Origin of the sequence: Actinomadura sp. NPDC023710, from assembly GCF_040639875.1 — a bacterium.
Lineage (GTDB): Bacteria > Actinomycetota > Actinomycetes > Streptosporangiales > Streptosporangiaceae > Spirillospora > Spirillospora citrea.
Map to the genome: position 1 here is coordinate 56,444 of NZ_JBFAGB010000003.1, position 111,339 is coordinate 167,782.

At 72.8% G+C, this 111,339-nt stretch carries 108 protein-coding genes (2 of these 108 only partly in view); 55 read left to right on the forward strand and 53 right to left on the reverse strand.

Features of this window, described 5'->3' with window-relative positions; translation table 11 throughout:
* Positions 1-427, forward strand: the 3' end of a protein-coding gene (locus tag AB0H37_RS04310) for a biotin/lipoate A/B protein ligase family protein (protein ID WP_360611291.1). 632 nt of this gene lie to the left of the window's left edge; the window shows 427 of its 1,059 coding nt (coding positions 633-1,059); its start codon lies off the left edge, out of view; its stop codon occupies positions 425-427.
* 127 nt (positions 428-554) lie between these two features.
* Here AB0H37_RS04310 and AB0H37_RS04315 read toward each other — a convergent pair whose 3' ends face one another.
* A complete protein-coding gene (locus tag AB0H37_RS04315) occupies positions 555-1,976 on the reverse strand; it encodes an MFS transporter (RefSeq protein WP_360611293.1) in 1,422 nt (473 codons plus the stop codon).
* Positions 1,977-2,095: 119 nt separating this feature from the next.
* Between AB0H37_RS04315 and AB0H37_RS04320 the strand changes: the two genes are divergently transcribed.
* The 3 genes from AB0H37_RS04320 (at position 2,096) to AB0H37_RS04330 (ending at position 5,137) form a co-directional block, all read left to right on the forward strand.
* Positions 2,096-2,731 carry a TetR/AcrR family transcriptional regulator gene (locus AB0H37_RS04320; RefSeq protein WP_179836570.1) on the forward strand — a complete coding sequence of 212 codons (636 nt, stop codon included), beginning with the start codon at positions 2,096-2,098 and terminating at the stop codon, positions 2,729-2,731.
* A 117-nt stretch (positions 2,732-2,848) separates the two neighbouring features.
* A complete protein-coding gene (locus tag AB0H37_RS04325) occupies positions 2,849-4,378 on the forward strand; it encodes a TerD family protein (protein ID WP_360611296.1) in 1,530 nt (509 codons plus the stop codon).
* A gap of 96 nt (positions 4,379-4,474) precedes the next feature.
* Positions 4,475-5,137, forward strand: coding sequence for a nitroreductase family protein (locus AB0H37_RS04330; protein ID WP_360611298.1), 663 nt, complete (start codon positions 4,475-4,477; stop codon positions 5,135-5,137).
* 15 nt (positions 5,138-5,152) lie between these two features.
* Here the strand turns inward: AB0H37_RS04330 and AB0H37_RS04335 are convergent, their stop codons facing one another.
* The 4 genes from AB0H37_RS04335 to AB0H37_RS04350 all read right to left on the reverse strand — a co-directional run bounded on the left by AB0H37_RS04335 (position 5,153) and on the right by AB0H37_RS04350 (position 8,540).
* Positions 5,153-5,785: an endonuclease gene (locus tag AB0H37_RS04335; protein ID WP_360611300.1), complete on the reverse strand. Its 633-nt coding sequence runs from the start codon at positions 5,783-5,785 to the stop codon at positions 5,153-5,155.
* 72 nt (positions 5,786-5,857) lie between these two features.
* On the reverse strand, positions 5,858-6,577 hold the full coding sequence (locus AB0H37_RS04340) for a ribonuclease HII (RefSeq protein ID WP_360611618.1): 720 nt from the start codon (positions 6,575-6,577) through the stop codon (positions 5,858-5,860).
* A gap of 131 nt (positions 6,578-6,708) precedes the next feature.
* Positions 6,709-7,314 carry a response regulator transcription factor gene (locus tag AB0H37_RS04345; protein ID WP_329087553.1) on the reverse strand — a complete coding sequence of 202 codons (606 nt, stop codon included), beginning with the start codon at positions 7,312-7,314 and terminating at the stop codon, positions 6,709-6,711.
* A 5-nt stretch (positions 7,315-7,319) separates the two neighbouring features.
* Entirely contained in the window at positions 7,320-8,540 is a 1,221-nt protein-coding gene (locus AB0H37_RS04350) for a histidine kinase (RefSeq protein WP_360611302.1), read from the reverse strand.
* A 203-nt stretch (positions 8,541-8,743) separates the two neighbouring features.
* Between AB0H37_RS04350 and AB0H37_RS04355 the strand changes: the two genes are divergently transcribed.
* The 3 genes from AB0H37_RS04355 (at position 8,744) to AB0H37_RS04365 (ending at position 13,233) form a co-directional block, all read left to right on the forward strand.
* Complete coding sequence (locus tag AB0H37_RS04355; protein ID WP_360611304.1) at positions 8,744-11,323, forward strand: AAA family ATPase; 2,580 nt, start codon at positions 8,744-8,746, stop codon at positions 11,321-11,323.
* Positions 11,324-11,377: 54 nt separating this feature from the next.
* Positions 11,378-12,463 (forward strand): winged helix DNA-binding domain-containing protein, encoded by a 1,086-nt coding sequence (locus AB0H37_RS04360; protein WP_360611306.1) that lies wholly within the window; start codon positions 11,378-11,380, stop codon positions 12,461-12,463.
* A gap of 74 nt (positions 12,464-12,537) precedes the next feature.
* Complete coding sequence (locus AB0H37_RS04365; RefSeq protein ID WP_360611308.1) at positions 12,538-13,233, forward strand: histidine phosphatase family protein; 696 nt, start codon at positions 12,538-12,540, stop codon at positions 13,231-13,233.
* 17 nt (positions 13,234-13,250) lie between these two features.
* Here AB0H37_RS04365 and AB0H37_RS04370 read toward each other — a convergent pair whose 3' ends face one another.
* The 10 genes from AB0H37_RS04370 to AB0H37_RS04415 all read right to left on the reverse strand — a co-directional run bounded on the left by AB0H37_RS04370 (position 13,251) and on the right by AB0H37_RS04415 (position 23,387).
* Positions 13,251-14,099: a biotin-dependent carboxyltransferase family protein gene (locus tag AB0H37_RS04370; RefSeq protein ID WP_360611310.1), complete on the reverse strand. Its 849-nt coding sequence runs from the start codon at positions 14,097-14,099 to the stop codon at positions 13,251-13,253.
* Positions 14,096-14,710 carry a 5-oxoprolinase subunit PxpB gene (gene pxpB, locus AB0H37_RS04375; RefSeq protein WP_329087564.1) on the reverse strand — a complete coding sequence of 205 codons (615 nt, stop codon included), beginning with the start codon at positions 14,708-14,710 and terminating at the stop codon, positions 14,096-14,098. Before pxpB ends, AB0H37_RS04370 begins: the two co-directional genes overlap by 4 nt.
* A complete protein-coding gene (locus AB0H37_RS04380) occupies positions 14,707-15,459 on the reverse strand; it encodes a 5-oxoprolinase subunit PxpA (protein ID WP_360611312.1) in 753 nt (250 codons plus the stop codon). The genes pxpB and AB0H37_RS04380 overlap by 4 nt, the downstream gene beginning before the upstream one ends.
* 43 nt (positions 15,460-15,502) lie before the next feature.
* Entirely contained in the window at positions 15,503-15,871 is a 369-nt protein-coding gene (locus tag AB0H37_RS04385; protein WP_329087568.1) for a hypothetical protein, read from the reverse strand.
* A complete protein-coding gene (locus tag AB0H37_RS04390; protein ID WP_360611314.1) occupies positions 15,868-17,967 on the reverse strand; it encodes an SseB family protein in 2,100 nt (699 codons plus the stop codon). The genes AB0H37_RS04385 and AB0H37_RS04390 overlap by 4 nt, the downstream gene beginning before the upstream one ends.
* A 59-nt stretch (positions 17,968-18,026) precedes the next feature.
* Positions 18,027-19,688 carry an SseB family protein gene (locus AB0H37_RS04395; RefSeq protein WP_360611316.1) on the reverse strand — a complete coding sequence of 554 codons (1,662 nt, stop codon included), beginning with the start codon at positions 19,686-19,688 and terminating at the stop codon, positions 18,027-18,029.
* A 97-nt stretch (positions 19,689-19,785) separates the two neighbouring features.
* Complete coding sequence (locus AB0H37_RS04400; protein WP_329098605.1) at positions 19,786-21,324, reverse strand: hypothetical protein; 1,539 nt, start codon at positions 21,322-21,324, stop codon at positions 19,786-19,788.
* A 187-nt stretch (positions 21,325-21,511) separates the two neighbouring features.
* Complete coding sequence (locus AB0H37_RS04405) at positions 21,512-21,772, reverse strand: hypothetical protein (RefSeq protein ID WP_329087575.1); 261 nt, start codon at positions 21,770-21,772, stop codon at positions 21,512-21,514.
* Between the two features lie 141 nt (positions 21,773-21,913).
* Positions 21,914-22,696 (reverse strand): cytochrome b/b6 domain-containing protein, encoded by a 783-nt coding sequence (locus AB0H37_RS04410; protein ID WP_360611318.1) that lies wholly within the window; start codon positions 22,694-22,696, stop codon positions 21,914-21,916.
* Positions 22,683-23,387, reverse strand: a complete 705-nt coding sequence (locus AB0H37_RS04415; protein ID WP_360611320.1) for a molybdopterin-dependent oxidoreductase — start codon at positions 23,385-23,387, stop codon at positions 22,683-22,685. Before AB0H37_RS04415 ends, AB0H37_RS04410 begins: the two co-directional genes overlap by 14 nt.
* A gap of 118 nt (positions 23,388-23,505) precedes the next feature.
* On the opposite strand from AB0H37_RS04415, the gene AB0H37_RS04420 reads away from it, so the two are divergent.
* The 3 genes from AB0H37_RS04420 (at position 23,506) to AB0H37_RS04430 (ending at position 28,446) form a co-directional block, all read left to right on the forward strand.
* Entirely contained in the window at positions 23,506-24,087 is a 582-nt protein-coding gene (locus tag AB0H37_RS04420; protein WP_360611322.1) for an HhH-GPD-type base excision DNA repair protein, read from the forward strand.
* 380 nt (positions 24,088-24,467) lie between these two features.
* The gene (locus AB0H37_RS04425; protein ID WP_179836555.1) at positions 24,468-26,546 is read left to right on the forward strand and encodes a SpoIIE family protein phosphatase; all 2,079 of its coding nucleotides are present in this window, start codon (positions 24,468-24,470) and stop codon (positions 26,544-26,546) included.
* A gap of 253 nt (positions 26,547-26,799) precedes the next feature.
* Positions 26,800-28,446 carry an RNA polymerase sigma factor gene (locus AB0H37_RS04430; protein ID WP_360611325.1) on the forward strand — a complete coding sequence of 549 codons (1,647 nt, stop codon included), beginning with the start codon at positions 26,800-26,802 and terminating at the stop codon, positions 28,444-28,446.
* Positions 28,447-28,543: 97 nt separating this feature from the next.
* Here AB0H37_RS04430 and AB0H37_RS04435 read toward each other — a convergent pair whose 3' ends face one another.
* Complete coding sequence (locus AB0H37_RS04435) at positions 28,544-29,287, reverse strand: peroxide stress protein YaaA (RefSeq protein ID WP_360611327.1); 744 nt, start codon at positions 29,285-29,287, stop codon at positions 28,544-28,546.
* 47 nt (positions 29,288-29,334) lie between these two features.
* Between AB0H37_RS04435 and AB0H37_RS04440 the strand changes: the two genes are divergently transcribed.
* Positions 29,335-30,042: a GNAT family N-acetyltransferase gene (locus AB0H37_RS04440; protein ID WP_360611329.1), complete on the forward strand. Its 708-nt coding sequence runs from the start codon at positions 29,335-29,337 to the stop codon at positions 30,040-30,042.
* 176 nt (positions 30,043-30,218) lie between these two features.
* On the opposite strand, the gene AB0H37_RS04445 is transcribed toward AB0H37_RS04440, so the two are convergent.
* The 3 genes from AB0H37_RS04445 to AB0H37_RS04455 form a co-directional block, all read right to left on the reverse strand.
* Positions 30,219-30,449 carry a hypothetical protein gene (locus AB0H37_RS04445; protein WP_179836551.1) on the reverse strand — a complete coding sequence of 77 codons (231 nt, stop codon included), beginning with the start codon at positions 30,447-30,449 and terminating at the stop codon, positions 30,219-30,221.
* A gap of 119 nt (positions 30,450-30,568) precedes the next feature.
* Entirely contained in the window at positions 30,569-31,642 is a 1,074-nt protein-coding gene (locus tag AB0H37_RS04450) for an ABC transporter permease (RefSeq protein WP_329087592.1), read from the reverse strand.
* Positions 31,639-32,541: an ABC transporter ATP-binding protein gene (locus AB0H37_RS04455; RefSeq protein ID WP_360611332.1), complete on the reverse strand. Its 903-nt coding sequence runs from the start codon at positions 32,539-32,541 to the stop codon at positions 31,639-31,641. Before AB0H37_RS04455 ends, AB0H37_RS04450 begins: the two co-directional genes overlap by 4 nt.
* Before the next feature lie 211 nt (positions 32,542-32,752).
* On the opposite strand from AB0H37_RS04455, the gene AB0H37_RS04460 reads away from it, so the two are divergent.
* The 5 genes from AB0H37_RS04460 (at position 32,753) to AB0H37_RS04480 (ending at position 37,388) form a co-directional block, all read left to right on the forward strand.
* Positions 32,753-34,843 carry a DNA topoisomerase IV subunit B gene (locus AB0H37_RS04460; RefSeq protein WP_179836549.1) on the forward strand — a complete coding sequence of 697 codons (2,091 nt, stop codon included), beginning with the start codon at positions 32,753-32,755 and terminating at the stop codon, positions 34,841-34,843.
* 83 nt (positions 34,844-34,926) lie between these two features.
* Complete coding sequence (locus AB0H37_RS04465; protein WP_360611334.1) at positions 34,927-35,157, forward strand: hypothetical protein; 231 nt, start codon at positions 34,927-34,929, stop codon at positions 35,155-35,157.
* Positions 35,154-36,281 carry a histidine kinase gene (locus AB0H37_RS04470; RefSeq protein ID WP_329087599.1) on the forward strand — a complete coding sequence of 376 codons (1,128 nt, stop codon included), beginning with the start codon at positions 35,154-35,156 and terminating at the stop codon, positions 36,279-36,281. The genes AB0H37_RS04465 and AB0H37_RS04470 overlap by 4 nt, the downstream gene beginning before the upstream one ends.
* Positions 36,282-36,295: 14 nt before the next feature.
* Positions 36,296-36,952 (forward strand): response regulator transcription factor, encoded by a 657-nt coding sequence (locus tag AB0H37_RS04475; protein WP_360611337.1) that lies wholly within the window; start codon positions 36,296-36,298, stop codon positions 36,950-36,952.
* Between the two features lie 73 nt (positions 36,953-37,025).
* On the forward strand, positions 37,026-37,388 hold the full coding sequence (locus tag AB0H37_RS04480; RefSeq protein WP_179836547.1) for a hypothetical protein: 363 nt from the start codon (positions 37,026-37,028) through the stop codon (positions 37,386-37,388).
* Positions 37,389-37,416: 28 nt separating this feature from the next.
* Here the strand turns inward: AB0H37_RS04480 and AB0H37_RS04485 are convergent, their stop codons facing one another.
* On the reverse strand, positions 37,417-37,983 hold the full coding sequence (locus AB0H37_RS04485; protein WP_360611339.1) for a thioredoxin family protein: 567 nt from the start codon (positions 37,981-37,983) through the stop codon (positions 37,417-37,419).
* A gap of 52 nt (positions 37,984-38,035) precedes the next feature.
* Here AB0H37_RS04485 and AB0H37_RS04490 point away from each other — a divergent pair, with 52 nt between their 5' ends.
* Both AB0H37_RS04490 and AB0H37_RS04495 read left to right on the forward strand, forming a co-directional pair.
* Positions 38,036-38,398: a nuclear transport factor 2 family protein gene (locus AB0H37_RS04490; RefSeq protein ID WP_179836545.1), complete on the forward strand. Its 363-nt coding sequence runs from the start codon at positions 38,036-38,038 to the stop codon at positions 38,396-38,398.
* A 445-nt stretch (positions 38,399-38,843) separates the two neighbouring features.
* Positions 38,844-39,206 carry a hypothetical protein gene (locus AB0H37_RS04495; protein ID WP_179836544.1) on the forward strand — a complete coding sequence of 121 codons (363 nt, stop codon included), beginning with the start codon at positions 38,844-38,846 and terminating at the stop codon, positions 39,204-39,206.
* An 88-nt stretch (positions 39,207-39,294) separates the two neighbouring features.
* On the opposite strand, the gene AB0H37_RS04500 is transcribed toward AB0H37_RS04495, so the two are convergent.
* On the reverse strand, positions 39,295-41,784 hold the full coding sequence (locus AB0H37_RS04500; protein WP_179836543.1) for a DNA topoisomerase IV subunit A: 2,490 nt from the start codon (positions 41,782-41,784) through the stop codon (positions 39,295-39,297).
* A gap of 167 nt (positions 41,785-41,951) precedes the next feature.
* Here AB0H37_RS04500 and AB0H37_RS04505 point away from each other — a divergent pair, with 167 nt between their 5' ends.
* Positions 41,952-43,115, forward strand: a complete 1,164-nt coding sequence (locus AB0H37_RS04505) for a lactate 2-monooxygenase (RefSeq protein ID WP_360611342.1) — start codon at positions 41,952-41,954, stop codon at positions 43,113-43,115.
* Here AB0H37_RS04505 and AB0H37_RS04510 read toward each other — a convergent pair.
* Positions 43,048-44,394 (reverse strand): FUSC family protein, encoded by a 1,347-nt coding sequence (locus tag AB0H37_RS04510; protein WP_360611344.1) that lies wholly within the window; start codon positions 44,392-44,394, stop codon positions 43,048-43,050. The genes AB0H37_RS04505 and AB0H37_RS04510 overlap by 68 nt on opposite strands.
* Positions 44,395-44,430: 36 nt before the next feature.
* Between AB0H37_RS04510 and AB0H37_RS04515 the strand changes: the two genes are divergently transcribed.
* The 5 genes from AB0H37_RS04515 to AB0H37_RS04535 all read left to right on the forward strand — a co-directional run bounded on the left by AB0H37_RS04515 (position 44,431) and on the right by AB0H37_RS04535 (position 48,670).
* Complete coding sequence (locus AB0H37_RS04515) at positions 44,431-44,853, forward strand: MarR family transcriptional regulator (protein WP_329087616.1); 423 nt, start codon at positions 44,431-44,433, stop codon at positions 44,851-44,853.
* A 40-nt stretch (positions 44,854-44,893) separates the two neighbouring features.
* Positions 44,894-46,165 (forward strand): alpha-amylase family protein, encoded by a 1,272-nt coding sequence (locus tag AB0H37_RS04520; protein WP_360611345.1) that lies wholly within the window; start codon positions 44,894-44,896, stop codon positions 46,163-46,165.
* Between the two features lie 91 nt (positions 46,166-46,256).
* Complete coding sequence (locus AB0H37_RS04525) at positions 46,257-46,901, forward strand: ABC transporter ATP-binding protein (protein ID WP_360611347.1); 645 nt, start codon at positions 46,257-46,259, stop codon at positions 46,899-46,901.
* Positions 46,902-46,940: 39 nt separating this feature from the next.
* Positions 46,941-48,068: a histidine kinase gene (locus tag AB0H37_RS04530; RefSeq protein ID WP_360611349.1), complete on the forward strand. Its 1,128-nt coding sequence runs from the start codon at positions 46,941-46,943 to the stop codon at positions 48,066-48,068.
* The gene (locus AB0H37_RS04535; RefSeq protein WP_360611351.1) at positions 48,065-48,670 is read left to right on the forward strand and encodes a response regulator transcription factor; all 606 of its coding nucleotides are present in this window, start codon (positions 48,065-48,067) and stop codon (positions 48,668-48,670) included. The genes AB0H37_RS04530 and AB0H37_RS04535 overlap by 4 nt, the downstream gene beginning before the upstream one ends.
* A gap of 28 nt (positions 48,671-48,698) precedes the next feature.
* On the opposite strand, the gene AB0H37_RS04540 is transcribed toward AB0H37_RS04535, so the two are convergent.
* From AB0H37_RS04540 to AB0H37_RS04560, 5 genes are all read right to left on the reverse strand, one after another.
* Complete coding sequence (locus AB0H37_RS04540) at positions 48,699-49,388, reverse strand: class I SAM-dependent methyltransferase (RefSeq protein ID WP_179836535.1); 690 nt, start codon at positions 49,386-49,388, stop codon at positions 48,699-48,701.
* A gap of 38 nt (positions 49,389-49,426) precedes the next feature.
* Positions 49,427-50,176, reverse strand: coding sequence for a glucose 1-dehydrogenase (locus tag AB0H37_RS04545; RefSeq protein WP_329087628.1), 750 nt, complete (start codon positions 50,174-50,176; stop codon positions 49,427-49,429).
* Positions 50,177-50,257: 81 nt separating this feature from the next.
* Complete coding sequence (locus AB0H37_RS04550) at positions 50,258-50,839, reverse strand: helix-turn-helix domain-containing protein (RefSeq protein WP_360611354.1); 582 nt, start codon at positions 50,837-50,839, stop codon at positions 50,258-50,260.
* Positions 50,840-50,879: 40 nt separating this feature from the next.
* Positions 50,880-51,449 carry a hypothetical protein gene (locus AB0H37_RS04555; protein ID WP_360611356.1) on the reverse strand — a complete coding sequence of 190 codons (570 nt, stop codon included), beginning with the start codon at positions 51,447-51,449 and terminating at the stop codon, positions 50,880-50,882.
* 94 nt (positions 51,450-51,543) lie between these two features.
* Positions 51,544-52,083 (reverse strand): hypothetical protein, encoded by a 540-nt coding sequence (locus AB0H37_RS04560; protein WP_360611358.1) that lies wholly within the window; start codon positions 52,081-52,083, stop codon positions 51,544-51,546.
* A gap of 180 nt (positions 52,084-52,263) precedes the next feature.
* Here AB0H37_RS04560 and AB0H37_RS04565 point away from each other — a divergent pair, with 180 nt between their 5' ends.
* The 12 genes from AB0H37_RS04565 to AB0H37_RS04620 all read left to right on the forward strand — a co-directional run bounded on the left by AB0H37_RS04565 (position 52,264) and on the right by AB0H37_RS04620 (position 63,876).
* Positions 52,264-53,523, forward strand: coding sequence for a histidine kinase (locus AB0H37_RS04565; RefSeq protein WP_360611360.1), 1,260 nt, complete (start codon positions 52,264-52,266; stop codon positions 53,521-53,523).
* Positions 53,511-54,158 (forward strand): response regulator transcription factor, encoded by a 648-nt coding sequence (locus AB0H37_RS04570; protein WP_179836529.1) that lies wholly within the window; start codon positions 53,511-53,513, stop codon positions 54,156-54,158. Before AB0H37_RS04565 ends, AB0H37_RS04570 begins: the two co-directional genes overlap by 13 nt.
* A complete protein-coding gene (locus tag AB0H37_RS04575) occupies positions 54,155-54,955 on the forward strand; it encodes a hypothetical protein (RefSeq protein ID WP_360611362.1) in 801 nt (266 codons plus the stop codon). Before AB0H37_RS04570 ends, AB0H37_RS04575 begins: the two co-directional genes overlap by 4 nt.
* A gap of 395 nt (positions 54,956-55,350) precedes the next feature.
* Positions 55,351-56,355 (forward strand): ATP-binding cassette domain-containing protein, encoded by a 1,005-nt coding sequence (locus AB0H37_RS04580; RefSeq protein WP_360611364.1) that lies wholly within the window; start codon positions 55,351-55,353, stop codon positions 56,353-56,355.
* On the forward strand, positions 56,352-57,008 hold the full coding sequence (locus AB0H37_RS04585; protein ID WP_179836526.1) for a methionine ABC transporter permease: 657 nt from the start codon (positions 56,352-56,354) through the stop codon (positions 57,006-57,008). The genes AB0H37_RS04580 and AB0H37_RS04585 overlap by 4 nt, the downstream gene beginning before the upstream one ends.
* Positions 57,009-57,040: 32 nt before the next feature.
* Entirely contained in the window at positions 57,041-57,856 is an 816-nt protein-coding gene (locus AB0H37_RS04590) for a MetQ/NlpA family ABC transporter substrate-binding protein (protein WP_179836525.1), read from the forward strand.
* 89 nt (positions 57,857-57,945) lie between these two features.
* Positions 57,946-58,923 (forward strand): STM4015 family protein, encoded by a 978-nt coding sequence (locus AB0H37_RS04595; RefSeq protein ID WP_329087647.1) that lies wholly within the window; start codon positions 57,946-57,948, stop codon positions 58,921-58,923.
* A 13-nt stretch (positions 58,924-58,936) separates the two neighbouring features.
* Positions 58,937-59,890, forward strand: coding sequence for an STM4015 family protein (locus AB0H37_RS04600; RefSeq protein WP_329087648.1), 954 nt, complete (start codon positions 58,937-58,939; stop codon positions 59,888-59,890).
* Positions 59,887-60,957 (forward strand): STM4014 family protein, encoded by a 1,071-nt coding sequence (locus tag AB0H37_RS04605; RefSeq protein WP_360611367.1) that lies wholly within the window; start codon positions 59,887-59,889, stop codon positions 60,955-60,957. The genes AB0H37_RS04600 and AB0H37_RS04605 overlap by 4 nt, the downstream gene beginning before the upstream one ends.
* On the forward strand, positions 60,945-61,745 hold the full coding sequence (locus AB0H37_RS04610; protein ID WP_179836521.1) for an STM4013/SEN3800 family hydrolase: 801 nt from the start codon (positions 60,945-60,947) through the stop codon (positions 61,743-61,745). Before AB0H37_RS04605 ends, AB0H37_RS04610 begins: the two co-directional genes overlap by 13 nt.
* Entirely contained in the window at positions 61,742-63,022 is a 1,281-nt protein-coding gene (locus AB0H37_RS04615) for an STM4012 family radical SAM protein (protein ID WP_360611369.1), read from the forward strand. Before AB0H37_RS04610 ends, AB0H37_RS04615 begins: the two co-directional genes overlap by 4 nt.
* Positions 63,022-63,876, forward strand: a complete 855-nt coding sequence (locus tag AB0H37_RS04620; protein WP_329087655.1) for an STM4011 family radical SAM protein — start codon at positions 63,022-63,024, stop codon at positions 63,874-63,876. The genes AB0H37_RS04615 and AB0H37_RS04620 overlap by 1 nt, the downstream gene beginning before the upstream one ends.
* A 91-nt stretch (positions 63,877-63,967) precedes the next feature.
* On the opposite strand, the gene AB0H37_RS04625 is transcribed toward AB0H37_RS04620, so the two are convergent.
* A complete protein-coding gene (locus AB0H37_RS04625; protein ID WP_329087657.1) occupies positions 63,968-64,963 on the reverse strand; it encodes a WYL domain-containing protein in 996 nt (331 codons plus the stop codon).
* Positions 64,964-65,129: 166 nt separating this feature from the next.
* On the opposite strand from AB0H37_RS04625, the gene AB0H37_RS04630 reads away from it, so the two are divergent.
* Positions 65,130-65,672, forward strand: a complete 543-nt coding sequence (locus tag AB0H37_RS04630; RefSeq protein ID WP_179836518.1) for a YdeI/OmpD-associated family protein — start codon at positions 65,130-65,132, stop codon at positions 65,670-65,672.
* Positions 65,673-65,841: 169 nt separating this feature from the next.
* Here AB0H37_RS04630 and AB0H37_RS04635 read toward each other — a convergent pair whose 3' ends face one another.
* From AB0H37_RS04635 to AB0H37_RS04645, 3 genes are all read right to left on the reverse strand, one after another.
* Positions 65,842-66,993 carry a DUF6745 domain-containing protein gene (locus AB0H37_RS04635; RefSeq protein ID WP_360611373.1) on the reverse strand — a complete coding sequence of 384 codons (1,152 nt, stop codon included), beginning with the start codon at positions 66,991-66,993 and terminating at the stop codon, positions 65,842-65,844.
* Between the two features lie 12 nt (positions 66,994-67,005).
* Entirely contained in the window at positions 67,006-67,332 is a 327-nt protein-coding gene (locus tag AB0H37_RS04640) for a hypothetical protein (protein ID WP_179836516.1), read from the reverse strand.
* Between the two features lie 183 nt (positions 67,333-67,515).
* A complete protein-coding gene (locus AB0H37_RS04645) occupies positions 67,516-68,886 on the reverse strand; it encodes a threonine/serine exporter family protein (RefSeq protein ID WP_329087663.1) in 1,371 nt (456 codons plus the stop codon).
* Positions 68,887-69,037: 151 nt separating this feature from the next.
* On the opposite strand from AB0H37_RS04645, the gene AB0H37_RS04650 reads away from it, so the two are divergent.
* The 3 genes from AB0H37_RS04650 (at position 69,038) to AB0H37_RS04660 (ending at position 72,544) form a co-directional block, all read left to right on the forward strand.
* A complete protein-coding gene (locus AB0H37_RS04650) occupies positions 69,038-71,131 on the forward strand; it encodes a RecQ family ATP-dependent DNA helicase (protein ID WP_360611376.1) in 2,094 nt (697 codons plus the stop codon).
* Positions 71,132-71,133: 2 nt separating this feature from the next.
* Positions 71,134-71,346: a hypothetical protein gene (locus AB0H37_RS04655; RefSeq protein ID WP_329087665.1), complete on the forward strand. Its 213-nt coding sequence runs from the start codon at positions 71,134-71,136 to the stop codon at positions 71,344-71,346.
* 172 nt (positions 71,347-71,518) lie between these two features.
* The gene (locus AB0H37_RS04660) at positions 71,519-72,544 is read left to right on the forward strand and encodes a LysR family transcriptional regulator (RefSeq protein WP_360611379.1); all 1,026 of its coding nucleotides are present in this window, start codon (positions 71,519-71,521) and stop codon (positions 72,542-72,544) included.
* A gap of 12 nt (positions 72,545-72,556) precedes the next feature.
* On the opposite strand, the gene AB0H37_RS04665 is transcribed toward AB0H37_RS04660, so the two are convergent.
* Positions 72,557-73,480 (reverse strand): sugar kinase, encoded by a 924-nt coding sequence (locus tag AB0H37_RS04665; protein ID WP_329087668.1) that lies wholly within the window; start codon positions 73,478-73,480, stop codon positions 72,557-72,559.
* Positions 73,481-73,649: 169 nt separating this feature from the next.
* Between AB0H37_RS04665 and AB0H37_RS04670 the strand changes: the two genes are divergently transcribed.
* Complete coding sequence (locus tag AB0H37_RS04670; RefSeq protein ID WP_360611381.1) at positions 73,650-76,088, forward strand: GNAT family N-acetyltransferase; 2,439 nt, start codon at positions 73,650-73,652, stop codon at positions 76,086-76,088.
* Between the two features lie 134 nt (positions 76,089-76,222).
* On the opposite strand, the gene AB0H37_RS04675 is transcribed toward AB0H37_RS04670, so the two are convergent.
* Positions 76,223-76,513: a hypothetical protein gene (locus tag AB0H37_RS04675; RefSeq protein WP_329087671.1), complete on the reverse strand. Its 291-nt coding sequence runs from the start codon at positions 76,511-76,513 to the stop codon at positions 76,223-76,225.
* An 88-nt stretch (positions 76,514-76,601) separates the two neighbouring features.
* On the opposite strand from AB0H37_RS04675, the gene AB0H37_RS04680 reads away from it, so the two are divergent.
* From AB0H37_RS04680 to AB0H37_RS04690, 3 genes are all read left to right on the forward strand, one after another.
* Positions 76,602-77,183: a DUF5998 family protein gene (locus AB0H37_RS04680; RefSeq protein WP_329087673.1), complete on the forward strand. Its 582-nt coding sequence runs from the start codon at positions 76,602-76,604 to the stop codon at positions 77,181-77,183.
* Complete coding sequence (locus AB0H37_RS04685) at positions 77,180-78,352, forward strand: nucleotide pyrophosphatase/phosphodiesterase family protein (RefSeq protein WP_329087675.1); 1,173 nt, start codon at positions 77,180-77,182, stop codon at positions 78,350-78,352. The genes AB0H37_RS04680 and AB0H37_RS04685 overlap by 4 nt, the downstream gene beginning before the upstream one ends.
* A gap of 71 nt (positions 78,353-78,423) precedes the next feature.
* Complete coding sequence (locus tag AB0H37_RS04690; RefSeq protein ID WP_360611384.1) at positions 78,424-79,254, forward strand: sulfurtransferase; 831 nt, start codon at positions 78,424-78,426, stop codon at positions 79,252-79,254.
* 16 nt (positions 79,255-79,270) lie between these two features.
* Here the strand turns inward: AB0H37_RS04690 and AB0H37_RS04695 are convergent, their stop codons facing one another.
* The 4 genes from AB0H37_RS04695 to AB0H37_RS04710 are packed head-to-tail and all read right to left on the reverse strand — an operon-like array spanning position 79,271 to position 83,996.
* On the reverse strand, positions 79,271-81,808 hold the full coding sequence (locus AB0H37_RS04695) for a CHAT domain-containing protein (protein ID WP_360611387.1): 2,538 nt from the start codon (positions 81,806-81,808) through the stop codon (positions 79,271-79,273).
* Positions 81,805-82,251, reverse strand: a complete 447-nt coding sequence (locus tag AB0H37_RS04700; RefSeq protein WP_360611389.1) for a hypothetical protein — start codon at positions 82,249-82,251, stop codon at positions 81,805-81,807. Before AB0H37_RS04700 ends, AB0H37_RS04695 begins: the two co-directional genes overlap by 4 nt.
* Positions 82,248-82,772, reverse strand: coding sequence for a sigma-70 family RNA polymerase sigma factor (locus tag AB0H37_RS04705; protein WP_229810146.1), 525 nt, complete (start codon positions 82,770-82,772; stop codon positions 82,248-82,250). Before AB0H37_RS04705 ends, AB0H37_RS04700 begins: the two co-directional genes overlap by 4 nt.
* A gap of 33 nt (positions 82,773-82,805) precedes the next feature.
* Positions 82,806-83,996 (reverse strand): S8 family serine peptidase, encoded by a 1,191-nt coding sequence (locus tag AB0H37_RS04710; protein ID WP_329087684.1) that lies wholly within the window; start codon positions 83,994-83,996, stop codon positions 82,806-82,808.
* 330 nt (positions 83,997-84,326) lie between these two features.
* Here AB0H37_RS04710 and AB0H37_RS04715 point away from each other — a divergent pair, with 330 nt between their 5' ends.
* The 3 genes from AB0H37_RS04715 (at position 84,327) to AB0H37_RS04725 (ending at position 86,914) form a co-directional block, all read left to right on the forward strand.
* Complete coding sequence (locus AB0H37_RS04715) at positions 84,327-84,821, forward strand: DUF3145 domain-containing protein (RefSeq protein WP_179836505.1); 495 nt, start codon at positions 84,327-84,329, stop codon at positions 84,819-84,821.
* A 181-nt stretch (positions 84,822-85,002) separates the two neighbouring features.
* Positions 85,003-85,773: an alpha/beta hydrolase gene (locus tag AB0H37_RS04720; RefSeq protein WP_360611392.1), complete on the forward strand. Its 771-nt coding sequence runs from the start codon at positions 85,003-85,005 to the stop codon at positions 85,771-85,773.
* A complete protein-coding gene (locus tag AB0H37_RS04725) occupies positions 85,757-86,914 on the forward strand; it encodes a SpoIIE family protein phosphatase (RefSeq protein ID WP_329087687.1) in 1,158 nt (385 codons plus the stop codon). The genes AB0H37_RS04720 and AB0H37_RS04725 overlap by 17 nt, the downstream gene beginning before the upstream one ends.
* 28 nt (positions 86,915-86,942) lie before the next feature.
* Here the strand turns inward: AB0H37_RS04725 and AB0H37_RS04730 are convergent, their stop codons facing one another.
* Positions 86,943-87,845: an MBL fold metallo-hydrolase gene (locus AB0H37_RS04730; RefSeq protein WP_360611394.1), complete on the reverse strand. Its 903-nt coding sequence runs from the start codon at positions 87,843-87,845 to the stop codon at positions 86,943-86,945.
* Positions 87,846-87,971: 126 nt separating this feature from the next.
* On the opposite strand from AB0H37_RS04730, the gene AB0H37_RS04735 reads away from it, so the two are divergent.
* Entirely contained in the window at positions 87,972-88,400 is a 429-nt protein-coding gene (locus AB0H37_RS04735) for a MarR family transcriptional regulator (protein WP_360611396.1), read from the forward strand.
* 75 nt (positions 88,401-88,475) lie between these two features.
* On the opposite strand, the gene AB0H37_RS04740 is transcribed toward AB0H37_RS04735, so the two are convergent.
* The 10 genes from AB0H37_RS04740 to AB0H37_RS04785 all read right to left on the reverse strand — a co-directional run bounded on the left by AB0H37_RS04740 (position 88,476) and on the right by AB0H37_RS04785 (position 98,755).
* A complete protein-coding gene (locus AB0H37_RS04740; protein ID WP_179836500.1) occupies positions 88,476-89,783 on the reverse strand; it encodes a beta-ketoacyl-[acyl-carrier-protein] synthase family protein in 1,308 nt (435 codons plus the stop codon).
* A 78-nt stretch (positions 89,784-89,861) separates the two neighbouring features.
* On the reverse strand, positions 89,862-90,116 hold the full coding sequence (locus tag AB0H37_RS04745) for an acyl carrier protein (RefSeq protein ID WP_179836499.1): 255 nt from the start codon (positions 90,114-90,116) through the stop codon (positions 89,862-89,864).
* Between the two features lie 56 nt (positions 90,117-90,172).
* Positions 90,173-91,141 carry a beta-ketoacyl-ACP synthase III gene (locus AB0H37_RS04750; protein ID WP_179836498.1) on the reverse strand — a complete coding sequence of 323 codons (969 nt, stop codon included), beginning with the start codon at positions 91,139-91,141 and terminating at the stop codon, positions 90,173-90,175.
* The gene (locus tag AB0H37_RS04755; protein ID WP_360611399.1) at positions 91,138-92,067 is read right to left on the reverse strand and encodes an ACP S-malonyltransferase; all 930 of its coding nucleotides are present in this window, start codon (positions 92,065-92,067) and stop codon (positions 91,138-91,140) included. The genes AB0H37_RS04750 and AB0H37_RS04755 overlap by 4 nt, the downstream gene beginning before the upstream one ends.
* Positions 92,068-92,224: 157 nt before the next feature.
* A complete protein-coding gene (locus tag AB0H37_RS04760) occupies positions 92,225-93,412 on the reverse strand; it encodes a helix-turn-helix domain-containing protein (RefSeq protein WP_329087697.1) in 1,188 nt (395 codons plus the stop codon).
* 54 nt (positions 93,413-93,466) lie between these two features.
* On the reverse strand, positions 93,467-94,492 hold the full coding sequence (locus tag AB0H37_RS04765; RefSeq protein ID WP_360611401.1) for an alpha/beta hydrolase: 1,026 nt from the start codon (positions 94,490-94,492) through the stop codon (positions 93,467-93,469).
* Positions 94,493-94,548: 56 nt separating this feature from the next.
* Entirely contained in the window at positions 94,549-95,724 is a 1,176-nt protein-coding gene (locus tag AB0H37_RS04770; RefSeq protein ID WP_360611403.1) for an acyltransferase, read from the reverse strand.
* Entirely contained in the window at positions 95,717-96,664 is a 948-nt protein-coding gene (locus tag AB0H37_RS04775; RefSeq protein WP_360611405.1) for an alpha/beta hydrolase, read from the reverse strand. The genes AB0H37_RS04770 and AB0H37_RS04775 overlap by 8 nt, the downstream gene beginning before the upstream one ends.
* 151 nt (positions 96,665-96,815) lie before the next feature.
* Positions 96,816-97,481, reverse strand: coding sequence for a response regulator transcription factor (locus AB0H37_RS04780; RefSeq protein ID WP_329087705.1), 666 nt, complete (start codon positions 97,479-97,481; stop codon positions 96,816-96,818).
* Positions 97,478-98,755: a sensor histidine kinase gene (locus AB0H37_RS04785; RefSeq protein WP_360611407.1), complete on the reverse strand. Its 1,278-nt coding sequence runs from the start codon at positions 98,753-98,755 to the stop codon at positions 97,478-97,480. Before AB0H37_RS04785 ends, AB0H37_RS04780 begins: the two co-directional genes overlap by 4 nt.
* Positions 98,756-98,839: 84 nt before the next feature.
* Between AB0H37_RS04785 and AB0H37_RS04790 the strand changes: the two genes are divergently transcribed.
* Entirely contained in the window at positions 98,840-99,868 is a 1,029-nt protein-coding gene (locus AB0H37_RS04790; RefSeq protein WP_229810144.1) for a PHP domain-containing protein, read from the forward strand.
* Positions 99,869-99,987: 119 nt separating this feature from the next.
* Here AB0H37_RS04790 and AB0H37_RS04795 read toward each other — a convergent pair whose 3' ends face one another.
* A complete protein-coding gene (locus tag AB0H37_RS04795) occupies positions 99,988-100,989 on the reverse strand; it encodes a PHB depolymerase family esterase (RefSeq protein ID WP_360611409.1) in 1,002 nt (333 codons plus the stop codon).
* A gap of 8 nt (positions 100,990-100,997) precedes the next feature.
* A complete protein-coding gene (locus AB0H37_RS04800; protein WP_360611411.1) occupies positions 100,998-102,326 on the reverse strand; it encodes a tannase/feruloyl esterase family alpha/beta hydrolase in 1,329 nt (442 codons plus the stop codon).
* Positions 102,327-102,587: 261 nt separating this feature from the next.
* Here AB0H37_RS04800 and AB0H37_RS04805 point away from each other — a divergent pair, with 261 nt between their 5' ends.
* Genes AB0H37_RS04805 through AB0H37_RS04825 form a run of 5 tightly spaced genes read left to right on the forward strand, consistent with a single transcriptional unit; the run spans position 102,588 to position 107,168 of the window.
* Positions 102,588-103,361 carry an ABC transporter ATP-binding protein gene (locus tag AB0H37_RS04805; protein ID WP_329087715.1) on the forward strand — a complete coding sequence of 258 codons (774 nt, stop codon included), beginning with the start codon at positions 102,588-102,590 and terminating at the stop codon, positions 103,359-103,361.
* On the forward strand, positions 103,348-104,040 hold the full coding sequence (locus AB0H37_RS04810; protein WP_179836485.1) for an ABC transporter ATP-binding protein: 693 nt from the start codon (positions 103,348-103,350) through the stop codon (positions 104,038-104,040). Before AB0H37_RS04805 ends, AB0H37_RS04810 begins: the two co-directional genes overlap by 14 nt.
* A gap of 10 nt (positions 104,041-104,050) precedes the next feature.
* Complete coding sequence (locus AB0H37_RS04815) at positions 104,051-105,289, forward strand: ABC transporter substrate-binding protein (protein WP_179836484.1); 1,239 nt, start codon at positions 104,051-104,053, stop codon at positions 105,287-105,289.
* Positions 105,290-105,301: 12 nt separating this feature from the next.
* Entirely contained in the window at positions 105,302-106,162 is an 861-nt protein-coding gene (locus AB0H37_RS04820; protein ID WP_329087719.1) for a branched-chain amino acid ABC transporter permease, read from the forward strand.
* Positions 106,163-106,178: 16 nt separating this feature from the next.
* Positions 106,179-107,168, forward strand: a complete 990-nt coding sequence (locus AB0H37_RS04825; RefSeq protein WP_179836482.1) for a branched-chain amino acid ABC transporter permease — start codon at positions 106,179-106,181, stop codon at positions 107,166-107,168.
* 60 nt (positions 107,169-107,228) lie between these two features.
* On the opposite strand, the gene AB0H37_RS04830 is transcribed toward AB0H37_RS04825, so the two are convergent.
* The 3 genes from AB0H37_RS04830 to AB0H37_RS04840 all read right to left on the reverse strand — a co-directional run bounded on the left by AB0H37_RS04830 (position 107,229) and on the right by AB0H37_RS04840 (position 111,052).
* Entirely contained in the window at positions 107,229-109,112 is a 1,884-nt protein-coding gene (locus AB0H37_RS04830) for a helix-turn-helix domain-containing protein (RefSeq protein ID WP_360611415.1), read from the reverse strand.
* 11 nt (positions 109,113-109,123) lie between these two features.
* Complete coding sequence (locus AB0H37_RS04835; RefSeq protein ID WP_179836480.1) at positions 109,124-109,912, reverse strand: 3-hydroxybutyrate dehydrogenase; 789 nt, start codon at positions 109,910-109,912, stop codon at positions 109,124-109,126.
* A 93-nt stretch (positions 109,913-110,005) separates the two neighbouring features.
* Entirely contained in the window at positions 110,006-111,052 is a 1,047-nt protein-coding gene (locus AB0H37_RS04840) for an SUKH-4 family immunity protein (protein WP_360611417.1), read from the reverse strand.
* Positions 111,053-111,235: 183 nt separating this feature from the next.
* On the opposite strand from AB0H37_RS04840, the gene AB0H37_RS04845 reads away from it, so the two are divergent.
* Positions 111,236-111,339 carry the beginning of an alpha/beta hydrolase gene (locus tag AB0H37_RS04845; RefSeq protein WP_360611419.1) on the forward strand. The gene runs 847 nt beyond the window's last position, so 104 of the gene's 951 nt are visible here — the first part of the coding sequence; it begins with the start codon at positions 111,236-111,238; its stop codon lies off the right edge, out of view.

Below are 111,339 nucleotides of genomic sequence, written 5' to 3' on the forward strand. Positions count from 1 at the left end.
CCTCGACGACTGGGTGCTGGGCGCGCTGGGCGAACTCGGCATCAGGGCCTGGTACCAGCCGCTGAACGACATCACCTCCGACCACGGCAAGATCGCCGGGGCCGCGCAGAAACGGCTCGCCGCCGGCGCCGTGCTGCACCACGTGACCATGGCCTACGACATCGACGCGGACGCGATGATGAAGGTGCTCCGCATCGGCCGGGAGAAGATCTCCGACAAGGGCATCGCCAGCGCGGTCAAGCGCGTGGACCCGCTCCGCCGCCAGACCGGCCTGCCCCGCGAGGAGATCATCGATCGCATGATCGCCCATTTCCGCGGCCGCTACGGCCTGTCCGACGACCGCGTGACCGAGGACGAACGACGCCTCGCCGACAAGTACGCGACCGACAAGTTCACCACCCCCGCCTGGACCGCCCGAGTCCCCTGACCCCCACAACGCCCTTTATCGCGGCCGACGTCGACGGCGTTTCTCGTGGTTTCCTCCCACGTGCCGAGCCTCCCTTCCTCCGTGTGTGGGCCTTCGTCTGCGCGTTTGTGGTGTCGTGCGGGTGGGGTCAGGCGGTTTGGTGGTGGGGGCATGGAGTGGGTTCCGGGGTGGGATGTTGTTCCTGTTGGCTGGTTCGTTCGGGGCGGGCTATCAGGCGCCAGGCTGCCAGGGCCGCGGTGAGGTAGGCGGCTCCGACCAGTGAGAACGCGATGGTCGCGCTGGTCGTCCAGTTGGTGGACGCGCCTAGGACGGCGCCGATGACCGCGATGCCGATGAGCGTGCCTATCTGGCGGCCCGTGTTGAGGACGGAGCCGGCGACGTTGCCGTTTCCGGGGCCCGCGGCGTCGACCATGACGGCCGTCATGGCGGGGGAGATGATGCCGCCCGCGATGCCGGTCGCCGCCAGGGCCGCGGCGGTCGTCCAGTAGGGGCTGGACGGGGTGACCGTGGTCAGCGCGAACGAGGCCGCGGCCGCCAGGAGGAGGGAGGCGGTCAGCAGGGGTCCGGCTTTGACGCGGGCGGACAGGTGCGCGAAGGCCAGGTTGCTCAGCGGGATGAAGACGGTCATCGGGAGGACCATCAGACCCGCCCGGAGCGGGCCGGCGCCCGCGCCGTGCTGGAAGTAGAGGCCGACCAGGAAGAGCGTTCCGAAGAACGCGGCGTTGAACAGGAATCCCACGGTGTTGGCGCCGGTGAAGCGCGGGCCGCGGAACAGCGCCCATGGCATCACGCCGGCGGGGGCGCGGCGCTCCCTCAGGAAGAGGAGGGCGGTGGTGCCCAGCGCCACGGCGATCGCGGTGAGGACCGGCAGGGACGTCCAGCCGCGGTGTGGTCCTTCGATCAGGGCGAAGCTCAGGGCGCCGAGGCCGGCGGCCAGTGCGGCGTGGCCGGGGAGGGCGAGCGGGGCGCGGCGGCCGGGGACGGGGGCGATGTGGCGGCGGGCCAGCGCCATGCCCACGATCGCGAACGGCACGTTGAGCAGGAAGATGCTGCGCCAGCCGAGCGTGCTCACCAGGACGCCGCCGGCCGTCGGGCCGAGGGCGATCGAGGACGACACGATCGCCGACCACAGGCCGAGCACGCGCGTGCGGCGCCGCGGGTCCGGGAACGCGTCGACCAGCAGTGCCAGCGAGCTCGGCATGAACAACGCCGCGCCCGCGCCCTGGACGAGCCGGGCCGCGATGAGGACCTCGATCGCGGGGGCGAGCGCGGCGGCCAGCGAGGCGGTGAGGAACACCGCCATGCCCCACAGGTAGACCCGCCGGGCTCCGAGTCGCCCGGCGAGACCGCCCGCCAGCATCAGCAGGGCGGCGAACGTCAGCACATAGCCGTCGACGGCCCAGGTGAGGCGGCTCAGCGGGGCGTGCAGGCGCTCCTGGACGGTCGCCCCGGCGATCTGCATGACCGTGGCGTCCACGCTCGCCATCACGAAGCCCGCGGCGAGCGCGGTGATCTTCATGGCGGGGGAGCCTCCGTGTCCGGATGCCATGATCAGTCCCTTCGTCAAGCGGACGGGTGGCGTCCGCTTCGGGGAAAGTAGCGCAACCGGACGCGAGCTGTCCACTTGAATCGGACCGGAACCGTCCGCTTGTGGCTAGAATCCGGTTCATGAGCGGTACCAGGAGCGCCGTGGACCGGCTGCTGGACGACGGCACGGGCCGCCGCCCGCGGGCCGACGCCCGGCGCAACGTGGAACGTCTCGTCGCGGCGGCGCGCGAGGCGGCCGGCGAGATCGGCGGCGAGGTCACGGCCCACGAGATCGCGCGCCGCGCCGGGGTGGGCGTCGGAACGTTCTACCGGCGCGTCAGCACGCTGGAGACGCTGCTCGAAGCGGTCCTCGCCGAGGTGCTCGGCGAGATCGTCGCCAAGGGCGACGAGGGGCTCGCCGATCCCGACCCCTGGGAGGGCTTCAGCGAGTTCGCGACGTCCTACACCCGGCTTCGCAACGAACTGTGCGACATCAACTACGCGCTGGGCGGCGGCATCGACCACGCGCGCGCGGAACTGCGCGAGCGCATCCGTCTCCTCGTGGAGCGGGCCCAGGGCGCCGGTGCCATGCGCGCGGACATCACCTGGCAGGACGTCGCGTTCCTGCTGGTGTCGGTCTCCACCGGCGACCACACGGTGGGCCTGCAGGCGGGTGACCAGCAGCGGGACCGCAACCTGCGGATCGTCCTGGACGGCCTGCGCACGCCCGAACCCGCGCCGCTGCCGGGAGCGCCGCCCACCGACTCGTCCGGGTGAGGCCGCGAGCGAAACGGAACTCCCCGGAGCTTCCGTGCGTCCTCCTCTCATGGCATGTCGCGGGGCCGGGCGGCTGCCCGTAGGTTGGTGACAGTCGGTCGATGACGAGGAGCGTTCATGTCGATGCAGAAGGGCGCCAACACGGCGGTTCCGGTTCCTTCGGTGCGGGTCGAGCTCGGCTGGCAGGGCGGCCCCGGCGTGCCCGACGCGGACGCCTCGGCGCTCCTGCTGGCGGACACCGGACGGGTCCGGTCGGACGACGATTTCGTCTTCTACAACCAGCCCGTGCACGGTTCGGGCGCGGTGCGGCACGAGGGCAAGCAGCGGGGGCCGACCGTCCTTGACGTCCTGGCGGTCGACCTGAACCGGGTCGAGCCCGCCATCGACAAGATAGTCATCGCCGCGTCCTCGGACGGTGGGACGTTCTCCAAGTTCCAGGGGCTCTACGTGCGCGTGGTGGACGCCGCGGCCGGCGCGGAGGTCGCCAGGTTCGAAAGCCAGGGCGCCACCACCGAGACGGCGTTCGTGCTCGGCGAGCTCTACCGCAGGCAGGGCGCGTGGAAGTTCCGTGCGATCGGCCAGGGCTACGACTCCGGGCTCGCCGGGCTGGCCACCGACTTCGGCATCAGCGTCGACGAACCCGGCCAGGCGGCGCCTCCCGCACCTCCGCAGCCGCCGCCCGCGCCGCCGCAGCCGCAGGCCCCGCCCCCGCAGGCGCCGCAGGAGCAGTACGCGCCCCCCGGCGGTCAGTACGTGCCTCCGCCGCCTCCCGGCGGCCAGTACGCGCCCCCGCCCCCGCCTCCTGGCGGGCAGTACACGCCTCCGCCCGGCCAGTACGCCCCGCCGCCTGGTCAGTACCCGCCACCGCCCGGGCAGTACGCGCCGCCGCCCCCCGGCCAGTACCAGCCCCCGGCGGACCAGTACGCCCCGCCCGCCGGCCAGCACCAGCCGCCGCCCGGCCAGTACGCGCCCCCGCCCCAGCCTCCTGCCGGGGCCGCGCCGCCGCAGCAGCAGGGCGGCAAGATCTCCCTGACGAAGAACGCGCCGTCGGTGTCGCTCACCAAGCACGGGGCGACGGGCGGCCACATGCGCGTCAACCTCAACTGGACGGCGCGCGAGGGCGCGGCCAAGGGCTTGCTCGGCAAGCGCCGCCGCGGCGTCGACCTCGACCTCGACCTGTGCTGCCTGTGGGAGCTGAAGGACGGCCGGAAGGGCATCATCCACGCTCTCGGCGACATGGGCGCGCTGGACCGCCCGCCGTTCATCAAGCTCGACAAGGACGACCGCACCGGCGCGGTCGAAACCGGGGAGAACCTCCACATCAACCTCGACCACACGGCGGACTTCAAGCGGATCCTGGTGTTCGCGGAGATCTATGACGGCGCGGACGACTTCCGGGGCATGGACGCGGTCGCCACGCTGTTCCCGGTGGGCGCGCCGCCGATCGAGATGCACATGAACGACTGCATGGACGCCTCCCGCGACGCGGTCCTGGCACTCATCGAGAACGTGAACGGGGAGCTGGTCGTCCGCCGTGAGGGCCGGTACGTCATGCCGCCGCCCGGCCGTCCGCGCTGGGGCAAGATGACGGTCGACCAGGCGTACGGCTGGAACCTGGAGTGGGTCGCCTCGCGCGGCAAGGACTGAGCACCCCCGCGACGCGCGGAGTGCCGGAACGGGCCCGGAACGTTGGCTGATCCTGCCGATTGTCCCGGGCCCGTGGCCGACGGTAGGAACGGTCACATGAGCACCCAGCCGCAGTACCCCGTCGTGCCGGCGCCCCGTTTCGACGTCCCGCCCGAGCAGTCGGTCGAGCGTGCCCGGGCGTTCGCCGACACGATGACGCTGCGCCGCACCGTCCGGGACTTCTCCGACCGCCCGGTGCCGCGCGAGGTCGTCGAACACGCGATCCGGGGCGCGGCGACGGCGCCCAGTGGAGCCAACCTGCAGCCGTGGCGTTTCGTGGTGGTGACCGACCCGGAGCGCAAGAGGCGCCTCAGAGACGCCGCAGAGCGGGAGGAGCGGGAGTTCTACGAAAAGCGCGCCTCACAGGAGTGGCTGGACGCGCTGGCCCCCCTCGGCACCGACTGGCGCAAGCCGTTCCTTGAGGACGCCCCCGCGGTCATCATCGTCTTCGAAGTGCACAAGGGCCCTGAGACGCCGCGTCCGTACTACGTGAAGGAGTCCGTGGGCATCGCCGTGGGGTTCCTGTTGGCCGGACTCCACCAGGCGGGCTTGGCGACCCTTACCCACACCCCAAGCCCCATGCGCTTCCTGAACGAGGTGTGCGACCGCCCACAGGAGGAACGCGCTTACGTCGTGATCCCCGTCGGCTACCCCGCGGACGACGCGATGGTGCCCGACATCACCCGCAAGCAGGTGGACGAGGTCGCCCTCTGGACGTGACGCGTACGCGTCCCCTCACGCGGCCTTCAGGTGGTCGGCGAACTTCTTGTCCCGGGCCACCCTGACGAGCGCCGCGGTGAGCCGTGCCAGGTCCTTCTCCGGCACCTGCGAGGCGAGTTCCCCGGCGTCGCTGGGCAGGCCGAGCCGCTCGGCGCCCTTCTTCACCTGGTCGTCGACGTAGGGGCGGAGCCATGGCCAGATGGCCTGCGCCTCGCGGCAGAAGATGTCCACTCCGGTGGGGCCGATGCCGGGGAACTCCTGCAGCAGCTCCGCCGCCTTCTCGGGGTCGCGTCCGGCTTCGACGGCGAGCCGCCTCAGATCGCCCTTGTACCTGTCCTCGACGATCTCCGCCACGTCGCCCAGCCGGGACGCGGTGCTCTCGTCGTAGCGGACGTAGTGGCCCCGGCCGAGCGCGTCGACGCGCTCCTGCCAGGTGAGCCTGGCCATGCCGCGTGCCGTGCCGCCCCCCGCCTCGAACAGCTCGCGGGCGGCGGCGAGGGCGATGTCCGAGGAGATGCGGGCGCTCAGCAGGTTGGCCAGGACGAGCAGTTTGAACAGTGCGGCGGGCTGGTCCTTCAGGGTTATGCCGGCCTCCTCGGCGAAGGTCCCGCCGGATTCCCGCAGCAGCTTCTTGACGACGGCATCCATGGCATCCACCTCCCGTGTCTGCCGCTCTACCCGAGCCGTCGAGGATGACTCATGCAGGGGGTCACGGGGGATTCACAGCAGGCTGAGCTGTCCTTCACCGGCGAGCGGATCGCGGTGCTTCTTCATGTGCCGCCAGCGTGGGAGGTCGTCCAGGTACGACCAGGACAGTCTGTGGTGCGGCGTGGGCCCGTGCTTCTCCAAGGCCTTCTGATGGACGGGTGAGGGGTATCCGGCGCTGTCGGCGAACCCGTAGCCGGGGAACTCGCCGTCCAGATCCGCCATGAGCCTGTCCCGATGGACCTTCGCCAAGACGGACCCGGCAGCGACGGTGACCGACCTCTGGTCGGCCTTGATCTCGCACCGGACGCGCCAGGGACGGCTGAGGAAATCGTGCTTGCCGTCGAGGATGACCACATCGGGCCGGACGGGCAGCGACTCCAACGCGCGGACGGCGGCCCGCCTCAGGGCGGCGGTCATCCCCAGCTCGTCGATTTCTTCCGGGCTGGACGCGCCTATGGCGTGCCCGGCCAGCCAGTCAGGAAGGATTTCCGCGAACGCCTCGCGGTGAGCATGCGTGAGGAGCTTGGAGTCGGTCAGCGCGACCGTCTTCTTCCCGCGTCCGGGCAGGACCGGCGGCGGGCTCAGATCCGTCACCGCCGCGCACACCACGACGGGACCCGCCCATGCGCCGCGCCCGACCTCGTCCACTCCCGCGATCACGATCGGGCGGCCGCTCCCGGACGGCGCGGCCCGCAGCTCCTCCTCGATCTCGTAGCCCGCGGCCCGCACCACGCTGGGGGCGGCGGGCGAGGGGACCAGCCCGGGGAGGGCGCCGGTGGAGTCGGTCAAGGGGTCTCCTTAGAGCGCGGACGGCCTGCGCCACCGATCGTAGGGGCGCGTTGTCCCGCACGCCCGTAGGCGGTTCACAGCCAGCCGTTGTGGCGTGCGGTCCCCACCGCCTCGATGCGGTTGCGCGCCCCCGTCTTGCCGATGGCGGCGGACAGGTAGTTGCGGACGGTGCTCTCCGACAGACGCAGCCGCCCGGCGATGTCGGCGACGGTCGATCCGTCGGCCGCGGCGCTCAGCACGTCCCGTTCCCGTTCGGTCAGCGGGTTCGGGCCCACCGACAGGGCGGCGGTGGCCAGCGCGGGGTCGACGACCTGCTCCCCGGCCAGGACGCGGCGCAGTGCGACGACCAGATCCTCGATGGGGCCGTCCTTGACCAGGAACCCGCCGGCGCCCGCCTCCATGGCGCGGCGCAGGTATCCGGGGCGCCCGAACGTGGTGACGATAAGGATCTTGCATGCGGGCAGTTCCCGGCGCAGGTCGGCGGCGACGTCCAGGCCGCTGCGGCCGGGCATCTCGATGTCGAGCAGAGCGATGTCCGGTTCCGTTCGCAGCGCCTCGGGCAGGACCTGCGCGCCGTCGCCGACCTGGGCGACGACCTCGATGTCCTCCTCCAGGCCGAGCAGCAGCGCGAGCGCGCCGCGCATCATGCCCTGGTCCTCGGCGAGCAGAACTCTGATCACGGGGCTCACCGTCCACCGGCGTCCACGGTCGCCGTGGCGGGGACGGTGACGGTGAGCAGGAAGCCGCCGTCCGGAGCAGGGCCCGCCTGGACGGTCCCGGCGACCAACTCCATCCGCTCGGAGAGACCCCGCAGGCCGTGGCCCCCGGAACCGCCCTGCCAGCCTGAACCGCCCTGCCAGGCTGAACCGCCCTGCCCGGCGCCGTCGTCCTTCACCTCCAGGACGGCATTGTCCTCGCCGTTGCGGACGGTGATCTCACACCGTCCGGCGCCGCTGTGCCGGATGACGTTCGTGACCCCTTCGCGCACCGCCCAGCCGAGCAGGGCGCCCGTCCGGGGCGCCAGCGGCGGCCCCGTGCGCCGGACGGAGACGTCCACGCCGCTGTCGGCCAGCGCCATCCTGGCGGCGTCCAGCTCGTCGGCCAGCCCGCGGCCGCGGTAGCCGCTGACCGCCTGGCGGACCTCGTCGAGGGCCTTGCGCCCGACGGTCTCGATGTCGGCGGCCTGCTCGGCGGCCACCGCGGGATCGCGCTCGGCGACGCGCCGGACGGCCTGCGCCTTGACCACCATCAGCGACAGCGTGTGGCCGAGCAGGTCGTGCAGGTCGCGGGAGAACCGGAGCCGCTCGCGCGCCACGGCGGCCTCGGCCAGTTCCTCCCGGGCGTCGCGCAGCTGCCCGATCGCGGTGAACAGCCGCAGGATGACCGCGGTCACGACCCCCGCGGTCACGGTCCCGTACCAGTTGGCGGCTAGGGCGCCGCCGTCCTCGCCGCCCAGCAGGCCCGCGAGGACGCCCAGCGACGAGACGCCGCCGATGCCGATGAACAGCGGCAGCTCCGGCCGTCCCGACCTGCCGGGGAGATGCCCCACGACGACGCCGGCGGCGAGACCGAGGAGGGGGAACAGGGTGTACCACCGTCCCTGGAAGGCCAGTGCGGCGGCGGATGCGACACCCGCCTGGGCGACCAGGAGAACGATCGGCGACCGCATCGGGTAACGCCCGTCGAACGCGGTGCGGACGACGGCGAAATGCAGGAAGGCGAAGACGACCAGCGCGGGAATCGCTAGCCACAGCGGATGGGCCCTGCCCTTGACCATGTCCCAGACCGGCCACACAAGGATGACGAGCCAGAACACGAACGCCTGGCCACTCGGACCATTACGGTCCAACAGCTCCAAGTCCAGGGCCGGGACACGCCGAGTCGGGGTGCCTTTCCAGGGGGTCACGCGACGTTCTCCTCGTTCACGGGGCCACGGTACGCGGACTTCCATGCTGGAAGCAGAGCTGAACATCTACTTCTGGACAGGACAAATGTCCTGCTCGCGGGTGCGGCCTGGGCTCTGCTCCGCACCAGGCAGGCTCGGTGTAAGCCAACGAACAGGGCGCGGGTAGTCCCGTTCCGGGCGGTCCTGCGCTTTACTCGCTCTTGATGGCTTTGTTCGGCAGGTCCCGCTCCCGCCCGGCGAAGAACGCCGCGGCGCGGGATCTTTTCGAGCGCCTGAGATGGCGCTACTTCCAGGTCACTCCCGGGCTGAGGTTTCTGGGGGCGGTGCTGCTCGTCGCGCTCGTGCTGGTGGCGACCGTCCTCCTGGACGGGCCGATCCTCGGCGCGGCCGCGTTCACGGTGATTCTGCTCGTCGTCGTCCACCTGACACTGCGCTCGCCCACGGGCATGGCCGTCGTCGCGGTCATCCTGGCCTGGCTGGCCCTGTCGGTGCCTCTCGGCAGGCTCTACCCGGACGAAGGAAACCCGCCCTATCTGAACCCGTCGCTGCTTCTCGCCCTGCTCGCCGTGCCCGTCGCATTCGCCGCCTTCCGCCTGCGTGGATACGCGCCGTGGCGCACGACGCTCCTGGGGTTGGCCGCCGCGGGTGTGGCGACGGCGGCGTGCGCCCACCCGCTGCCGGGGGCCGGCGTCACGCCGGGCTGGCTGGCGGCACTGGCCGTTCTCGCCTACCGCTGGGACCGCGCAAGACGAGCCGTCCCGGCGGAGGCTTATGAAACGGGTTGGGTGCAGGAACAGGCGAGCCCGAAGGGGGACGCCATGGCAGGGCCGCGTAAGAACTCCTCCGGCCCGGAAAAGCGTGAACGGACGGACAGGCCGAGCAGGCCCGACCGGCGCGGTTCCGGAGAGGACGGAGTCGCCGGCGCCGCCGCGCAGGCGATGCACGACCAGCGCGCCGCGGCGCAGGCCGCCGATTCCGGCGCCGCACCCGAGCGCCAGGCGCCGCCCGAGCGCCAGGCGCCGCCCGAGCGCCGCACGGAGTCGCCGGACATCTCCGTGGCGGACGCGCTCGCGGAACTGGAGAACATGATCGGGCTGGAGCCCGTCAAGCGGCAGGTCCGCTCCATCGCCGCGTCCATCGAGGCCGCGCACATGCGCGCCGCCGCCGGGGTGCCCACCGAGAAGCCCATGCGGCACTTCGTGTTCGTCGGGCCGTCCGGCACGGGCAAGACGACCGTCGCCCGCGTGCTGGCCAAGATCTTCTACGCGTTCGGGCTGCTGCCCGAACCCGCCCTGGTCGAGGCCCACCGCGCGGATCTCGTCGGCGAGTTCCTGGGGGCGACGGCCATCAAGACCAACCGGCTCGTCGACTCGGCCTTGGGCGGGGTCCTGTTCATCGACGAGGCGTACAGCCTGGTCAACTCCGCGGAAGGGCAACCCGACCGGTTCGGCGACGAGGCCGTCCAGACGTTGCTCAAGCGAGCCGAGGACGACCGGGACAACCTGGTCATCATCCTGGCGGGGTACGAGACCCAGATGGCGGAGTTCCTCGACTCCAACCCTGGGCTGGCGTCCCGGTTCGGCACGCGTGTGCTCTTCCCTTCCTACCGCCCCTCAGAGCTGCTGCAGATCGCCGATTACCACACCGCCCTGCGCGAGGACCGGCTGGACGTGGAGGCCCGCCAGCGGCTCGCCACCCGCTTCGAAGAGGTCGAACGGCGCGGCATCATCGACGATCTGGGCAACGGCCGGTTCGTCAGATCGCTGGCCGAGGCGGCGGCGCGCGCGCGGGACGTGCGCGTGGTCGAAGCCGTCTCCTCGTCGGGCGCACCGGCCAGACCCACCGCCGAAGACCTGGTCACCGTGCGCGCCGAGGACGTGGAGACCGCCTTCGCCGAGGTCACCGAGCGGTTCCGCGGCTACGCCGAGACCCCGACCCTGGACGAGGCGCTCGGCTCCCTCGACGCGATGATCGGGCTGGAGCCGGTGAAGCGGCAGGTCCGCGAGATCGCCGCCCAGTTGCAGGTGGCCCGGATGCGGCAGGAGCAGGGCCTGGTCACCCGCCCCCCGACCCGCCACTTCGTGTTCACGGGACCGCCGGGCACCGGCAAGACCACCGTCGCGCGGGTCCTCGGGCGCATCTTCGCCGCGTTCGGGCTGCTCGCCCGCCCGGAGGTGGTCGAGGCCCAGCGCGCCGACCTCGTCGGCGAGCACCTCGGCGCGACGGCGCTGAAGACGAACAAGGCCGTCGACTCCGCGCTCGGGGGCGTCCTGTTCGTCGACGAGGCGTACGCGCTGAGCAACTCCGGCTACTCGGGCGGCGACGCGTTCGGGGCGGAGGCGGTGCAGACGCTGCTCAAGCGGGCCGAGGACGACCGCGACCGCCTCGTCGTCATCCTGGCCGGATACGACGCCGACATGACCCGGTTCCTGGCCTCCAACCCTGGGCTCGCCTCCCGGTTCGACGTGCGCGTCGACTTCCCGTCCTACGGGCCGGACGAACTGCTCCGCATCGCCCAGCTCATGGCCGAGCAAGGCGGCGACCGGTGGGAGGAGCGCGCCCTGGACGACCTGGCCCTCGTGTTCCAGCGCGCATGCGGAACGGGCCGGATCGACGAACTGGGCAACGGCCGCTTCGCCCGCTCCATGTACGAGAAGGCGAGCGCGTGCCGGGCGCTTCGAGCAGCACGGCTCGGATCCGCGGCGACCGCCGCCGACCTGACGCTCCTCACCACCGATGACGTCCGGGACGCCTTCGCCGAGTTGTCCCACCGCCTCGCCTGACCGGCGATCGGGGGCCTCGCCTGGACTGTCGGTGAGCCGCGATGTAATCGGGGCATGGCCTCGGTGACGTGGAAGCAGGTCCTCGCCTGGCGGATGCGGCGGCAGTTCGTCGAGCAGGCGGAGGACGTGTCCGCCCTGGAGATCGCCCGGCGGCTGGCGGGCGTGCAGGCGCAGGTGGCGTCCGCCGCCGAGTTCGCCATCGCGGTGCGCCGGCGGACGCCCGTCTCCGGCGAGGTGACACGCGCCCTCCTGGACGAACGGACGCTCGTCAAGACATGGGCCGCGCGCGGCACCCTGCACCTCCTGCCCGCTGACGAGGCCGCAGCCCATCTCATGCTGTGCTCGTCCATCCGCAACTGGGAGAAGGGGGCCTGGCAGCGGACCTTCGGTGCCACGCCCGCCGACCTCGAGGCGATCGCCGCTGCCGCCGCCGACGCGTTGTCGGACGGTGCGGCGCTCACCCGCGAGGAGCTCACCCGGGCCGTCGTGGACGAGACGGGCTCGCGGCATCTGGCCGAGGTGCTCGGGTCCGGTTGGGGCACGCTGCTCAAGCCGCTGGCCTGGTGGGGCGTGCTCTGCTACGGACCGCCCCAGGGAGCCAAGGTCACCTTCACGTCTCCGGCGCGGTGGCTCCCGGGCTGGACCGGCCTGCCCTCCATGGAGGACGCCGCCCGTACCGTGATCCACGCCTTTCTGGGTGCCCACGGGCCCGCGACCCCCGACATGTTCGACAACTGGCTGATGCGCAAGCAGAGCCGGAAGAAGGATGTCAGGGCGTGGTTCGGCGCCGCCGGGGAAGGATTGGCCACCGTTGAAGTCGAAGGCGTCCCCATGTACCTCCTGGAAGAGCACAGGGAGAAGCTCCTTGACACCGCGCCCACCACGTCCGTCCGGATGCTCGGTGGGTTCGACCAATACATCCTGGGTGCAGGGACGGGCTCGACCTATCTGGTGCCCGCCGAGCACAAGAGCCAGGTGAGCCGGACAGCGGGATGGATCTCCCCAGTGGTCCTGTACGGCGGGCGGGTCGCCGGCGTCTGGGACGCCGCAGAGGGCGACGTGACCGTGACCCCCTTCGAGGACATCCCCGCCGCGCCGCTCAAGGAAGAGCTGAACCGTCTGGCCTCGCTGCTGGGCTGACCCACGCCCGCTTGGACGGGACGACCGAACCCCGCTGGTATCCGGTGGGGGGCGGGTCGTCTAGGGTGCCCAGCGTGGACGAGCGGGATGAGCCGACCGAGTATCGGCAGACGCCGTACAAGGCGCCGGACGGCGCCACCGAAGTCCTTCTCATCAGGCACGGCGCTTCCGCGCCGGCGCGCCCCGGCCGGCCGTTCCCGCTCGTGGACGGCCACGGCGACCCCGAGCTCGCGCCCGAAGGACGGGAGCAGGCCGAGCGGGTCGCCGAGCGGCTCGCCGACGAGCGCCTGGACGCCATCTACGTGACGCCCCTGCGCCGAACATCCGAAACGGCCGCACCGCTGGCCCGCCGCCTCGGGCTGGAGCCGCGGGTCGAGCGGGACCTGCGCGAGGTCCATCTCGGCGAGTGGGAGGGCGGCCTCTTCCGCAAGATGGTCGCCGACGACGATCCGGTGGCGCAGCGGATGTTCGCCGAGGAACGCTGGGACGTCATCCCCGGGGCGGAGAAGAACGAGGCGTTCGCCGCGCGCGTCGAGGAGGGTCTCGTCCGGCTCGCGGCGGCCCACGCGGGCGGCCGGATCGCCGTGTTCACCCACGGCGGGGTGATCGCCCAGGCCCTCGCCGCCGCCACCGGCGCAAGGCCGTTCGCGTTCCTCGGCGCGGACAACGGCTCGATCTCACGGCTGGTCAGGCTCGGCGGCCTGTCGTCGCTCCGCGGCTTCAACGAGGTCTCCCACCTGGACTGGTCCGTCCCCGCACCGCTGACCTGAAGGCCCTGGACGCCGGGCTAGAGCCGGAAACGAAGCTTCTGGCCGGGGCGCAGCTGCGCGGCCTCGGCGACCGAGGCCGAGGCGAGCACGGCGACCACCGGGTAGCCGCCGGTGGTCGGATGGTCGGCCAGGAAGATGATGGGCAGCCCGCTGGGCGGCACCTGGAGGGAACCGAGGACCATGCCCTCGCTGCCGAGTTCACCGTCCCGCGCCCGTACGAGGGGTGGCCCGTTCAGGCGCACGCCCACGCGGTTGCTGTCCGGCGACACCTCGTAGGGCGTGGACGTGAGCGTGGGCAGCGCGTCGTGAGTGAACCAGTCGTCACGCGGGCCGGGCAGGATCCGCAGGACCGGGGTCTCTGGCAGCGCCGCCGCCGGCACGACGTCCACGTTGATGTGCTGGAGACCCGCGGCGGAACCGATCGGCATGCGGTCACCAGGCGCGAGCGGCGCGGGCCCGAGGCCGGACAGGAGGTCGGTCGAACGGCTTCCCAGCACTTCGTCCACGGCGACACCGCCTCGCACGGCGACGTAGCTGCGGAGTCCGGAGGTGGGCGTGCCGAATTCGACGAGGGCACCTGCCGCCGCGAAGCAGGGCGCGTTCATTCCGTGAGCACGGCCGTCGATGCGCAGCGTCACCGGAGCGCCGGTCACCGCGATCCAGGCACCTCTGTGGAAACGCAGGGCCGCCCCGCCGAAGGTGAACTCCACGCCCGCCGCGCCTTCCGGGTTGCCCACGAGGCGGTTGGCCAGCCTGAACGCGCGCTGGTCCGCGGCCCCGGACCGGGGGACGCCGAGATGGGCGCGACCGGGCCTGCCGAGATCCTGGACGGTCGCCAGCGGCCCGGGCCGCACGACCTCGATCAAGGACGCTCCTCGGGGACGAAGCGGACTTGCATCCCCGGCCTGAGCAGGGACGGCGGTTCGCGCGACACGTCCCACAGCGGCAGGCGGCTGTGCCCGAGCAGCCGCCAGCCGCCGGGTGACCGGGACGGGTACACGGCCGCGTACGGGCCCGCCACCGCCACCGAACCGGCCGGGACGGCCTTCCTCGGCGACTCGCGCCGGGCCACGTGCAACGCCGGATCCAGCCCCGACAGATAGCCGAAGCCGGGGGAGAAGCCCAGATAGGCGACCGTGTACGAACCCGCGGAATGCCGCCGGACGACCTCTTCGCGCGACAACCCGGTGAGGGAGGCGACCTCGTCGAGATCCTCGCCGTCGTAGACGACGGGTATCTCCAGCGGCTCGGCGTGGCTCACCACGTCGTCGGCCAGGCGCAGTTGCGGGAGCTGCGCGGCCAGGCGGTCCAGGTGGGCGGAGTGCTCGGCCACCACCAGGACGGTCCGTTCTCCGGGGATGACGTCCACGACCCCGGGCAGCGGGGCGTTCCTGAGGGCGGCGTCCATCCGGTGGGCGGTCGCCAGATCCCCGGTCTCCACGAGCAAGGCGGTGTCGCCGACCCGCCGCACCTTCACGCGAACGGTTCCAGGACGACGCCCGCTCCGGACAGTGCGGACCGGACGGCCCTGGCGAGGACCACCGCGCCAGGGGTGTCGCCGTGCACGCAGATGGAACGCGCCTTCAACGTGACCTCGGTGCCGTCCACGGCGACGACGGTGCCCTCCACCGCCATCCGCACCGCGCGCTGCACGACCGTGTCGGGGTCGTGGACGACCGCCCCCGGTTCGCGGCGGGACACGAGCGCGCCGGTCGGCGTGTAGGCGCGGTCGGCGAAGCACTCGGCGACGACGGTGAGCCCGTCGGCGACGTCGTGCACCACGGAGCCGGGGAGCGTGAGCAGGGGGAGCGACGAATCGTAGGCCCGGACCGCGTCGGCCACCGCACGCGCCTGGACGGGGTCACGGACGACCCTGTTGTACAGGGCGCCATGGGGCTTCACGTACGCCACGCGTCCCCCCTCCACGCGCGCGATGCCGTCCAGCGCCGCGAGCTGGTACAGGATTTCGGCGGTCAGCTCCGGGGCGGCCACGTCCATCTCCCGCCGGCCGAAACCGGCGAGGTCCCGGTAGGAGACCTGCGCGCCGATCGTCACCCCGCGCTCGACGGCCGCCGCGCACACCCGCCGCATGGTCAGCGGGTCCCCCGCGTGGAACCCGCACGCCACGTTGGCGCTCGTGATGACGTCGAGCAGCGCAGAGTCGTCGCCCAGCTTCCAGACGCCGAACCCCTCGCCGAGGTCGGCGTTGACGTCGACGACCGTCATCGTCCGCTACCACCGATCATGCCGCTCCCACCGATCCCCGCGCTCAGACGGTCTCCTCGCGCAGGTCCTCGACCTCGTGCCGGGAAGCCCACGCCTGGTACACGCCCCGGTCGAACGACTCCAGGCCGAGCCGCTCCGCCACCGGGACCTTGCCGCCGCCGTACTCCACGCGCAGCCAGCCCTCGTGCTCGCCGAGGACCACGAACGGCTCGCCGCGCCACGTGCAGTGTGTGGTCACGTACTGGAGGCGGTCGACGTCCGCCAGGGGCACCACCTGGACGTACCGGTCCGGGGAGACCTGCCTGAACCCCTCCGCGTGTCGCGTGGCGTAGAGGCGCACCTCGTCGCCGTCCGGGCTCGCCTCGTACTCGGCGCCCCGCCAGCCCGCGTAGTAGCCGTGCCGGATGCTCACCCCTGGCCTCCCGGCAGTTTCACGAGCCACCTGCGCAGATCGGCGTCGTAGCCCGCCACGAGGGACTCCCTGCCCTGTGCGTCGAGCCGGTACATCTCGGCCCCGTGCGGAAGGCGCTGGCTCTGAACCTTGAACTCGGGGATCGCCGGCCCGTCGCCCGGCGCGTACCCCGACCCCGGGAACGGCGCCTTCTCGATCACCCATCCGCCCGGGATGATTCCCATGCTCCACTCGTCTATGCCGCCCAGCGGGCGGCGGAACAGGGCGGGTTTCACGGCCGGCCAGCGGATCACGAAGATCTGCTCGTCCGCCGGCGCGAACGGCGACCCTTCGTACACCAGCCCCAGGGCCCGGATCAGCGCGCCGGGGCTTCTCAGCTCCTGGACGTCCTGGAGCCGGTGCACGTAACCGGCGACCAGGTCGTAACCGCCTTCCAGATAGTGCTGCACATGCTCGGGGCGCACGGCCTTCTGCATCACCACGACCTGGGATGCGTCAGCGGGACCCTGGGGCGCCACGCCCCGCGCCCCTGACGGGGCCCGGGCCCCGCGTTCGACGATGCTGGGCGTTCTCTCCGCGCGGGTCTGCGTGTCGGCAGGCGAGGGCTTCGCGGCCGCGGCCGGGACGCTTGGCTTCCGGGTATCCGTGCCTGGTCGCCTGGGCTCTGTGCGAGGTTGCCCGGTGTCCGCCCGTGCCCGCTCCCGCCGGCCGTAGATCGGCGCTACAGGAAGCCCGTGAGGGTCGCTCGGCGTCTCACGGGACGGGGTCGGCGGGACGGCCGGTTTCCGCGCGGGCAGGCCCTGCGGATCGACAGGCGTCTCCCGGGCGACCGACGGTTCCTTCGCGACCGGGCTCTCCCTGGGGATCGGCGTCTCCCTGGTCGCCGGGGCCTGCCCGGCGACGGGAACCTCGGGACTCCGCGGCGGAGACGGGGCCGGAGCCGGGGGCGGCGGCGCCTGGGGCGGCGGGGGCGGAGCCGGTCGTCGCTGGGCGGGCGCGCGGGCCCCGGGCGCGGGCGGACCGTCCGGCGGCGCTGTGCTCGCGTGTGAGGGCGCCGACGGCGCGGAGGGTGTCTCGGTTCGGGGCCGCGCCGGTTCCGGGCGCTGAGGCGGCCTGGGGGCCTGACGGCCGCCGCGCGGGGCGCCGCGGCCCCCGGTGCGGGACGCGGAGCCGCGCGACGCTGGGCGGCGCGTCGACGGGCCGGCCACGTGGACGTCGGTCGGCACCGGCGGCGTGGGCGTCCGGGGCTCCTCGGGTTCGAGGAGCGCGTTGGCGTCCAGGTAGCACGCGCTCGGCAGGCCGGGGTTCACGGCGAGCTGCCACTCCGGGTGCGGCCAGCGCCGCGACAGCTCCGCCAGCGAGGCCCGCCGGTGGTGGATCGCCTGCCCCTGCAGGGAGCGGTCCATGGCCTCGGGCGACGTGAACGCGAGCACGAACGTGCCGTCGCCGAACTGCGCCGTGGCGAACTGGTGATCGCCGCCCTCCGGATCGCCCGGCGAGGGCAGGTACAGCGTCGCGCGCGCGAGCAGCTCCAGGTAGCCGTGCTGGTCACCACGTTCGCGGGCTTCTGCCAGGGCCGCCTCCAGGGTCGACCCGGACGGGCGTGCCGGACGTGCCGAGGCCCGTGCGGGACGCTCGTCCTCGGGGACGGCGAGCGCGATGCCGAGACCGGGCAGCGCCAAGGGCCCGCCGTCGGGTCCGGCCTTGCTGGCCTGGTAGACGAGTTCGAGCGGGGACTCGATGCCGTAGACGTCGCGGAACGCGCCCATCATCTGCCCGGCGAGCAGGGCGCACGCCTCCAGCAGCTCCGAGGAGGCGCGGCCGCCGCGCTCGCGGAAGGTGAGCCTGTCCCACCAGTTCTTGCGGTCCTCCTCGTCCGGCGGCTCCCAGCCGAGCGCCCTCAGCCGCCGCTCCTGGCGCGACGCGAGGGGCCGGGGCAGGAACGCGCTGCCGACGGCCTCGGCGTCGAGCGTCCCCTCGGAGCGCATCGCCTGGACGTAGGGCAGGCCGCTCGGACCTTGCACGATGAGGAACGACGTGACCGGCAGCCGTGAAAGCTCCAGTGTCAGCCGTTTGGCGAAGTCGTTCCAGTCCACTGGGATCCACTTTCACGTGCGGGGCGGGATTCCGTACTCGACGGTAGCCGAAGGGCGCGTCACTCGGTCCAGGGAGCCGGTACCGCGTCGGCCCGCACCGGTGCCCAGACGCCGCCGATGGCGTCGAAGACGGCGACCGGCGCCTGCTCGCCCTCGCCCGCCGAGCGCCACAGGCGCGTGCCGTGCGGCGGCCGCATCGGGACGCCCACCGGGCGCGGCCCGGGAGCGGGCGCCTGAGGCTGACGCGCCGGCCGGTCCCGCGGATCGTCGGCCGGGCCGTTGCCCGCCGGCCGCGTGTCGGCCGGCGGGTTCATGGCCGGCGGGTTCATGGCCGGCGGCGGCGTCTCGGCCGGCGTGTCGGCCGGCGGGTCGTCGGTCGGTGCGCCGAGAGGTGCCGCCGCGGCAGGCTCCGGCGCCCGGGGCGGGGCTCCGCCGGCGTCGAGGGCCGCCCGCAGGTCGGCCGCGGTGTACGGGTCGATCGCCGTGTGGGAGTCGTCGTACGGGAGGTCCGACGCCTCGCCCGGCGCCACTCCACCGGGCGCCGCCCCGCCCGGGGCGGGGATGCCGTGCGCCGAACCGTTGACCGGGGTGGCCGAGCCGCCGGCGACGGGGTTCGGCCCAGAGAGCGCGTTGGGGTCGACCGTGCCGTACGGGTTGGGCTCGCTCGGCAGGGGGTCGTACTGGAGGGGGTCGTACTGGAGGGGGTCGTACTGGAGGGGGTCGGGCGCCCCCTGGAGGGGATCGGGCGCCCCGCCTCGGCCGCCCTGCAACCGCCCGATGACGGACGAGTCCAGGAGCACTTCGCTGGGCAGGCCCCAGTTGATGGCCAGGCGCCACGCGGGATCGGGCCAGCCGGCGGCCAGCCGGCCGAACGAGGTGCGCCGGTACAGGCCGGGGTGCCGGTCGCCGGTGCGCGCCAGAGCCCCGGGCGAGGTGAACACCGTGACATAGGTGCCGCTGCCGATGGTGATGGTGGGGAACTCGGCGCGGTCGGGGTCCTCCACGGCGGAGGCGGTCGCCGGCAGGACCAGGTCGGCGTTCTCCAGGAGCTTGAAGTAGGTGGTGTTGTCGCCGTTCGCCTTGGCTTCGGCAAGGCGGGGTTCGAGCAGTTCCGCGTCCATGCCGGGCAGTGCCTGCTCCGGCAGCGGCAGCCGCGTCCCCGCCGGGGGAGAGCCGGCGGGCAGCGGGTCGGCCCCGGGCAGGGGCTCGGCACCGGAACGGACGCCGCCGGACGACGCGCGGCGCTTGCTCACCCGCGACGGGTCGGCCACCTCGATCCCGAAGTCGAGCAGTTCGATGAGGCCGGCCCCGTGCCGGTGGAACGACTCGTACACGAGGTCGGACGGGCGGCGGACGCCCTGGACGTCCCGGAGCGCCGTGACCATCACGTCGGCCAGCCGCGAGAAGTCGGCGTCGGTCACGCTCGCCATCCCGCCGGGCATGCCCGCCTCCGGCAGCTCCGTCCACCAGTTGCGCGGCGCGGGGTCGGCGGGCGGGCGCCAGCCCACCTCGCTCATGACCTCCTCGTCGGCGAGGGTAAGCAGGAGGGGGCCTTCGAGGAAGTTGTTGCTGACGGCCTCGGCGTAGAGCCGGTCGGGCTCGCGCATGGCCTGGACGTAGTGACGGCTCTCGTCGCGTTCGCGCACGATCAGGATCGTGTCCCGTTCGAGCTCCGCCAGCTCACGTCCCAGCCGCCGGGCGAACTCGGACCACTCCAACAAGATCACTCCCTACGACCAGGGGCCGGTGCCGACCCCCGCGAGACCGCGCCCGGGACCCGATGATTGTCGCCGGGAGCGCGACGCGCAAACCAGGAGTTCAGTCGGGCGGGGGTTCGTGACGAAGCACACGCAGGGCCTCCCGGAGGGCGTCCGGGTCGTCCCCGCAGCGGTCGAGGACGTCGATGAGTCTGTGCAGGATCTCATGGCGTTCGTAGCCGACGTCCAGCAGCGACTGGGCGGTGTCCCACAGGTGCGGCGGCTCGCCGTCCCACAGCAGCCCCGCGAGCCGCACGTGCGCGGCGAGGTGCTCCTCGTCGCCTCCCGGATGTTCGAACTCCAGCAGGGCGCGGCGGTCGCCCGGGTCGGCGGGGTCCAACTCCGACAGGTCGACGAGGCCGGGCCGCCCCGCCGGCCGGTGCGTGCCCGACAGGAACGGCAGGGCGAACGCGCGGCGGGGGAGGGCCTCCAGGTCGCCGTCGGGCAGGAGCCGGTCGACCAGAGCCCGGTCGAGGCCGAAGGCGGCCGGATCGCGGTAGGCCGCGGAGAACTTCGCGGTGGCGTCCCAGAGGGCGTCCAGGGTCGCCCTGACGCCCTCTTCCGGCAGCCCGGTCCGCCGCCCGGCCCAGCGGACCCACGCGGCCAGCACGTGCGGGACGGCCTCCTGCTCCGACGGGGAGAGCAGGACCTTGCGCGGCAGCCAGTCGAGCAGGAACATCTCGCACTTGATCGGGCTGACCCGCAGCGGCCGCCCGAAGTCGTGCGCGCAGCCGTAGTCGATGATCCGGTCCACGCACCGGATCGCCGCGGAGATGTCCGACAGCTCACCGGCCTCGTCCGAGGCGAGGAACCGCGTCGCGATCGTGGCGCGCCTGTCGTGCCCGTACACCGGAGGCTGGGGCAGGCGGCCGCCCGGCGGAAGGATGTCCACGCGCGCGCGGACGAACGCGTGGTAGGAGCCGAAGTTCTCGTTCACCGGCGGGTCGTCTGTCTCGTCGGTGAGATCCAGGGCGCTCTGCAGCAATGCCTTCGTGTCGCGCGGGTCGAGCTCCTCGAACCGCATCAGCGGGTTGTCGCGGCCTTCGCGGCGGCAGTGGTCGAGGAGCCGGTCCACCCGGGAGGAGACCCAGGCGTCCCGGACCATCCCGCTCGCCGGAGGCCGCCCCGTGCGCGCGCCGGACGCGAACGGGCCGCCGCGCGGCTGGACCTCTCCGGCCCTGTTGCGGTCGACCAGGATGACCAGGGCATGCCTTTCGGCGCCCCCGTAGGTGTAGGTGCAGATGACGGAGTCCTGGTCGCCGTAGACGTCCCGGGACGCGAAGCACGCCTCGGGCTCGACCATGCCGACGCGGTCGGCCCAGCCGGGCCTGGCGACGCCGTCGCTCATCAGTTGCAGCGCCGCGCGTTCGGCCTTGGCCGCCTGCCGCGGGGTGCCCATGTAGGCGACCCCGGTGAGCAGCGCCAGTGCCGCCGGCGTGGCGGCGGCCGTGGCGTAGCCGACCAGGGCCTCGCCGATGACCTCTTCCACGTCGCCGTCCGGGATGCGCTGCCCCCACCAGGAGCCGAGGATCTCGCTGACGATCAGCTCGGCGTCCAGGGGACTGCGCACCGCCAGCAGTTCGCGGGCGTGCTGGAGCATGCCGTCGAAAATCGCCGAGACCTCGTCCGGGGGGTTCGGGCCGTCCCGGGCCGGGTCCCCGGAGGAGCGGCTGCGGCTGCGGGGACTCACCCCACTAGCCTCTCAGATCCGGCGGGGACGGTGGCCCGGACAACGCCGAAGGCCGGAATGGGTCGCCGTCGCGCCACCCGCGTGGGCGACCGGCGGCTCAGCCGTCCGTTCGGTCGGCGCCGCCGCCGGCGGGCGCGCGCCCAGAGGGCGGCCGCGATTTCAGGATCCCGGTGAGCTGCTCCCGGGCCATCCGCTCGACTCTGTCCGGCGTGGCCTCCAGACCCAGATGGGCCATGCAGGCCTGGACGTCGGCCACACACCGGTGCACCGCGTCTGAGGGGAAGGACCCGAACTCGTCGCAAAGCCGGCGTGCGAGCGTGTCACGTGTCTCGTTCCGGTGATCGGCCAGTGCAGGCATCAGCGCACACCTCCGCGCACGGGGTACCGGCGGGCGGGGACGCCGCCGGTGAGACGGAGCGCTCCTCGGACCGGCCCTGGCAAGGGAGCTTCGGTGAGAACCCCGCCTCGATGTCACATTCCAGCCCCCATGCGGGCAGAGTCAAGACATGCCGGGAGGTCGTTTCGCAAAATCTGGACCCCGTTCACCGGACGTCCCCCGAGGATCGGCCGTCGCCTCGCCCGCCTGCGCATCCGCCCCGTCCACCTGCGCATTCGCCCCGCCGGCGGCCGGCCGTCCACCGGCGTCCGGGGTTCTTCCCGCGGGGGCGGCCCAGCTCGCGTGATGCCGTGCGGCCCAGCCGGGGTCCACACGCCCGGTCAGCATCCCCGTCAGCGCCTCGCGATCCCGCAGCGCCTCCCACAGGTGCCCGGCGGTCACCGCGAGGACGGCCAGGAAGAGCCAGTCGTGGACGAAGGTGGAGCCGGTCCGCCACCGGTCGCCCCACGGACCGGGGAAGGTCATGATCTCCCCGGTGCCGAGCATGACGAGGATCGCGCCCGCCGTGAACGCCGCGTTCAGCTTCTGGCCCGCGTTGAACTTGCCCACGGGCAGGACCCCGCGCCCGTCCCGCACGGCCCTGCGGTCGCCGCGCCTGAGCCACTGCCAGTCCGCGGGCACGAACCTGTTCAACCTGCGAAGGTCGGCCCTGAACGCCCGGGACAGCAGACCGAGCACGATCGGCGCGGGCAGGGCGAACCCGCACCAGACATGGACGGTCCTGACCATCTCCCTGCGGCCCACCAACGCCGACAGCGGCGGCAGGTAGAGCAGCGCCGCGGTCAGCAGGCAGACCAGCATCAGCAGCGCGGTGACATGGTGGATCGAGCGTTCGGCCCGGGTGAACCGCACGAGCCGTCCCGACGACGGCTCAGGTCGGCGCATCGCTGCGTCCGTTCGACCGTCCCACCCAGGCGTCCACGTCGTAACCGAGTTCCTCCCAGTAGCCGGGCTTCACCCGGTCGGTCAGTTCGATGCCGCCGAGCCATTTCAGCGACTTGTAGCCGTACATGGGCGCGACGTAAAGCCGTGTGGGGCCGCCGTGGTCGTGGGTGACGGGCCTGCCGTCCATCTGGGTCGCGACCAGGACGTCCCGGCGTCGCGCCTGCTCGAGCGTCAGCGACTCGGTGTAGACGCCGTCGAACGACGTGAACCGCACGGCCCGTGCCTGGGCGGACACGCCGACCGCGTCCAGCAGGTCGGGCAGAGCCACGCCGACCCACCGCACGTCCGGCACCCGCCAGCCCGTCACGCACTGGAAGTCCCTGTCGAGCACTGTCTGCGGAAAATGCGCCAGATCGGCCATCCCAAACGATTGCGGCTTGTCGACAAGGCCGGAAACGGTCACCCGGTGCGTCGCGGCGCCGTGCCGCTTCACGCCGGACGTGACCGAGTAGTAGCGGAACCCGCCGGCGGCCGGCAGGACGTCCCCGATCGGTCCGACCGGCGCCAGCGCCCGGCTCACCTTGTCCTGGACGGATGCCCCCACGGCGACCCCCGCCACGCCGAGGCCGAGCATCCCCAGGACCACCCTCCGTCCTACCGGGCTGCCTTCTGCCCGTTCGTCCTCGCTCACCGTGCCATTCGAGCACCCGCCGCCTGCGGTTCGCCAGGGCTAGGGGGACCTCGTAAGACTTCTGACAGATCCGGGCGTCGCCCCCAGCAGGATCCGGGCGCCGCCCTAAGCTGGGCCCATGGCCACGAAGGTTCACCTCGCACAGCGTCCGGAGGCCGACGAGCTGCTCGGACGCAGTCCGCTGGCCGCCCTTGTGGGCATGTTGCTCGACCAGCAGGTCCCGATGGAATGGGCGTTCTCCGGCCCCTACACCATCGCGCAGCGGCTCGGTTCGGACGACCTGGACGCCCACGAGATCGCCGCCCATGACCCCGAGCGGTTCGCGGCGCTCCTGGCAGAGAAGCCGGCGGTCCACCGTTATCCCGGTTCGATGGCCAAGCGCGTCCAGCAGCTGTGCCGGTACCTCGTGGACCACTACGACGGGGACGCCGAGAGGCTGTGGAAGGGCGTCGACAGCGGCAAGGAGCTGTACAAGCGGCTGAACGCCCTTCCGGGCTTCGGCAAACAGAAGGCACAGATCTTCCTGGCCCTGCTGGGCAAGCAGTACGGAATTCGGCCGGACGGCTGGCGCGAGGCGGCCGGCGACTACGGTGAGGAGGGCTCGCACCGGTCCGTCGCCGACATCACCGGCCCCGACTCTCTCGCCAGGGTGCGGGCCTTCAAGCAGGAAATGAAGGCCGCCGCCAAGGCCGCCGAGTAAGGTCGGGAGCGGGGTGGAACTCGCCGAACGTGGCGAGTTGACATCCCGTGACGCTTGCACGCCGTAACATCTCCTACTCGCCGTCCTTGCCGGGCCGCCCCGCGCGCCCTCCACGACGGTGTCCGAAACCGACGAGTTCGTCTGGGGCCGAAGGGACAAGGATGTTCAGCAGGGCTTCCGTAGGCGGCGAACCATCGGGATGATGAATACCTGACTCCGACCGGTGTTGTGATGGAGGCGGGAGCGTTAACCTGCTCCCATTCACTCATAGTGATGAATAATTGCCGCGCGGTACGGGACGCTCTGGGGCGGAGGTGTTGTCGTTGAGCACCGAGACGTCCGTTCCGCATCCCCGCGTCTCAGGGGTGGAGGGGCAGCCCATGGATGCGTCCGACGCCGCGCTGTACGCGACCTTGCTGAAGGAAGCCCCCGAGGGGCTGGCGTTCTTCGACCGCGACCTGCGTTGCCGCCGGGCCAACGACGCGCTCGCGGAACTGCTGGACGTGCGCGTCCGCGATCTCCAGCAGCGCCGGCCGTCGGAGGTGCTGCCGGAGACCCTGGCGGCGGCGTTCGAGACGGCGCTCCGCAAGGTGATCGCCGAAGACCGCGCGGTGAGCGATCTCGAACTCGTCTTCCCGGTCCGGGCGCCCGAGGCGTCCGGCGCGCCGCCCGGAGTGGCCACCGCCGTCGAGGAGCGCATCCTGTCGTGCACGTGGCTGCCCGCCAAGGGCGGCGGCGACGAGCGGCCCGGCGTCGTCCTGACCGCCCTGGACGTGACCGAGCGGCGCAGGGCCGAGGAGGTCATCCGCCGCAAGGAGCAGCGCTACCGCTCGCTCGTGGAGGCCAGCGCCCAGGTGGTGTGGGTCGCCGCACCGGCCGGCGGCGTGATCGACGACGCGCCCGAGTGGCGCGCGATCACCGGCCAGACGCCGGACGACTACGCGGTCGGCGGCTGGCTGTCGGTCGTGCACCCCGAGGACCGGCCCCGCATCGACGCGCACTGGCGCGACTGCGTCGGGGAGAACCGGGTCTTCGAGACCAACTACCGCATCCGCACCAAGAGCGGCACCTACCGGCACTTCGACGTCAGGGCCGTGCCCATCTGGCGCGGCGACGCGGTGATCGAGTGGGTCGGCGCCAACACCGACGTCACGGGGCAGCGCGAGGCCGAGGAGATGCGCGGCCGCCTGACCGAGCAGCTCTCGGCGGCGGCGCTGCGCACCGCCCGCCTCCAGCAGGCCACCTCCATGCTCGCCGAGGCCCTGACCGTCTCCCAGGTGGTCCAGGTCATCACCGAGGTCGGACGGTCCGCCATCGGCGCCGACTACTCCGCGGTGGCCCTGCTGGACGACGACAAGCTGCGGCTCAGCATCGTGGCCCCGTCCCAGCCGGGCTCGGAGGGCGAGACGCCCTCGGCGTCCCGCGACGCGATCAAGGTCAGCGACCAGACCGTGATGTCGGTGGCGGTGCGCGAGAGCCGGCCGTTCCTGGCCGAGCACCCCGACAGCCTGCGCCTGCAACTGGGCCACGGCGAGCGGGACCTGTTCGCCCAGCACACGGAGGAGCGCGCCTGGGTGGGCCTGCCGCTGCTCGCGGCCGGCGCCCCGATCGGCGCGCTCCGCTTCTCGTTCACCCGGCCCAGGGAGATCACCGAGGAGGAGCGGGTCTTCCTGGAGGCGCTGGCGGGCCAGTGCGCGCTGGCCGTGGAGCGCGCCCTGCTGTTCGAGCGCGAGCACAAGACCGCCGAGGAGCTCCAGCGGAGCCTGCTGCCGAGCGACCTGCCGCAGCTCCCGGGCATGGCGCTGGCCGCCCGCTACAACCCCGCGACACGCCACGTGCAGGTGGGCGGCGACTGGTACGACGTCTTCCGCCTGGCCGACAACCGGCTCGCCGTGGCCGTCGGCGACGTGATGGGCAAAGGCGTCCTCGCCGCGGCCGGAATGGGTCGCGTCCGCAATGCCCTGCGCGCCCTCGCGCTGAACGACCCGCGTCCCGCCGCCGTCCTGGCCGGGCTCGACCGGCTGTTCAGCGCCACCGAGGACGAGGAGCAGTTCACCACCGTCGTCTACGCGGTCATCGATCCCGAGACCGGGCAGGGGGAGCTCAGCAACGCGGGCCATCCTCCGGCCCTGCTGATCTCGCCCGACAAGCCCGCCCGCGTGAGCACGCGGGAGCCTGGAACGCCCCTCGGCTGGCCGAGCCAGCGGCAGCAGACAAGTTTTTCCATCCAGACCGGCAACACTGTGGTCTTCTATTCCGATGGACTTGTGGAGAACCGTAGGCGTGGGGTGGACGCCGGGCTGGAGGAGCTTGTCGCCGTCGCGGCGGACGCCCCACCTGAAGTGGTAGGAGATCCCGAGAGACTCGTCGACTTCCTGGTCGATCGGATGCTTGCCGGGTATGAGCAGGTAGACGATGTGACCGTGCTTGCCCTGCACGTCCCGCCCAAGTCCGAGTGAACCCCGCCGAAGTCGGCGCTGAGACGGTCCGAGACGTTCGAAGGACCGCCCCGCGCCCTCTAAGGTGGAGTGTTACCGGGTAGGACTCCGAGGCGGAATGCGCAGCAGTGCCAGAATGCTTGACCCAGAGAGAGCGGGTACGCTGCGGTCCCGCACCGGGAGGTCCGCTCCGTGTGTGGTCCCACCCAGTGTGAGGCCGAGCCCGTCAGGGCACTTGGGTCAACCAAGCCACACGTTCGTTCGAGAGGTATTTGTGTCGCCTGCTAGCTCGACCTCGAAAGCGTCAGATCTGCACGATCACGTCATCGCGCAACTGATCGAGCGTGGACGGTCCCAGGGTTACCTCGAAGCCGACGACGTACGACGTACGTTCGAGGAGGCCGACATCCCCGTGTCGAAGGCCTCCAGCATTCTGCGGAGCCTCAGCAAGGAGGGTGTGACCGTCATGGTGAGCGCTGCCGACTCCGCGGCGCCCAAGCGTCCGCGCAAGCGCGCGACGCCGCAGGCGCGCAGGCCCAAGACCGCCGCCGCCGCCAAGGAGCAGCCCGACACGGTGACCGCCGTCGTCGGCGACGACGCGCCGGAGGAGGCCGCCGCCGCGCCGCGCCCGGCGGCTCCCAAGCCCGCGCCGCCGAAGAAGGCCGCTCCGGCCAAGGGCGCCAAGGCCAAGAAGGGCGCGCCGGCGAAGAAGGGCGCCGTCCAGCCGGTCAAGGCCGCCCCGTCCGACAAGGCCGACAAGGGCGAGGACCCCGAGGTCGACCCCGAGGTCGACGTCGACCTCGACGAGGACCTGACCGACCTCGAGGTCGAGCTCGTGGACGACACGGCCGAGGCCGAGGAGCCCGAGGCCGAGGAGGAGCCCGCCGCCGCGCCCGTCGCGAAGGCCGTCGCTCCGACCGGCAAGGGCGACACCCCCTCCGAGGAGGAGGGGTTCACCCTCGGCGACGACGACGAGGACGCGCCCGCGCAGCAGATCGCGGCCGCCGGCGCCACCGCCGACCCGGTCAAGGACTACCTCAAGCAGATCGGCAAGGTGCCGCTGCTGAACGCCGAGCAGGAGGTCGAGCTCGCCAAGCGGATCGAGGCCGGCCTGTTCGCCGAGGAGCGCCTCGCCGTCGCCGGTCCCTCGATGTCCGAAGAGGACCTCGAGGACTTCGAGTGGATCGCCGAGGACGGCCGCCGCGCCAAGAACCACCTCCTGGAGGCCAACCTCCGCCTGGTGGTCTCGCTGGCCAAGCGCTACACCGGTCGCGGCATGCTGTTCCTGGACCTGATCCAGGAGGGCAACCTCGGTCTGATCCGCGCGGTCGAGAAGTTCGACTACACCAAGGGCTACAAGTTCTCCACGTACGCCACCTGGTGGATCCGGCAGGCCATCACCCGCGCGATGGCCGACCAGGCCCGCACCATCCGCATCCCGGTGCACATGGTCGAGGTCATCAACAAGCTGGCGCGCGTGCAGCGGCAGATGCTCCAGGACCTGGGCCGCGAGCCCACCCCGGAGGAGCTGGCCAAGGAGCTCGACATGACCCCGGAGAAGGTCGTCGAGGTCCAGAAGTACGGCCGCGAGCCCATCTCGCTGCACACGCCCCTCGGTGAGGACGGCGACAGCGAGTTCGGCGACCTCATCGAGGACTCCGAGGCGATCGTCCCGGCCGACGCGGTCAGCTTCACGCTGCTGCAGGAGCAGCTCCACTCCGTCCTGGACACGCTCAGCGAGCGCGAGGCGGGCGTGGTGTCGATGCGGTTCGGCCTCACCGACGGCCAGCCGAAGACGCTGGACGAGATCGGCAAGGTGTACGGGGTGACCCGGGAGCGCATCCGGCAGATCGAGTCCAAGACCATGTCGAAGCTGCGCCACCCGTCGCGTTCCCAGGTCCTGCGCGACTACCTGGACTGACCGGCCGCGCCGCGTACCGACCGACGGCAGGGCCCCGGCGATCTCGCCGGGGCCCTGCCGCGCACCGGGCCCATGCCGTCGATCCGTGCGCGGGCCGTCAGTCGTGCAGGATGACGTCGAGGTTCGCGCCGTTCAGCTCGACGGTGTGGCCGAGGCCTGCGACGGCCTTCACCAGGTCCTCCGGGGTGCGCGGCGCGGCGCCCGCCTTGATCAGGTCGTGGGCGATCCGCCCGCGGGTCGCCTTGGCCATGTGGCTGACGACGGTGCGCTTGGCGACGCCGCCCGCGAGCCGCTCCCGGAACACCCTGACGGAGACCGCCGGGCCCGGCGCCTTCCACACCGACGCGTACGGTCCGGACCGCATGTCGACGACCAGGTCGTCGTCCAGCCGGAGGGCCTTGCGCATCGCCGGGCGCCACGACGCCCCCAGGCCGCCCCCAGGGGGCAACGACACCCCCATGGACAGCCGGTAGGGCGGGACGCGGTCGGTGAGCCTCAGCGCGCCCCACAGCCCCGAGAACACGATGATCTGCCGGGCGGCGGCCTCGGCGTCCAGATCGGGCAGGTCGAGGTTGTCGTAGAGGACACCGGTGTACAGCCGCGCCGCCGGCAGGGTCGGCGCCTTGCGCAGCGCCCTGTTGCGGGCGAGGGCCTCGCCCGCCTGCCCGGGGGGAAGGCCGAGCACCTCCGCCGCGTCGGCGCCCCGGCACGCCTTCGCCAGGGCCGCGAGGACGCGCCGCCGTGCCGGCATCAGGCCGGGGAAGCTCAGCGAGGCCAGGTCGAGGGGCGGACCGTCCCCCTCGGTAGCCTTCTTCTCCGACGGCGGCAGCAGGATGTGCACGATTCCCCCGAAAGCGGTGACAGATGGCGCGGTCCCTGGAGAGGCGGTTGGACGAACTGGTCGCCGAAGCGTGGCCCGCGCCCTCCGCACAGGATATTGGCGGCTGGCTGCTGCGCCACGCCGACGGCGTGACCAAGCGGGCCAACTCCGTCCTGCCCCTGTACGACCCAGGGGACGTGGATCGGGCCGTTGAGCGGGCTGAGCGCTTCTACACCGCGCTTGGGCTGCCGACCGTGTTCCTGATGGACGCACAGGCGCGGCCTGAGGGGCTCGACGGGGTTCTTGAGGGGCGAGGCTACGAGCTGGTCGAACGCACGATCGCGATGACGACCGAGCTGGGCGGTCGCTACGAGCGGGAGCGCGGGGACGTCATGGACGCCCCGTCCCGGGAGTGGCTCGATCTGTGGTGGTCGGTGGACGGTCGCTACGACCGCCGGCTGCCGATGGCGGAGAAGATCCTGAGGGGTGTGAGCGCCGGCTACGCCTGCGTGGACGGTCTCGCCGTGGGACGCGGCGTGCCCCAGGGAGACTGGCTCGGCGTCTACGCCATGGCCGTCGCGCCGGACGCGCGAAGGCGGGGGCTGGGTCGGCGCGTCCTGCGGGCCCTTCTCGGTTGGGGGAGCGAGCAGGGATGCAAGCGGGCGTACCTGGTCGTCGTCGAGCGGAACGCTCCCGCCAGGGCACTGTACGAGTCAGAGGGGTTCGTGCAGGCGGGCGCCTATCACTACCGCGTGAGGAATGCCACCGCGAGGTGAGAAGTGAAGGGCCGACCGCATCTCGGCACTGTCCCAATATGGTTACGATATGCAATCACTCGCACACTCTCCGCGATTATTGCCGCATCGTGCTGCGCGGCACGCGAAAGGAATGAAAGCGAACGGCGGCCACCGTCTCCGGTGACCGCCGTCCTTGGCTCGCTCTATTTGGAGGTCTACCGCTCCTCGTCAGGAGCGGCGGCAGGGGTTTCGGTGAGCCGGTTGGTCTCGTCCTGTATGTCGGCCCCGTTGGAGCGGAGCGCCTCTGCGTACTTGCGTCCGTGGTGGGCGCAGAACAGAAGGTCGCCGCCGCCTACAAGGACCGCACGGACGTAGGCCTGAGCGCCGCAGCGGTCGCATCGGTCGGCGACGGTCAGCGGCTTGGTTGGGGCAAGGGCTCCAGTCACGGCACCTTCCTCATGCTCGGGGTCGGTACTTAGGACAACATCTAACCCGACGTCGGCGTTCCCAACCTGGTTCTTCGTACGCCCACAGCAGAATGGCCCAATAAGTGATCGAGGTCACATTAGGCGGCGTCCCACCGGAACAGGCGTACGGCGATCAAGGCCCCGACGACCGCGACCCCCAGCAGAACGGCGATCTGGGGCAGTGCGGAGGTCGGCCCGAGCCCTCTGCCCATCACATTGAGCATGCCCTCGTTGAGATAGCGCAGGGGGAAGATGTAGGACAGCGCCCTCATCCAGCCCGGCGAGGCGTCCAGCGGGAAGAACGAGCCGCCCAGGAACGCCATCGGCAGCACGATCAGCTGGGTCACCGCCTGGGCGGTCTCCTGGGTCTTGGCCCACGCGCCGATCATCATCCCGATCGACAGGAAGGCCAGCACGCCCGCGATCACCATCGGGATCGCCATCCACCAGGCGCCGCTGAGCTTCAGGCCGAACATCGGGAGCTGCGCCACGACCACGAAGAGCGCGAACTGGACGAGGGCCACGGCGAGGCTGACCGCCACGCGCGCGGCGAACACGGTGGGAATGGGCGCCGGGGAGAGCTGGAGGCGGCGCAGGATCCCCTTGGTCCGCCACGTGACGAGCGTCTGGGACGCCCCGAAGACGCCCGCCGACGCCAGCGCCCAGCCCAGCAGGCTCGGCGTGAAGAACTGGATGGCCTTGAGCGAGTCGTCCTCCACCTGCCGGTCGGTCAGCCGGTAGGAGGGCGGCTTGCCGGAGGCCGAGAGGTTCGCCGACTGGACGACCGAGTTCATCAGCCCCCGCACCGTCCCGGACTTGACCTGGTCGGCCGCCGAGTAGTGGACGACCAGCTCGCCCCCGCGCTGCTCCACGACCGCGTCCGCGTCGCCCTTCTCCACCGTGCGCAGGGCGGCGGCGCGGTCGGAGGCCTTCTCGACCTTCAGGACCTTGCCGAGTTCGCCCGCTCCCTGCGCCACCGCCTGGTCGAGGACCGGCGCCCTGCCGACCTCCAGGACCTTCACCTTGGACGTGGACTGGTGGCCGAAGATCCCGCCGAAGACGACCAGGAACATCAGGGGGAACAGCACGGTGAAGAACAGCGCGGTGCGGTCGCGCCGGAAGCCCAGGAACATCGCCCTGGACAGGCTCTTGAAACTCTCGAACGTGCTCACGCCCTGTACTCCCGTCCGGTGAGCTCCAGAAAGACGTCCTCAAGGGTGGCGCCGCGGATCTGGACGCCGTCCAGCGCGTCCTTGGCGGCCATGGCGGCGACCACCGCGGAGGGGTCGCGGGTGGAGATGGTCAGCGAGACGCCGTCGTCCTCGGCCTCGTCCGCGCCCGGCAGCAGCCGCGCGTCTCCGACGTCCAGGACGCCGCTGGCCACGCTGATCCTGGCCGGGGCGTCCAGCCCGCGCACCAGCACCGCCGGAGGGCCGAGCCTCAGGATCCTGCCCGCGTCCATGATGGCGACGCGGTCGCACAACATCTCCGCCTCGTCCATGTAGTGCGTGGTCAGGACGATGGTGCGGCCCTCGGTGTTGATCGACCGGAGCACGTCCCACAGGTTGCGGCGGGCCTGCGGGTCCAGCGCGGCGGTGGGCTCGTCCAGAAACACGAGCTCAGGGTCGTGCACGAGCGCGCACGCGATGGACAGGCGCTGCGCCTGGCCGCCGGAGAGCTTCTCGACGCGGGTGTCGGCCTTGTCGTCCAGGCCGACCAGTTCGAGCATCGCGTCGGCCTTCTTCGCCGTGACGCCGTAGAGGGAGCCGAACGTCCGCAACTGCTCGCGCGCGGTCAGCCGCTCGAAGAACGACGACGCCTGCAACTGGACGCCGATCCTGGGGAGGAGCTTGGAGTTGCGCGGCCACGGGGACAGGCCGAGCACGGTGAGGTCGCCCTCGTCCGGCTCCCGCAGCCCCTCGATGATTTCCAGTGTGGTGGTCTTGCCCGCGCCGTTCGGCCCGAGGATGCCGAAGAACTCGCCCTCCTCGACGGCGAACGTCACCCCGTCCACGGCCCGGACGTCCCCATATCGCTTGCGGAGGCCCGTGACCTCGATCGTTTGCGCCATGGGAGGACAGTAGGGATGAATCGGGCCTTCTCACACCCATCCAAAGGTGGAGGTCCGGGTCTAGAAGTCGGAGTACGGGTAGCCTGGCGAACCGTACGGGCCCTCCCGCGCCGGCGTGCGGAACGTCGGCGGCGGCGAGCCTTTCGGTGGATTGTCGGCGGCCGGGGGTACCCTGCTGCCGACCGTCCTACCCCCGAGGAGCACACGCACGTTGACCGCCGCGACCGCCGAAGCGACAACCGAAGACCCGCACGGCTACTCCGCCCGGCACCTCTCGGTGCTGGAGGGGCTGGAGGCCGTGCGCAAGCGACCCGGCATGTACATCGGGTCGACCGACAGCCGTGGCCTCGCGCACTGCCTGTGGGAGATCGTCGACAACTGCGTCGACGAGGCCCTCGCGGGCTACTGCACGCACATCAGCGTGACGATGCACGCCGACGGCTCCTTCGAGGTGGGCGACAACGGTCGCGGCATCCCGGTCGACCTGGAGCCCAAGACGGGCCTGCCCGGCGTCGAGCTGGTCATGACGCGGCTGCACGCGGGCGGGAAGTTCGGCGGCGTGTCCTACACGGCGTCCGGCGGCCTGCACGGCGTCGGCGCCTCCGTGGTCAACGCGCTGTCCGCGCGGCTGGACGTGGAGGTCGACCGCGACGGCCACACCCACGCGATCAGCTTCCGGCGCGGCCTGCCCGGCGAATTCGCCGACGAGGGCCGCCCGAACGCCCGCTTCAAGAAGCGGTCGGGCCTGCGGCAGGTCCGCAAGGTCGCCAAGAAGACCACCGGTACCCGCGTCCGCTTCTGGCCCGATCTGCAGATCTTCCTGAAGGACGCCACGGTCGAGCAGTCCCTCATCCTCGACCGGATGCGGCAGACCGCGTTCCTCATCCCGGGCCTGACGATCGACGTCCGCGACGAGCGCGGCGAGGAGATCGTCGACGAGACGTTCCGGTTCGACGGCGGCATCGGCGAGTTCTGCTCCTACCTCGCCAAGGACGCCCCGATCGTCGACGTGCTGCGGCTCCAGGGGCGCGGCCACTTCACCGAGACCGTCCCCGTCCTCGACGACCAGGGCCACCTGACGCCCACCGACGTCGAGCGCGACCTCGAGGTCGACATCGCGCTGCGCTGGGGCAACGGCTACGACACGATCACCAAGTCGTTCGTCAACGTGATCGCCACCCCGAAGGGCGGCACGCACGTGCGCGGCTTCGACCGCGCCGTGCTCAAGGTCCTCAACGAGCAGCTCCGCGCGACGAAGCTGCTCAAGAACGGCGACGAGGACGTCATCAAGGAGGACGTCCTGGAGGGCCTCACCGCCGTGGTGACGGTCCGCCTGCCCGAGCCGCAGTTCGAGGGCCAGACCAAGGAGGTCCTCGGCACGTCCGCCGCGACGCGCATCGTCTCCCAGGTCGTGCTGCGCGAGCTGCGCGCGATCTTCGAGAACCCGTCGCGCGGGCAGAAGCAGCCGCTGCGCGCCGTCCTGGAGAAGGTGGTCGGCGCGGCCAAGACGCGCATCTCCGCCCGCACCCAGCGCGACAACCAGCGCCGCAAGAACGCCCTGGAGAACTCTGCCCTCCCGGCCAAGCTCGTCGACTGCCGCTCAGCCGACGACCGCAGCGAGTTGTTCATCGTCGAGGGAGACTCGGCCCTCGGTACCGCCAAGCTGGCCCGCGACTCCGAGTTCCAGGCGCTGCTGCCGATCCGCGGCAAGATCCTGAACGTGCAGAAGGCGTCCGTCGCCGACATGCTGAAGAACGCCGAGTGCGCCGCGATCATCCAGGTGCTCGGCGCCGGGTCGGGGCGGACGTTCGACGTCGACGCCGCCCGCTACGGGCGCGTGGTGATCCTCGCCGACGCCGACGTCGACGGCGCGCACATCCGCACGCTGCTGCTCACCCTCTTCCACCGCTACATGCGGCCGATGCTGGAGGCCGGGCGGATCTACTCCGCCGTCCCGCCGCTGCACCGCATCGAGCTGGTCAAGCCGCGGAAGGGGCAGGAGAAGTACATCTACACCTACTCCGACGCCGAGCTGCGGAAGCGGCTCGTCGAGCTGGAGCGCAAGGGCCAGCGCTGGAAGGAGCCGATCCAGCGCTACAAGGGCCTCGGTGAGATGGACGCCGACCAGCTGGCGGAGACGACGCTCGACCCCCGGCACCGGGTGCTGCGCCGCGTCCGCATCGAGGACGCCGAGGAGGCGGGCAAGGTGTTCGACCTGCTGATGGGCAGCGAGGTCGCCCCGCGCCGCGCGTTCATCACCGCCGGAGCCGCCGAGCTGGACGTGGAGCGCATCGACACCTGATCGGGGGCCTCCACCCGGGGGTGGACGGGAAGTCCAGCCGGGCGCCGATCCGCGCGAGGGCCTCCGCTGCCTACTCTCAAGCCATGAACACGCTGGACGACGTCCTCCCGGCCGCCGCCGTCATCGCCCCGGCCCCGTACCGGCGGTTGCGGGCGAGCCCCGCCGACGCGCGCAGGGCGTGCGCCGTCCCGCCGCTCCCCGCGGCGGTGATCGTCCAGCCCTCCGCCGCCGGGCCGCGAGCGAAGAGCCCGGACGGCGCCGCGCCGGTCGGCGTCGTACCGGTCAACGCCGTGCCGGTCAGGGGCGTACCGTGAGGCTCACCGGGCAGCGGACCATCCGTGTCGCGGTCGTCGGCGTCCCGCTGACCTGGGGCCTCGTCGCCTACGTCCGGGGGACGCTCAGAACCGATCCCGCTCCCGCGCTGCACGGCGTCGGCCTGGCCCTCGTCGTGCTCAACGTGGTCATGTTCGCGTCCCTGGGGAGCGGCATCTGGCTCGGACGGGAGAGCGAGGCGCGTCGCCGGCGCCTGGGCATCGTCCTCCTGCTGGGGGCGATCGGTTCGGCGATGGCGCTATACGCGCTCGCCCCCGGCTCCGGCAACGGGTTCTTCTTCTCCATGGCCGGCCTCTGGATGCTGCTGATGTGGCTGCCGGTACCGGGGGGCATCACGGTGAGCGCGCTGACGATCGCCGCGATCGGCGGGCTGGGGGAGGCGTTCGGCTCCGACGGCGCCGACCTCGGTCAGATGGCGGCGGTCGCGGGCATCACCCTCGGCGCTCTCGCGAGCCGCCAGGGCAAGGCGGCGCAGGAGGCGACCCGCCGCGCGGAGGCGGCCAACGCGGTCCTGGCGGAGCGGTCGCACATCGCGCGGGAGATCCACGACATCCTGGCCCATTCGCTGTCGGCGCAGGTCGTCCATCTCGAGGGGGCGCGGCTGCTGCTGGCGCGGGACGGCGACCGCGTCCAGGCCCTGGACCGGGTGGAGCGCGCGCGGAACCTCGCCCGCTCCGGCCTGGAGGAGACCAGGCGGGCCCTGGCCACGCTGCGCGGGGAGATACCGCAGCCCAAAGAGGTCATCCAGGAGCTCGCCGAGGAGTTCTACGCCAGCACCGGACGTCCCTGCGACGTGCTCGTGACCGGCGAGCCGCGCGAACTGCCGCCGCAGGCCGGGCTCGCGGTCGTCCGGACCGCGCAGGAGGCGCTCACCAACGTTCGCAAGCACGCCCCCGGCGCGCGCGCCCGTGTCGCCCTGCGGTACCTCATCGGCAAGGTGGAGCTCGAAGTGACCGATACGGGCGGCACCGAGCTCGGCGCGGAGCTGGGCGGCGGCGGGTACGGCCTCGTGGGGATGCGGGAGCGTGCGGAGCTGATCGATGGCACGCTGGTCACCGGACCGGTCGGCGAGGGGTTCCGCGTGTCCCTCAGCGTGCCGGCCTGAGGGAGGGGCGAGCGGTGAGCGACACGGCGAGGATCCTGGTCGTCGACGACCAGACCGTGGTGCGGGAGGGCCTGGTCCTCCTGCTGGAACTGCTGCCCGGCATCGAGGTCGCGGGCGCGTGCGGTGACGGCGAGCAGGCCGTGGCGATGGTCGCCGAGCTGCGTCCCGACGTCGTCCTGATGGACCTGCGCATGCCGCGGATGGACGGGGTGGAGGCGACCCGCCGCATCAGGGAGGCGCACCCGGACGTCGGGATCGTCGTCCTGACCACCTACGCCGACGACGAGTCGATCTTCGCCGCGCTGCGCGCCGGAGCCCGCGGCTACCTCACCAAGGACGCCGACGCCGACGAGATCGCCCGCGCCGTCACCGCCGTCCGCGGGGGAGCGTCGCAGCTCGACCCGGCCGTCCAGCGCCGCCTGATCGAGGCCGTGGCGGCCGGCGAGGCCCCCCGCCGGGCCGCCGGCGGGCTGCCGGACGGCCTGACCCGGCGCGAGGCGGAGGTGCTCGCCCTCATCGCCCGGGGACGCTCCAACGCCGAGATCGCGGGCGACCTGTTCATCTCCGAGGCCACGGTCAAGACGCACATCAACAACCTGTTCGCCAAGGCGAACCTCCGCGACCGGGCCCAGGCCGTCACCTACGCCTTCAGGCACGGCCTCGGCGGATGATCTTCGGTCAGGGTCCGGCAAGGACACGGTCAAAGCCCCTTCGCGCGCGCCCGCGCGGCCTGAGCATGGGACCGTGCTCAGAACCTGCATGATCGCGGACTATCTGCGCCCCTACGCGCAATGGCGGATCAACCGCCCCGACCCCTGCGACGACGGCCGCAACGCCCGCGCCGCGATCGGCCTCATCGACGCGGCCGCCTACGTGAACGAGCTGGACGACAGCGAGCGCGTCATCGTGCGCATGGCCATCGCCGGCTGTTTCACCCTGGGCCGCTTCAACCCGGGCGCGGAAGGGGAGAAGGTCATCCGGTTCTGGCACTACGACGACGCCTCCGGCGGCCCGGCCGACCTCCTGGAGACCCTCGCGGACTGCGCCGAACGCGGCCTGCGGACCACGGTGCCCCGTCCCCGCGAAGGCCAGACCACCATGGCGTGACCCGCCTCCGCCGCTTCCGGCGGCGTGATCACCCGGGCTCGTTGCCGGGCTTCCACTTGATGCCGCAGCCGAGGCTCGCCGCGTGCGGCTCGGGGACGTCCTTGCCGGCCAGGACCAGGTCCAGCGCGGCCCGTAGGGCGGCTCCGTCCGCCTTGACGTCGTTGCTCGGCCTGGCCCCGTCGAACTCGCCCCGGTAGGCGAGCGTGCGCTCCCGGCCGTAGACGAAGAAGTCGGGCGTGCAGGCGGCCCTGAACGCCTTGGCCGTCTCCTGTGACTCGTCCACCAGGTAGGGGAAGGCGAATCCCGCCCTCTTCGCCTGCTCCCGGAGGTGCTCGGCGCCGTCGTCGGGATAGTTCGAGACGTCGTTGCTGCACACGGCGACGGTGGCCAGCCCCTTGCCCGCGTACTCGGTGGTGAGAGCGCCTATCCCGTCCTCGATTCGCCGCACGTAGGGGCAGTGGTTGGACAGGAACACCACCAGGAGGGCCGCCGCGTCCGGGAAGTCGCCGTCCGATACGGACCCGCCTCCGACGGCGGGCAGCCGGAACGCGGGAACGGGGGAGCCGAGCGGAACCATGAACGATGCGATAGCCATGCCCCCATCATGAGCCATCGGTAACCAAGCGATCGCTTGCTAGGCTTCGGCCATGCCCTCCCAGGACCACATGAAGCAGGCGCTCCAGACCTACGTCGACGCCCTCAACGCCGCCGACGCGGTGACCGTGACCGGCCTCTACGCCGACGACGCCGTCATCGAGGACCCGGTCGGCCACCCTCCGATCAGCGGCCGCGCCGCCATCGAGGAGTTCTACGCCAACGCCATCGCCGGCGGCGCCAAGCTCACCCTCGACGCGCCCATCCGCGGATCCCACGGCGACCGCGCCGCCATGGCCTTCACCGTCGACGTCCCCGGCCTGCGCGTCCACGCCATCGACGTCATGACCTTCAACGCGGAAGGCAAGATCGTCCGCATGGAGGCGCACTGGGGCCCGGACGACGTCGAGACCTGAGATCCGGAACGGCCTCCCCGTGCCTCGCCGGTGAGGGGCGACCTCGTCGCCCATGGCACCGCCGACGCGGCGCGTCCACCGTCGCCGGTGCCGTCCGCCGATCCCGAAGGCCCAGGGTCGCGCCGTCGCCGTGACCTCGAGAATCGACGGCCTTCGGAGCGGGGCCTTGAGTGGCCGGATCCGGACGCGCACTTTCTGTAACTAATCAACTACCGCAGGTGAGAGCACTGGGAAGGGGGCAGACCCTCTGTCCGGCGCGGTATGTGCACACTCCGTAATCAAGTGAGTCGTTCGGGCATCTGGCAGCCAAGCGTGACGTAGTGAACACTCCTTGTGTTCGGACCTCACCGGCTTACCCGCCGTCACTCGCGACTCCGGCACATCCTGCGTCTCACGGGGTGTGCGCGGGCTCCGGCGGTGGGGAGCCATCGTCGAAGGAGAGCACATGCCGTCGATCAAGACCACCGCCCTGGCCCTGGCCGCGACCGCCATGGTGACCGGCCTGGCCACCGTCGGAGTCGCCAGCGCACAGGCCCCCTCCAAGCCGGCCGCGCCTCGGGCCGCCGCCCTTCCGCCGGGCTATCAGATCGTCGCCCTGCCGAACGCCAACGTCCCCAACTTCCAGCGACGGGTCGTCGTCTGCCCCGGCACCAAGCACGTTCTCGGCGGCGGCGGGGAGGCGCGGGGCAACGGCGCCATCCTGGTGGGCTCCTTCCCCACCGACGACGGGCGCGGATGGATCGCGCTCGGCCGCCAGATCGGCTACAACGACGTCGGCATCAGCGTCTACGCGATCTGCGCCGACTGACGCAGGCCCCTTCCCCGATCCCGGTGGCCTCCGCGGCGCCGGGCGGTGAAAGGCCGAGGCCCCGGGCATCCGCCCGGGGCCTCTCGCGTCATTCCTCTTCGGACGGGCCTTCTTCGGGGGCCGGGCCGATGGGGCCGCTGATGGCGGTCAGGGGCGTGTCCAGCCCCTCGCCGGAGCCGTCCCGGCGGCCCATGGTGACGTTGAGCGTCGCCGGTTTGCCGTTGGCGCCCGCCGCCCGCAGGGGCGTCAGGGCCGCCCATGCCTGGAGCAGCACGTCCTCGCCCTTGAGGAAGCGGTGGGCGCGGACGCCGCCGGTGGCGCGGCCCTTGGGCGGGAAGTCGGCGAAGTCGGCGAGTTTGATCGCGCCGGTCTGGGTGCCGGGCAGCGCCGAGGACGAGCCGGAGACCGTGATGACGCGGGCCTCGCGGGACGGGTCGAGGGCGCCGAACCACAGGACGCTCGCGCCGGAGCCGAGCTTGATTCCCGCCATGCCTCCGGCGGCCCGGCCCTGGGGACGGACGAGGGACGCGGGGAAGTGCAGCAGCTGGGCGTCGGTGCTGATGAAGACGAGGTGCTGCTCTTCGGACATGAGATGGACGGCGCCGACCACGCGGTCGCCGTCCTTGAGGCCGATGACCTCGAACTCGTCGCGGTTGGCGGGGAAGTCGGGGACCACCCGTTTGACCACGCCCTGGGCGGTGCCCAGCGCCAGGCCGCCGCCCTCCTCGCCGACGGCGGCGATGCCCACGACCGTCTCGTCCGGTTCCAGATCGACGTACTCGGTGACCGGCGCACCGCCCGCCAGGGACGGGGGCGTCGCGGACGGCGGCAGCGTCGGCAGGTCCAGGACGTCGATGCGGATCATCCGGCCCAGGGACGTCACCGCGCCGACCTGGCCGCGGGCCGTGGCGGGCACGACCGAGGTCAGCACGTCGTGCGCGGCGCGGGGGCCGCTGTCGGGCAGGGGCGAGGCGTCGTGCGTGCGGGCCATCAGGCCGGTGGTGGACAGCAGCACCGTGCACGGGTCGTCGGCCACCTCCAGCGGCACGGCCTCCGCCGCGGTGTGGCCCGAGGACTCCAGCAGGATGGTGCGGCGCGGGGTGGCGAACTCCTTGACGACCTCGCCCATCTCCCGGGAGACGACGCCGCGCAGCTTCCTCTCCGAGTCGAGGATCGCGGTCAGCTTGGCGATCTCCTTGGCGAGCTGCTCCTTCTCCTTCTCCAGCTCCAGGCGGTCGAAGCGGGTGAGACGGCGCAGCGGGGTGTCGAGGATGTACTGCGCCTGGATCTCCGACAGCTCGAAGATCTGCATGAGGCGCTGCTTGGCCTGGGCGGCGTCGTCGCTCTGCCGGATGACCTGGATGACCTCGTCGATGTTCAGCAGGGCGACGAGCAGGCCCTCCACCAGGTGGAGGCGGTCCTCCCGCTTGCGGCGCCGGAAGAGGGAGCGCCGGCGGACGACGTCGATGCGGTGGTCGATGTAGACCTGGAGCAGGTCGCGCAGGCCGAGGGTGCGGGGCTGGCCGTCGACCAGGGCGACGTTGTTGATGCCGAACGTCTCCTCCATCGGCGTCAGCCGGTAGAGGTCGGCGAGGACGGCCTCGGGGTTGAAGCCGTTCTTGATCTCGATGACCAGGCGGAGGCCGACGGTGCGGTCGGTGAGGTCCTTCAGGTCGGCGATGCCCTGGATCTTCTTGGCGTTGACCAGTTCCTTGATCTTGGCCTTCACGCGCTCGGGGCCGACGGCGTAGGGCAGCTCGCTGACGATGATGCCCTTGCGGCGGGGCGTGACGTTCTCGACGGAGACCGTGGCGCGGGTGCGGAACGTCCCCCGGCCGCGCTCGTAGGCGTCGCGGATGCCGTCCAGCCCCACGATCTTTCCGCCGGTGGGCAGGTCGGGGCCGGGCACGAAGCGCATCAGCTCCTCGAGCGTGGCGTCCGGGTGGTCGATCAGGTGCCGGGCCGCGGCGACGACCTCGCCGAGGTTGTGCGGCGCCATGTTCGTGGCCATCCCGACCGCGATACCGGACGCGCCGTTGACCAGCAGGTTCGGGAACGCGGCGGGCAGCACCTCCGGCTCGTGCTCCTGCCCGTCGTAGTTGGGCCGGAAGTCGACGGTGTCCTCGTCGATGGAGGTGACCATCAGCATCGCCTCGCGGGACAACCGCGCCTCGGTGTACCGCATGGCGGCGGGCATGTCGTCGCCGCCGAGCGACCCGAAGTTGCCGTGCCCGTCCACGAGCGGCATCCGCATCGCCCAGGGCTGGGCCATCCGCACCATCGCGTCGTAGATGGCGCTGTCACCGTGCGGGTGCAGCTTGCCCATGACCTCGCCGACCACGCGGGCGCACTTGACGTGCCCGCGGTCGGGGCGCAGCCCCATCTCGTTCATCGAGTACAGGATCCGGCGCTGGACGGGCTTCATGCCGTCGCGCGCGTCGGGGAGCGCCCGCTGGTAGATGACCGAGTAGGCGTATTCGAGGAAGCTGCCGCGCATCTCGTCGGAGACGTCGACATCGACGATGTTCTCCTCGAAGTCCGGCGGAGGTGGAGGGGCTTGGGATCCGCGTCGTGCCATGCCCCACATTGTGGCCGGTCCCGGGGACATCTTTCGCCCGCCCCACCGGGTGATCCGGCCGAGTCGGCGGATCGATTCCGTTTCGTCACCTCCGCGGACCTGGCAGATTGGGCGGGGACCGTTTCGGTTTCCCCGGGTGGAAGTTCGTCGAGCAGGTGGAGGTTTCGTTGAGCGGGCTGGCCGACTTCCAGAACTCGATCTATCTGCAGGGGCTCGGGGACGTCCTGCCGGCGCTGCCGACGGACCTGACGAGGCTGGAGGGCCTCGCCGAGCGGTCGCTGTCGGCACAGGCGTTCGGCTACGTGGCCGGGTCGGCGGGCAGCGAGGCGACCGCGCGGGCCAACCGTGCCGCGTTCGACCGGTGGCGGATCGTCCCGCGCATGCTGCGGGACGTCGCCGAGCGCGACCTGGCGGTGACCGTGCTGGGCACCCCGATGCCCTCGCCGGTCCTGCTCGGCCCCATCGGCGTGCAGTCCATCTTCCATCCGGACGGCGAGCTGGCCGTCGCGCGGGCGGCCGCGGCGGAGGGGCTGGCGATGGTGCTGAGCACCGCGTCCTCGTTCGCCATCGAGGAGGTCGCGGAGGCGAACGGGGACGGGCCGCGCTGGTACCAGCTGTACTGGCCGAAGGACCGGGAGCTGGCCGTCAGCTTCCTGGAGCGGGCGAAGTCGGCCGGGTACACCGCGCTCGTCGTCACCCTCGACACGTTCACGCTGGCGTGGCGTCCGCGCGATCTGGACCAGGCCTACCTGCCGTTCCTGCGCGGGATCGGGGTCGCGAACTACTTCAGCGACCCGGTGTTCCAGAAGGCCGTCGGCGGGCCCGTGACGGAGGCCAACCGCGACACGGCGCTGCTGCACTGGGTCGCCAACTTCGGCAACCCGAGCCTGACCTGGGACGATCTGATCTTCCTGCGCGAGCACTGGGACGGGCCCATCGCGCTCAAGGGCATCCAGCACCCCGACGACGCCCGCCAGGCCGTGGACGCCGGGATGGACGCCGTCATCGTCTCCAACCACGGCGGTCGCCAGGTGGACGGCGCGGTCGCCTCGCTGGACGCGCTCCCCGGCGTGGTCGAGGCCGTCCGCGACCAGGCGACGATCCTCTTCGACAGCGGGATCCGGACCGGGGCGGACATCGTCAAGGCGCTCGCCCTCGGCGCCAAGGCGGTCCTGGTCGCGCGCCCGTACGCTTACGGGCTGGCACTGGGCGGCCAGGCCGGCGTCCAGCACGTCCTGCGCTGCCTTCAGGCCGAGCTGGAGCTCACCCTGGCGCTTTCCGGCTCCAAGCGTCCGGACGAGCTGACCCCGGAGATTCTGGTACGCGCGTAACCGGCGCGCAGAGCTCGCGGATACCGGCCACCGCTGTGTCGATCTTCTCTTGGGCGGTGCCGTCGGCGGGCGGGGCGCGGAGGTGGCCGAGGATGTCGCGCAGGTGGTCGACCACGTCGGCCTGGTGCGGGCGCTGCCGGGTGATGGCCCGGTGCGTCCTCAGCGGGGGGTAGAGCTTGTCCAGGTCCGCGACGGAACGCTCGAACCCGGCCATCGCCCCGGGCTCGCCTTGGAGGGCCCGGGGAAGGACGGCGAGCGCCGCGGCCGAGCGGCGCCGCAGGACGTCCCCGGTCCGGAACGGCAGCACGAACCAGGCGGACGCGACGCCGATGACCGCTCCGGCGAGGATGGCCTCCATCCGCGTCCAGAGCAGGGGCATCGCGGACTGCCCGAGATATCCGTACAGCAGGGCCAGGGCCGCCGTGATCCCACCAGCCCAGTACGCGTAGCTCTTGGGACGCAGCCAGACGGCGACACCCAGCACGACGAAGACGAGCGCGACGGACCACCGGTTCCCCGGGCCGGACATCCCCGCCATGAGGGTGGCCAGAAGGGTGCCACCGGCCGCGCCGAGCGTGCGCAGGAAGCCCTTGTGCAACGCGTCTCCTTGCCCAAGGGCGCCGTTGCACACGATGAACGCGGTGAGGACGACCCAGGACCAGTGGCCGGGGAAGAGCAGATGGCCTGCGGTGAACGCGGCGGCCAGGGCGACCGCCATCTGGGCGGCCATCCGTCCACTGACCGGGCTCCGTCTTTCCGGTCCCTCCGTGCCGGCAGGGCCGGTCGCGGTCACGTGGTCGGCGAGCAACTGGAACGCCGTGACCCAGAACCACGCGATCAGTGCCATGACCGGTGCCCACACGACGTGTCCCGGTGCATGCGCGTGCGGGACGACGAGAAGGGCCACCGCCGGAAGCGTCATGAGCGTGCCCACGCGCGCGAAACGGCGCCCGAACCTGCGGATCCAGATGGCGGACGTGACGAGGAGCACGAAAGCGGCGTCGCCCGCCACGCGGTGGTCGGACATGAGCGCCCCCAGCGCGGCCGTGGCAAGGGCGACGAGGGGCATGACGACGCAGGCGGTGAGCCGGTCGGCCGGCGGTATGCCCCGCTGGGCTCCGGCGAGCGTGACGGTCAGGACGACCGCCTGCACGACGGCGTCGACGCCCGGGTGGGCGAGTTGTTCCAGCACAAGCGCCGAACCGAAGGCGGCGAGGACGGCCGCCATGGTGATGGCGGCCGGCGGCGCCGAACGGACCCGCGCTCCGTCGAGAGCCATGACCGCCTCCTAGTTAGTAAGTGATAGCGTAACATTATGGAGCGAGTGTCAACGGAGGCCGTGACGGAGATCCGGCACGGGGTCATGCGCATGGCGCGCCGGATGCGCACGGCCAGGTCGCCCGAGGCGCTGAGCTCGAACAAGCTCACCGTGCTCGGCCACCTGTACCGGAACGGTCCCGGCACGGCGGGCGAGGTCGCCGGGGCGGAAGGGCAGCGCCCGCAGTCCCTGACGCGTGTCTTCGCCGAACTGGAGGCCGAGGGGCTGATCTCCCGGGCCCGCGCCGACCGGGACAGGCGCCAGGTCGTGCTGGCCCTCACCGAGCGGGGTGCCGAGGCGCTGCGGCGCGACGTCGCCGAGCGCGAAGCCTGGCTGGCGGGAGCCCTCGCCGGGCTGTCGGAGGCTGAACTCGACCTCCTGCGGGTGGCCGCCCGGCTCATGGAACGCCTGACCGAATAGTTCGCGGTTACGTAATGATTTTCCGGGTAGGGAGGGGCGCATGCGCTGGCCCGATCACGCCATCTGGTGGCATGTCTATCCCCTCGGCTTCGTCGGTGCCGAACGTGAGGCCGCCGCCGCCCCGGAACCGCGGCTCGGCCGGATCACCGGCTGGCTCGACCATCTCGTCGGCCTCGGCTGCAACGGACTCGCGCTCGGCCCGGTGTTCGCGTCCGAGACACATGGCTACGACACCGTCGACCACTACCGGGTCGATCCCCGGCTCGGCGGAGAGGACGACCTGCGGCGGCTGATCGACGAGGCGTCCGGCAGGGGCCTCCGCGTGCTGCTCGACGGCGTCTTCAACCACGTCGGGCGCGGGTTCGTCCCGTTCGCCGATGTCGCCGCCAAGGGCGACGCCTCCGCGTACCGCAAGTGGTTCCATGCCGACCTGCGCACGTTCGAGGGCCACGACAGGCTCGTCACCCTGAACCACGCCGAATCCGAGGTCGCCGACTACGTCACCGACGTCATGACCCACTGGCTGGAGCGCGGCATAGACGGATGGCGCCTCGACGCCGCCTACGCCGTCCCACCGGACTTCTGGCGGACGGTCACCGACCGCGTCCGCGCGCGCTTTCCCGATGCCTGGCTCGTCGGCGAGGTCATCCATGGCGACTACGCGGGCGTTGTGAAACAGGCGGGATTCGACTCCGTCACCCAGTACGAGCTGTGGAAGGCCATCTGGAGCTCGCTGAACGACCGGAACTTCTTCGAACTCGCCCACGCACTGGACCGCCACAACGGGATGCTGGCCACGTTCGCCCCGCAGACCTTCATCGGCAATCACGACGTGACCCGCATCGCCACCCGGCTGACCGAACGGCGCGATCTGGCCCACGCACTCGTGATCCTGATGACCGTCGGCGGCGTCCCGTCGATCTACGCGGGGGACGAGTTCGCCTTCGAGGGCGTCAAGGAGGACCGCGAAGGCGGAGACGACGCCATACGTCCGCCGTTCCCCGCCCGCCCCGGCGAGGTCCCCGGTCACGGCGGCGCCCACCATCGGCTGCACCAGGACCTGATCGGCGTGAGACGGCGCCATCCTTGGCTCGTCCGGGCCCGGTCCACGGCTGCCACCTTGACCAACACGGCCTTCTCCTACACCGTGGAGAGCGGTCCCGAGCGGCTGGGAGTCGTCCTGAACGCGGGCGAGGAGCCCGCGAAGGTGAGCCTGCCCGCCGCCGGCTGGACGTGCGTGGCGGGTGACGCGGCCTTCTCCGGGGACGGCGCCGTCGTCCCGCCCTCCGGATGGGCGATCGCCGAACCATGACATTCGTCATGGGCCACCCCTGAGAACTTCATGATCGTTTCCTGACGTCCGTGACTGCACGCCCGCGCGCCCGCCGGACAGCATGGAGGCCATGAAGGCACCTGTGATCGAGGTACGCGACCTGGACCTGAACGAGGCCGTGCGCACCGTCTCGTTCACCGTGGCGCAGGGCGAGGTCTACGCGCTGCTGGGCCGCTACGGCTCCGGCAAGACGGCCCTCCTGGAGATCCTCGCGGGACTGCGGCGGCCCACCGGCGGAACCGTCCGGCTTCGCGGCGCCGACCCCTACACCGATCGGGACGCCGCGCGCGCCGGCGCCGTCTGGCGCGACGGCGGCCTGTTCCCGGGGCTGACCGTCGCCGAGGTGGTCGACACCTGGCGGCGCTGGACCCTCGACCCGCTCACCCGCGACGAGGCGCTGCGCCTGGTCGGCCTCGCCCGGCTCGCCGACGTGCCGTTCGAGCGGCTGACCGCCGGGCGGCGGCGCCTGCTCGACCTGGCGCTGGCCCTGGTCGGACGGTCGGACGTGCTCGTCCTCGACGAGCCCACCGCCGGGCTCGACGGCGCCGCCGCGCGCGAGGTGTGGTCGGTCCTGGCGAGACTGGCCGCGGACGGGGTCGCCGTGGTGGTCACGACCCGCGACCCGGACGAGGCGTGCCGCGCCGACCGGGTCGGGATCCTGGACGAGGGCCGCCTGGTCACCGGACGGGACGCCGCCCGCCTCCGCGCCGCCTGAGCCCCCGCGCCCCCCTTGACGGCCGCATACGCTGGGCGCGTGCAGCCCAGGATCCCCCGGCCCACCGTCATCGCCGCGATCATCGTGGGGATGACGGCGCTGACGCTGGCCGGATTCCTGCTGCCGGCGCTCTGGTACGAGATCGTCGACCGGCGGGACGCCGGCCGCCTGATCCTGGCCCTCCTCGGGGCCGGCGCCGCCTTCGCCCTCTACGCCCGCCTCCTCTGGCAGAACCTGATGCGCCGCACCGCCCCCGCGCACAGGCTCGGGCTCGCCGCGATCGCGGCGATCTGCTGGGCGCTGCCGCCGCTGCTCGACACCGGTCAGGGCTGGGGCAACGCACTCCTGGTCCCCGCCGGGCTGATCGCCGTCGTGCTCCCCGTGCGCGAGGCGATCGCCGTGACCGCGGCGGCGACCGTCCTGACCCCCGTCTACGGCGTGCTCCTCGGGCTCCCCGCGCTGACCGTCCTGTACGAGGTGACGGGCGTGCCGCTCGGCGCCTTCTCCGGATACGTCACGGTCTGGCTGTTCCACGTCGTCCAGGAGCTCCGGGAGGCGCGCGCGGAGCTGGCCCGGTCCGCGGTGGGGGAGGAGCGCCTCCGGTTCGCCCGCGACCTGCACGACGTGCTCGGCCACAGCCTCCAGGCCGTCGCGCTGCGCGCCGAGGTGGCCGAACGGTTCGTCGAACGCGACGACGGCCGCGTCCGCAAGGAGCTGACCGAGATCCAGACGATGGCGCGGGACGCGGTGCGGGACGTGCGCGAGGTCGTCCGCGGCTATCGCGCCACGTCCCTGCGCACCGAGCTGGACGGCATGTCCGCCGTCCTGCGCGCCGCCGGGATCCGCTGCGAGCGCCCCGAGGTGTCGCCGGAGCTGCCCGCCCACGTTCACGAGCCGCTCGGCTGGGTCGCCCGCGAGGCCGCCACCAACGTGCTGCGGCACTCCAGCGCCAGCTGGTGCGAGATCACCCTCCGGGCCGGCCGCGACCGCGTCCAGCTGGAGGTCGTCAACGACGGCGCCGCGCGCCGCGCCGCCGGGGACGCCGGCAGCGGCCTGGCCGGGCTCGCCGAACGGATCACGGCCGCCGGCGGCCGCTTCCGGGCGGGCCCCGCGGGCGACGGGACGTTCCGGGTGACGGCCTCGGTCCCCGCGAAGGGAGACGTATGATCCGCGTGCTGCTCGCCGACGACCACCTCCTGATCAGGGAGGCGCTCGTCCTGCTGCTGGAGGCCGAGGACGGCATCGAGGTCGCCGCCGACGTCGGGCGCGGCGACGAGGCCGTCGAGCGCGCCCTCGCCCTCAGGCCCGACGTCGCCGTCCTCGACATCGACATGCCCGGACTGGACGGTCTCGCCGCGGCCGAGCGGCTGGCCCGCGAGCTGCCCGCCTGCCGCCTGGTGATCGTGACCGCGCACGGCCGCCCCGGCAACCTGCGGCGCGCCATGGCCGCCGGCGTCCGCGGCTTCCTCGGCAAGGACGCCCCCGGCCGCCGGCTCGCCGAGGTCATCCGGCAGGTCGCCGCGGGCGCCCGCTACATCGACCCCCAGCTCGCCGCCGACGCGCTCGCCGCCGAGGAGTGCCCCCTCACCCCGCGCGAGCTCGACACCCTGCGCGCCGCCGCCGACGGCGCCCCCGTCTCCCGCATCGCGCGCACGCTGGGCCTCTCCGAGGGCACCGTCCGCAACTACCTCTCCGCCGCCGTCACCAAACTGGGCGCCGACAACCGCCACACCGCCGCCCGCACCGCGAAAGACCGTGGATGGCTGTAGTTCCCGTGGCGGGCGGGCCGCCGGCCCCTCACCGGCGGGCGAGGACGAGGGAGCCTCGTTTCGTCACCGGGAGGGGTGTGCGGAGGCGGGTGGCGGCCTCGGTGGCCTGGGGACGGGGGACCCGCCGGGCGATCAGGTAGTCGCGGACGGCGGCCTGGTCGGGGAGGGTGATCAGGGGGGCGTCCCAGCGCTCCACCTCGACCTCGCCGAAGACCTCGCCGACGCGGGCCGGGGCCTCCTCGGCGTCGAACGTGGTCGGCTCGGGGCGCCACACCGGCGACAGTTCGGGGCTGTCGGTCCGGCAGATCGCGCTGACCAGGAGGAGGCCGCCCGGGGCGAGGATGCGCCGGGCCTCGCGCAGCGCCCGTCCGGGGTCGTCCAACTGGGGGAGCAGGTTCAGGCCCACGGCGGCGTCGAACGTCCCGTCCCGGAACGGCAGGCGCAGCGCGTCGGCCCGCAGGCGCGGCGCCGGGTGGGCGGACACCAGGTCGGCGGAGACGTCCAGCCCCACGAGCCGGAACGGCGGCGGGTGGGGGAGGGCGTCGCTGAGGGCGCCCTCCCCGCAGCCGATGTCCAGGACGCGCGACGCGCCCGAGCCCAGCAGCTTGAAGGCGATGTGGTCGTGCAGGCTCCGCGCCCCGATCAGGTACTTCCTGGTGACCCTGGCGGCGAGGCGGAAGCGTTCCGGGCCGGAGTCGTGATCGGGTGTGATGGCCATGCAGGGAGTCTGCCCGGTGTACCGCCCGGAAAGCGTCGTCAGGCGGTGACGCCTCCGTCGACGACCAGGTCGTGGCCGACCACATGGGACGACGCGTCCGAGGCCAGCCACAGGATGGTCTCGGCCACCTCGGCGGTGTCGGCCACACGGCCCGACGGCGCGGCGGCGCGCATCCGCTCGGCGCGCTCGGCGGGCGTCTCGCCGGGGCGCAGCGACATCGGCGTGTCGGTGGCGCCCGGGCTGACGGCGTTGACGCGGACGCCGTCGGCGACGTGGTCGAGGGCGGCGGTGCGGGTGAGGACGCTGACCGCCGCCTTGGACGCCGCGTACGCCGCGAGGCCGGGGCGGCGCCCGTGCGCGCCGATGTTGGACGCTACGTTGACGATCGCGCCGCCGCCGTGGGCGCGCATGTGGGCGATCTCGTGCTTCATCGACAGGAACACGCCGGTCAGGTTCACCGCCAGGACGTCGTTCCAGGCGGTGGCGTCGATGTCGGCGACGGGCCCGGTGGCGCCGAAGATCCCGGCGTTGTTGACGGCGACGTGGAGGCCGCCGTGGCGGCCCGCGACCGCCTCGACCATCCCGGCGGCCGACGCGGGGTCGGCCACGTCCGCGACGACATGGTCGGCCCGGCCGGGGCCGATCTCCTTCACCGCCTCGGCCAGCGCCGCCGCGTCGCGTCCGGCCAGGACGACGGTCGCGCCCTCGCGGGCGAAGGCGTGCGCGGTGGCGCGGCCGATGCCGCCCGCGCCGCCGGTGATGAGGACGATCTTGCCGTCGAAGGGCATGGCGTGTCTCCCAAAATATTAGATCGATCGGTCTTGAATAGAGGGCGAAAGAAGCCCCGCCGGGCGGCGGGGCGGGTCCGGTCAGGTGAAGAGGGCGGCGGCCTGGCGGGTCGCGTCGCGGAGGCGGTGGTCGTCGGCGGGGGCGCGGCCGAGGACGCGCATGCCCTGGAAGAGGACGAGCAGGAGACGGGCCAGCGCGCGGGGGTCCTTGTCCGGGGACAGTTCGCCTTGGGCCCGGGCCCGGGTCAGCGCCGTGGTGAGCGAGGCCTCCAGGAAGTTCCAGCTCGCCTCGACCAGGCGCGCGGCCTCGGCGTCGCGCGCGGCCAGTTCGACCGCGGTGTTCACCACGAGGCAGCCGAGCCGGGGCCGGCCGTGCGCCGACTCCTCGGCGTAGCCCTCGATCAGCGCGCGGACCGCCGGCAGCACGGGCCCGGGCTGCGACAGCGCCTCGGCGATCTTCGGGTCGGTGTCGCGGAGGTAGCGTTCGAGGGCCTTCAGGTACAGCTCGCGCTTGCCGCCGAACGTGGCGTAGACGCTGGCCCGGGCGATGCCGAGGTGCGCCACGAGATCGGCCATGGAGGTCGCCTCGTAGCCGCGCTCCCAGAACAGCTCTAGCGCGCGCAGCAGCGCGGCGTCCGGATCGAACTCTTTCGTCCGTGCCATGCCGACGACGATAAGCCGTTCGAGAACGAACGGTCAAATATCAGCCCTGGGACGCCACCGGGACGGACGGGCGGTCCAGGTCCATGGCGTCCAGCACCGCGCCGTCGGAGGCGAGCGCCTCGATGACCGGGCCCCGGCGGGCGCCCCAGACCACGACGACGTGCCCGTGCTCGGGGACGTCCAGGATCCGCTTGCCGACCCGCACCCGCGCGACCTCGGCAGAGGCCCGCAGCCGCGCCTCGTTCACCCACTTGGCGCCCCACGGCAGCAGCCGGTTGGCGTTGCGCACCGTCCGGGCCGACCCGTACTTGAGCAGATGGCGCCCCATCTCGCCGGACGAGCGGCGCGCCAGCGGCTCGTCGGGGGCCGACCCGCCCGCGCCGCCCAGCTCCATCCACTCGCCGTCGCGGCGGTGGAACGTCCAGCCCTCGATGAACGAGGGCGCGGAGTCCCCCCACTGGTAAAGGAACGTGACAACGGCGACGTCGCCGTCCTTGTCGAGCCCGAGCGGAAGGTAGTCCCGGCCTTCGGCGAAGGCGGCGGGAGCGGGGACGGGAAGGCCGTCCCGGAGGAGCCGCAGGCACTCCTCGTGCACCTCGTGGTCGTTCATGATGGGGGACCTCTGATCGTGCAGGCAGGGCAAAGGGCCCTCCCGCGAGAGGGCCCCACGTGGCACTCACTCTAGACGTCCGGCTCGTCTGGTTTCACCCGTCTGGCGTACTCCCGACAAGCCTTTGCCATCTGTCCTTCATCTCATGGTCGACCACCGGGCCGCGGGGCCGGAACGCCCGCGCGGCGAGGGCGGCGCACAGTGCGGCCAGCGGCAGTTCCACCCCCGCCGCCAGGGCGATCGCCATCGCCCGCTCCCCGCCGGGCGCGGCGGTCATCACGTCGAACCAGGCGTCGGCGGCCAGCAGCGTCCCGGCCGCGGCGGCGCCCAGGCCGTGGCGCGGATCGCGTCGCAGGAGCAGCACGCCGGTGCCGAGCAGCGCGGCGGCCTCCATCGCGTCCAGCCCCAACCAGGCGGCGGACCAGTTCGACACCGTGGTGGTGGGCGGCATGGTGGCGGCGAGCAGCCACATCCAGGGCACCAGCGCCGCGGCGCCTCCGATGAACGCCCAGCCGAGCCGCCGGCCTCCCGCCGTCCGTCGCGCGACGGGGCCGGGCGCGGAGCGCGGCCGGCGCCGGACGGCGACCGCGGGACGGGGGGAGGGGGGACGGGGGCGGGCGACGACGGCGACCATGGGAACTCCTGCGGACGGTGATCGGTGCGCATCCGCTGCCCGGATGCCTGATCAAAGCCTCGCCGGGAACCGCCGCGCGATCAGTAGCGCACCCTTCCGATCCGGGGTGGCACTGGTTTCACCCCCGGCCCTGCACCCTGGTTCATGGCGGCACCCGAACTGGGGCAATACGGTTTCCCCATGGCATCCCTCTCCGCGGCCCGGCGCGTCCGCGTGCACGCTCCGTGGTCGGCCGCGGCATGGCGCGACACGGTGTTCGTCGCCTCCGGGGTGCCGCTGCAGCTCGCCGGGTGGCTGATCCTCGGCTCCCTCTGGACGGTCTGGACGCCGATGCGGGTGACGCCGATCCTCCTGCTCACCGGCGCGTCGGTGCTTCTGCTGCTGCTCGCGCTGCGCCCGCTGACGTCGTGGCAGCGGGAGCGGTGCTGGGCGATGCTCGGTCTCGACATCCCGCGGATGCCCGGCTTCGACGACGGGCGCGCCTGGGACGCGCTGCGCGACCTGCGCTCGCCCGAGCTGTGGCGGGTGGTCCAGTACCACCTGCTGGCCGGGCCGTTCCTCGCCCTCGGCGGGCTGGTCGTGATCGCGGCGTGGGCGGCCGGGCTCACCCTCGCCACGTCCGCGACCTACGCGTGGGCGGTGCACTCCACCGACCCGCTGGTCGACCATCCGCAGCGCCTCGCCGTCCTCACCGCGGTCGGGGTGCTGCTCCTGGCGGCGGCGCCGTGGGCGGCGGCGGGCGTCCGGCTCCTGGACGCCCGCGCCGCCGCCGCGCTGCTCGGCCCCGACCGCGCGACGGAACTGCAGCGGCGCGTCGAGGACCTGGCAGAGAAGCGCGCCAGCGTGGTGGACGCCGCCGACATCGAGCGCCGCCGCATCGAACGGGACCTGCACGACGGCGCCCAGCAGCGGCTCGTCTCCCTCGCGCTCAACCTCGGCCTGGCGCGCGAGACGCTCACCGGCGTCCCGGACGAGGCCATGCGCGTGATCGTGGAGGCGCACGAGGAGGCCAAGGCGGCGCTGACCGAGCTGCGCGGCCTGATCCGCGGCCTGCACCCGGCCGTGCTGGAGGACCGCGGCCTGGACGCCGCCCTGTCCGGCGTCGCCGCGCGGGTGCCGCTGCCCGTCCGGCTCCGCGTCGACATCGAGCCGCGCGCCTCCTCCACCGTCGAGGCGGTCGCCTACTTCGTCGTCTCCGAGGCCCTCACCAACGTCGTCAAGCACGCGCGCGCGAACGAGGTGGACGTCCGCGTGGCCCGCCGCGGCGACGCGCTGCTGGTGACCGTCCGCGACGACGGCGCGGGCGGCGCCGACCCGGCCGCCGGGACCGGTCTGACCGGGCTCGCCCGCCGCGTCCGGTCCGTGGACGGCACCTTCCGGATCACCAGCCCCGCGGGGGGCCCGACGACCGTCACCGTGGAGTTGCCGTGCGCATTGTGATCGCCGAGGACTCGGTCCTGCTGCGGGCCGGGCTGATCAAGCTCCTGGAGACTTCCGGGTTCGAGGTCGCCGCGGCCGTCGGCGAGGCCGAGGGACTGCTCGCCGCCGTGCGCGAGCACCGGCCCGACGCGGCGATCGTGGACGTCCGGATGCCGCCCGGTTTCACCGACGAGGGCGTGCGCGCGGCTCTGGTGATGCGGCGCGAGACGCCCGAGACCGCCGTGCTGCTGCTGTCGCAGTACGTCGAGGAGCGGTACGCGGCCGACCTGCTGTCGACCAGCACCAGCGGGGTCGGGTACCTGCTCAAGGACCGCGTCGCGGACGTGTCGGTGTTCCTGGACGCGCTGCGCCGGGTCGCCTCCGGCGGCACCGCGCTGGACCCGGAAGTCGTCTCGCAGCTGCTGCTGCGCCGGCACCGCGACCCGCTCGACCGGCTCACCCCGCGCGAGAGGGAGGTGCTCGCCCTCATGGCCGAGGGGCGCTCCAACGCGGGCATCGCCGCGGCGCTGGTGGTGAGCGAGAGCGCGGTCGCCAAGCACATCAACGGCATCTTCGCCAAGCTCGACCTCCCGCACGCCGAGGGCGACCACCGCCGCGTCCTGGCCGTGCTGCGCTTCCTGGGCGGCGAGGGGTGACGGCCCCGGCCGCCCCGGACCGGCCGAGGCGCCGCGCCGTCTGGATCGCGCTGGCGCTCGCGACCGCGCTGGCCGTGGTCGCGCCCGCCGGCCTGCTGGCGTTCGGCCGGGTCGTCCAGCGGACCTCGACGTCCATGACCCCCTACCGGCACGCGATCCGGGAGGTGCGGCTGGACGTGAGCGGCGCCGAGGTCTCGATCGGGCCGGGATCGGACGGCGAGGCGCGCGTCTACAAGGATCTCCGCTGGGGGCCGAACAGGCCCGAGTTCACCGAGTCGCTGGTGGACGACGTCCTGTTCGTCACCTTCCGCTGCTCGGGTCCGGACTGGCCGGGCGCCGAATGCGGGGCGGACATCGACGTCCAGGTCCCGGCCGGGGCGCGCGTGTCGGCGGTCTCCGGCTCCGGGCGGATCGACGTGCGCGGGGTGACCGGCGACCTCGACCTGCGGACCGGGTCCGGGGAGATCGACGTCACCGGCGCGCGCGGTCGGCTGCGGCTGCTGGCGAGGTCCGGCACGATCACCGGCCGCGCCCTCGCCGCGCCGAAGACGCAGGCGGACGTGTCGTCGGGCACCCTCGACCTCCGCTACGCCGAGCCCCCGGGCGCGGTGGACGCCTCCGCGGGGTCCGGCACCGTGAAGATCATCGTCCCGCCGGGCTCGCGTTACCGGGTCGCCGGGTGGACCGGCGCGGGCAACGCCCACCTCAACCCGGCCGTCTACGACGACCGCTCGCCTCGCCGGATCTCCGTCCGCAGCGGCTCGGGCGGGACCTACATCGACTACCGCGACGGCTAGGGCGAACGCCGCGATCTGGAGCGATGAGCATCACACCGGGTGGATTTGCGTCATCGGTGTGTGGCCGGTTAACTGCTGATATGCCTTCCGTACGCCCGTGCCATGAGCACCGCCCGCCGATGCGGCGGGCCATGCGGCGTACGTGTTGTCGGCGAATGTGTGACCACTGAGGGCCCCGCCTGAGACTCGCGCCCCGAAGCGAGCGAACTCCGACCCCCTGAGTCGCGCATGTGTTTCGAACGCCATCTGCTGAGCCACGCGCCGTACCCGCCCGGTCTTTCCTGAGCGCGGGGCGCCGCCTCGGCGCATCCTCCGGCACCCGGCAGATCCTGATCGCCGACCCGTCCTGAACGCCGCCGCCCTCCGGCGGCCCCCGTCCGCATGGGTGATTCCCTGTGATTCAGATCGAAAAACTTCGTAAGGTCTACCGCGGCCGCGGCCGCGAGGTGACCGCCGTCGACGGCGTCGACCTGACCGTCGCCGAGGGCGAGGTCTTCGGCGTGCTCGGCCGCAGCGGCGCGGGCAAGAGCACCCTGCTGCGCTGCGTCAACCTGCTGGAGCGCCCGGACGAGGGCCGCGTCGTGGTCGGCGGCCGGGACCTGCTCGCGCTGCGCGGCGGGGAGCTGCGCCGGGCGCGCCAGGGCATCGGCATGATCCACCAGCATTTCGGCCTGCTCGGCAGCAGGACCGTCGCCGGGAACGTCGCGTTCCCGCTGGAGGTCATGGGCGTCCCGCGCGCCGAGCGGGCCGGGCGCGTCGCCGAGCTGCTGGACCTCGTCGGGCTCACCGAGCACGCGAAGGCCCACCCGGCGAAGATCTCCGGCGGCCAGAAGCAGCGCGTCGGCATCGCCCGGGCGCTCGCGGGACGGCCGAAGGTGCTGCTGTCGGACGAGGCGACGTCGGCGCTCGACCCCGAGACGACCGCCTCGATCCTGGAGCTGCTGCGCGACCTCAACCGCCGGCTCGGCCTCACGATCCTGCTCATCACCCACGAGATGGACGTGGTGAAGCGCATCTGCGACTCGGCCGCGGTCATGCGGGAGGGCCGGTTCACCGAGTCGGGGCCGGTGCCCGCGCTGCTCGCCCGGCCGGGCTCGGAGCTGGCGCGCGGCCTGTTCCCGCTGCCGCCCGCCGAGCCCCGCGACGGCACGACGCTGGTCGAGGTCACCTTCACCGGCGGCGCGACCGACGAGCCGTTCGTGTCGGCCCTGGCCCGCAAGTACGCGCTGGACGTCAACATCCTCGGCGGCGCCGTGGAGACGGTCGGCGGCGAGCGCGTCGGCCGGCTCCAGCTCGAACTGCCCGGCGACCCGGCGGACAACGCCGCGCAGCTGGCGTTCCTGCGCGAGTCCGGCCTGGCCGTGCAGGTCAGGAACCCCGTACAGGAGGACCCCCGATGAGCTGGGACGAGGTCATGCCGCTGCTGTGGCCCGCCACCCGCGAGACCCTCTACATGACCGGCGTCGCGACGCTGTTCACCGCCGTCCTCGGGCTCCTGGCCGGGGTGCTGCTGGTGATCACCGAGCGGGGCGGGCTGCTGCCCGCGCCGCCGGTCAACGGCGTGCTCGGCGTCGTGGTCAACATCGGCCGGTCGCTGCCGTTCCTGATCCTGATGGTGGCGATCATCCCGTTCACCCGGGCGGTCGTCGGCACCAGCATCGGCAACGCCGCCGCGATCGTCCCGCTGACCGTGGGCGCCATCCCGTTCTACGCGCGGCTCGTCGAGATCGCGCTGCGCGAGGTCGACCCGGGCGTCGTCGCCGCGGCGGACGCGATGGGCGCCACCCGCCGCGAGATCGTCGGCAAGGTCCTGCTGCGCGAGGCGCGGCCGGGCCTGGTGTCCGGGCTGACCGTCACCGTCATCGCGCTCATCGGCTACACGGCCATGGCCGGGACGGTCGGCGGCGGCGGGCTCGGCAACCTCGCCGTCGTCTACGGCTACGAGCGCTTCGAGACCAAGGTCATGGTCTCCACCGTGGCGCTGCTGGTCGTCATCGTCCTGATCATCCAGGCCGCGGGAGACCTCGTCGCCCGCCGGCTGACCCACAAATAGCACCGATCCCCTGGAAGAGAAAGGCACTCCTCGTGCTTCGCAAGCTCACCGCCGCGCTGGCCTCCGTCGCCCTCCTCACGGGCCTCACCGCCTGCGGCTCCTCCTCGGCATCCGACGATCCGGACGCCCCGCTCAAGGTCGCGGTCAACCCCGTCCCGCACGGCGACATCCTCAAGTACGTCAAGGACGACCTGGCGGGCAAGGCCGGCCTCAAGCTGGAGATCGTCACCTTCAGCGACTACCAGCAGCCGAACACCGCGCTGAAGGAGAAGCAGGTCACCGCCAACTACTTCCAGCACGTGCCGTTCATGGAGGAGTTCGAGAAGAAGTCCGGGACGAAGCTGGCGTTCGTCGCGCCCGTGCACCTGGAGCCCCTCGGCGTGTACTCGAAGAAGGTGAAGAGCCTGCAGGCCGTCCCGCAGGGCGCGACCGTCGCCGTGCCGAACGACCCGGCCAACGAGGGGCGCTCGCTGAAGCTGCTCGCCGACAACGGCCTGATCACCCTCAAGCCGGACGCGCCGACCAGCGCGACCGAGCGGGACGTCGCGAGCAACCCCAAGGGCCTGAAGTTCAAGCCGCTCAAGGCGGCGCAGCTGCCCCGCTCGCTGGAGGACGTCGACCTGTCGGTGATCAACGGCAACTACGCCATCGAGGCCGGGCTCGCCCCGAACAGGGACGCGCTCGCCGCCGAGAAGGCCGAGGGCAACCCCTACGCCAACGGCATCGTCACGCTGCCGGAGGACAAGGACGACCCGCGCGTGAAGAAGCTCGTCCAGCTGCTGCAGGGCCCCGAGGTGAAGAAGTTCGTCGAGGACAAGTACAAGGGGTCGGTGCTGATCGCCTCCTGACCCGGACGGTTCCCCGAACCGCGGAAACTGGCGCGGTTTGTCCGCCGGTCCTGATAGGACATGTGCCGACGATCAGGCGAAGGGGATCCATGGGCATCTATCAGCACCTTGAGGAATATGTCGGCCTGCCGGTGGCCACGTTCAACGAGGACACCGGCACCGAGGAGGAGGACGACGGCCGCGGCGCGGGCTCCGATCCCGTCAGCGGAGAGGACTTCCCGCCCGCGGGCGAGGCCGCCTGGTTCGTCGGGACCTCCTTCGACGAGGAGCCGTTCGGCGAGGTCTTCGCGCGGTTCCTGGAGACGATCGACACCACCGAGGTGACGGCGCTCATCATCGGCTACTGGGGCGCGTCCTACGAGCTCGAGAAGGTCCCCGACCCGGTGGCGCTGCTGACCGGGGCGGCCGCGTCGTTCCCGAAGCTGCGGTCGCTGTTCCTCGGGGACATCACCGGCGAGGAGGCGGAGATCTCCTGGATCGAGCACGCCGACATCTCGCCCCTGTTCGCCGCGTTCCCCGACCTGGAGCGGTTGGAGGTGCGCGGTGCGCAGGAGCTCTCCCTCGACCCGATCAAGAGCGAGACCCTGAAGGTGCTGCGGTTCGAGTCGGGCGGGCTGCCGGCGCGGATCGTCCGCGCCGTCGGGGCGAGCGACCTGCCGAACCTGAGGCACCTCGACCTGTGGCTCGGCGAGGCGAACTACGGCGGCGACACCACCGTCGCCGACCTCGCGCCGTTCCTGTCCGGCGAGCGGCTGCCGGCGCTGCGCCACCTCGGCCTGGAGGACAGCGAGATCCAGGACGAGATCGCGGCGGCGGTCGCCGGCGCGCCGGTCGTCGCCCGGCTGGAGTCGCTGAGCCTGGCGATGGGCATCCTGACCGACCAGGGCGCCGAGGCGCTGCTGGCCGGCCAGCCGCTCACCCATCTGCGCAAGCTGGACCTGCACCACCACTTCCTGTCCGACACGATGATCGAGCGGGTGCGGGCCGCGCTGCCCGGCGTCGAGGTCGACCTGGACGAGCAGGAGAAGCCGGACGGCGACTGGCACTACATCGCGGTGTCCGAATGATCGCGGTGTCCGGATGATCCAGGAACGCCTATCCACCTTCGCGGGGCTGCCGGTCCACACCTTCGACGGCGAGCCGGACGGCCCGCTGCCGGAGCCGGGGGACGTGGCCTGGGGCGTCTACCACCACGTCCACGACAACGGCGTGTGGGGCGCGGAGGTCCCCGAGAACCTCGACCTCCTCCTGGAGAAGGTCGAGACCGCGCAGGTCACCCATCTCGTCATCGGCTTCTGGGGGTTCAACACCGAGGACTTCTCCCCGGTCGAGTGGCTGGAGGACAACGCCGAGCGGTTCCCGCGCCTGCGGGCGCTGTTCCTCGGCGACATCCTCGACTGGGACGTGCACATCTCCTGGATTCAGCACGGCGACATCTCGCCGCTGTTCGACGCCTTTCCGGGGCTGGAGCACTTCGAGATCCGCGGCGCGTCCGACCTGCGGTTCGAGCCGCTGCGCCACGAGCGTCTGAAGGTACTGCGGATCGAGTCCGGCGGGCTGCCGGTCGAGGTCGTGCAGGCGGTCGCGGGCGGCGACCTGCCCGCGCTGGAGCACCTGGACCTGTGGATCGGCTCGGACATGCACGGCGGGTCGTCCGCGGCGGAGGACTTCGCGCCCTTCCTCACCGGCGAGCGGTTCCCCTCCCTGAAGCACCTCGGCCTGGAGAACGGCCCGTTCCAGGACGAGCTGGCGGAGGCGCTGGCGAGCGCCCCGGTCGTCGCCCGGCTGGAGTCGCTCAGCCTGGCGATGGGGATGCTGTCGGACCGGGGAGCGGAGGCGCTGCTGTCCGGGCAGCCCCTCACCCATCTGCGCAGCCTCGATCTGCACCACGCCTTCCTGAGCGAGCCGATGGCCGAACGGCTCCGGGCGGCGCTGCCCGGCGTCGAGCTCGATCTTGAGGACGCGCTGGGCGAGGCGGCGTGGGTGGGACAGGAATGGGCGTTCAGCGACTTCTATGTCGCGGTGTCGGAATGACGCTCGCGGTGGTCGGCACGCCCGGAGACCGGCGTCCCGCGCTGTTCGCCGCGGCATGCCGGTCCGCCGGGCTGCCCGAGCCGCGGCTCGTCCCCTGGACGGACGTGCTGCGCGGAGCCCCGCTCTCCTTCCGGGCGGGTGAGGCGGTCCGCGTCGACTCGCCCGGCGAGGACCCCGAGGCCGACGCGCTGCTGCGCGGTCCCGGCGCGCCCGAGCGGGCGGGCGGCGGGGCGCGGTGGCACCGGACGTTCACCGCGGCGCTGCGGCAGCTGTCGGCGGCGGCGTCGGCGTCCGGTGCCCGGCTCCTCGGCGACGTCGAGGAGATCGCGGTCATGTTCGACAAGCGGCTGACCCACGCCCGCCTGCTCTCCGCGGGAGTCCCCGTGCCGGTCGCCCTGCCCGAGGTCAACGGGTACGGGGAGCTCCGCTCCCGGATGGACGAGGCAGGCGAGCGGCGGGTGTTCGTGAAGCCGGCGCACGGCTCGTCAGCCTCGGGGGTGGTCGCGCTCCAGACCGCCCCGGGCCGCGTGCGGGCCGTGACGTCGGCGTTCCTGGCCGGCGACCGGCTGCTCAACTCGCTGCGCGTCCGCTCCTACGGGACCGAGGACGAGGTCGCGACGCTGGTCGACCTGCTCGCGCCGGACGGCCTGCACGTCGAGCGGTGGCTGCCCAAGGCGACGCTCGGCGGGCGCGTGTTCGACCTGCGCGTCGTCGTCATCGGCGGCGAGCCCACGCACGCGGTCGTCCGCACCAGCCGGACCCCGATGACGAACCTGCACTTGGGCGGTGCCAGGGGAGACCTGGGGGCGGTGCGGCGCGCGCTCGGGGAGGGCGGCTGGAAGCGGGCACTGGACGTGTGTGCGCGCGCAGCCGCCTGTTTCCCGGGCAGCCCGATGGTGGGCGTCGACCTGCTCGTGGGATTCGGATTGAAGCGGTTCGCGGTGTGCGAGGTGAACGCCTTCGGCGACCTGCTCCCCGGGCTGACCGGCCTGCCCGGAAGCTCCGCCGAGGGCCTGGACACCTACGGCGCCCAGGTCAGGGCGATGGTGCACGCATGCACGACATGAACGCGGTCATCGGCGGCCACGACGTGCTGCTGGTGACCCTCGACACGCTGCGCTACGACGTGGCCGCCGAACTGGCCGCGGCGGGGGAGACCCCCACCCTCACCGGACTGCTCCCGGAAGGACGCTGGGAGCGCCGCCACACACCCGGAAGTTTCACCTATGCCGCGCACGCGGCGATGCTGGCCGGCTTCCTGCCGACGCCCGCGTCGCCCGGCCCGCATCCGCGACTGTTCGCCGGCGCCTTCCCGGGCAGCGAGACCACCGCCCCCGGCACCTGGACGTTCGAGGCCGCCGATCTGCCGACGGGCCTTGCCGCCGCCGGCTACCACACGGTCTGCGTGGGCGGCGTCGGGTTCTTCAACAAGCTGACGCCGCTCGGGTCGGCGCTGCCGTCGCTCTTCGCCGAGAGCCACTGGGAGCGCGGGTTCGGCGTGACCGACCCGGAGTCGCTGCCCAACCAGATCGACCGGATCGCCGAAGTCATCGCGCGGCTGCCTGCCGAACGCCGCCTGTTCCTGCTGCTGAACGTCGCGTCCCTGCACCAGCCCAACTGGTTCTACCTGGAGGGCGCCACACGCTCGGACGGGGACACCCGTGCGACCCACGCCGCCGCCCTCCGGCATGTGGACGCGCACATCGGCAGGTTGTTCGGGCTGATGCGCCGCCCGTGCTTCGTCATCGTCTGCTCCGACCACGGGACGGCGTACGGCGAGGACGGCCACACGGGCCACCGCATCGGCCACGAAGTCGTCTGGACCGTTCCTTACGGGGAGTTCGTGCTGTCGTGAACCCATACCGGGCGTACGTGTACGCCTATCCGCACAAGACCGCCTACCGTCCGCTGCAACCGGCACCCGGATTGCGTGATGTGTGGGCGGGGGAGCCGCTCGACGCGCTCTTCCTGTACCTGCACGTTCCCTTCTGCGAGATGCGGTGCGGCTTCTGCAACCTCTTCACCCGCACCGGCGCGCCCGAGGAGCTGACCGGCGCCTACCTGGACGCGCTGGACCGCCAGGCGACCGCGGCCCTGGACGCCCTGGACGGCGCCGCCTTCGCCACCGCGGCCTTCGGCGGAGGGACGCCGACCTACTTCACCGCGTCCGAGCTGGAGCGGCTCTGCGGCATCGCCGGACGCTTCCCCGGGTTCGGGTCGATCCCGCTGGGCGTGGAGACGTCCCCGGCGACCGCCACCACCGACCGGCTGGCCGTCCTCGCCGAGCACGGCACCACCCGCGTCTCCATCGGCGTGCAGAGCTTCCTGGACGAGGAGGCCCGCGCGGCCGTCCGGCCGCAGAAACGCGCCGAGGTGGAGGCCGCGCTGGACCGCATCCGCGCCGTGGGGTTCCCCATCCTCAACATCGACCTCATCTACGGCATCGACGGCCAGACACCCGCGACGTGGTCGCACTCCTTGAACGCCGCTCTCACATGGCGCCCGGAGGAGATCTACCTCTACCCGCTCTACGTCCGCCCGCTGACCGGCCTCGGACGCCGCGCCCAGGACTGGGACGACCAGCGCCTCACCCTCTACAGGCTCGGCCGTGACCACCTTCTTGGCGAAGGCTACGAGCAGGTGTCGATGCGGATGTTCCGGCTGCCGTCCTCAGGCGCGGGCGGCACGGAGTACTGCTGCCAGACGGACGGCATGGTCGGCCTGGGCTGCGGAGCACGCTCCTACACCTCCCGTCTCCACTACTCGTTCGAGTACGCGGTCGGAGCCGGGCAGGTGCGTTCCATCATCGACGACTACGTGCGCGAGACCGACTTCAGCACCGCCCGCGTCGGTTTCACACTGGACGAGGACGAACGCCGCAGGCGGCATCTCGTCCAGTCCCTTCTGCAAGCGACCGGCGTCGACCTGCGCACCTACCGAGCGCGCTTCGGGAGCGACCCGATGGACGACTTTCCCGCTGACCTGAAGCCGTTCGCCGACCGCGGATGGCTGGAGACCGCCGAAGACGTCGTCCGGCTGACCCCGGAAGGGCTCGCCTACTCCGACGCCATCGGCCCGGCCCTCTTCTCGTCCCGCGTCCAGGCGCTGATGGCGTCCTACGAGGCGCGGTGATGGACCATCTGACGATCCTCTACCGGGGGCCGTTGGCCAGTTGCGACTACGACTGCCCGTACTGCCCGTTCGCCAAGCGCCGCGACACCCCGGAGAAGCTCCGCGCCGACCGCGCCGCGCTCGAACGCTTCACCGAGTGGGCGTCGCGTTGCGACCACCGCGTCTCGGTCCTGTTCACGCCGTGGGGGGAAGGGCTCGTCCGCTCCTGGTACCGGCGCGCCCTGACCGACCTCAGCCACCTTCCGCACGTGGAACGGGTCGCGATCCAGACGAACCTCAGCCACCGCGTCTCATGGACGGCCGGCGCCGACCTCACGCGCTTGGCGCTGTGGGCGACCTACCACCCCGGCCAGGTTCCGTACGAGCGGTTCCTGGGCAAATGCCGGGACCTGTCGGCGCGGGGTGTCCGCTACAGCGTCGGAATCGTCGGCCAGCCGGAGCACCTCGACGCCGCCCGCCGCCTGCGCGCCGACCTTCCCGCCGGAACGTATCTGTGGGTCAACGCGGCCGAAGGGCGCACCTACGACGACGCCGAGGCCGCCTCCTGGACAGAGATCGACCCGCTGTTCCCCGTGAGCCGCCACCCGCACGCGAGCCGCGGCCTCACCTGCCGGACGGGGAACACGGTCGTGTCAGTGGACGGCGACGGCACGGTCCGCCGCTGCCACTTCGTCCCGTCCGTCCTGGGGAACCTCTACGACGGCTCGTTCCGTGCCGCACCGGCGCCCCGCCCGTGCCCTCTCGACACGTGCGACTGCCACATCGGCTACGTCCACCTCGAGCCCCTCGGCCTCTACGACACCTTCGCCGGCGGCATCCTCGAACGAATCCCCGCCCTGTTCAGCCACCCCTGAACCATGGCCCGCGCGGTGAACCCCACGACGGCGGTGACATCGCGCGGCGGACACCGCGTCGGGTGCGCGCTGCCGGAGCATGAACCGCTCTTCATCGGTCCCGGCCCCCACCCGAAGCCTGGTCTTGCCCGCTCTGCCCCTCTGGATCGCCGGTGTAGCGGCCGGCGAGTTCGGCGCCGATCCGGGCGAGTTCGCGCCGGACGCTGCCGGGCTCGACGACGTCGAGCAGCGTCCCCCAGCCGGCGAGGTGGCGGGCGATGTCCAGCGGGGTCGGGGCGGCCAGGCGGACCCGGACCCGCCCGTGGCCGGCCTCGCCGTCGGTGTGGCAGTGCCGTCCGAACTGGTCGCGCAGGATCGGCACGAACCGCTCCTCGACGAGCACGGTCGCCCATGTGCGCGAGCGACGCCGTTCGATCTCGTCGACGACCTCCTGCCAGGCGCCGGCCAGGGTGAAGTCGTCAGGGCGTTCGGCGGGAAGGCCGGTGGGCTCGGCCCGGGTGATCCGGTCGACGCGGAAGGTTCGCCGTCCTCGGTCGGTATCCGCAAGCAGGTACCAGATGTCGTCCTTGTCGATCAGACCCCACGGGTCGACCAGCCGTTCCGTCGCCGCTCCGGTGCGGCCTGCGTAGGCCAGGCGGACCTTGCGGCGGCGGATCACGGCGGTCTGCAGCAGGTCGACCATCGCGGGCCGGGGGCGGTCCCGCTCGCCCCACCGGACGGGGTCGACGATCGTCGCGTCCATGGCGGCCCCGGCGTCGGTGCGGAAGGTCCGCGGCAGGGCTCCCATGAGCTTGCGCAGCGCCGCTCTGGCCTCGGGTGACACGGCGGCGGGGCCGGCAAGCAGGAACAGGGCCTGCGCCTCGGCCGCCGTCAGACCGCTGAGATCGGTGCGGGCGCCGCCGACCAGTTGCCAGCCGCCGCCGCGCCCCGGCTGCGGATAGACGGGAACGCCGGCCGACGCGAGCGCCTCCAGGTCTCGGCGGGCGGTGGCCACCGACACCTGGAGCTCGGCCGCCACGTCGGCGGCGGTCACTCGGCCGCGGACCTGCATCAGCAGCAGGACGGCGACGAGGCGGTCGGCGCGCATGGAACCAGATTCTCCAACAAAGTGCTCAGAGGATGAGCACTTTAGCGGGAAGCATGGAGGTCGTCGCCCACCGAGAAGGGAACCCACCGATGCCGCGAGGCCTCACCACCGACCGACCCCTTCGGCGCCATCCTCGGCGTCGTGACCCGCGGCAGGTCGTGGGCCGATGATGCACTTCGCGGACGCCGCCGAGTGGGAGGCATGGCTGGCCGAGCACCACGACAGCGGGGACGGCGCCTGGCTGAAGATCGCCAAGAAGGGGGCGGACACCGGCTCCGTCACGATCACGCAGGCGCTGGAGATCGCGCTGTGCTACGGCTGGATCGACAGCCGGCGCAGGTCCTACGACGAGCACTTCTACCTGCAGCGGTACTCACGCCGCCGCAAGGGCGGCTCCTGGTCGCGCAAGAACGTCGAGCGCGTGGAGGCCCTGACCGCCGCCGGGCGGATGCGACCGCCCGGCCTGGCCGAGGTCGCCGCCGCCCAGGCGGACGGCCGCTGGGCGGCCGCCTACACCGCCCAGCGGGACGCCGGCGTCCCGCCCGACCTGACGGCCGCGCTCGCCGCCTGCCCGCAGGCCGCCGCCCGCTTCGAGGCGCTCGACAGGACCACCCGGTACCTCCTGATCCTTCCGCTGCTCAAGGCCCGGACACCGGCCGGGCGCGCCGCCCGCCTGCACAGGGCGGTCTCCGACCTTATGAATCAATAAGACCGGGGCGCAGCGTGATCGGGGGCGGTCACTTCTCACCGGCCGGGCCGCCTGCACTGTTCCGAGCTACGACTTCACCCGAGAACAAGCGGCCCAACGCACGTCCTGTTCACTCGCCGGCAAGACGGAGGCGGTTCCGCCCAAGATCTGGTCGGAACCGCCCCCGGGGTCAAGTCTGCTTTTCGGGGTGGTAGTCGGCCTCGTCCACGCCGAACGTCCACGCGACGCCCGCGCGCGCCGTGCGGGTGTCGGGCGGGACGCGCAGGTAGTAGGTGCGGTGCGTTCCGTCCGGTTCAGGGGTGGAATTGACCACCTCCACCATGACCACCGGCTCGTCGCCCGGCAGGTCGATCGACCACAGGACGCCCGTCTCGTCCCGGTGCAGGGGCCGCGCGCCGGTCTCGGCCAGGTACCGGTCGTAACCGAAGATCTCCAGCATCACGCGGCGCAGCTCGGCGTTCTGCTCGGAGGAGATGCGGTCGGGCGTCAGATTGCTCAGCGACGCGACGAAGTCGGGCGGGATCGGCATGCCGCGCCATGCGTGCAGCGCGAATCCGTCCGGATAGGCGAGGGCGGGACCGTCCCCGCGGTGCAGCCGTCCGGGCTCGTCGCGGTACAGCTCGCTCGGCCGCTCCGAGAGGATCACCAGCCGCTCGTAGGGCCACCACCAGCCGGCCGACCGGGCCACCTCCGCCAGCCCCGCCAGCGGGCCGTCGAGGCGTCCGAGCGACTCGAACAACGCCAGCCACGGCCCGTCGTGCTGGCCCAGGACGGCGTCCAGCGTGGCCGCGCGCAGCAGCGCCCCGGCCGCGTCCACCTCCGAGGTGGACCGCCGGTCCGCCGCCCTGCCGGACCCGCTCTGCGCCTGCTCGCCGACCGCGCCGCGGACGCGCGTCACCAGCGACTGCACCTGGTTCCACAGCAGGCCGCCGGTCTCGGCCCACGTGCGAGGCCACTGCTCCGGCCCCAATTCGGAACAGGCCGCCGCACGTTCGGCCTCCCAGGGGCGGGTGCGCACGTCCGTCAGGACGCTCGGCCCCGCCTCACCGGCACCGAGATCGGCGCGGGCCCGCTCCAGCAGCCCGTCCAGCCCGGCCTTCTCCAGCGCCTCGCCGTGCCCGGCGATCAGGGCCGCCAGGACGGCGCCGCGCACGGGGGAGGGCACCCACAGGAACCGCTCGGGGGGCCTCAGCCCGGCGGAGGCGTAGGCGGCGGTCACGCCCGCCTCGGCGCGGGCGCGGTCGGTGGGGCCTGTGGCGAACGCCGCCGCCTGCCAGTCGCCCACCACGAAGTGGGTCTCGCGTACCGTTCCGGTAAGCACGGTATCCGCCTCCTAGTCGGCCACGACGCGGACGGAACCGGGCACGTACTCGCGCTGGCGTATCACCCGGTACCAGCCCTTGGGCAGCGTGATCGCCGCGTGCTCCTCGTGCACGAGACGCCCGCCGGACGGCAGGTGCAGGTGGTCCGGCACGAGCGGGTCGGGGGTGCGCAGCAGCGTCCCGGGCGCGGCCAACGCGTGCGCGTGCCCGGTGGCCTCGCCGAGGGCGAGCACCATGCGGCCCCGGCCGTCGCGCGGGGACGGCGGCAGCCCGCGGACGGACTGCGGAACCGTCTCCTCGGGCACGGGCAGGATCAGGACGTCTCCCTGTCGGTACATGGGGCGAACGTAACGCCCGCCACCGACAGAACCACCCCCGCCAGCGACCCGCCACCGGTGGGATCCGGGCACCCCGGAGACCCGTCGTCGGCAGGACCGGCCGCCGGTGGATCGGCTGTCCGAATGACCGGCCGCCAAGGAGACCGGCTGTCGGGTGATCGCCTGTCGAGGACCCGTGCGGGGTCAGAAGCCGCGGGTTCGGCGGGCCGCCGGGCGGGCCCAGCGGCCGGACGCGCTCAGGCCGACGTGCTGGAACGCGCGGACGAGTTCGCCGCCGAGGTTCACTCCGGCGCCGAGGGCGAGCGCCACGGACACGGCTCCGATGAGGCTCAGCACGCCGGCCTGCGGCGAACCGGTGTTGAGCTCGACCATGCCGCGGTAGAGCGCCGTCCCCGGCAGCAGCGGGCCGATGGCGGGGACCACGAACGGCATGACGGGCTCCCCGTGCCGGCGGGCGAGCCAGCTCGCCATCACGCCGACGACGGTGGCGGCCAGGGCCGCGGCCAACACGGGTGGAACGTGCCATCCTCGGGCCAGGACGTAGAGCACCCAGATCAGCGCGCCGCCGAGGGCGACGGTGGTCAGCACGTCCCGCGGGGCCGCCAGGGACACCGCGAACGTCAGCGAGATGGCGGCGGCGGCGATGACGGCGACGGGCTCCAGGCTCGCCGACGGGGTGGGCAGATGCCGGACGTCGATCGGCACGCCCAGGCTCACCCCGATGTACACCACGGCGCCCAGCCCGGCGACGATCGCCGCGATCATGAAGAAGACCTCCAGCACCCGCGCCCCGGCGCTGACCAGGTCGCCGGTGATGCCGTCCTGGATGCTCGCCACCAGCGGACGCCCCGGGAGCAGCGCCAGGATCGAGCCGGTGACGATCGTGGCTGCCTGGCCGGGGTTGCCCATCGCCACCACCACCGCGGCCGCCGCCGCGCCGATCGCGGCGGCCACCGTCAGCTGGAAGAACTCCGCGATGCCGCGGCGCGCCAGCGCGGCGGCCGTGCGGTCGCCCAGCATCGTGGCGACGAACGCGGTGGTCGCCACCAGGGGCCCGCCGCCGGACAGCACGCTGCCGGACGCGGCGATGAGCCCGAGGGACACCACCAGCAGCCAGGTCGGATAGGGCGGGCCGGCCCTCTTGATCTCCGCGAGCCGCTTGTGGCCCTCGTCCAGTTCGAGCATGCCGATGGACGCGTCCTGGACGAGCTGGTGCAGCGCGGTGAGCCGCCAGTAGGCCGGAGTCCGTCGCCGGATGGACCGCGCGCTGGTCATCGGCGCCGCGCCCCCGCCGGGGTGCGCCGAGACGAGGATGCTCGTCAGAGTGACCTGCACCTCGCAACGGGGGAGTTCGTAGGCCACGCCCAGGCCCAGCATGGCCTCGTTCACGCGTTCGGTGGTCTCGCCGCTGGCCAGGAGGAGCTCGCCCACCCGCAGGACGAGGTCGATGACCCGCGGGTCGACGATCTCGCCGGGCTCGTCTTCGGGCGGTTCCGGGGGCGACCCGTCCATGAGGACCTGCCATGTCCGCCGCAAGCGTTCAGCCGCGCCCATACCCCCGCTGGTGTCCCTTCCCGCCCATGAACCGATCTTGACTGGCAGGCTACCCACCAGCCCGGTGTCCCCAATCAGCGGCCTGCGTTCGCCTTCTCCACAGAACGTGATTCTGGTGCGGTGTCTTCCGAGGCACTGGTACGAAGGACGCATGAGCTCTTCGGACGGTCTGCGCGACGAGGCCGAGCGGTGCCTGCGCGCCCTCGCCGGTGACCACGCGCGGCTGCGCGACGACCAGTGGACGGCGATCAGCGCGCTCGTCGTCGAGCGGCGGCGCGCCCTCGTCGTGCAGCGGACGGGCTGGGGCAAGTCCGCCGTCTACTTCGTGGCGACCCGGCTGCTGCGCGAGCGCGGCGCCGGCCCCACGGTGATCGTCTCGCCGCTGCTGGCGCTGATGCGCAACCAGATCGACGCCGCCGTCCGGGCGGGCATCCGCGCCCGCACGATCAACTCCTCCAACACCGGCGACTGGGACCAGGTCTTCGCCGAGGTCGAGCAGGGCGCGGTCGACGTCCTGCTGGTGAGCCCCGAGCGGCTCAACAACCCCGACTTCCGCGATCTCGTCCTGCCCAAGCTCGCCGCGGGCGCCGGGCTGGTCGTGGTCGACGAGGCGCACTGCATCTCCGACTGGGGCCACGACTTCCGCCCCGACTACCGGCGGCTGCGCACCCTGCTGGCCGAGCTGCCGCCCGGCATCCCGGTGCTCGCCACCACCGCGACGGCCAACGCCCGCGTCACCGAGGACGTCGCCGAGCAGCTCGCCGGCGACGACGCCCTGGTCCTGCGCGGGCCTCTCGAACGCGACTCGCTGCACCTCGCCGTGGTGAACCTCCCCTCCGCCGAGCAGCGCATCGCCTGGCTGGGCGAGCATCTCGGCGACCTCCCGGGCAGCGGCATCATCTACACCCTCACCGTCGCGGCGGCCCACGAGATCACCGGGTGGCTCCGCGACCGCGGTCACGAGGTGGCCGCCTACTCCGGCCAGACCGAGCAGGCCGAACGCCTCCAGGCCGAGCGGGACCTCCACGACAACAAGCTCAAGGCCCTCGTCGCCACCAGCGCCCTCGGCATGGGCTTCGACAAGCCCGACCTCGGCTTCATCGTCCACGTCGGCGCCCCGCAGTCCCCGGTGGCCTACTACCAGCAGATCGGCCGCGCGGGCCGCGGCGTCGACCGCGCCGAGGTGATCCTGCTGCCCGGCCGCGAGGACCGCGACATCTGGGCCTACTTCGCGAGCCTCGCCTTCCCGCCGGAGCACATCGTCCGCAGCACGCTGGACGTCCTGGACACGGCCGGCCGCCCCCTCTCCACCACGGCCCTGGAACCGCTGGTCGACCTCAACCGGGCCCGTCTGGAGATGATGCTCAAGGTCCTCGACGTCGACGGCGCCGCCCGCCGCGTCAAGGGCGGCTGGACGTCCACCGGCGAGCCCTGGTCCTACGACCGCGAGCGCTACGAGCGCGTCACCGCCGAACGCCGCCGCGAACAGCAGGCCATGCTCGACTACATAGCGACTTCCGGCTGCCGCGAGGAGTTCCTGCGCCGCCAGCTGGACGACCCCGCCGCGGCCCCCTGCGGCCGCTGCGACAACTGCACGGGCCGCCACTGGCCCACCGACGTCACCCAGGAGAGCGCGACCCGGGCCCGCGAACGCCTGCAGCGTCCCGGCGTCGACATCGCCCCCCGCCGCATGTGGCCGACCGGCGTCAAGGACGACCTGGGCGTCTCCGGCCGCATCAAGCCCGAGCTGCAGGCCGAGACGGGCCGCGCCCTCGGCCGCCTCACCGACATCGGCTGGGGCAACCGCCTGCGCGACCTGTTCGCCGCCGGCGACACCGAGGTCCCCGCCGACCTTGTGGACGCCGTCGTGCAGGTCCTCGCCGCCTGGGACTGGACGGACCGCCCCACCGGCGTCGTCACCATCGGCTCCCGCTCCCGCCCCCGCCTGGTCACGACGTTCGGGCGGCGCATCGCCCAGATCGGCCGCCTGCCGTACCTGGGGGAGCTGGTCCCCGTCGGCGAGCCCGTGCCGCGCCGCCACAACAGCGCCCAGCGCCTCCGCTCGGTCTGGCACACCCTGACCGTTCCCACCGACCTGGCGGAGGCCCTCGCCGGCGACCCCGGCCACATCCTCCTGGTGGACGACCGCATAGAAACCGGCTGGACGATGACCGTGGCCACCCGCCTCCTGAAGGAGGCCGGAGCCAGAACCACCCTCCCGCTGGCCCTGGCCACCCCCAACTGACGGTGTGCCGCCCGCGCGCCCCCGTGGGCGCGGGCGGGACGTTCTTCGGGCCGGCCCGTGCGCGCGGCCCCGCGCACGGGCCGGCGTCCGGTCCCGGCGCCGCGGCGGAGAAGAGCCGCGGCGAACGGGAGACCAGGGCGCCGGGCGGCGGCCCCGGCGGCCGGCACCGCCGGGGCGCGCCCGGGAGCGCCGCCGTCCTGGGGTGGGACGGGTGACGGCGGCGGTGGAGCGGCTCGAAGGAAAGTGTTCTAGAGGTTAGAAAACTCTGTCCAGTTGTTTAGGAGAACATCTTGAGATAAGTTCAGGCGGAAATGTCATCATTTCCCGCTTAGTTGGCCCTGCGGCCATTTCCGCGGGGTCTTGGAAGAGGTAGTAATGTCCCTCCCCGTGCCACCGACCCTGGAGTCGCTCCTGGAGTGTCCGCCCGGCCTGCTCGACATGACGTTCGACCAGCTGCGGACCCTGCTGGTCGTGCACGAGACGGGGTCGGCGCTGCGGGCGGCGCGGGTGCTGGGGCGCGAGCAGTCGAGCGTCCAGAAGCAGCTCGACACGCTGAACCGCAACAGCCAGACGCTGTGCGGCGAGGTCCTGACCGTCCGGCAGGGGCGCGGGAAGGATTACCTGTTCACCCCGACCGGGGAGACCACGGTCGAACTGGCGCGCACGACGTTCGGGAAATGGCTGGAGTCCATTCACTGGAGCCGCCGCCGCCTCGGACGCATGCTGACGGTCGGCACCACCGAGTTCACCCTGCCGATCGTCTCCAGGGCCTGGGACCGGGTCTCGGAGGAGTTCCGGCAGCGCGAGGTCGAGTTCAAGGTCGCCCACGTCCGCACCAAGGACCTGTGGTCCCGGCTGGAGACCCGCCAGGTCGACCTCATCTGCGGCAGCATCGTCAGCACCCCCGAGGGCGACCTGCGCCTGGAGGAGTACGAGGTCGTCGAGTACGCCCGGGGCCAGGCGCTGCTGCTCACCAACCTGCCGGAGGGCGAGCTGCCCGACACGCCGGTGCAGACCAGCCGCCTCGGGCGGGTCCCGCTGGTGGTGCCGCCCGCCGGACTCGTCGCCGACCTGCTCGCCACCTGGTATGGGACGAACTTCCGCGAGCGGCTCAACGTCGTCGCCGACATCGACGACGTGCACTACGGGCTGTCGCTGCTGCGGTCGGGGTTCGTGCGCGGCTGCATGATCGTCACCGGTTCGATCGGGCGGGGCATGGCCGCGCAGGAGGACCCCGACGCCGTCCCGCTGCGCACGATCGGGCTGCACGACGACCTGGAGCCCAAGGCCGAGCTCATGACGGGCGCCTTCGTCCGCCGCGCCGACCTCGAACGCTACGACGCGGGCCACCCCCTGAACCGCCTCTGGGACGCGGTCAGGGAGGACGTCCGCACCTACACCCCGCTCGCCTGAGCGGGCCCGCCCCTACTTGATCTGGTTGTCCACCACGTCGAGGGTCGGACGGGCGCCCAGATGCTGCATGGCGCGGGCGGCCAGGCGGCAGCCCGCGGTGAGGGCGTCGGCCGGCTGCTTGCCGTCCAGCCACGGCGGGAGGAACCCGGCGACGAACGCGTCGCCGGCGCCGGTGCCGTCGATGATCTTCTCGACGGGCTCCGCCGCGACGGTGACGGGCTCGGGGCGGCCGTTGGTGTACCAGAGGGCCCCGTCGGCGCCGGTCTTGATCACGACCTGCGGGTACCAGGCGGTCAGGACCTTGGCGGCCTGCTCCGGCGTGTCGCGGCCGGTGAGGATCTCGGCCTCCTTGGCGTTGACGACCAGGAGGCGGGCGCCCTGCGTCCACTCCAGGAAGGGCTCGGCGCCCATCCGCTTGAGCGGGGAGGACGAGCCGCCGTCCACGGAGACCGACATCTGTATCTTGCGGGCGATCTCCAGAGTGTGGATGGCCGCCTTGCGGGATCCCTCGTTGATCAGGGAGTAGCCCGACAGGTGCAGGTGGGTGCCTCCGGAGAACAGGTCCTTGCAGCGCTCGATGTCCTCCGGCAGGAGGGCGGCGTTGGCGCCGGGGTCCGACAGCATCGTCCGGTCGCCCTTGTGGGTGACCATGATCACGCAGGTGCCCGTGGGACGTTCCTGGTCCATGACGAGGCGGGCGTCGACGCCGTAGCCCATCAGTTCCATGTCCCGGTTCCGGCCCGCGATGTCGGAGCCGCGGCGGCCGACGAATGCGGCGTCGGTCCCCTCCACGGCGAGCCATGCGGCCACGTTGGCGCCGGAGCCGCCACCGTGCGTCGTCACGGCGGCGGGCGTGTCGCTCCCCTTGGCCAGGGGAAAGGCGGCACGCGCCACGGTGTCTGTCATAAGATCGCCGACCACGACCACGCGCGTCATGGAGTCATCACCTCGATCAACACGGCCCGCGCGAGCGGCAATTCTTGGGGCGTGGGCTCGACCGTAACAGCTCTGGAGCCCGGATTAGGTCTCGAACGCGCAGCGAAACCGAGGAAGCCGGTTTTTTCGTCGCGGGGCCGTGACGCATCCGTGCCTTACCCTCGGGTACGTGACCGAGCGTTATCCGGATCAGTGGGAGGCCGACGTCGTCCTCAGCGACGGCGGGACGGCCCATCTGCGTCCCATCCGGCCCGAGGACGCCGATCTCCTCCGCACGTTCCACGCGCGGCTGTCCCCGGAGTCGATCTACTACCGGTTCTTCTCGCCGCGCCCCCAGCTGTCGGACCGCGAGATCGAGCACTTCACCACCGTCGACTACGACCGGCGTGCCGCGCTGATCGCGACGATCGCGGGGGAGATGGTGGCGGTCGTCCGCTACGACCGGCTCGCCGACCGGCCGGAGACGGCGGAGGTGGCGTTCCTGGTGGAGGACGCGCACCAGGGCCGCGGGCTCGGCGCGGTGCTGCTGGAGCACATCGCGGCGGCGGCGCGGGAGCGGGGGGTGCGCCGGTTCGTGGCGAGCGTCCTGCCCGACAACCGCCGGATGACCCGGGTGTTCCGGGAGGCGGGGTACCGGGCGGAGCAGCGCTTCGAGGAGGGCGTGATCGAGCTCGTCCTCGACCTGGAGCCGACCGACACCTCGCTGGAGGTCATGTCGGCGCGCGAGCACCGGGCGGAGTCGCGCTCGATCCAGCGGCTGCTGTTCCCGCGGTCGGTGGCGGTCATCGGGGCGAGCCGGGCCGAGCACAGCGTCGGCCAGACCGTCCTGCGGAACCTGCTCGCCGGGGACTTCAGCGGGCCCGTGTACCCGGTGCACCCGACGGCGGTCGCGGTGGCCGGGGTCCGCGCGTACGCGTCCGTCCTGGAGATCCCGGACGACGTCGACCTCGCGGTCGTGGCGGTGCGGGCCGACGCCGTCCACGAGGTCGTGGAGGAGTGCGCGGGCAAGGGCGTGCGGGGACTGGTCGTCGTGTCGTCCGGCTTCGGCGAGGTAGGAGAGGAAGGACGGGCCGCCCAGGAGCAACTGGTGCGGCTGGCACGCGCCTACGGGATGCGGGTCGTCGGCCCCAACTGCCTTGGGATCGCCAACACCGACTCCGACGTGCGGCTCAACGCGACCCTGGCGCCGACCATGCCGGGACGGGGCCCGGTGGGGTTCTTCTCCCAGTCCGGTGCGCTGGGCATCGCCATCTTGCAGCGGACGGCCGAACGCGGTCTCGGGCTGTCCACGTTCGTCTCCGCGGGGAACAGGGCCGACGTCTCCGGCAACGACCTGATGCAGTACTGGGAGGAGGACCCGGCGACCAGGGCCGTCCTGCTGTACCTGGAGTCGCTGGGCAATCCCCGCAAGTTCGCGCGGCTGGCGCGCAGGCTCGGCCGTCACAAGCCGATCGTGGCGGTGAAGAGCGGGCGCAGCACGCAGGGCGTCCCGATCGGGCACGCGGCGCGGGCGCTGACCCTGCCCGACCACGCGGTCAGCGCGCTGTTCGAGCAGGCCGGCGTGATCCGGGTGGAGGACCTCACGGAGCTGTTCGACGTGGCGCAGGTGCTGGCCTACCAGCCGCTCCCGGCCGGCGACCGCATCGCGATCATCGACAACTCCAACTCGCTCGGCCTGCTGGCGCAGGACGAGGCCGTCGCCCTCGGCCTGGAGGTCCGGCCCCGCATCGACCTCGGCCCCCGCGCCGACGCCGACGACTACGAGGCCGCCCTCGCCGGGGCGCTGGACGACGACACGGTCGACGCGGTCGTGGCGCTGTTCACGCCCCCGACGATCGGCGGCTACGACGTGCGCGTCCCCGAGAGGATCCTCCGGCTGGCCGCCGAGGGCAGGAAACCGATCGTGGCGACCTACCTCGGCACCGAGGGCATGCCCGCCGACCTGCGCGTCACCGGCCCGGACGGGATGGCCGCGGAGGGCTCCGTGCCGTCCTACACGGCGCCCGAGGACGCCGTCCGCGCGCTGGCGTACGTGATCCGGTACGCCCGGTGGCGGCGGCGTCCCTCCGGCCGCATGCCGGTGTTCGAGGACGTGGACCGCGCCAAGGCGCGGGAGCTGGTCGCCGCGTGGCTGGGCGACGGCGGTCCCGTCGAGGTCGCGCCGGAGCAGGCGGCGGAACTGCTGGCCTGCTACGGCATCGGGCTCGCCGGCGGGACGGACGGGGTCGCCACCCGCATCGTCGTCAGGGAGGACCCCTCGTTCGGGGCGCTGATCTCGTTCGGGATCGCCGACGAGACCGCCGAACTGCTGGAGGACCGCGCCTACCGCCTGTCGCCGCTGGCGGACGCGGAGGCCGCGGAGATGATCCGCGCGATCCGCACCGCCCCGCTGCTGCTGGGGCACCGGGGCGCCGACCCGGTGAACCTCGGGGCCCTGGAGGAACTGCTGCTGCGCGCGTCCCGCCTCGGCTACGACCTTCCGGAGGTGGCGCGGCTGGAGCTGAACCCCGTCATGGTGGGCCGGTCCGGGGTCGCGGTGCGGGCGGTGACGCTCACGCTGGAGCGCCCCCTCGGACCGCGGCCCGAGTTGGAGCCGCGCCACCTCTGATTCCGGCCCGGGAGTCCGGGGCCCGGACACCGTCCCGGGTCTCCGGCGCCGCCTGAGCAGAGGCGCCTGTACAGAGGCCGCCTGAACAGAAGGCACGACGGTTCACGCGCACGCGTGAACCGTCGTGCTCGGCGTCAGCCGGGGGGCGGGGGAGGGCTGGGCTCCGGCGTCGGCGGGACGGGGTCCGGCGCGGGCCCGGGCGGGATCGGCTCGGGCCCCGGCGCGGGCGGGGACGGCTCGGGCGGCGGTCCGGGCGGCACCGGCTCCGGCGAGGGGCCGGGCGGGACGGGGCCGGGAGGCCGCGGCGCGGGTCCCGGGGCGGGGCCGGGAGGCGGCTCGGGCGGCACCGGGGGCTGCGGGGGCGGCGCCGGGTCGGGCGTGGGCGGCGGCACCGGCGGCGGGGTCGGCAGGGGATGCTCGTCCATGACCACCCTCTACCCCGCACACGGACATATGACCGTGTGCCGCGGCGGTCATGTGCGCGTCCGGCCCCGGACAGGGCAGGATGGGGCCATGAGGGAAACCCGAGCGACCGTCAGTGGTCTGCGCACGGCGATCGAGCGCAGCGGTTACTACCCGGCCCTGGTCGCGGACGCGGTCGAGTCGGCCGTCGGGGACGAGCACGTCACCGCCTTCGTCGTCCACCACGAGGCGACCTTCGACCCCGCGATGGAGGTGCGGAGGCACGTGACCGTGCTCGTGCTGTCGGCGAGCCGGCTGCTGGTGTGCCACACCGACGAGCACCCGCCCGGCGAGGGCATGACGCGGCCGCACGCGTCCACCACCACCGAGGCCGTGAAGCTGGAACGCGTCCAGTCGGTCGCGGTGACCCGGGTGGTCCCGGACCCGGCCGCCTACGTGCCCGGGGTGCCGCCCACCGAGGTGGTGCTGACCATCGGCTGGGGCGCCATCGCCCACATCGACCTCGAACCCGCGACGTGCGGCGACGAGAACTGCGAGGCCGACCACGGCTACACCGGCAGCGTCACGGCCGACGACCTGTCGCTGCGGGTCAGCGAGGCCGCCGACGGCGCGGACGCCGTGGGCCAGGTGCTGGCCTTCGCCGAGGAACTGTCCGCCGCGACGGCGCAGTGAGCGAGGCGGTCGCAGGGCGGCGCGGCGGGTCCGGACGCGGGGAGGGCGGGTCCCTCCCCGAACCGCCCGTCCCGCGGTACGGCGAGGCCGCGCTGGCCGATCTGCCGTCCTCCGCGCTGGCCGCGCTGGGCGTCCCGGACGCGCCGAACGTCCTGGGCCTGCCCGCCGTGCCGCGCGTCTGCGTGCTGCTGGTCGACGGCCTCGGCTGGGAGCAGCTGAGGGCCCATCCCCGCGAGGCGCCCTTCCTGAACGCGATGGACGGCGGCCCGATCACGGCCGGGTTCCCGGCGACGACCGTCAGCAGCCTCGGCTCGCTGGCCACCGGCGCCCCGCCGGGCGAGCACGGTCTGCTCGGCGTGCAGGTAGCGATCCCCGGCACCGGGCGCTTGATGAACTGCCTGCGCTGGCGGGACGACACCATCGAGCCCGAGACGTTCCAGCCGGTTCCGACCGCCTACGGGCGGGCCGCCGCGGCCGGCGTCGAGGTCGCGTACGTGGCGCACCCCCTGTACCGGGGGTCCGGCCTCAGCCGCGCCACCGCGCGCGGCGCCGACTACCTGTCGGCCAACGGCCTCGGCCAGCTCGTCGGCCGCGCCGAGATGGCCCTGCGCCGCGGCGACCGGGCCTACGTCACCGTGTACCACGCCGACCTCGACGCGACCGGCCACCAGTTCGGGGTCGGCTCCGCCGACTGGCGGCACCATCTGGGGTTCGTCGACCTCCTCGCGCAGCGGATCGCGGACGTGCTGCCGCCGGGCTCGTCCCTGCACGTGACCGCCGACCACGGCATGGTCGACCCGGACGAGCGGATCGACGCCGACACCGTCCCCGAGCTGGCGGAGGGAGTCGCGCTGCTCGGCGGGGACGCCCGTGCCCGCTACGTCTACAGCCGGCCGGGCGCCCACGCGGACGTGCTCGCCGCCTGGACGGCGACGCTGGGCGACCGGGCGTGGGTCGTCAGCCGCGAGCACGCCGTCGAGAGCGGCTGGTTCGGCACGATCGGCCCCGGGATGCTGGAACGGATCGGCGACGTGATCGCCGTCCCGCGCACCGACCTCGCGATCGTGGCGTCCGAACGGGAGCCGTGGCTGGACCGGATGGTCGGCATGCACGGCTCCCTCGTACCGGCCGAGCAACTGGTGCCGCTGCTCACCGCGTCCCGGCCCTGAGACCCCGTGGAGTTGAGATGAACCCGGATTCGCCCCTCCAAAATCGGGGCGACGGCGGCCAAACTGGCGATGTGCACCCTCTCATCGAAGTGCCCGCGCTGGACCGGCTGCTCCGACGGCAGGCGAACGTGGTCCTGCTGGACGTCCGATGGCATCTGGCCGGACCGCCGGGGATCGAGTCCTACCGCAGGGGGCACCTGCCCGGCGCCGTGTTCGTCGACCTCGACCGTGACGTGGCCGGGCCTCCCGGTCCCGGCGGCCGCCACCCCCTGCCGGGCCCGGCCGCCTTCGAGGCGGCGATGCGCCGCGCCGGGGTCTCGGCCGACAGCCTGGTCGTGGTCTACGACGACGCCGACTCCACGGCCGCCGCCCGGGTGTGGTGGTCGCTGCGCTACTTCGGGCACGACCGGGTCCGCGTCCTGGACGGCGGTTACCGCGCCTGGACGGAGGCCGGCCACGCGGTGAGCACCGCCGAACCCGAGGCCAAGCCGGGCGACTTCGTCGCCGCCCCCGGCCGCCTGCCCGTCCTGGACGCCGAGGGCGCCGCGGAGCTGGCCCGGGCGGGCGTGCTGCTGGACGCCCGCGCCGCCGAGCGCTACCGCGGCGAGCAGGAGCCCGTCGACCCCGTCGCCGGGCACATCCCGGGCGCCCGGAACGCTCCCACCTCCGGCAACGTCGGTGTCGACGGCCGGTTCCTGCCGCCCGAACTGCTCCGCGAGAGGTTCGCGCAGCTCGGCGCGACCGACGCCCTCGACGTCGGCGCCTACTGCGGCTCGGGCGTCACCGGCGCCCACGAGATCCTCGCCCTCCACCTCGCCGGCATCCCGGCCGCCCTCTACGTGGGGTCCTGGTCGAACTGGGTGGCCGACCCCGGCAACCCGATCGCCACCGGCGACGGCTGACCCACAGGCGGCGGCTTCAGCCGGCGCCCATGGCCAGGAAACCGGTCGTGGCCGGGGCCCGGGAGGTGCCGGCCAGCGCCCGTGAGGGGGTCTTCCCGGTCGCCAGCGCCGTGTGGAAGGCGGTCATGAAGGCCGGGGTCGCGTCGTCCCGGACGGGCAGAACGCTGGCGATCACGGTCGCGGTGCCCAGGGCCAGCAGGGCGCCGGCCATGCCGAGGACGGCGTCCCCCTCGTCGGCGCGGCCGATGTCGCACGCGGACAGGACGATCAGGTGCGGCGGATCGGCCAGCTCGTCCAGGTCGTGGACCATGAGGGGGCCGTCGGCCAGGCGCAGCCGGGAGAACAGGGCGTTGCCCTGATGGAACTCGCCGTGCGCGGCGATGTGGGCGAGGGCGGCCCCTTCCAGGGCGTCGCGGACGGGTTCGGCGCGGGCGTCAGGGCCGTCCAGGACGACGGCGCCGGGGTGGAGGCGGCGGAGGGCGGCGATCTCGCGGTCGGCGTGCTGCAGGTCGGGGCCCGCCACGAGGACGGCGTGCCCGCCGGAGGGGGCGCGCGTGCGGGCGTGGAGCCAGGCCCCGGCGGACGGGACGACAGTGAACGGGCGCCCCGCCAGGGACGGGAGCGCCGCCCAGGGCAGCCCGTGCAGGACTCCCGTCGGGGCGATGACCAGCTCGCGGTCGCCCAGGACGGGCCGCAGCGGGGCGAGCAGGAGGCGGTCGAGGCGTTCGGCCGCGCCCGCGAGGGCGGGCGGCGCGGGCGGCCCGCCGTCCTCGGCGAGGCGGCGGGCGGCGAAACGGAGCAGGCCGGTCTCGCGGCGCGCCCCGTCGCCCGCGCCGAGGCGGTGGCGGCGGGTCCGGCCGCCCGCGACGGTGACGGCGTGCAGCTCGTCGCCGATCGCGATCAGCTCGACGAGGGCGCGGTCGCCGAGCGCGGCGGCGACCGCGCCGGCCGCGGCCGGGCGGCCCGGGGACGCGCCGGACGGGCGGCGGCGCGTCCGCTCGCGGATCTTCGCCTCCAGCGCGGTCAGGCGCGCCTCCCGCGCGGCCGGGTCGGCCCCCGGCGCGGGCGGGGTCCCGCCGCGGGCGGTGTCGGCCGTGCGGTCGACGCTGAGGGCGCGCAGCGCGGTCAGCGCCGCGGCGCGCCCCGGGTCCTTGGGCGGGCGGACGCGGACCGGCCGCGCGATCGCCCGCCGCCGCTCCTCCACGGCGAGCAGTTCCCGCGCCGACCCGGCCAGGCGGAGGCCGAGCTCCGCCAGCTCGGTGGCGAGTCCCGCCGCGCGGGCGCGCAGGTCGAGCGCGTCCAGGACCTCCGCATGCTCCTCGGTCACCTCCAGCCCGGCCCTGACCGCCGCCACCGCGCCCTTGCGGGCGTCACGGGAGGAGTGTTCGAGGGCTATCGCGTGCCAGGCGGCGATCCTGCCCGAGGCCGGACCGCTCGTCCGCCGGACGGGGGCCAGCAGGTGACCTGCCGGGCGGCCCAGCGACAGCGCCACGCGCGCGGCGACGATACGGGCCTCGTCGGCGGCGTCCACCCAGCCGCCGCCCTCCAGCCGTTCCGCCGCGGCCGTGGCCGAACGGAGCAGGACGGCGGTTCGCTCGCCGGACGCCCACCGGGCTTTGAGCAGCACATGCTCGACAAGAAGCGCCCATCCGGTGCGCTGCTGCTCGGTGAACGTCGTGCGGGCCCGCTCCGCCGCCACCGTGGCCTCCTCCGCGTTGCCGTCGGCCAGCTCGGCGTGGGCGAGGAGCAGGTAGCCGTCCGCCGTGTCGCATCGGTACCCGTTCGCCGTGGCCGCGTCCAGGGCGGCGGTGAGGACGGGACGCGCCTCACCCGGCAGGCCGGCCATGATGAGCGTCTCCGCCTGGTCGAACCGGCACTGCGCCAGGCGCTCACCGGTCAGGCCCTGTTCGGCCTCCGCGAAGAGGCGGAGCGCGCGCGGGACGTCCCCACGCCGCGCCACCGTGAAAGCCAGATTCCCCTTCGCCATGGCCGTCTGGTGGCGTAACCCGGCGGACTCGGCGACGGCGACGGCCTCGGCCAGCGCCTCCTCCGCGCCGTCGTAGTCACCGCGGAACACCCGCGCCAGGCCGAGGTTGGTGAGCAGACCGTTGAGCGCCGCCGGATCCTGCCCGGCACGCAACCGGGGCAAGGCCTGCACGGCGACTTCGTGTGCCTCCTCCAGACGTCCGGCCCGTGCCAGCGCGCCCGCCTTGTTGGCGGCCAGACGGTCGGCGTCGGGCCCGTGCAGGACGGTCTCCGCCCGCCGCGCGTGGGCGAGCGCCCCGGTGACGTCACCGCTCGCCGTGAGCAGCCCCACGAGATTCATCCGCACCTGCGCCGCCGCATACGGGTCGGACCCGGAGGCCAGTTCCAGGGCGCGCTGGAGGAAGGCGAGCCCTTCGTCCAGCCGGCCCAGCTCCTTGGCGGCGAGGCCGGCCACGCGCAGTGGCAGGATCCCGCCGCCGTCCTCCAGCAGCGCGAGCGCCCGCGTGAAGGCGGTCGCGGGATCCCTCGCCGCCATCCGCAGCAGGACGCGCTCGTCCTGCCCGGTCACAGCCGGATCCAGCTCGTGACGATCGAGGTGCCGTCGTCCAGCCGCAGGATCAGGCTCACCAGCCCGGCGGGCACGCGAGGCAGCCAGAACATCCCCTCCGGCTCCGTGCGCGCCGTGATCCCGCCCGGCGCCAGGTCGCGGTGCCGGACCTCGACGAGCGCCTCCGCGGGCGGGACGAGCCGCCCGTGGATCTCCCGGAGCCGGCCGTCCGGCGTCACCTCGATCTCGACCGTCGCGTCGGGGCAGGTGAACGTCAGCGTCCGGGCCGGGCCTCCCCGCACCCCCGCCGCGGGGCCGCCCCGGTCGTGCTCCAGCTCCGCCAGCCGCGCGGCCGGCGCCCGCCACGCGATCGACGCGCGGGCCGCCGCGAGGACGGCCGCCGGCACCGGGTCGAGGATCCGGAACGTCTCACGGACCCCCGCCATCAGCTCGTCGTCGTTCACGGGACGAGCCTCCGCAGCGACTCCAGGCAGCGCGCCCGCGTCGGGCCGACGCTGCCGACGGGGATCCCGAGGGCGGCGGCCAGCTCGGCGTGGCTCGGCGCGAGCGCGAACAGCCGCAGCAGCGTCCGGCAGCGCAGGGGCAGCCTCTCCAGCGCCGCGCCGACCATGCCGAGCCGCTCGCGCGCCGCGACCACCCGCGCGGGGTCGGGCTCCGGCTCGCGCGGCGCGGGCACCGACGGAAGCGTGCGGCCCCGCCGGCGTGCCAGCCGCAGGCTCTCGTGGCGCGCCGTCGTGGCGAGCCAGCACGCCGCCGCGGCGGGCTCGCGGAGCTCGTCGATCCGCTCCACCAGCCGCAGCCACGTGGTCTGCACCGCGTCGCCCGCGTCGGCGTCGTTCAACCCGTACGAGCGCGCGATCGACCACAGCAGCCCGCTGTGCCGCTCGACCAGCCGGGCCCACGCGTCACCGTCGCCGTCGCGTGCCCGGACCACCAGCTCGTCCGTATCGTCCCTACGGGCCACCGAAGTCTCCTCCCGAGGCCCCCCGCTCCCCTTTCACCCTATGACATCGAGCGATGACGCGGCGTGCACTTCGGTGCCGAGGCCGGGAAGTACCGGGTGCCGTGCGGGATCGAGCACGCGGTCGGCCGCCTCGGACGCGCCGATGCCCTCCTCCGCAGCGAGGGCGGCGATCCGTCCCGCCACGACGGGCGTCGCGAACGACGTCCCGCTCCATGTCGCATAGCCGTCGAACCGGTCGGGATCGGTACCGTCCACCGCGGAGCGCGGGCCGTCGAACCGGACGAAGGCACTGGCCACGCCGACGCCCTGCGCGCAGGCGTCCACCCACCATCCGTGGTTGGAGAACCAGGCCCGGTCGTCGCCGTCCAGGGCGGCGACGCCGATGACCGGCTTCATCGCGGCGGGCCAGAACGGGCGGTCCGTCGCGGTGTTCCCCGCGCACGCCACGACGACCGTGCGGCGGCCGAGCGCGGCGATCGCCTGGGAGAGCACCGGCGAGGGGCGGTCGTCGTAGGTGTGGCAGCCGAGCGAGATGTTGACGATGTCGGCGCGGCCCCGGGCGGCGAGCCACTCCAGCGCCCGGATCACGTCCAGCTCGTCGCCGATCCCGTGGCCGTCGATGACGCGGCGGGCCCGCAGCGCGGCGGACGGCGCCTGGGACAGCACGACGCCCGCGATGAACGTGCCGTGCCCCGCCTGCGCGTCCAACTCGAAGTCCAGATCGGCGTCCAGGACCTCCGCCGCCTCGTCGCGCTGCTCGCGGTACCACTCCTCGCCCTCGTACCAGGGGTGCGGCGACAGCCCGGTGTCCAGGATCGCGACCGTCACGTCCCGCCGGACCGGGCCGCCTTCGGGCGCGGGCAGGGGAGGGGCCGGGCGGGGCAGGTCCGCGGGCCCGCTCCACCACATCGGCTGGCCGAGGACGAGGTGGTTCGGCGCCGCGCTCAGCCGGCGGTGCCGCCGGTCCGCGCCGCCGAGGACGGCCGCCAGCTCGCACACGTCGACCTTCGCGGGGGCGCGCAGCCGCAGCCGCGTGACGCCGCCCTCGTCGTCGCGCGAGTCGTACCAGCGCCGGACCAGCGACTCGGCGGCGCCCGCGTCCCGTCCCGCGACCAGGATCTCGTCCCGGCGGATCAGCGCCGGTCGCCCCGGCATCGGTTCCACCACGACGGCGTCCGCGTGCCGCGCCAGCACCCGGTCCAGCCGGGCCTGTTGATCGAACATCGAGCCTCGCCCTCTCCGCACCGACCCTTTCGCTCATCGTGCCGGAACGATGACGCTCCGTGCCGGGAAACGGGCGGAACGCGGGCCGATGACGGCTCCGTGACGAGTCTCACCCCGGGAGGGGGGCACACCTCTCTCCCCTTCGCAATAGTGGATCTTGCCGGAGTCGCCGGGTGAACGATGTGCATCCTGTGTTCAAGCGTTCAACAAACTGCGAACTCACGGTGGTGCGACTCCGGCCGATGATGCACAATGAGGGACGCGGACGCCGACTTGGGACGTACGAGGCCGTAGGGGAAGACGAGCCTCGGTACAGATCCAGGAGGTCCGGTGACCGCACGTGGCGTTTTTTACGTCCACTCCGCGCCACCTGCGCTGAGCCCGCACATCGAGTGGGCCGCCGCAGGTGTTCTCGGGGTGCCCGTTTCCCTTGAGTGGGCAGATCAGCCGGCCGCGCCCGGAACGCTGCGCGCCGAGCTCCATTGGGAGGGCAGGCCCGGTACGGCGGCGGGCATCACCTCCGCGCTGCGCAACTGGAAACTGGTGCGGTTCGAGGCCACCGAGGATCCGACGCCCGGCACCGACGGCGTCCGCTTCAGCTTCACCCCGACCCTCGGGGTGTTCACCGGGGTCATCGGCGCCAGCGGCGACATCATGATCCCCGAGGACCGGCTCCGCGCGGTGATGGCGAACGCCGCCGTCGGCAAGGCCACCCTGGAGCAGGAGCTCGACCGGCTGCTCGGCACGCCGTGGGACAACGAGCTGGAGCCCTTCCGCAGGGCCGGCGACGGCGCCCCCGTCCGCTGGCTGCACGCCGCCGTCTGACGGACCCGCCGGCGCGGAGCGTGCCCGTCCCGCAACCCGCACGCTCCGCCGCGGAGGACGGTCATGCCCGCCACCGGTCGGCCCGGGAGGTGTGGAGGCGCGAGCCCCGGGGCAGGCTGGAAAAGTGTCCGTTTTGACCCGCAACAACGTTCATGACCTGGGCCGACGGTCAGGTCAGCCCATGATCTTCGCGCACGGGTTCGGCTGTGACCAGACGATGTGGCGGCTCACCGCACCGGCCTTCGAGGCCGACCGCCGGGTCATCCTGTTCGACCACGTCGGGATGGGGAACTCGGAGCTGTCGGCCTACTCGGCCGACCGGTACGACGCCCTGGACGCCTACGCCGAGGACGTGCTGGACATCGTCCATGAACTGGACCTGCGCGATGTGATCTTCGTCGGGCACTCGGTCAGCGCGATGATGGGGGTGCTGGCCGCCAACCGGGAGCCGCATCGCTTCGCCGGCCTCGTGCTGGTCGGCCCCTCTCCCCGCTACATCGACGAGGGGGACTACGTCGGCGGGTTCAGCGGCGCCGACATCACGGAGCTTCTGGAGTCGCTGGAGAGCAACTATCTCGGCTGGTCGAGCCGGATGGCGCCGCTGATCATGGGGAACGCGGAACGGCCCGAGCTGGGCCAGGAGCTGACCAACGCCTTCTGCCGTACCGACCCCGACATCGCGCGGCAGTTCGCCCGCGTGACCTTCCTGTCCGACAACCGGGCCGACCTGCCCGAGCTGAGCGTCCCGGCACTGCTCCTGCAGTGCTCGGAGGACATCATCGCCCCGGAGGCGGTGGGGGACTACGTGCACCGTGCCATCCCCGGAAGCGAGCTGGTGCGGCTGCGGGCGACCGGGCACTGCCCCATCCTGAGCGCGCCCGAGGAGACGATCGACGCGATCAAGGCCTTTCTGGAGAAGGTTCCGGGTGGCCCCGATGTCCGGCACGGATGACGAACTCGCCCGCCTGCGGGACCTCTACGAGCACGCGCCCTGCGGCCACCTGTCGCTGAGTCCTCCCGGGACGATCACCAGGGTCAACCAGACGTTCCTCGACTGGACGGGCTACCGCGCCGAAGAGCTGCTCGACGGCACGCGCTTCCAGGAGCTCCTCCCCGTCGGGGACCGCATCTACTACGAGACGCACTTCCGGCCGCTGCTGACCATGCAGGGCGAGGTCCGCGAGATCGCGGTCGACCTGAAGTGCGCCGGCGGCGAGCGGCTGCCCGCGCTGGTCAACTCGACGCTGCGCCCGGAGGAGCCGGGCGGGTCCCTCTCCGTCCGGATCTGCGTCTTCCTCGCCACGGACCGCCGGGAGTACGAGCGGGAACTCCTCAACGCCCGCCGGCGCGCGCGGGAGTCGGAGGCACGCGCCCGGCAGCTCGCCGAGACCCTTCAGAGCAGCTTCATCCCACCCGCGCTGCCGTCCGTGCCCGGCCTGGAGGTGGGCGGCGCCTACCGCCCGGCAGGGGCCGGCGACGAGGTGGGAGGGGACTTCTACGACCTGTTCGAGATCTCTCCCGCCCGGTGGGGGCTGGTGCTGGGGGACGTGTGCGGCAAGGGGGCCGGGGCCGCGGTGGTGACGAGCCTGGCGCGGTACACGGTGCGGGCGGTCGCCACGGAGGCCGAGTCGCCCGCCGACGTCCTCCGGAAGCTGAACTCGTCTCTGCTGAGCCATGGCGAGGAGCGGTTCTGTACCGCCGTCTACGCCGGCATCGAGTGCGGTCCGGGCGGCGGGCCGCTCCTGACCGTCTCGCTCGGCGGCCATCCCGCGCCGCTCCTGGCCACCCCCTCCGGCGAGGTGCGGCCCATCGGCCGTCCCGGCGACCTGCTCGGCCTGCTCGACGACGTGGTGCTGGCCGACGAGGCCGTGGAGCTGCGGTCCGGCGACGCCGTCCTGTTCTTCACCGACGGTGTCAGCGAGGCGCGCCGCGGCCGGGAGTTCTTCGGCGAGGACCGGCTCGCCGCCCTGCTGTCCGACGTCAGGGCCCACGCCGCCGACGCCATCACCGGACGCATCGTCGACCGCGTCCTCGGGTTCCAGGACGGCGTGCCGCGCGACGACATCGCACTCGTCACCCTCAGGGTCCCCTAGTCTCGGAGCCCGCACGCGAGGGTCGTGGTCACGGGCGGTGCCAGGCCGCGGGGGAGGCGTCCGCATCCACGGGACGCCACGCGGGGCCGTCGCCGTCCCGCCGGACCCGCCCGAACACCACGTCGGCGAAGTGGACGCCGAAGCCGATCGTGCCGGGCTCCTCCAGCTCGGCGACGAGGCGGCGGCGGTGGTCGGCGGACCGGGCGGGGTCGTGGTCGACGGACGCGGACCATTCGGGGTGGTCGATCTGGATCGGTGAGTGCAGGGCGTCGCCGAACGCGATCAGCCGCTGTCCGCCCGAGGTGACGACGTACTCGGCATGGCCGGCCGTGTGCCCCGCGGTGATCCGGACCCGCACCCCCGGGAAGATCTCCTGGCCCTCTGCCACCGTCCTGACGCGCGACGCCATGGCGGTGACCTCCTCGGCCATCACGTCGCGCTCGGCCCATTCCGACTCGGACACCAGGTAGTCGGCGTGGGCGAACACGGGGCGGTCGCTCCCGGGGGCGGGATGCCAGGCCCAGCCGAGGTGATCGGAGTGAAGGTGGGTGAAGGCGACGGCCTCGATCTCTTCCGGCCCGCGGCCGAGTTCGGCCAGGCTCTCCAGAAGCGCGCCCCCGTGGATGTCGCCGCGCGGGGTGCTCGGGTCGGGCGGCAGCGACTGCGGCCCGAACCCCGCGTCGATCAGCAGGGCGCGGTCGCCGTGCTCCACCAGCAGGCCGCCGATGCTCGCCACGAGGTGACCGGAGGCGTCCAGGTAGTCCGGGTGGGTGATCCACACCTCCTCGGTGGTGTCCGGGAGCCAGCCGCGCGGAGGGAGCCGCACGGCGCCGTCCGGTACGTAGGAGACCCTCATGTCGCCCAGCGTGAGCGAGTGGATTCCCGCCGGCCGCCGCAACCGCTCGGCCTGGTCGACCACGGAGTTCGTCATGATCCCTTCCCTTCTTCGGTGCCAGGTCGTCGCCGACCCCGCGGCGACGGCACCCACCATAAGCATCAAGCTAGAAACATTCAAGCTCTAATTATTATGACTTGATGCACTTGCTAGGATGGGGGCATGACAACGCCCCGGGAGCCACAGGCGGCCGCCGAGCGCGAGGTGTGCGGTCTGGTGAACGGACTGGCCCAGCAGATCGCCGATCACGTACGCGACCGCGCCGTCACCCTGGGCCTCACCGCGGCGCAGGCCACCGCGCTGCGGGAGATGACCGGACCGATGACCATGCGGGAGCTCGCCGAGCGCATGAGCTGCGAGCCCTCCAACGCCACCTTCGTCATCGACAAGCTGGAGAAGCAGGGACTGGTCGAGCGCCGGGCCCATCCCACCGACCGCCGCGCCAAGCTGCTCGTCCTCACCGCTGACGGCGACGTGCTCCGCGAACGGCTCCTCGAACTCCTCGTCCAGGACTCACCGCTGGCCGGCCTCACCGCCGAGCAGCAGCGCACCCTTCAGGACCTGCTCGAGCAGGCCATCACCCGACGGTGAACCGACGCGTCGGGTCTGTGCACGCGCGAACGGCCCGACGGGTCGAAACCCGTCGGGCCGTTCGGTGAGGATGGCTCAGAGAGCGCGCTGGAAGGCGACCGACACGTTGTGGCCGCCGAATCCGAACGAGTTGTTGAGCGCCGCCGCCGGGCCGTCCGGGAGCTTGCGCGGCTCGTCCCGCACGATGTCGAGGTCGACCTCGTCGTCGAGGTCCTCCAGGTTGGCCACGAACGGCACGAGGCCCTCCTTGAGCGCGAGCACCGTGAAGATCGACTCAAGCGCGCCGGCGCCGCCGAGCATGTGCCCGGTCATCGACTTGGTCGCGGTGATGACCACCTGGCGCGCGGCCTCCTCGCCGAGCCCCGCCTTGATGGAGGCGAGCTCCGCGACGTCGCCGGCGGGGGTGGAGGTGGCGTGCGCGTTGATGTGGACGAGGTCGCCGGGCTCCAGGCCCGCGTCCTTGAGGGCCCGCTGCATCGCCTTGGCCTGCCCGGCGCCGGACGGGTCGGGCAGCACGATGTCGTAGGCGTCGCCGGAGTAGCCGCAGCCGGCCGCGATGCCGTGGACGTTCGCGCCGCGGGCGCGGGCGTGCTCCTCCGATTCGAGGATCATCACGGCGGCGCCCTCGCCGAGCACGAAGCCGTCGCGGTTCTTGTCGTAGGGCCGGGACGCGCGCGCGGGCTCCTCGTTGCGGGTCGACATCGCCCGCATCGCCCCGAACGAGGCCATCTGCAGGGGGTGTATGCACGACTCGGTGCCACCGCAGATCACCACGTCGGCGCGGCCGGCGCGGATCATGTCGATGGCGTACCCGACCGCCTCGCCGCTGGACGCGCAGGCGCTGACCAGGGCGTGCGAGCCGGCCATCGCGCCGAACTCGATGCCGACGTGCCCGGAGGCGCCGTTCGGCATCAGCATCGGGACGGTGAAGGGCGAGACCCGCGACCAGCCCTTCTCCCGGAAGACGTCATAGCTGTTGAGGGCGGTGTGCAGGCCGCCGATGCCGCTGGACAGCACCACGCCGAGGCGCTCGCCGTCGACCGTGAAGCCGCCGTCGACGCCGGCGCGGTCCATGCCCTTCTGGGGCTTGCCGCCCGTCGGCGCGGCGAACCCGGCGGACGTCCAGGCCTCGCGCGCGGCGATCAGGGCGATCGCCTGGTTGCGGTCGAGACGCCGCAGGTTCTGCTTCGGCATCACCTCGGACGGGTCGACCTTCAGCGTCGCGGCGAACCGGACCGGCAGGTCCTCGACCCCCTCCCAGTCCAGCTTGCGGATACCGGACTCGCCGGCGAGCAGGGCGGACCAGGTCGACGGCATGTCGCCGCCGAGTGGGGTCGTTGCACCGAGACCGGTCACCACGACCCTGGTCTGGCTCTTGCTCATAGTGCGTGCTCCTTGCGGACTGTGAGGGGAGGAGGGAGGGCGCGCCGCCTCCCGGGTGGCGGCGCGCCCTCCTGCGGCTCAGCTCTGCAGGTTCTGGACGAAGTTGATGACGTCCTTGACCGTCTTGAGGTTGCGCAGCTCGTCGTCGGGGATCTCGACGCCGAAGCGGTCCTGGGCGGCCACCGCGATCTCCACCATCGACAGCGAGTCGATGTCGAGGTCGTCGATGAAGTTCTTCTCCGGGGTCACCTCGGACTTGTCGATGCCGACGATCTCATCGATGATCTCCGCGAGGCCGTCCAGAATCTCCTGTTCGGTGGCGACTTCTTTCATGTTCCTGGGTTCTCCTTCGGTGGGTTGGTCCAGAGCCTGCGAGCAGGCGTGACGGCCTACGGGATCTGGATGACTTGGGCAGCGTAGGACAGCCCCGCACCGAATCCGACCAGCAGGGCCGGGGCGCCGGACGGCACGTCGCCGCGTTCGATCATTCGGGACAGCGCCAGCGGGATCGAGGCGCCCGAGGTGTTGCCGGACTGCCTGATGTCGTCGGCCACGACGGCGTTGGACGCCTTCACCTTGCGGGCGATCGCCTCGATGATCCGCAGGTTGGCCTGGTGCGGGACCACGGCGGCGAGCTCTTCGGGCTTGACCCCGGCCCGCTCGCACGCCTGGATCGCGATCGGCGCGATGGCGGTGGTGGCCCAGCGGAACACCGCCTGCCCCTCCTGCCGGATGAACGAGTTGCGGTCCTCGATGATGATCTTGTCGTACTTGTCGCCGGCGCTGCCCCACACGACGGGGCCGATGCCGGGGGTCTCGCTGGCGCTGACGACCGCCGCGCCCGCGCCGTCGGCGAAGATGATGCAGGTGGAGCGGTCGGTCCAGTCGATCCACTGGGACATCTTCTCGGCGCCGATGACCAGCGCGTTGCGGGCGCTGCCCGCCCGGACGGCGGCGCTGGCGGTGGCGAGCGCGTAGCAGAAGCCGGCGCAGGCGGCGTTGAGGTCGAACGCGCCGGGCGCCTCGATGCCGAGGCGGTGCGCGATCTGCGCGGCGTGGCCCGGCATCGGCGTCTCGGCCGAGCAGGTCGCGAGGATCACCAGGTCGATGTCGGAGGGGGCGAGGCCGCTGCCCGCCAGCGCCTTGCCGGCGGCGTGCGCGCCGAGCTCGACGATGCCCTCGTCGTCGCCGGCGATGCGCCGCTCGGTGATGCCGACGCGGCTGCGGATCCACTCGTCGTTGGTGTCGACGGTCTGCGCGAGGTCGTCGTTGGTGACGATGCGGGCGGGCCGGTAGTCGCCGAACGCCAGGATGCGGGCGCCGGGCGCCGCCTCGGGGATGGTGAGCGCTGCGGTCATGACGCGTCCGCCTCGATCAGTTCGCGGGCCTTGTCCAGGTCGGCGGGGGTCTTGAGGGCGACCAGCTCGATGCCCTTCAGCTCGCGCCGGGCCAGGCCGGTGAGCGTCCCGGCGGGCGGCAGCTCGATGATCCCGGTGACGCCGAGCTCGCGCATGGTCTCCATGCACGCGTCCCAGCGGACGGGGGCGCTGACCTGCTCGACGAGCCGGGCGACGAAGTCGCGGCCGCTCTCGACGACGGCGCCGTCGCGGTTCTGGAGCAGCTTCGCCCGCGGGTCGGCGACGGGCACGCCGGGCGCGAGGCGGCGCAGGGCCCCGACGGCGGGCTCCATGTGCTCGGTGTGGAAGGCCCCCGCGACCGACAGCGACCGCAGGCGCGCCTTGGGGGGCGGCTCGTCGGCGAACTTCGCGAGCCGCTCGGTCGTCCCGGCGGCGACGATCTGGCCGGCGCCGTTGACGTTGGCGGGGGTGAGGCCGTGCTTGTCGATCGCGGCGAGCACCTCGTCGGCCTCGCCGCCGAGCACGGCCGTCATCCCGGTCTCGGTGACGGCGGCGGCCTCGGCCATCGCCCGGCCCCGCTCCCGGACGAGGACCAGCGCGGCCTCGGGGGTCAGCACCCCGGCGATCGCGGCGGCGGCGAGCTCGCCGACGCTGTGCCCCGCGACGGCGTCCGGCCCCGTCCTCCCGCCCGGGGCGCCGTCGTAGAGGGCCTCGGACGCGGCGAGCGCGGCCGCCACGAGCAGCGGCTGCGCGACCGCGGTGTCACGGATCTCCTCGGCGTCCGCGGACGTCCCGTACCGGACCAGGTCCAGACCCGTGACCGCCGACCACCAGGCGAACCGGTCGGCGACTCCGGGTTTCTCTAGCCATGGCTGCAGGAAGCCGGGGGTCTGGGCGCCCTGGCCGGGCGATGCGAGGAGAATCACAGCGTCCAGCCTGCCGTCATGTGCCCGCGCCCACGATGCCGATCACGACGAAGTTTGGTCTTGGCGCTTTGTACGACCCCTACAAGAAACCCTGGTGAGCGCCTGTAGCCCGGGCTGAGGCCCCCGATGCGACGCTCCTCACTTCCCGCCGTCCTGACTACCCGGTCGTCCTGGCGGCGCGGGCGTGGAAGCGGCCGAGGACCAGGGCGATGCGGAGGGTGAAGGCGTTGCGGCCGTCGGTGGGGGCCAGGCCGGTCAGCTCGGCGACGCGGCGGAGCCGGTAGCGGACGGTGTTGGGGTGGACGAACAGGAGCCGGGCGGTGGCCTCCAGGGACGAGCCCTGTTCGAGATAGGTGGTGAGCGTGTCCAGGAGCGGGGCGCCGGCGGCGAGCATCGGGTTGTAGACGCTGTCCACCAGGTAGCGGCGCGCCTCGTCGTCGCCGTCGAGGGCGCGCTCGGGGAGGAGTTCGGTGGCGAGGACGGGACGGGGCGCGTCCGGCCAGCCGGCGGCGGCGCGCAGGCCGGCGACGGCGGCGCGGGCGGAGCTCGTGGACTCGTAGAGGTCGGAGACCTGCGGCCCGACCACGACCGGGCCGGGCCCGCACTTGGCGGCGATCGGGCGGGCGGCCTCCATCGGGTCGGTGTCGCCGCCCACGATGACGACGACCCGGTGCCCCTGGACGCCGGCCAGCACGTCGGCGCGCGCGCGGCGCGCGGCCAGCTGCATCTGGTCGATGGTGACCTCGGGCTCCTCGTCCTCCGGGGTGAAGCCGGCGATGACGGTGACGGGCTTGGACGTCCAGCCGAGCGCGGCGGCCCAGGAGTGCATGCCGTCGTCGACCTCGTCGCGCAGCACCGCGTTGACGACGAGGGCCTCCAGGCGGGCGTCCCAGGCGGCGCGCGTCTCGGCGGCGCGGGCGTAGACCTGGGCGGCGCCGAACGCCACGTCCCGGGTGTAGCGCAGGATGGCCTCGCGCAGCTGGGCCTCGCCGCCGGGCGCGGCCAGCTCGTCCAGCCGGGTCTCCACCACGTCGATGATGACGCGGATCATGTCGATGGTGTGCTGGAGCTTGATGGAGCGCAGCAGCTCGCGGGGCGCGGTGCCGAACACCTCGCCGGCGATGGCCGGGCGGCTGCGCTCGTTGCTCTTGAACCACTCCACGAACGCGGCGATGCCGGCCTGCGCCACGAGGCCGATCCAGGAGCGCTGGTCGGCGGGCATGCGCCGGAACCAGGGGAGCTGCTCCTCCATGCTGGTCAGCGCCGCGGTGCCGAAGGTCCCCATCGCCTTCTCCAGGCGCTGGGTGGTCTGCTCGCGGATCTGAGCCTCGTTCGCGGTGTTCACCATCCCAGGGTGCCACCACACCTGCGGTGTCCTTGCCGGAAGCGGCTAAACGGGTCAGCCCGGGGTCACCGCGGAGGCGCGTCCGAGCGCGATGTCGGTGAGGTTGCGCAGGGACGCGGAGCCGGGGGCGAGGTAGTCGCTGTGGCCTCCGTGTCCGGCGTCGAAGACCCGGGCGCCGAACCCGGTGGAGACCGGGTCGGGACCGAGGCCGAGCCCGAGGAACCGCACGTGCGGGACGTCCTCCATCCAGTCGGTCGAGCCCCGGCCCGCCCAGACGCGGGCCGACCCGCTTAGCCTGGACGCCGACCAGGCGGTCGTCCCTGGGCTGCCGTAGAGGGCGATGTCGGTGACCTGCCTCCAGGCGGCGCTCCTGGAATCGCTCAAGGCGGCCCGGCCGCAGACCACCGAGCCGTAGCTGTGGCAGAGGAGACCCACACGCGCGCCCGGGTTGACCTGGTGGACGCCCTTCATGAACGTGCGGAGACGGACGGCGCCTTCGGCGGCCCGCTCGGCGGTGAGGACGTCGCTGCTGAACGTCTTGGGCGCCGCGTAGCCGAGCCAGGCGACGACCGCCAGGCCGGGCTCCGGCGACAGGGAACGGGCCTGCTGGTAGACGGCGCGTGCGCCCCCGCCCGGCGTCGACCAGGGTTTGCCGCCGCGCTTGTCGAACGCGGACAGCGTGGTGTCCGCGCCGGGGACGAGCACCGCGACGCGCCGCGCCCGGGTGAGGTCGCCGATGACCTCGATGGCCCGCCCGCGGCCGCGCGGGTCGAAGTAGAGGAAACGGCGTCCGGGCTGGAGGAAGGCGCCCAGCGACGCGCGCCGGTCGGTGTCGCCGACCTTCTCCGCCGTCTTGAGGGCCTCTTCGATGGAGCGCCGCTCGGCGGCGTACCGGATGTCCAGAGTCGAGGGCGCCATCCTGGGGACCGCGACGGGCGCCGCGTACGGGTCGGCGTGGCCCGTCCCGGCGGTCGTCAGCATCACCACGCCGATGGACGCGGCGGCGGCGGTGGCCCGCCGGAGGCGGCGGGCATGCCGTCGCGGGGGGCGCGGCGAGGTCGTCGTGAGGAGCGGCGGCATCGTCGCCTTTCTACCATCGAAGATCGTCAGCGTGGGCCCGGCTCACCCCCGGTGGATCAGGAGACGCCTCTGGAGAAGTACGGGCCGGGGACCGCGTTGGTTCCCGGGGGCGGCGTGTCCCGCGCGTGTCGCCGCGGTCTCGGGAAGGCGGCGGCCAGTGCCCCGCCGGCGGCGAGCGCTCCGCCGAAGGCGACCAGCCACGCCAGGCGCTCGGCGATCCATTCCGGCCGGTCGGGAACGGTGTGCAACCCGTTCAGGCTACCGAACGCGAGCAGCGCCCCCAGGGTGACGAAGATCATCGCCGTCTGGTGCCAGAGATAGATCCGCATCGCGGAGCGGTTGGCCGCCGCGATCGCCGACCGTGCCCGGGCGTGTCGCGTCCAGCGGGTGAGGGGCCCGTGCAGCAGCGTCGCGAGGCCCGTCTGGGCGAGGCCGAACGCGACCGCCGCCAGTGTCGGCGGGCTGAGGTTGGAGACCGCGGCGCCCGGGACGCCGACCATGCTCGCCGGGTATCCGGCGAGCGGGACGAGCAGCGCGGTCGCCGCGGCGCCCCCGCCCAGCAGGGCGAGCCCGGCCCGGCGGGACCGCAGCGCTCCGCCCGACCAGCCGATGCCGAGGTAGAACGGCAGGAGCCAGGCGGTGAGGACGGTGGCCCAGCCCGTCCAGCCGGGCGCGCCGAGGGCGAAGCGGCCGACGTCGATCCCGGCGGTCCCGGCGACGAGGAGCGCCGCCCCCGCGAGCCCGAACCGGTTCCAGGCCGCCGCGATGAGCGGGGTGAACGCCGTCAGCACCGCGTAGACGCAGAGGAACCACAGCGGGCTCAGCACCAGTTGGATCAGCGTGCGGACGCTGCTTCCGGGGAGACCGGCCCACGACAGGGTCGCGGCGACCGGAATCCAGATGATCGCCAGGGCCGGGAGGGGCCGGGCGAAGCGCGCGAGGCGCCGCCGCAGCCGATGGCTCCAGTGCTCGCCGGGACGCAGACTCCTCGCCGCCGAGTAGCCGCCGACGAGGAAGAACACGGCGAGCGTCTGCAGGACCCAGGAGAGGGGCGCCAGTTCGGGCATGGTCTTGAGCGGGCTGGTGACGTGCAGCCGGTCGCCCGGGGCGTCCAGGACGAGCGCGGTGACGAGCCAGTGGCCGAGGACGACGCCGAGGATCGCGAAGGCGCGCAGGGCGTCCACGGCCCGGTCGCGGTACCCGTCCTCGCCAGGGCTCCCGTCTTCAGGCATGGGTGACCTCCGCGTCGCGGCCGAGGGCGATCAGGGCGAGGTTGCGCAGCGCGAGGGAGCCGGGCTTCAGGTAGCCGCTGTGCGGGCCCGTCCCGGCGTCGAAGCGCAGGGCGCCGAAGCCGGGCGAGACGGGATCGGCGCCGAACCCCAGCCCCGCGAGGCGGACGTGGGGGACGTACCGCACCCAGTCGCCCTTCGCCCGGCCCGCCCAGACCCGCGCGGACGTCCCGAGGTCGGAGACGTGGCGCAGGGTGGTGCCGGGGCTGCCGAACAGGGCGATCTCGTCCACCGGCAAGGGCGCCAGACGCCGGGCGGCCTTGCCGCAGACCACCGAGCCGTAGCTGTGGCAGAGCAGGGCGAACCGGGCCCGCCCGTTCACGCGGTGCACGCCGGCGAGGAGACGTTCGAGAGCCCGCGCCCCCTTCTCCGCATGTCCGCTTCTCAGGGCATGGGTGCTCAGCGTCGAGGGGGAGTCGTAGCCGAGCCAGGCGATGACGGCGATCCGCGCACCGGGCGCGGCGGCGCGGACCTGCCGGTCGAGCGCCCGGCTGCCGCCGCCGACGAACTTGGGCGAGTCGTAGTTGGCCAGAGAGTTGTCCGCGCCGGGCACGACCACCGCGATCCGGTCGGCGTGCCTGAGGTCGCCCAGGACCTCCACGGCGCGCCCGTCGCCTCGCGGGTCGAACGACAGGAACCGCCGGCCCGGCCCCAGGAAGGCGGACAGCGCCCGCGCCCGTCCCTCGTCGTGGACACGCCTCGCGATGGCCAGAGCGCGCGTGATGTCCCGGCCGGTGGCCTGGTAGCGGGCGTCGAGTGCCGGAGCCGACAGTGCGGGTGCCGGGGCCGGCGGCGCGTACACCTCGGCGTGCCCGGCGGCGGCCGTGGAGCCGGCCGCGGCCAGCACGGAAACGGCGGCGACGGTCCTGCGAACGCTGGGCATCCGGCCCGTCCTTCCTGGTCAGTGAAGCGGAGCACTGATCAGGAAGGTAGAAATCAGACGTGTGAGCGCACATCGGCCCACGGTGCCGTCCCGCGCCGTGCGCCCCCGGTATGACGAGATGCGCCCCCGGTATGACGGGAGGCGGCCGGCATCAGTCGCCGGGCCGCACCAGCCCCACCTCGTAGGCGTAGACGATCGCCTGCGGACGGTCGCGCAGCCCGAGCTTCATCAGGATCCGCCCGAAGTGCGTCTTGACGGTCTGCTCGGCGACGACGAGCCGCCCGGCGATCTCGCCGTTGGACAGGCCGCGCGCCACCAGCCCGAGCACCTCGGTCTCCCGCTCGGTCAGCTCCTCCAGCCGCTTGCGGGACGGCGCGCGCGGGCCACCGAGCCGGGAGAACTCCGCGATGAGCCGCCGCGTGACCGACGGGGACAGCAGCGCGTCGCCCGCCGCCACCACCCGCACCGCCTCGGCGAGTTCGGTCGCGGACGCGTCCTTCAGCAGGAACCCGCTGGCCCCCGCCCGCAGCGCCTCGTAGACGTAGTCGTCCAGGTCGAACGTTGTCAGCATGAGGACCTTGGGGAGGCCGTCCCCGGCGTCCGCGAGCAGTCGGCGGGTCGCCTCCAGGCCGTCCATCACCGGCATCCGGACGTCCATCAGCACCACGTCGGGGCGCAGTTCGGCGACGCGGCGCAGGCCCTCCGCGCCGTCGGCGGCCTCGCCCGCGACCTCGATGTCGGGCTGGGCGTTGAGCAGCACGCCGAAACCGGTGCGCACCATGCCCTGGTCGTCGACGATCACGACCCGGATCGTCACGTCGCGTCCCGCGCCTTCACCGGCAGCGATGCGGTCACGGCGAATCCTCCCTCGGACGTGGGGCCGGCGGTCAGCTCGCCGCCCAGCGCGGCGGCCCGCTCCCGCATCCCGACCAGCCCGTGGCCGCCGCCCGGAAGCGGCGGGACGGACCCCCGTCCGCCCGCGGGCGGGCCGTTGACGACGCCGAGCCACACTATGCCGTCATCGCAGGACACTTCGACCTCGACGCGGGAACCGGGCGCGTGCCGCATGGCGTTGCTCAGCGCCTCCTGGAGAATCCGGTACGCGGTGAGCCCCACGCCGGGGGGCAGCTCCGCCAGGTCGCCGCTCAGCCGCGTCTCCACGCGCAGACCGGCGCCGCGCGCGTTGCCGACGAGCTCGTCCAGCCGCTCCAGGCTCGGCTGCGGGGCGGTCTCGGCGCCGTCCTCCGCGCGCAGCACGCCGAGGATGCGGCGCAGCTCCGTCAGCGCGTCCAGCGCGGTCGCGCGGATCTCGGCGAGGTCGCGGCGCGTCTCGTCCGGGACGGTCTCGACCTTGTAGGGCGCGGCCTCCGCCTGGATGGCGATCATCGACATGTGGTGCGCGACGACGTCGTGCAGCTCCCGCGCGATCCGCTGCCGCTCGGTCAGCACCGCCTCGGCGTCCTGGTGCCGCCTCTCCTGCTCGGCCAGCTCGCGCCGGGACGTCTGCCGGACGCGGACGGCGTAGCCCACCGCCAGCGGAAGCAGGAGCAGCACCGACGCCCCGGCCCCGGTCTCCGGGTCCTTGAGCCACACCCCGGCGAAGGAGATGATCGCGACGCCCAGCGTGACGTCGCGCGAGCAGCGCACCGCGACCGTGTACACGGTCACGATCGCCGCGAACGCGCCCGCCGGGACGTAGGGGACGGTCAGCCAGCCGTCGATGTCGATCAGCGCCATCGCCAGGAAGCTCAGCCGCCATGCGCCGAGCGGGTGCCGGTCCCGCAGCGCCAGCGGCGCCGTCACCGCCACGGCGATGAAGAGCTTCGTGCCGTCCGAGACGTAGAGGCCGCGCCGCATCGTCTCGGTGGACAGCAGCGACACCGTCCCGGCGACCAGCCCGACGGTCAGGGCCAGCCCGAACAGGTTCGCCACCAGCCCGTACGGCAGCCGCCCCACGCCGATGTACCGCGTCCAGCGCAGCAGCAGGGGCCACGGCCGGGTCAGCGGAGCCGGGTCCGCCCTGCCGGTCACGGCGGCGGCGAGCAGCACGTCCCGCAGGACGCCGCGCAGTGTGAGGTTCTCCCCGGCCATGAGCACCAGGCTAGGCAGCCCCGGTCTCGCTCGGATGACACCGTGGTGGGACGTGCCGGGTCATACCTGGGTACGGTGCGAGGCGTGGAGCCCGTCGAAGCGCTGCGCCGCATCGCGTTCCTGCTGGAGCGCGCCCATGAGCCGACCTACCGCGTGCGGGCGTTCCGCACGGCCGCCGCACGCGCGGAGGAGACGGCCCCCGACGAGCTGGCCGACCGCGCCCGCGACGGGACGCTCACCGCGCTGCCCGGCGTCGGCAAGGTCACCGCCCTGGTGATCGAGGAGGCGCTGCGCGGCGAGACCCCGGTCTACCTGCGGCGCCTGGAGGCGACCGAGGGGGAGCCGCTGGACGAGGCCACGGCCGCGCTCCGCTCGGCCCTGAAGGGCGACCTGCACACCCACAGCGACTGGTCGGACGGCGGGTCCCCGATCCTGGAGATGGCCGAGACCGCCCGCTCCCTGGGCCACGAGTACCTCGCGCTCACCGACCACTCGCCGCGCCTGAAGGTCGCGGGCGGCCTGTCCGCCGACCGCCTGCGCCGCCAGCTCGACGTCGTCGCCGAGCTCAACGCCTCCCTGGCGCCCTTCCGCATCCTGACCGGCATCGAGGTCGACATCCTGGAGGACGGCGCCCTCGACCAGGAGCCCGATCTCCTCGACCGCCTCGACGTCGTCGTCGCCAGCGTGCACTCCAAGCTCCGCATGGACCGCGTCGCCATGACCAGGCGGATGGTCGCGGCGATCGCCGACCCGCGCGTGAACGTCCTCGGCCACTGCACCGGGCGCATCGTGAAGGCCGGCGGCAAGCGCGGCGGCCTGCGCCCGGAGTCGGAGTTCGACGCCGCGCTCGTCTTCGACGCCTGCGCCGCCTACGACGTCGCCGTCGAGATCAACTCCCGCCCGGAGCGCCTCGACCCGCCGAAGCGCCTGCTGCGCCTGGCGGTCGAGGCGGGCTGCCGCTTCTCCATCGACTCCGACGCCCACGCGCCCGGGCAGCTCGACTGGCAGCCGTTCGGCTGCGAGCGGGCCGCCCGGTGCGGGGTGCCGGCGTCACAGGTCGTCAACACCCTCACGGCCGACGACCTGCTCGCCTGGACGCGCTCGAAACGGTGACGGTCAGCGCGGCCCCCCGGTGGATGCGCCCGGGGAAGGAGGCCCCCTTGGCGGTGATCTCCACGGGATGGAACTCCTCCGGGGCCAGGCCGCCTTCGCATGGCGAAAGAGTGTGAGGATCAGCCGCCGAGGGCGTGCACCATGCGCATGATCGTCTCGATCTGCCTGCCGCCCTTCATGTCGTAGGCGGTGTCGCCGCCGTAGCCCCACCAGTTCCAGCAGCCCTGCGGGTTGCCGCCCAGCCAGCTGGACGCGGTGGCCTGCGGATACAGGACGATCATGCCGTTGGTGTCGGCGTACTCGTTGAGGTAGGTCTTCGTCGCGAACGCCTTGCCGACGACGCTCCGCCCCTGCTGGCACCCGTGCAGCGCCACCATGAGCCTGCACGTCCCCGACTGGCAGCTCGCCGGGATGTAGGCGAAGCCCGTCGCGTCCATGCTGATGGACGAGGCGCTTCCGCCCGTCGCGTAGGCGTTCTGGTCGAACTCCATGAGCGTGCCGCCGGGTGAGGGGGCGGGCGAGGCCACGGACCCGAACAGGTGCCCCAGCATCGAGCGCTCCGGGTCGTCACCGCACTTGTTGATGTAGGGGGTGTAGGTGGCCGAGCAGGGGTTGGGGCCGATCGGGCTCACCCAGGCGTGCCCGGCCTGCGAGGTCTTGGTGTAGGAGACGGCGGATCCGAAGTTCCGGTAGAGCCCGGCGAGGTCGTCGTTCACCGACTGCTTCACGGTCGAGTCGTTCGTCCCGTGATAGATCCACACCGGATGCCCGGACAGGTTGCTGACGGGATCGACGCTTCCCCGCGCCGCCCGGTCGCGGGCCGTCCGTTCCAGTTCCGCCGGGTTGTCGTCGTAGATGTCGTTCATGCAGGCGAGCTGCGCGGTCGTCAGGTTCCCCCGCGCGCAGTGGTAGGGCCCGGCGGTGAAGATGCCGGCGCCCCGGAACGTCCCGGAGTAGGCGATGTGCAGCTGGTCGGCCATGTAGCCGCCGGACGAGACGCCGCTGACGTACGAGGCGCTGATCGAGTGGCGGGGAAGCGCGGCGGCGGCCGCGGACGCGGGTGACGCGCTGACGGTCGTTAAGGCGAGGGCGGCGGCCGCGAGGAACGGGGTGGGTCTCATGGTGTCCCCTAGCTGATGGAGCAGGTGTTGACGGTGTCGCCCGACGTGGGGCGGGGGAGCGTGGCGCTCTTCGGTGGGGTGGTGCCGTGCTGCGTCCAGGACTCCAGGGCCGTGAAGGCCGTGCGCATGCAGGGCAGGAGCGGGCGCAGGCGGTCGGGGAAGGAGTCGTAGAGGCCGTCGACGTGGTTGGCGGCCTCAAGGCGGTAGTAGCGGTAGGGCGCCTTTCCCTTGGCGCGGACGAGTTTCGCGTAGACGTCGGAGTCGGTGGTGATGGGCAGGAGCGCGTCGTAGGTGCCGTGCAGGGTGATCATGGGCTTGCGGATGCGGCCCGTGAGCGCCACGCGGGCGACGGCACGGTGGACGCTCTCCGGACGTACGGCGTAGTTGTAGTCGGCCTCCTCTCCCGTGTAGGCGGGGTCGAATTCAGCGCGGTAGATGCGCTGGGTGAGCTTCCAATAGACCTGGTCGTGGAACGGCCAGAGGAACTCCGAGCCGGGGGCGAGGCCCGCGTTCAGGAGCGCCTTGCGGGCGGACGGGTCTCCGGTGGCCGCGTACGACGGGTAGGCCCGCAGAACCCGCGGGAGGTAGGTGAACAGGTTGGGGCCGTCGGCGCGCCAGAGCGTGCCTTCCGCGTCGATGCCGCCGTCGTACAGCTCCGGGCGGTTCTCCAACTGCCAGCGGACGAGGTATCCGCCGTTGGAGATGCCCGCCGCATACGTGCGGCGGGGCGCGCGCCCGTACCGTTTCGCGACGACCTTCTTGGCGGCCCGCGTGAGCTGCGTCACCCGGTCGTTCCATTCGGCGACGGCGTCGCCGGGGCGGCGGCCGTCCTTGAAGAACTCGGTGCCGCTGTTGCCCTTGTCCGTCGCGGCGTAGGCGTAGCCCTTGGCGAGCGCCCAGTCGGAGATCGTGAAGTCGTTGGCGTACTGCCGCCTGTTGCCGGGAGGGCCGGCGACCACGAGACCGCCGTTCCAGCGCTCGGGCAGGCGGATGACGAACTGGGCGTCGTGGTTCCAGCCGTTGTTGGTGTTGAACGTCGAGGTGTCGGGGAAGTAGCCGTCCAGCTGGATGCCCCGGACCCCGGACGGGTTGCGCGTCCCGGCGGCGTGCAGCCCGGCCCAGTCGGCCGGGACGGTGTGGCCCGAGCCGACCGTCCCCGCGGTCGTGAGGTCGTCGAGGCAGGCGGCCACCTGCTTCTCCGCCCCCGGCACCGCGAGCCCGGACGCGCAGGCGGGGTCCTGCCGCGCGTCGGCCTGCACGGCCAGGGGCACGGCCAGGGCCGCGGTGAGGGCGCCGGCCAGGGTGCCGGCGGCAAGGGCGGGTCGGACGATGGGCATTCCGGCTCCTCGGGGCGGACGTCAGATGCCCGCCATGGTGAGCGCCGGTTGTGACCGCTGCCACGTGGCCCGCACACATATCGGCTCACCCGGCCATGTGCCCGTGGTCGTGACCTGCGCGTGATGTGGCTCACACCTGTATCCGGACATCCGAATGTGGGTGCCGGTCACATGGTCCGGTCCGCGGGTGCCACCTAGCGTTCCCGGTCACGGCGGCCCGAGTGCGGTTCGGGCCGTCCACCACGAGCGCGAGGAGGGCGCATGGGCGACCCGGACCGAAAGGCCCCGGTGCTGGCGGCGCGCGGCCTGGTCAGGGAGTTCCGCGGCTTCAGGGCCGTGGACGGCGTGGACCTCGACGTCGCCGAGGGGTCCGTCCACGCGCTGGTCGGGCCGAACGGCGCGGGCAAGACCACGCTGTTCAACCTGCTCACCGGATTCCTGAAGCCGACCGCGGGCAGCGTCCGGCTCGGCGCGCACGAGCTGGCCGGGAAGCGCCCCGAGCTGATCGCGGGGCTCGGCCTGGCCCGGTCGTTCCAGATCACGAGCCTGTTCGCCGAGCTCACCCCGCGCCAGCACGTGGAGCTCGCGCTCGCCGGGCGCACGGGTCTCGGCTGGCGGTTCTGGCGCTCGGACAAGGCGCTCGGCCGCCACTCCGAGCGCGCCGCCGAACTGCTCGGGCAGGTCGGGCTCGACGAGCACGGCGACGTCCCGGCCGGGGCGCTGGCCTACGGCCGCAAGCGCGCCCTCGAACTGGCGCTGGCCCTCGCGCTGGACCCGAAGGTGCTGCTCCTGGACGAGCCGACCGCCGGCATGGGCGTCGAGGACGTCGGCCGCACCGTCGACCTCATCAAGAAGGTGCGCGCCGGGCGGACCGTGGTGATGGTCGAGCACAACATGAGCGTCGTCTCCAGCCTCGCCGACCGGGTCACCGTCCTGCAGCACGGCCGCGTCCTCGTCGAAGGCCCCTATGCCGAGATCCGCCACGACCCCCGCGTCGTCACCGCCTACCTCGGAGACTCCCATGCTGCGCATTGACGGACTGTCCGCCTGGTACGGCGAGGCCCGGGCGCTGCGCGAGGTGTCGCTGCACGTCGACGAGGGCGAGATCGTCACCCTCGTCGGCCGCAACGGCGCCGGCAAGACCACGCTCCTGCGCTCCCTGATGGGGCTCCACCGGGGCGCGTCCGGAACGGTCCGGTTCCTGGACGAGGACATCTCCGGCCTCAGCCCGCACAAGCGCGCCCGGCGGGGCCTCGGCTACGTCCCCGACGACCGCGGCATCTTCGCGACGCTCTCGGTGGAGGAGAACCTCACCCTGCCGCCCGTGACGGGCCCCGGCCCCTGGTCGCTGGAACGGGTGTACGAGACGTTCCCGCGCCTCCGGGAGCGGCGCCGGTTCCCCGGGACGAAGCTGTCGGGCGGCGAGCAGCAGATGCTCGCGCTCGCCCGGGTGCTGCGGACCGGCGCCCGCCTGCTCCTGTGCGACGAGCCCACCGAGGGCCTGTCCCCGCTGATCGTCCAGCAGATCGGCGAGATCCTCCGCGAGGTCAAGGCGGCCGGGGTGACCGTCCTGCTCATCGAGCAGAACGTGCACTTCGCCGCGACCGTCGCCGACCGCCACCACCTGCTCGCCGAGGGCCGGATCGTCGAGTCCATGGACAACGACGAGGTCCGCGCCCGCGAGAGCGAACTCCTCCAGTACCTCGGAATATAGGGAGACCCCGATGAGAGTTCTCGGACGCTCGGCCGCGCTCGCGACCGCCGGAGCGCTGCTGGCCGGCTGCGCGGGCGGACCCGGCGGGGGCGGGGGCAAGATCAGCGACGACAAGATCGTGCTGGCGGTGCTGACCGACCAGTCCGGCGTGTACGCCGACCTGTCGGGCAAGAACGCCGTCGAGGCGGTGAAGATGGCCGTCGCCGACTTCAAGGCCAAGTACGGCGGCAAGGCCGTGACCGACGAGATCGAGGTCATCTCCGCCGACCACCAGAACAAGCCCGAGGTCGCCAACTCCAAGGCCCAGGAGCTCTACGACCGCAAGAAGGCCGACCTGATCCTGGACGTGCCCACCTCGTCCGCCGCGCTCGCCGTCGCCACCGTCGCCAAGAACAAGAAGAAGCTGTTCATCGACGTCGGCGCCGCGACGACCGAGCTGGAAGGCAAGCAGTGCAACAAGTACACCTTCCACTACGGCTACAACAGCTACATGCTCGCCCACGGGACGGGCACCGGGGTCACCAAGGACGGCGGCAAGAACTGGTACATCGTCTACCCGGACTACGCGTTCGGGCAGGACATGCAGAAGACGTTCACCACGGCCATCAAGGGCGCCGGGGGCAGCGTCGTGAAGAGCGACCCGACGCCGTTCCCGAACGACAACTTCTCCACGTTCCTGCTGAAGGCGCCGGGCCTGAAGCCCAAGCCGCAGGTGCTCGGCGCCATGCAGGCCGGCGGTGACCTCGTCAACCTGGTCAAGCAGTACAACGAGTACAAGCTGGGCGAGAAGGGCGTGAAGCTCGCCGCGGGCCTGATGTTCATCACCGACATCCACTCGCTCGGCTCCGACGCCCTGGCCGGGACGCGCTTCACCGACTTCTGGTACTGGAACGCCAATCAGGGGAACCGCGCCTGGGCCGACAAGTTCAAGGCCAAGACCGGCGCCCGCCCGACGGCCGTGCAGGCGGCCGACTACTCGGCGGCGCTGCAGTACCTGGAGGCCGTGCAGCGCGGCGGCACCGACAAGTCCGACGATGTGGTGAAGCAGCTCGAGGGCGCCAAGGTCAACGACGCGTTCACCTCCACCGGCACGATCCGCGCCGAGGACCACCTGCTCACCCACGACGCCTACGTCGCCGAGGTCAAGCCCAAGAGCGAGGTCAAGGAGCCCTGGGACTACGAGAAGATCCTCAGCACGATCCCGGCGGCGGAGGCGTTCCAGCAGCCCGACCCGTCCTGCTCCCTCTAGGCGGGCCGCGACGTGCTGCAACAGGCGTTCAACGGGCTGGTGGGCGGGGCGTTCTACGCCCTGCTCGCCCTCGGCCTGGCCGTCATCTTCGGGATGCTGGGCGTGGTCAACTTCGCGCACGGGGCGTTCTACATGCTCGGCGCGTTCGGCTCCTTCGTGCTGCTCGACTCCTTCGGCGTGAACTTCTGGCTCGCGCTGGTGATCGTGCCCGTCGCCCTCGGGATCGCGGGCGTGCTGCTGGAGCGGCTGTTCATCCACCGGCTCGCGCCGCTGGACCCGCTCTACAACTTCCTGTTCACCTTCGGGCTCGCGCTGATCCTGCAGGACCTGGTGAAGCGGCGGTACGGGGTGCAGTCGCAGCCCTATCCGCGCCCGTCCGCGCTGGAGGGGTCGATCGACCTCGGCCTGTTCACCTACCCGACGTACCAGGTGTTCGTGCTGGCGGTGTCGGTGCTGGTGTGCGCCGCCGTGTGGGTGGTGCTGACCCGGACCCGCGTCGGCATGATCGTCCGGGCGGCGACCGAGCGGCCCGAGCTGTCGCGCGCCCTCGGCATCGACGTCGCCCGCTGGGTGACGCCGGTGTTCGGGTTCGGCATCGCGCTCGCCGCGTTCGCCGGCGTGCTCGCCGCGCCGATGCGGGCGGTCAACCCGCTGATGGGCTCCGACCTGATCATCACGGTGTTCGCGGTGGTGGTGATCGGCGGCCTCGGGTCGGTGTTCGGCTCGGTCGCCGCCGGGTTCGCGGTCGGGCTCGTGTCGGCCCTCGGCAACTACTACGTCCCGTCGCTGTCGCAGACGCTGGTGTTCATCCTGATGGCCGCCGTGCTGCTGTGGCGCCCCGCCGGCCTGTTCGGACGCGAGGAGGCCCTGTGACCGCCGAGGAGAACCTGTGATCCTCTCCAAGCTGGCCGGACGGCCGGTCCTGCTGGCCGCCGGGCTCGTGGTGGCGCTCGTCCTGCCCTGGTTCATCTACCCGCCGGTCGCGCTGGACATCGTCTGCTGGGCGCTGTTCGCGGCCGCCGTCGACCTGCTGCTCGGCTTCACCGGACTCCTGTCGTTCGGGCACGCGGCCTTCTGGGGCGGCTCGGGCTACGCCACCGGCCTGATCGCGCTGCACTCCGGGCTGCCGTTCCCCGTGGCCGTGCTGGGCGGCGCCGCCTTCGCGGCCGCCCTCGCCGTCCCGATCGGCTTCTTGTCGGTCCGGCTGCGCGGCATCTACTTCGCCATGGTCACACTGGCCTTCGCGCAGATGGTGTACTTCATCGCCAACCAGTGGAGGGAGGCGACCGGCGGGGAGAACGGCCTGCAGGGCATCCCCAGGGAGTTGTTCGGGCTGGACCTGTCCGACCCGTTCTTCTTCTACTACGCCGCGCTGCCGTTCATCCTGGTCGGGCTGTTCGCCGCCTGGCGCATCGTCCGGTCCCCCTTCGGCAGGGTCCTGATGTCCATCCGCGACAACCCCAACAGGGCGCGGGCGCTCGGCTACAGCATCGACCGCTACAAGCTGCTGGCCTTCGTCCTGTCGGCCGCCCTGTCGGGCCTGGCGGGCGGGCTGTTCACCGTCGGGCACGGCTTCGCGTCCCTCCAGGGCGTGTACTGGACGACCTCGGGCCAGGCCGTGATGATGGTCGTCCTCGGCGGCATCGGCACCCTGTGGGGCGGGGCCGTCGGCGCCGCGCTGATCGTGGAGCTGAACGACTACCTGGCCGGCGCCGGGTTCGAGGAGACCGGGATCATCACCGGCGCGATCTTCATCGTGGTCGTGCTGCTGTTCCGCCGCGGCGTCTGGGGCACGGCCCGCGATCTCGTCGCGGCCCGCGCTTCCCGCGCGCGTCCCGCGCCCGAGAACGACGACGCCAAGGTCGAAGCCTCCGTGTGACACGAACCGAGCGCGCGGCGCGCCGTCCCCGAGGGGGCGGCGCGCCGCGTTCCGGCGTGCTCAGCGGGAGAGGCGGTGCAGGCGCAGGGCGAGCTGGAGTTCGAGGGCCCGCTCGGGGGCCTGCCAGTCGTCGCCGAGGAGGCGGGCGATGCGGTCGAGGCGCTGGCTCACGGTGTTGACGTGGATGTGCAGGCGCTCGGCCGTCCGCGACAGGCTGCCGCCCGTCCCGAAATAGGCCTCCAGCGTCTGGACGAGGGCCGTGCCGCGCCGCTCGTCGTAGTCGAGGACGGGACCGAGCGCGCTCCCGAGGAAGCCCGTCACGTCGCGGTCGTCCCCGATGAGCAGGCCGACGAAGCCCAGCTCGGACGCGCCGGCGCCGTCGCCGCGGCGCCCGAGTGCCAGCAGCGCGTCCGCGCAGCGCTGCGCCTCCCGGTGGGCGGAGGCGACCTCGCCCGGACCGCGGACCGGGCCGGCCGCGCCGACCGTGGCGGACCCGCCGAGGGAGGCGCCGAGCTCCTTGGCGACCCGGCGCGCCGCGTCGCCCGGCCGGTCGCCCGGCAGCAGCAGGACGATCTCCTCCGCACGCGAGGCGGCCAGGCCGTGCCCCATCGCCGCGAACGACGACGCCCAGAAGGCCGCGCGGGGCCGGTGCTCGCGGGAGTCGTACCTGGCGCACAGCACCACGTGCGGAGCGCTCAGATCGACGCCGACGCGCCGCGCCCGCGCCGTCAGCGCCTCCGCGCCCGCCCGGCGGCCGGACAGCAGGTCGTCCAGCAGCTCGCCGCGCACCCGCCCCTCGGCCTCGGTGGCGCTCCGCTGGAACAGCAGCAGCAGCGCGGTCACGAGCGCCGCGCGCTCCAGGATCCGCTGGTCGGCGTCGTCCACCTCGTCGGCGGTGCGCAGCACCAGCGTGCCGAGCATCTCGTCGCCGGTGGAGACCGAGGCGATCCACAGATCGCCGCGCCTGACCGTGCGCCCCTGCGCGCGTGCGGAGTGGGCCGAGGCGGAGACCCCGCCCAGTTCGTCGTCGCCGAGGGGGTCCGCCGCGGCGCCGGTCGTCGCGAGTCGCCGGCCGTCGGCGTCCAGGACGTGCAGGGTGCCGCCCAGCAACTCGGTCACCACGGCGCCGACGTCTTCCACGCCGCCGCCCCGAACCACCACGGCGGTCATCCGGTCGTGCGCGCGCGCCGCCCGCTCCACGGCCGCGCTGCGCGCCTTGACCTCTTCGTTGGCGGCGCTCAGCTCGGTCAGAGCGGTACGGGTCTCCTCCAGGAGGCGGGCGTTGTCGATGGCGATCGCGGCGTGCGCGGCGAGCGAGCCGAGCAGCGCCACCTCCTCCTGGTCGAACGGGCGCTCGCTGCGGTTCGCGGCGGTCAGCACGCCGATGACCCGGCTGCCCAGCCGCATCGGCACGCCGAGGATGGCGACCAGGCCCTCCTCGGCGACCGCGTCGTCGATGAACCCCCGGTGCTCGAACTGGGCGTCCACCAGGTAGTGGTCGCTGTTGTAGGGCATCGCGGTCTGCGCGACCAGGCCGACCAGACCGGTGCCCATCGGCAGCCTCAGCCGCCGGAACGCCGCCGACACAGACCCGTCGGTCACCCGCATGTAGGTGTCGCCGCGCGCGTCGTCGTTCAGCGTGAGGTAGGCGATGTCGGCGTTCAGCAGCCGCCGTGCGCGGCGGGTGATCGCCTCCAGCACCGCGTCGAGGTCGCGCAGCCCGGCGAGGTCGCCCGCGGTGTCGAACAGCGCCGCCAGCTCGTTCTCCCGGCGGGCGTGCCGCCGCATGATCGTCCGGACCCGCAGCGCGGCGAGCTTCGTCGCCTCCAGTTCCTCCAGGACGGCCGGAGGCGCGCCCTCCGCCCGCGCCTGCACGAGGGGGCCCTCGAACTCGACGGGGGAGGCCTCCCGGGCCAGCAGTTCGAGGAAGACGCCGCAGGTCATACGGCTCATTCTTAGTGCGCCGTCCAGCCGCCGTCGAGTGCCAGGGAGGCGCCGGTCACCATCGAGGCGGGCGGCGAGCACAGATAGGCGACGAGTTCCGCCACCTCGTCCGGCTCGATCAGCCGCTTCACGGCGGCGTGGTCGAGCATGATCCGCTCGACGACCTCGTCCTCGGGCATGCCGTGCGTGCGCGCCTGGTCGGCGATCTGGTTCTCCACCAGCGGGGTCCGGACGTAGGCGGGGTTGACGCAGTTGGACGTCACGCCGTGCGGGGCGCCCTCCAGCGCGATCACCTTGGACAGTCCCTCAAGGCCGTGCTTGGCCGTCACGTAGGCCGACTTGTACGGCGAGGCCCGCAACCCGTGCACGGACGAGATGTTGACGATGCGACCCCAGCCGCGCTCGTACATGCCGGGCAGCGCGTCCCGCACCAGCCGGAACGGCGCTTCCACCATCAACCGCAGGATCCGCCCGAACGTCTCCGGCGGGAAGTCCTGGAGCGGCGCCACGTACTGGATCCCGGCGTTGTTGACCAGGATGTCCGTGCCGGAGGCCAGGCCGCCGAGCGCGTCCACGTCGGCCAGATCGGCCAGCAGGGGGACACCGCCGATCTCGGCCGCGGTCCGCTCCGCCGCGTCCCCGTCTATGTCGGCCACCACCACCTCGGCGCCCGCCGCCGCGAGCCGCCGGGCGCAGGCGCGGCCGATGCCGCTCGCGCCTCCGGTGACCAGGGCGCGCCTGCCCGACAGATCCAGCGTCCCCGAAGTCCCCGCGGTCGCCCGCGGTGTCACGCTCGTCATGCGCAGAACCTATGGAGCGCGGCCCCGCCCTCCCATGTGGCCCGCGCACACAATCCACCACCGGACGGTATGGATCGGTTCAGACCGGCCGGGTCACAACAGCCCGTTCCACATCTGCTCGACGACGAGGGACCACCAGCGGTCCTCCCCGTGGAAGGCGGCCGGGTCGACGGAGGCGAGCTGTGCCTGGATCCGCTCGACGATCTCTCCGGCCCCATGGGCGTCCCTGCCCCGCATACGCCGCCGTCCGTGCGACAGCAGCGCCAGCGAGCGGGCGAGCTCCCCCGGGCCGCTGTTGACGAACCGGGTCGTCCCGAGGACGGGGTCCACCGCCCACACCCCGCCCAGCACGTGCGGAGGACCGGAGATCAGCAGGCCGATCATGCAGTGACCGTCCCCGCCGAGGCTGACGAGCGAGGCGAACTCGTGCAGCCTGTCCTCCGGGAGCGGGCTGCGGCGGATGCCGAGCTGCTCCGGCATTGGCCGGGCCGTCCACGCCTGGAAGATGTGCGGGAGCTGCGCGGGGAGCCCGGCCACCTCCAGCACGGCCGCCTGTGCCGGTGGCACCCCGATCCGCTGCAGGTCGTCGGCCTGGTAGCGGCGCACCTGCGCGGGGCCGAACGCCGATGCCAGCACCTGCGCGAGCTGCGCGGGATCCAGCGGCGGCGCCGGCGGCGCGCCCGCGGGCGGCGGGACGGGCGATGCCCCGGGCGGCGCGGACTGGCCCATCATCCGGGCGAGCGCCGCCGCCTGCTCCGAGTTGGCCGCGACCGCGGCGGCCCGTTCCCGCGCGGTGGCGCCGTAGGGCCGCCCGAACGAGATCTCGGCGTGAGGGAAGGCGAAGTCGCGCAGGAGCGGGTCGCAGTAGCACCCGGGAAGACGGCACGGCTCGATCTCGGAGAAGGCCGCCGTCACGTTCTCGGCGGGGATCCCGAGCCGCTGGAGCTCCTCCCACGCCTGCCAGAAGGGACTCGGGAGCCCGGGCCCGGAGATCTTGGAGAGATAGACCTCCTCGCCCTGTGCGTCCCGGTAGTTGAGGGTGAGGGTGTTGCCCGCGCCCACCGCCGGAAGGTGCCCGGGCGTGGGGCCCGCCTGCGCCTGCCCGCCCGTGTGCCCGCCCGTGTGGCTGCCGTCGTACATCCGTGTTCCACTCCTCGCCGGTGTGCGGGTTCGTCCGCGCGTTCGATCTGGCCGAGCAGTGTCGCAGGTGCGGGCGCATGCGTTGGGACCGTTCCAGCCGATGTCCCGTTTTTGTGATCAAGAATGCCGTCCGGCGGGGGATAGCGTTGGACGGACCGGCCCGCGCCACCCGAAGGGTTCCAGATGACCGAGATCAGGCACCGCTTCGTCCGGTCGGACAGCGGGCTGCGCATGCACGTCGCCGAGGCGGGCGAAGGACCCCTCGTGCTCCTCCTGCACGGCTTCCC

Excerpts from the sequence above, each read along its gene's own strand:
- AB0H37_RS04315 (WP_360611293.1), bottom strand. The coding sequence starts at position 1,976 with ATGGCATCCGGACACGGAGGCTCCCCCGCCATGAAGATCACCGCGCTC.
- AB0H37_RS04320 (WP_179836570.1), top strand. The coding sequence starts at position 2,096 with ATGAGCGGTACCAGGAGCGCCGTGGACCGGCTGCTGGACGACGGCACG.
- AB0H37_RS04325 (WP_360611296.1), top strand. The coding sequence starts at position 2,849 with ATGTCGATGCAGAAGGGCGCCAACACGGCGGTTCCGGTTCCTTCGGTG.
- AB0H37_RS04330 (WP_360611298.1), top strand. The coding sequence starts at position 4,475 with ATGAGCACCCAGCCGCAGTACCCCGTCGTGCCGGCGCCCCGTTTCGAC.
- AB0H37_RS04335 (WP_360611300.1), bottom strand. The coding sequence starts at position 5,785 with ATGGATGCCGTCGTCAAGAAGCTGCTGCGGGAATCCGGCGGGACCTTC.
- AB0H37_RS04355 (WP_360611304.1), top strand. The coding sequence starts at position 8,744 with ATGGCTTTGTTCGGCAGGTCCCGCTCCCGCCCGGCGAAGAACGCCGCG.
- AB0H37_RS04360 (WP_360611306.1), top strand. The coding sequence starts at position 11,378 with ATGGCCTCGGTGACGTGGAAGCAGGTCCTCGCCTGGCGGATGCGGCGG.
- AB0H37_RS04380 (WP_360611312.1), bottom strand. The coding sequence starts at position 15,459 with ATGACGGTCGTCGACGTCAACGCCGACCTCGGCGAGGGGTTCGGCGTC.
- AB0H37_RS04400 (WP_329098605.1), bottom strand. The coding sequence starts at position 21,324 with ATGCTCCAGCACGCCCGCGAACTGCTGGCGGTGCGCAGTCCCCTGGAC.
- AB0H37_RS04405 (WP_329087575.1), bottom strand. The coding sequence starts at position 21,772 with ATGCCTGCACTGGCCGATCACCGGAACGAGACACGTGACACGCTCGCA.
- AB0H37_RS04410 (WP_360611318.1), bottom strand. The coding sequence starts at position 22,696 with ATGCGCCGACCTGAGCCGTCGTCGGGACGGCTCGTGCGGTTCACCCGG.
- AB0H37_RS04420 (WP_360611322.1), top strand. The coding sequence starts at position 23,506 with ATGGCCACGAAGGTTCACCTCGCACAGCGTCCGGAGGCCGACGAGCTG.
- AB0H37_RS04425 (WP_179836555.1), top strand. The coding sequence starts at position 24,468 with ATGGATGCGTCCGACGCCGCGCTGTACGCGACCTTGCTGAAGGAAGCC.
- AB0H37_RS04455 (WP_360611332.1), bottom strand. The coding sequence starts at position 32,541 with ATGGCGCAAACGATCGAGGTCACGGGCCTCCGCAAGCGATATGGGGAC.
- AB0H37_RS04465 (WP_360611334.1), top strand. The coding sequence starts at position 34,927 with ATGAACACGCTGGACGACGTCCTCCCGGCCGCCGCCGTCATCGCCCCG.
- AB0H37_RS04485 (WP_360611339.1), bottom strand. The coding sequence starts at position 37,983 with ATGGCTATCGCATCGTTCATGGTTCCGCTCGGCTCCCCCGTTCCCGCG.
- AB0H37_RS04490 (WP_179836545.1), top strand. The coding sequence starts at position 38,036 with ATGCCCTCCCAGGACCACATGAAGCAGGCGCTCCAGACCTACGTCGAC.
- AB0H37_RS04495 (WP_179836544.1), top strand. The coding sequence starts at position 38,844 with ATGCCGTCGATCAAGACCACCGCCCTGGCCCTGGCCGCGACCGCCATG.
- AB0H37_RS04500 (WP_179836543.1), bottom strand. The coding sequence starts at position 41,784 with ATGGCACGACGCGGATCCCAAGCCCCTCCACCTCCGCCGGACTTCGAG.
- AB0H37_RS04510 (WP_360611344.1), bottom strand. The coding sequence starts at position 44,394 with ATGGCTCTCGACGGAGCGCGGGTCCGTTCGGCGCCGCCGGCCGCCATC.
- AB0H37_RS04515 (WP_329087616.1), top strand. The coding sequence starts at position 44,431 with ATGGAGCGAGTGTCAACGGAGGCCGTGACGGAGATCCGGCACGGGGTC.
- AB0H37_RS04520 (WP_360611345.1), top strand. The coding sequence starts at position 44,894 with ATGCGCTGGCCCGATCACGCCATCTGGTGGCATGTCTATCCCCTCGGC.
- AB0H37_RS04525 (WP_360611347.1), top strand. The coding sequence starts at position 46,257 with ATGAAGGCACCTGTGATCGAGGTACGCGACCTGGACCTGAACGAGGCC.
- AB0H37_RS04535 (WP_360611351.1), top strand. The coding sequence starts at position 48,065 with ATGATCCGCGTGCTGCTCGCCGACGACCACCTCCTGATCAGGGAGGCG.
- AB0H37_RS04540 (WP_179836535.1), bottom strand. The coding sequence starts at position 49,388 with ATGGCCATCACACCCGATCACGACTCCGGCCCGGAACGCTTCCGCCTC.
- AB0H37_RS04545 (WP_329087628.1), bottom strand. The coding sequence starts at position 50,176 with ATGCCCTTCGACGGCAAGATCGTCCTCATCACCGGCGGCGCGGGCGGC.
- AB0H37_RS04550 (WP_360611354.1), bottom strand. The coding sequence starts at position 50,839 with ATGGCACGGACGAAAGAGTTCGATCCGGACGCCGCGCTGCTGCGCGCG.
- AB0H37_RS04555 (WP_360611356.1), bottom strand. The coding sequence starts at position 51,449 with ATGAACGACCACGAGGTGCACGAGGAGTGCCTGCGGCTCCTCCGGGAC.
- AB0H37_RS04560 (WP_360611358.1), bottom strand. The coding sequence starts at position 52,083 with ATGGTCGCCGTCGTCGCCCGCCCCCGTCCCCCCTCCCCCCGTCCCGCG.
- AB0H37_RS04565 (WP_360611360.1), top strand. The coding sequence starts at position 52,264 with ATGGCATCCCTCTCCGCGGCCCGGCGCGTCCGCGTGCACGCTCCGTGG.
- AB0H37_RS04585 (WP_179836526.1), top strand. The coding sequence starts at position 56,352 with ATGAGCTGGGACGAGGTCATGCCGCTGCTGTGGCCCGCCACCCGCGAG.
- AB0H37_RS04595 (WP_329087647.1), top strand. The coding sequence starts at position 57,946 with ATGGGCATCTATCAGCACCTTGAGGAATATGTCGGCCTGCCGGTGGCC.
- AB0H37_RS04600 (WP_329087648.1), top strand. The coding sequence starts at position 58,937 with ATGATCCAGGAACGCCTATCCACCTTCGCGGGGCTGCCGGTCCACACC.
- AB0H37_RS04605 (WP_360611367.1), top strand. The coding sequence starts at position 59,887 with ATGACGCTCGCGGTGGTCGGCACGCCCGGAGACCGGCGTCCCGCGCTG.
- AB0H37_RS04610 (WP_179836521.1), top strand. The coding sequence starts at position 60,945 with ATGCACGACATGAACGCGGTCATCGGCGGCCACGACGTGCTGCTGGTG.
- AB0H37_RS04620 (WP_329087655.1), top strand. The coding sequence starts at position 63,022 with ATGGACCATCTGACGATCCTCTACCGGGGGCCGTTGGCCAGTTGCGAC.
- AB0H37_RS04625 (WP_329087657.1), bottom strand. The coding sequence starts at position 64,963 with ATGCGCGCCGACCGCCTCGTCGCCGTCCTGCTGCTGATGCAGGTCCGC.
- AB0H37_RS04630 (WP_179836518.1), top strand. The coding sequence starts at position 65,130 with ATGATGCACTTCGCGGACGCCGCCGAGTGGGAGGCATGGCTGGCCGAG.
- AB0H37_RS04640 (WP_179836516.1), bottom strand. The coding sequence starts at position 67,332 with ATGTACCGACAGGGAGACGTCCTGATCCTGCCCGTGCCCGAGGAGACG.
- AB0H37_RS04645 (WP_329087663.1), bottom strand. The coding sequence starts at position 68,886 with ATGGGCGCGGCTGAACGCTTGCGGCGGACATGGCAGGTCCTCATGGAC.
- AB0H37_RS04650 (WP_360611376.1), top strand. The coding sequence starts at position 69,038 with ATGAGCTCTTCGGACGGTCTGCGCGACGAGGCCGAGCGGTGCCTGCGC.
- AB0H37_RS04665 (WP_329087668.1), bottom strand. The coding sequence starts at position 73,480 with ATGACGCGCGTGGTCGTGGTCGGCGATCTTATGACAGACACCGTGGCG.
- AB0H37_RS04675 (WP_329087671.1), bottom strand. The coding sequence starts at position 76,513 with ATGGACGAGCATCCCCTGCCGACCCCGCCGCCGGTGCCGCCGCCCACG.
- AB0H37_RS04680 (WP_329087673.1), top strand. The coding sequence starts at position 76,602 with ATGAGGGAAACCCGAGCGACCGTCAGTGGTCTGCGCACGGCGATCGAG.
- AB0H37_RS04710 (WP_329087684.1), bottom strand. The coding sequence starts at position 83,996 with ATGTTCGATCAACAGGCCCGGCTGGACCGGGTGCTGGCGCGGCACGCG.
- AB0H37_RS04720 (WP_360611392.1), top strand. The coding sequence starts at position 85,003 with ATGATCTTCGCGCACGGGTTCGGCTGTGACCAGACGATGTGGCGGCTC.
- AB0H37_RS04725 (WP_329087687.1), top strand. The coding sequence starts at position 85,757 with ATGTCCGGCACGGATGACGAACTCGCCCGCCTGCGGGACCTCTACGAG.
- AB0H37_RS04730 (WP_360611394.1), bottom strand. The coding sequence starts at position 87,845 with ATGACGAACTCCGTGGTCGACCAGGCCGAGCGGTTGCGGCGGCCGGCG.
- AB0H37_RS04735 (WP_360611396.1), top strand. The coding sequence starts at position 87,972 with ATGACAACGCCCCGGGAGCCACAGGCGGCCGCCGAGCGCGAGGTGTGC.
- AB0H37_RS04740 (WP_179836500.1), bottom strand. The coding sequence starts at position 89,783 with ATGAGCAAGAGCCAGACCAGGGTCGTGGTGACCGGTCTCGGTGCAACG.
- AB0H37_RS04745 (WP_179836499.1), bottom strand. The coding sequence starts at position 90,116 with ATGAAAGAAGTCGCCACCGAACAGGAGATTCTGGACGGCCTCGCGGAG.
- AB0H37_RS04750 (WP_179836498.1), bottom strand. The coding sequence starts at position 91,141 with ATGACCGCAGCGCTCACCATCCCCGAGGCGGCGCCCGGCGCCCGCATC.
- AB0H37_RS04765 (WP_360611401.1), bottom strand. The coding sequence starts at position 94,492 with ATGCCGCCGCTCCTCACGACGACCTCGCCGCGCCCCCCGCGACGGCAT.
- AB0H37_RS04770 (WP_360611403.1), bottom strand. The coding sequence starts at position 95,724 with ATGCCTGAAGACGGGAGCCCTGGCGAGGACGGGTACCGCGACCGGGCC.
- AB0H37_RS04775 (WP_360611405.1), bottom strand. The coding sequence starts at position 96,664 with ATGCCCAGCGTTCGCAGGACCGTCGCCGCCGTTTCCGTGCTGGCCGCG.
- AB0H37_RS04785 (WP_360611407.1), bottom strand. The coding sequence starts at position 98,755 with ATGGCCGGGGAGAACCTCACACTGCGCGGCGTCCTGCGGGACGTGCTG.
- AB0H37_RS04795 (WP_360611409.1), bottom strand. The coding sequence starts at position 100,989 with ATGAGACCCACCCCGTTCCTCGCGGCCGCCGCCCTCGCCTTAACGACC.
- AB0H37_RS04800 (WP_360611411.1), bottom strand. The coding sequence starts at position 102,326 with ATGCCCATCGTCCGACCCGCCCTTGCCGCCGGCACCCTGGCCGGCGCC.
- AB0H37_RS04805 (WP_329087715.1), top strand. The coding sequence starts at position 102,588 with ATGGGCGACCCGGACCGAAAGGCCCCGGTGCTGGCGGCGCGCGGCCTG.
- AB0H37_RS04810 (WP_179836485.1), top strand. The coding sequence starts at position 103,348 with ATGCTGCGCATTGACGGACTGTCCGCCTGGTACGGCGAGGCCCGGGCG.
- AB0H37_RS04815 (WP_179836484.1), top strand. The coding sequence starts at position 104,051 with ATGAGAGTTCTCGGACGCTCGGCCGCGCTCGCGACCGCCGGAGCGCTG.
- AB0H37_RS04830 (WP_360611415.1), bottom strand. The coding sequence starts at position 109,112 with ATGACCTGCGGCGTCTTCCTCGAACTGCTGGCCCGGGAGGCCTCCCCC.
- AB0H37_RS04835 (WP_179836480.1), bottom strand. The coding sequence starts at position 109,912 with ATGACGAGCGTGACACCGCGGGCGACCGCGGGGACTTCGGGGACGCTG.
- AB0H37_RS04840 (WP_360611417.1), bottom strand. The coding sequence starts at position 111,052 with ATGTACGACGGCAGCCACACGGGCGGGCACACGGGCGGGCAGGCGCAG.